Genomic DNA, 115,343 nt, shown 5'->3' with positions numbered 1-115,343 from the left:
GCTTGGCCATGTTGAAGCCGATCATGTAGGCGGTCGCGGAGATGCGCACGTCGAACATGCGGGTGATGTACTTCATCACCGCGATGAGCATCAGCGGCATCTCCACCGCTGCCAGCAGCCGCCACAGCACCAGCATGGAGGTCTGGGTGAACAGCGCCGAACCGACCACTCGCACCACCAGCACCAGGGCGAACAGCTGCAGTCCGCGCTTCGCGCCGATCCGGTTGATCACGAACGGCATCGCGATCATCACCAGCGCCTCGAGGAGGATCTGCGCGAACACGACGCGGGAGAACAGCACCTGCGGGTCGAGCTCCCCCACCGCGAAGCGCGCGAAGTAGTTCGGGAACTGCTGGTCGAACACGTCATAGAGGGCGGCGGCGCCGAACATCAGCACCATGAATCCCACGAACGAGCGGTTGCGCAGCAGCTCCAGCAGCACGCGCTTGTCGATCTTCGCGCGGGGAGCGTCGCGGGACTCGTCCGCGTTCAGCGCCGCGTACCCGGGGTCGCCGGGCTTCGGCGTGCGCGCCACCAGCAGCAGCGCGCCCAGCACGATCGCGGAGAAGGTGCCGGCCCACCAGATGCTGTTCGGGTTCGAGGCCCAGATGAACCCGCCGACGAGAGACGCAATGGCCCCGGCGACCGAGCCGAACAGCCTCACGTGCCCGTACTCGAAGCGGTGCGCGCGGGAGTTGCGCTCGTTGAAGGTCTCGACGATTCCCACGCCCGCGTTCAGGGTCAGGGACAGGAACAGGCCACCCAGCACGGCGCCCAGCACCTGGTTGACGTCGACCAGCGGCGTGAACACGAAGGCGAAGAACGGACCCATCAGGGCGCCGACCAGGACCACGAACGCGAACAGGTGCTTCCGGAAGCCGAGTCGGTCCTGGAGGACGCCGTAGACGGGCTGCAGGCAGAACGCCGTCAGCGCCATCACGGAGTTCAGCAGGCCGATGTTGCCGTACGACATGCCCGCTTCGACCTCGAGCCAGCGGCTGAGGAAGGTGAAGGCGAGCTGCCAGATCGCGAAGTAGAAGAAGAACAGGCCGCCGAAGTTCCAGAACGCCGGCTTGCGCACCGGGTTCGCGCGGTCAGGGACGTCGGCTGCGGGGGCGGTACGGCGGCTCATGCGCGCTCTCCGTCCGGGGTCAGGATCTCGGTCGAGGTCGGGGCGGGGCGGGTGGCGGGAGCCGGGGTGCCCCACTGCGGAGTGCCGTCCTCGGCGAAGGACAGCACCTGCGCGCAGGCGTGACGGTTCGGGTCGCGCAGCGGGTCGCCGGCGATCTCGGTGTAGGTGCGGGCGTGGTAGACGAGCACGACGTCGCCGCCCGGAGTGGTGGTGAAGGAGTTGTGCCCCGGTCCGTAGCGGTCCACCGACGGATCGGAGAGGAAGATCGGCTCGGGGGACTTGGTCCAGGAATCAGGGGACAACAGATCGGCGTCGACGTCAGCGGTGAGCAGGCCCATCGCGTATTCGACGCCGGTGGCCGCGGCGGAGTACGTCAGCAGCACGCGCCCGTCGCGCACCAGCACGGCGGGTCCCTCGTTGACCGAGAAGCCGACGCGCTCCCAGTCGTACTCGGGGCGGCTCAGCTCCACCGGCTCGGTGGCCAGGGTCCACGGATTCTCCATCCGGGCGATGTAGAGGTTGGAGTGCCCCTCGACCTCCGGATGCTGCTGCGCCCAGATCAGGTACTGGCACCCGTCCACCTCGACGCTGGTGGCGTCGAGGGCGAACGACTCCCACCCGGTGCGGATCTGTCCCCGCTCGACCCACTCCCCGCTCAGCGGATCCGCCGCGGTGTTCTCGAGCACGTACATGCGGTGGTTGAAGGTGTCATCCATGCCGGGCGCGTCGACGACCACGTCCTCATCGGGGGCGGCGGCGAAGTAGATGTACCAGGCCCCGCCCACCCGGTGGATCTCCGGGGCCCAGATGAGGTGGGACAGCGGCCCCTCTTCGTGGCGGCGCCAGATCGTGGTCTCCTCGGCAGACTGCAGATCATCCAGATGCGCGGCGCGCCGCAGGATGATCCGGTCGTAGAGGGGATGCGAGGCGGTGAAGAAGTACTCGTCGCCGTGCCGGAGCACGCAGGGGTCTGCGCGCTGCAGCACCAGCGGATTCATGGTCGGTGCGTCGCTGCGGGTCATGCCATTCCTTCGTCGAGGGTGGGCGACCCGGCCGCTGAGCCGCGCGGCAGGGCACCCGAGCCCTCCGCGACTCGGCATCCGGGTCACCCGCGGCTCGTCCTTTGAGCCGCGATGCACTCACGACGGTAAACGATGTAAATCACTCCCGGCGCAACGACCGAGCCCAGGTCAGGCGGTATCGATACGAATCCGCACCGTCCGTGACGTGCTGCCCGAAAACACCTCTGACCAGGGCTTCTCGGTGAGCAACGTCACATGGTCACGGTGATCGTCACGGCGACCCGGAACGGCGTCCGGAGCGGCGCTGCGCCGACCGGCGCGAACCTGCTCCCCGCTCGCGCGCGGCCAGGGAGACCGACCCGGCCCCTTCTGACGCGTACACCCGCTCCAGCCAGTCCTTCCAGGCCTGCTGGGTCACCTCCCGATCCACGTCCTCGGTGTAGAGGTAGTGACCGACGGCGACGGGAAGTCCCATCGCCGCTCTGCCGTGGAAGCGGTAGAGGCCGTCGGCGGCGCGCAGGCCGATGAAATCCTCGCCCGGGCGCGAGTAGTCCACTTCGCCCTTGAGCTGCGGAAGGCCCTCCGGGGTCAGCGTCAACTGCTGACCGACCTCGACGGGTCCGTCGACACCGAGAGCCCGCTCGAGCTGCGTCCATGCCTCGGGGCTCGAGGAGGAGGCGGGCCCTTCGGCGACGACGAAGGTCGCGGGACGGTCGGCGAAGTGCTTGAGGTACTCGGCCAGGGTGTGGAAGTACATGTCCCACCCCTGCGCGGTCATCTCGCCGAAGTCGAACTCGGCGTCCCAGTCGTCCCCGAGGTAGCCGCTGTGGACGAACCGGAGGGTGGTGGTGCTGCCGTCACGGGCCTCGACGATGTACTCGAAGGCGTGGAACGCGCCGTTCTCCGCCTCGGGGGTGCGCAGGGCGAAGCGCTCCGGCTCCTGGATCTCCACGTCCATCCCGTCCTGGGAGGCGTACGGATCGGGGGACCAGGCGGCCTGTCCCTCGGGGGTGGCGATCGCTCGCCAGACCTGCTCCGGGGTCGCCTCCAGGACGACCTCCTTGCGGACCTCGAACTCCTTGGACATGGCTGTTCTCCTCATCGGTGGGTGGTGAGCGGTGCGTCGGCGGGCTAGCGGGGCGTCACGTGGGTGGGGGCGTCAGTGGATGCGGCGCGTCACGTGGGTGGGCGGTGCGTCAGTGGATGGGCGGGGCACTACGGTCGGCAGGCACGGCGGGGTGCGTCGCCACGACGAGGCGGTAGAGCTTCCCCTCTCCCCCACCCTCCGCGGGCTTTTCGCGGTGGTACTTGGCGACGAGGTCGGTGATCGTGGTCGTCAGCTCCTCGGTGAAGGCGGCACGGTCCGCGGCCGAGGCGAAGCGGATCTCCCCGTCCATCGCGTAGGTCGCCACCGGCCTGTTCGCCCTCTGCGCCCCCGTCAGCAGCGTGCCCACATCCCGCACGAGACGGGACGAGAGTGCCAGCAGCCAGCGGGCCGAGAGCCGGTCCGGCGATCGCGCCGGATCCGGCTGCATGTCCCCCAGCGCGCCGGGGGAGATCACGTACGAGGCGGCCGATGCCTGAAGCACCCGTTCGGTGAAGTTGCCTCGCCGGCGCTCCTCGACGAGCTCGACCAGGCCGTGCTGCTCGAGCACGCGCAGGTGATAGTTGACCTTCTGCCGCGGCATACCGAGCTGGGCGGCAAGCGTCGAGGCGGAGCCGGGCTCGCTCAGCGCCGCCAGCATCCGCCCCCGCATCGGGTCCAGCGAGGCCTCCGCCGCGGCGGCATCGTCGATCGTCTCCACATCGTGCATGACCCTAGACTCCGCCCGACAAATTAATTTGTCAAGGCCTATCGTCCCGTCGCGCTCCGAAAGGTTCCACCTGGATGGAACCTTTCGGAGCATGCCGCCAGAGCCGGCCGGAAAAGCCGCCTGAGACGAACCGCCGGTGCGTGCTCCCGCGGTCAGCCGGCCGGGGTGGCGTCGGGGTCCACGGCAGAGATCTCACCGGTCACGGCGGTCGAGACCTCCAGCAGCGACTCGTCCTCATCCGGATCCACGCCGGCGGCGAACTGCGACCAGTAGAGGCGGTGGTAGGCGCCCTCGGCCTCGAGCAGCTGCTCGTGGGAGCCCTGCTCGACGATGTCGCCGTGCTCCATCACCAGGATCACGTCGGCGTCACGGATGGTGGAGAGGCGGTGGGCGATCACGAAGCTGGTGCGGTCGGTGCGCAGCGCCGCCATCGCCTCCTGGACGAGGACCTCGGTGCGGGTGTCGACCGAGGAGGTGGCCTCGTCGAGGATCAGCAGGGCGGGGTCGGCGAGGAAGGCGCGGGCGATGGTGATCAGCTGGCGCTCCCCGGCGGAGATGTTCGCGCCCTCGTCCTCGATCGCCGTCTCGTAGCCGTCGGGCAGGGTGCGCACGAAGCGGTCCACGAAGGTGGCGGTCGCCGCGGCGATCACCTCGTCGTCGGTGGCGTCGAGCCGGCCGTAGCGGATGTTGTCCATGATGGTCCCGCCGAACAGCACCGCGTCCTGCAGCACCATGCCGATCTGGCTGCGCACGGCCCCGCGGTCCAGGGCGCGGATGTCCACCCCGTCCAGCCGGATCTGGCCGGCGTCGATCTCGTAGAACCGCATGATCAGGTTGACCAGGGTGGTCTTGCCGGCGCCGGTGGGGCCGACGATGGCGACGGTCTGGCCGGGCTCGGCGGTCAGCGAGAGGTCGGTGATCAGCGGGGCGTCCGGGGTGTAGGAGAAGGCGACGTGGTCGAACTCGACGTGGCCGCGGGTGGGGGTGGCCAGCTCGGCGCGCTCGATGCGCTGGGTGGCGGGTTCGCCGTCGGGCCCGGTGACGGTGGTGGTGATCTCCCCGTCGGCCTCCTGCTCCTCGGCGTCCAGCAGCTCGAAGATCCGCTCGGCGGAGGCGACACCGGAGATCAGCATGTTGGCCATGCCGGCCACCTCGCCCAGCGGCGCGTTGAACTCGCGCGAGTACTGGATGAAGGCGGTGACCTGGCCCAGCGACATCTGGCCGGCAGCGATCCGCAGCCCGCCCACCACGGCGATGCCCACGTAGCCGAGGTAGGTCACCCATTGCATGATCGGCATGATCATCCCGGAGTAGAACTGCGCCTTGAACGACGCCTCCCACAGCTCCTCGTTGCGGGTGTCGAACTGCTCGCGCATGCTGTCCTGCCGGTCGAAGACGGTGACCAGGTCGTGCCCGGTGAAGGATTCCTCGACGTGGCCGTTCAGCCGTCCGGTGTGGCGCCACTGCGCGGTGAACAGCTTCTGGGACTTCGAGCCGATGAAGCCGATGACCACCCCGGAGATCGGCAGGGCCACCAGGGCGATGAGCGCCAGCTGCCAGGAGAGCCAGAACATCATCGTGGTGATGCCGATGATGGTCAGCACGGCGTACACGAGCGAGGCGAAGGCCTGCTGCAGGGCCTGCTGGACGTTGTCGACGTCGTTCGTGGTGCGCGAGAGCAGGTCGCCGCGCTGGCGGGTGTCGAAGTAGCTCAGCGGCAGCCGGTTGACCTTGGCCTCGATCCGCTGGCGCAGCCGGTAGACGATCCGCATGACGATGTCGTTCAGCAGCCGGCCCTGCAGCCAGTCGAACACCGAGGCGATGACGTACATGCCGATCACGATCAGCAGCAGCCGGCCCAGCTGCGAGAAGTCCACTCCCCCGTCGCCGAAGGCGCCGTCGGCGATGACGTCCATCGCGTTGCCGAGAATGGTGGGCGCCCACACGCTGAGGCCGGTGGAGATGAGCCCGAAGACGAGCACCACGGTCAGGGCCAGCTTGTGATCGCTGAACGTGCCGACCAGGCGCAGGGTCGAGGGCCAGAAGGCCTTGGCCTTGCGGGGCGCGGACTCGCCCCATTCGCTGCTGACGGAGTCCTGGAGCTCCAGGATCTCGTCCTCGGTCAGCTCCGAGCCGGCGGCGGCGGTGCTCGAGGCGACGGCGCCGGGGGCGGTCTCGGGGGCCGACGGGGAGCTGGACACCGGCGGCTTGCTGTTCGCGGTCCGGTTCTCCTCGACCTGGCCCTCATCCTCCGGCCGGTCCTGGTTCTCGGGGCTCATGCCGGCTCCTCCGCGGTGATCTGGGAGTCGACGATCTCCCGGTAGGTCTGCGAGCTCTCCAGCAGCTGCTCGTGGGTGCCGCGGCCGACGATCCGGCCCTGCTCGAGCACGAGGATCTGGTCGGCGCCGGTGATGGTGGAGATGCGCTGGGCGACGATGATCGTGGTCGCGCCCCGGGTGCGCTCGGCCAGCCCTTCGCGCACCTTGGCGTCGGTGGTGACGTCGAGGGCGGAGAAGGAGTCGTCGAAGACGTACACCCGCGGCTGGGCGACCAGGGTGCGGGCGATGCACAGCCGCTGACGCTGGCCGCCGGAGACGTTGGTGCCGCCCTGGGAGACGGCGGAGTCCAGTCCGGTGCGGGCCTGCTCGCCCTCCCCCGTCGTCCGGGCGGCGACGAAGTCGGTGGCCTGCGCGGTCTCCAGGGCGTGCCAGAGCTCGGCGTCGGTGGCGTCAGGGTCACCGAAGCGCAGGTTGTGACCGATGGTCCCGGAGAACAGGTACGGCTTCTGGGGGACGAGGCCGACGGTCCGGGAGATGGTCGCGCGCGAGAGCTCGGTGACCGGGACGCCGTCGAGCAGCACCTGACCGGTGGTGGCGTCGTGCAGCCGGGGGATCAGGTTGACCAGCGTGGTCTTGCCGGATCCGGTGGAACCGATGATCGCCGTGGTGCGACCGGCCTCGGCGGTGAAGCTGACGCCGTCGACGACGGGGGCGTCCGCACCCGGGTAGGAGAAGGTGACGTCTCGGAACTCGACGGTGGCTCCGCCGCCGCGGGCCGGCAGCTCGACCGGCTCGGTGGGCTCGGCGAGGGTGGGGACGGTGTCGAGGACCTCGGCGATGCGGCGCCCGCTGATGATCGCGCGCGGGAACATCATGAACATGAAGGTGCCCATCATGACCGCCATGAGGATCTGCAGCAGGTACTGCATGAACGCGGTCAGGGAGCCGACGTCGACCAGGCCGTCGGCGACCCGGTGCCCGCCGAACCAGAGCACGGCGGCGGTGGCCAGGTGCAGCACCACGGTGATGGCGGGGCCCATGATCACGAACAGCCGGCCGATCCGCACCGAGGTGTCGGTCAGGGTGGCGTTGGCGTCGGTGAAGCGCTGGGTCTCGTGGTCCTCGCGGACGAAGGCGCGCACGACGCGGATGCCCATGATCTGCTCACGCATCACGCCGTTGATCGAGTCGATGTTGGCCTGCATGCGCTGGAACAGCGGCATGAGCTCCTTGATCAGCAGGCCCACGATCACCATCAGCACCGGCACCGCCACCCAGACCAGCCAGGACAGCCCCGGGTCCTCCTGGATCGCCATGATGATGCCGCCGATCGACATGATCGGCACCATGACCATGAAGTTCAGGGTCATCAGCACCAGCATCTGGACCTGCTGGACATCGTTCGTGCCGCGGGTGATGAGGGTGGGCGCCCCGAAGCGGCCCATCTCCTCGGTGGAGAAGCGGTCGACCCGGGTGTAGATCGAGCGGCGGATGTCGCGGCCCATGCCCATGGCGACGCGGGCACCGAACCAGACCGACGCAATCGCGGTGACCAGCTGGATCATCGCCACGCCGAGCATGACGCCGCCGACGCGCCAGATGTAGTCGGTGTCCCCCGTCGCCACGCCCTGATCGATGATGTCGGCGTTGAGGCTGGGCAGGTACAGCGTGGCCAGGATCGTGGCCAGCTGCAGGATCACCACGGCGATCACGTGGGGCACGTAGGGACGGAGGTGGCGCCTGATCAGCGTCCAGAGCATGGAAGACCTTCGAAGTTCGTCGGGCATCGTCGCGGCGGCATCACCGGATGACCGTATCGGCGGGGGCGGACAGATCGTGACCGGCCGGAACGTCGACCGGCCGCACAAGACTCGTGACCGTGGGGAGGCCTCTTCCTGCCCGGTCGAGCGGGTCCTGACCGGACGAGCGGGAGGAGAAGACAGCGGCCCGACTCATCCTGCCCCATCGACCCTGGGATCGACATGGGGTTTTCCCCATGATCCGAGGATTGCGCCGCGCACTCCCCAGCTGCAGTCCGCGATCGCCGGGAGGCGGCCCCCGCGTGGACCGGACCGTGGACCAGACTGGGGCCATGGAGACCTCGCTCGACGCTCGCCGCCGTGCCGCATCCAGGTGGTGGCACGGAACCGTCGCAGCAGTCGTCCTCGTCGCGCTCCTCATCCAGTTCGCGCTGGTCCTCACCGGCGGTCAGGACGCGAACTCGGGCGACAGAGCCGAGCAGGCGGGCCTGGCGGTGCGGCTGTGGCGCTTCTTCAGCTACTTCACCGTCGAGAGCAACATCGTGGTCGTGGTCGTCTCCGCGCTGCTGGCGATCGATCCGCTGCGGCGCGGCGCGTGGTGGGAGATCGCCCGGCTCTACTCGTTGCTGGCGATCACCATCACCGGCGTGGTCTTCGCTCTGGTGCTCGCTCCGCAGCTGGAGTTGGAGGGGTGGTCGAGCGTGGCGTCGTTCGGCCTGCACACGGTCTCGCCGGTCCTGACCGTGGTGGGCTGGCTGGTCTTCGGCCCTCGTCGCCGGTTCCGCTGGTCGACGGTCGCGGGCGCGTTCGCGGTGGCCGCGGTGTGGCTGCTCTACATCTTCGGCCAGGGCAGCATCACGCACTGGTACCCGTATCCGTTCCTGGACGCGGCCCATCTCGGCATCATTCCGGCCGTGGTCAACGCGCTGCTCGTGGTGGCGGTTGCGGCGGTGCTGGCCGTGGTGATCCGCGCCGTCGACAGGGCGGTGCCGGCGATGCTCCGGGAGAACGGGCCGAATGCGGCGGGCTCAGGCACGGCAGCCTCCAGCGGCTCCCTGAACAGCCGTGGCTGACCTGGGTGCGTGAGGGAATCGCCGCGGGGGCTCTCTCGGCGCGAGCCCTCCAACCGCGCGGGCCCGTCAGCCGCCGCCTCCGCCGAGCGTGCGGCACCCGCTGCTCAGCGAGCCGCGCCCCGCAGCTCCTCCAGCAGATCCTGCACGCGGGCGTCGATGTCGTCGCGCACCAGGCGCATGCGCTCGATGCCGTCGATGCCGCGCTCGGAGGGTTCGTCGGTGCGCCAGGTGGTGATGGTGCCGCGCATCCCGGGCACCGGTTCGACCTCGGCCTCGGCCCCGAGCACGATGACGCGATCGACGCGGGCCAGGAGCTCGGGATCGATCGGCGTGGGATTGCCTGCCGACATGTCGACCCCGGCTTCGGCGATGACCTCTGCCGAGAGGGCGTTGATGCCGCTGCCGGGCTTCGTGCCGGCGGAGTGGACCTCGACCTCGCCGTCGGCGCGGGCATCCATGAGGGCGGCGGCCATCTGCGACTTGCCGCCGTTCTTGACGCAGACGAACAGGACGGAGGGCGTCGCCCCGGCGGGCGTCGACCCCGAGGTGGCGGCCGTCGAGCTCGCTTCCGTGGGCGTCGGGTCGGAACTGTGCTGGCTCATGCGGAGACCTCTCGAGCGGTGCGGGCGGGGACGGTGGGGTCGTCGGGGAACAGGTGCCTGCCCGCCCACAGCGAGGCGTAGACGAGGGCGACCAGCACCGGGACCTCGATCAGTGGACCCACGACGCCGGCCAGGGCCTGCCCGGAGCTGACGCCGAAGGTGCCGATGGCGACGGCGATGGCGAGCTCGAAGTTGTTGCCGGAGGCCGTGAACGCGACGGTGGTCGAGCGGGCGTAGTCCATGCCGACGGCGCGGCTGAGCAGCAGGGACCCTGCGAACATCACCACGAAGTAGGCCAGCAGCGGCAGCGCGATGCGCGCGACGTCCAGCGGGGCGGAGAGGATCGCGTCGCCCTGCAGCGTGAACAGCAGCACGATCGTGAACAGGAGGCCGTACAGCGCGAACGGGCCGATGCGCGGCAGGAAGCGGTTCTCGTACCACTCACGTCCCTTGGCGCGTTCACCGAGCATGCGGGTGAGGAAGCCGGCGAGCAGGGGGATCCCGAGGAACACGAGCACGCTGAGCACGATCGCCCCGACGGAGAACTCGGCCGATGTGGTGGGCAGGCCCAGCCAGGAGGGCAGCACCTGGAGGTAGAACCATCCCAGCGCGCCGAAGGCGATCACCTGGAACACGGAGTTGACCGCGACCAGCACCGCCGCGGCCTCCCGGTCCCCGCAGGCGAGGTCGTTCCAGATCAGGACCATGGCGATGCAGCGGGCGAGGCCGACGATGATCAGACCGGTGCGGTACTCGGGCAGGTCGGCCAGGAAGATCCAGGCCAGCGCGAACATCAGCGCCGGCCCGAGCAGCCAGTTCAGTACCAGCGAGGTGACCATCAGCCTGCGGTCGGCGCCGATGCGCCGGGTCTGGTCGTACCTGACCTTCGCCAGGACGGGGTACATCATCACCAGCAGGCCGATGGCGATGGGCAGGGAGACACCGGCGATGCTCACGGATTCCAGCGCCGGCCCGATGCCGGGGACCAGGCGCCCCAGGGCCAGGCCGCCCACCATCGCCAGCAGGATCCACGCCGGCAGCCACCGGTCCAGGAACGACATCTCCCGGGCCACGCCGGTCGGTGCGGCGGGGGCGGTGGTCGTCGTCATGGGCGGCCTACCTGTTCCTATAGACGGTCATCGATGAGTAGAGTAGCCTTCACATAGATGACCGTCAATGTCAGACGGTGCTCGCCGAGCCCCACGCCCCCGTCCCGAGTCAGGTGATCCCATGAGTTCCACGACCGCACGCGATCCGGTCGACCTCTCGTGGCCGCAGTCGGCCGCCTCGGCCGATGACGAGTGCCGCTCGCCGGCGGGCGCGGACGACTGCTGCTCGCTGGCCACCGGCCCGATCGAGGCCGACGACGCCGAGCGCCTCTCGGCACGCCTGAAGGCCCTTTCGGATCCCACGCGCCTGCAGCTGCTCTCGCACGTCGCCGCGGGCGGATGCCAGAGCGTCTGCGTCTGTGACCTCGGCGAGGGCCTGGGCATCTCGCAGCCCACCGTCAGCCACCACATGAAGAAGCTCGTCGAGGCCGGTCTGCTGACCCGGGAGCAGAGGGGCCGCTGGGCTCACTACGCCGTCGTGCCGTCGGCCTTCGCCGAGCTGCGCGCCTTCCTCGACCTGTCCTGACCCACGCCCCACACTCCCCCGCCACGACCCCTTCAGCCACGCCTGCGTCACCAGGAGCATCCATGAGCGATCGTCCCAGTGTCCTGTTCGTCTGCGTTCACAACGCCGGCCGCTCCCAGATGGCCGCCGGCTGGCTGCGCCACCTCGCGGGAGAGAAGGTCGAGGTCCGCTCCGCCGGGTCCGAGCCCGCGGACTCGATCAATCCCGCCGCCGTCCAGGCGATGGCCGAGGAGGGCATCGACATCTCCGCGGGCCGGCCCACGATCCTCACCCCGGGCGCGGTCCAGCAGTCCGACGTCGTGATCACCATGGGCTGCGGCGACGCGTGCCCTATCTTCCCCGGCAAGCGCTACGAGGACTGGGAGCTGCCCGACCCCGCCGGCCAGGGCCTCGAGGCCGTGCGCCCGATCCGCGACGATATCCGCGCCCGCGTCGAGCAGCTCATCGCGAGCCTCGAGGTCTGACCGCCCGACGACGGTCGACGTGACCACGTGGCGCTCGTTCAGCCGGCGGGGGTCGTGACCGGGCCGTGGCTCCAGCGGCCGTCCTCGCGGCTGTAGCCGACCCGGGTGTGGTTGCGGTCGTGCCGCGACTGGGTGAACTCGACCAGGTGCGGTTGCAGCGCGTAGACCTGCCACTCGGGATTCGGGCGCCCGTCGGAGGTCGGCCGGGTGAGCCAGTCGGCCTGGGAGACGTCCTCCCCGAGGGCGACCACGTCACCGATGATCTGCACCTGTCGGCCGGACTCGCGCCAGAAGAACGTCATCGCGGCCCGCGGGTTCTGCTCGAGCTGCCGGGCTTTGCGGGAGGTGTTCCGGGTCGAGACGTGGTATCCGTTCTCGTCGACGTCCTTGAGGATCAGGGTGCGGCCGACGGGAGTGCCGTCGGCCAGGACGGTCTGGAACGTCATCGCGTGCGGCTGGCGGGCACCGCTGGCGATCGCGTCGTCCAGCCACGACAGGAAGAGTTCGTCCGGATCCTCCGGGACGTTCTCGGGATGCAGGACGGGCATGTCCTCAGGGAATGCGGGCAGGGCGCGGAGACGGTCGGCGAGTTCGCTCATACCGCCATCGTGGCACGGGACGGGGCGAAGTCCTCGGACTCTGACAGCTCTCGCGTGGACACACACAGCCCCTCGCCCGCCGTCCACAACACTGTTCCTCCACTGGTCGAGGGACGCGCGAGAGGCGGCCGGGAGAACCCGTCACGCCGTGATCCGCGAGGCCCTCGAGACCTACCTCCGCAGCGCCTGATCGACCAGCTCCACGCCGCGGCGGATGCCCGATCGTCACTGCCCCAGGAAGATCCCGTTGCCGGGCCCGAGCGGCAGGTCGAAGAAGAAGAACACCGCCAGCAGGATCGTCCACACCAGCCAGAACGGCACCACGAACGGCAGCATCCGGGACATCAGCGTGCCCAGGCCGGCCTCGGGCTCGTACTTCCGCAGCATGCCCAGCAGCACGATCATGTACGGGTTCATGGGGGTGATGACCTGGGTGGCGGAGTCGCCGACGCGGAACGCGGCCTGAGTGAACGCGGGCTCGTAGCCGATCAGCGAGAACATCGGCACGAACACGGCGGCCATGATCGCCCACATGCCCGAGCCGGAGATGATGAACAGGTTCAGGCAGCTGGCCAGCACGATGAAGCCGAGGATGGCCGCGAATCCCGTCAGCCCCGTCGCCTCCAGACCGTTTGCCCCGGTCACGGCGATCCAGGTGCCGATGCCGGACCAGTTGAACAGGGCGATGAAGTTGCCGAGGATGAAGGCGAGGACGACGAAGGGCAGCATCTCCTTGAGCGCGTCGGACATCATCCGCACCGCATCCCGGCTGCTGCGCAGGACGCCGGTGACCACGCCATAGGCGATGCCCAGCACCATGAAGTAGCTGACCACGATGAACACGATCGAATCCAGCAGCGGGGACTTGGGCAGGAAGCCGCCGTCCTCGTTGCGCCACGGCGAGCCCGGCAGCAGGAATGCCAGCAGGAAGAGCGCAGTCAGCACCACGGCGCTGAGAACGGCGATCAGCAGGCCCCGGTTCTCCACGGAGGTGAGGGCGGCACGCATCTGCTGGGCGTCGTCGGCCGGCTCCTCCCCGTCCACCGCCGTCTCGTCGACGGGCACACCCTGGCGGGACAGTCGGGGCTCGATGATCCGGTCGATGATGAATCCGGCGACGAAGCCCAGGATCAGCGAGGAGACGATGTTGAAGAACCAGTTCGAGATCGGGTTGACCGGCGTGAACTCGTAGCCGGGCAGCGCACCCATCACCGAGGTGGTGATCCCGGCGAACAGCGCATCGAGGCTGGTGGGGAAGATGTTGGTGGAGTACCCGGCGCCGGCGGCCGCGAACCCGCCCAGCAGGCCGGCGACGGGGTGGCGACCGGCGGCCTTGAACACGAGCGCGGCCAGGGGCGGGACCACCACGAAGGCGGAGTCGGCCATGATCGAGGAGACCACGCCGACGAACCCGACCACGTAGGGCAGCATCCACGCCGGTGAGGAGCCGAAGGTCTTGCGGATCGCGGCGCCCAGCAGCCCGGAGTGCTGGGCGATGCCGATCGCCAGCAGGATCGGCAGCACGGTCACCAGCGGCGGGAAGCCGATGTAGTTCTCGCCCAGGGTGGTGGTCAGCCAGGTCAGGCCCTCCCCGGTGAACAGCCCCTTGATGGCCGTCGGCTCGTCGGCGCCGGGCACCTCGACGACCACGCCGGCCATCGCCATGGCCGTGGAGACCACGCCCGTGATCAGGAACAGGATCACGAACAGCATGAACGGTTCGGGCAGTTTGTTGCCCGCTCGTTCGACGCCGTTGAGGATCCGGTCGGTCAGCCCGGCCTTGGCCGGGGTGTTCGGTGCAGTGCTCACGGGGACTCCAGTCGGATCGGGGTGGCGAGGAGGCGCGGGGGTCGGTCAGTCGAAGTAGGAGGGGACGTCGATGGCGCCGCCGGCGTCCTCGAACTCGGTGGCGACGGCCCGGGCCAGCTGCGGGTCGTGGAGGGCGTCGAGCACGGTGGCGGCCAGGCCGTAGGCCCCGTCGGCCGCGGCGGAGCGGGCCTGGTCGGAGACCGCCCAGGTCGCGAACTCACGGGTGTGCAGCGCGACGTGGGAGGGAGCCACCTTGATGACGGGGTGGATGCCGGGGATGCGGTAGCTGACGTTGCCGAAATCGGTGGAGGCGGCCAGGATCGGCGAGACCACGCCGAAGGGCAGCGGGTCGCGGCCGCGGCGGCGCTGCGCCTGCACCCAGCGACCGGTGAGGGCCTCGTTGGTGCGCACCGGCAGCGACGGCGGATGCTGATCCCAGCCGACGGTGACGCCGACCCCCGCCATCAGCGCCGCGCCGCGAGCGGCGTCCTCGACGCGCCGCGAGAGGTCCTTGAGCGTCTCGGGCCGCTGGGAGCGCACGTACATGTCGAGCTTGGCGTAGTCGGGGATGACGCTCGCGCGGTCCCCGCCCTCACGGATCACGGCGTGGATGCGGTCCGACGGCGGGGTCTGCTGTCGCAGCAGCCCGATGCCCTGGTACAGCAGGTTCGCGGCGTCCAGCGCGTTGCGCCCCATGAACGGCTGGGCCGAGGCGTGGGCGGTGTGCCCGTGGTACTCGACGGTCAGGGTCCGACGGCCCAGCCAGATCTGGTCGGCCAGGTCGTACCCGTACGGGTGGGCCATCACCGCGGCGTCCAGCCCCTCGAAGGCACCCTCGCGCGCCATGAACTCCTTGCCGGTGTGGCCCTCCTCGGCGGGGGTGCCGAGGAACACCACCCTGCCGGGCACGGCCGACGGATCCGCGGCAGCGAGCTCGGCCAGGGCGAGGAAGGCACCCAGGCCCATCACGGCGATGACGTTGTGGCCGCAGCCGTGGCCGACGCCGGGCAGCGCGTCGTACTCGGAGAGGATCGCCAGCGTGGGGGCATCCTCGGCGTCGCCGCCCTGCCCCACGATCTCGGCGCGGATGGCAGTCTCCAGCCCGTGCACGCCCACCTGCGCTTCGACGCCGTGGGCTGCCAGCACGTCGGCGATGGCCCGGGCGGAGCGATGCTCCTCGAAGGCGACCTCGGGATGCTCGCCGAGATCCAGCATCAGGGCGGCCATCTCCCCGGCATCGCGCTGGACGAGCTCCTCGAGCCGGTCGTGCAGGGCGGGCGCGGCGCCCTCGAAGGCGGAGCCGGGATGGGACGCGGTGCGCATGGCCAGCTCCCGCTCCTCGTCCAGCTGCTGGAGATAGGCGGTGGAGACCTCGGAATGCTGAGCGCCGGGGCGCGCGGACGGCTGAGAAGACATGGATCGAGGATAAGCATCCGCACCGGCGACCACGTACCCTCGGGGCCGCACGCGTGAACCGCTCTTCTCCGCCCGAGGACGCCCCATGTCTCAGCTGACCGCTCTGATCGACCCTGCCGCCATCCGGCTCGACGTCCCCGCCGCCGACTGGCGCGAGGCGATACGCCTGTCCGGCGATCTGCTGGTCTCCAGCGACGTCACCGGTGCCGCGTACACCGAGGCGATGATCCGCGCCGTCGAGGAGCACGGCCCGTACATCGTCATCACCCCCGGATTCGCGCTCGCGCATTCACGGCCCGACGAGTCGGTCCACCGCACCGGGATGTCCTTCGTGCGCCTGGCCGAGCCGGTCTCCTTCGGGCACGAGACCAACGACCCGGTCCACCTGGTGATGGCACTGGCCGCCGCCGACAGCTCCGCCCACCAGTCGGCCCTCGCCGCCCTGGCCGGAGTCCTGGCCGACCCGGCCGGACGCACGGCGCTGGAGACGGCCTCCTCCCCGCAGCAGGTCCTGGCCGCGCTCGGCGGCGAGAGCGTCGGCACCGCCCCGGCCGACGCCGCACCCGGAACCACCACGTCGGGGGCCGACGACGTCGAGCGCTCCGCGTCGGACCCCGGGCCCGCCTCACCCGATGCCGGTGGCACCGCAGCGGGCGCGGGAACGTCAGCACCTGCCGCCGACGCCACCGAGGACACGGTCCCCTCGAAGAACCTCCTGTTCACGGTGTGCGGCAACGGCCTGGGCACCAGCCTGTTCCTGAAGAACACCGCCGAGCAGGTCCTGAGCCGCTGGGGCTGGTCCTCCCACCTCAGCGTCGAGGCGACCGACACCATCTCCGCCAAAGGAAAGGCGAAGGACGCCGACGCCATCCTCACCTCGGGCGCGATCGCGCAGACCCTCGGCGATGTCGGCGTGCCCGTCGAGGTGATCGAGAACTTCACCTCCCAGACCGAGGTCGACGCGGCGCTGCGGCGCCTCTACGCCGTCTGACCCACCCTTTCCCACCTTCCACGGAGCAGCCCCCATGAACGTGCTCGTCGCGATCGCCCAGTTCCTCGTCAACGAGTTCCTGAGCGTGCCCGCCTATCTCATCGGCATCATCACCGCCGTCGGCCTGATCGCCCTGCGCAAGACAGCCGGCCAGGTGGCGGGCGGTGCCATCAAGGCAGTCCTCGGCTTCCTGTTGATCGGGGCCGGCGCCACCCTCGTCACCGCCTCCCTCGCCCCGCTGGGAGTCATGATCCAGGGCGCCCTCGGCGCCCAGGGCGTCGTCCCCACCAATGAGGCGATCGCCGGCATCGCCCAGGAGGAGTTCGGCGCGCAGGTCGCGTGGCTGATGATCCTCGGCTTCGTGGTCGCGATCGGGCTGGCCCGCTTCACCCCGCTGCGCTACGTCTTCCTCACCGGCCACCATCTGCTGTTCATGGCCACCCTCATCACCGTGGTGATGGCCTCGGCCGGGATGCCCACGGCGATCGTCGTGGTCCTGGGCGCGGTCCTGCTCGGGATCCTCATGGTCTCCCTGCCGGCTCTCTCCCAGCCCTGGACCCGACGCATCTCCGGGGACGACTCGATCGCCATCGGCCACTTCGGCACCGCCGGGTACATCGCCGCCGGCACCGTCGGCCGCCTGGTCGATCCGCGCGGACGCAGTCGTTCCACCGAGGACCTCAAGGTCCCCGAGTCATTGCGCTTCCTGCGTGACTCGATGGTCGCCACCGCCCTGTCGATGGTGCTGATGTACCTGGTCGTCGCCGTCGTCTACCTCGCTCGCGCCGGGCAGGCCACGGCCTTCGAGGCGTTCGAGGGCGGCGCGACCGACGTCGGCAACTACCTCATGCAGTCCGTGACCCAGGGCCTGCAGTTCGGCATCGCCGTGGCCGTGATCCTGTTCGGCGTGCGCACCATCCTCGGTGAGCTGGTGCCCGCGTTCCAGGGCATCGCCGCCAAGGTGGTCCCCGGCGCGATCCCCGCCCTCGACGCCCCGATCGTCTTCCCCTACGCGCAGAACGCAGTGCTGATCGGGTTCCTCTCGAGCTTCGCCGGCGGCCTCATCGGACTCCTCGTGCTCGGCGTGTGGCTCGGCCCGGTGCTGGGACTGGCCCTCATCCTGCCCGGGCTGGTCCCGCACTTCTTCACCGGTGGCGCCGCGGGCGTCTACGGCAACGCCACCGGTGGGCGTCGGGGCGCCGTGGCCGGCGGCTTCGTCAACGGCCTCCTGGTCACGTTCCTGCCTGCCCTGCTGCTCAAGGTGCTGGGTACGTTCGGCTCCGCCAACACCACCTTCGGCGACACCGACTTCGGCTGGTTCGGCATCCTGATCGGCTACGGCGCCCGCACCGGCGTGGTCCCGGGCGTGGTGCTGCTGGCCGTGATCGGAGCCCTCATCCTGGGCTCGGCCGTACTCGTCCAGCGCCGGGTGGTCGACGCCGGCTGGGATCCCGCACCGGCACGGCCCGGGGCACCTGCGGAGGCCGGTGCGGCAGCAGGTGCAGCGACCGCCGTCGCTGATCCCGCCGGTGGGAGCGGTGCGCCGACCGGGCAGCAGGCCTCCGCCGGCGCGAGCACCCGGCGGTACCCACGGGTGACGCCGCCGAGCGGGGCCCCGACCCCTCCGCCCCCGCCACGCGACTGACTCAACGCGGTCACGCTCAACGCGGTCACGCGACCGCGCCAGGCAGGCACCCGTCCGGCTGCGTGCCCGGAACACCCTGCTGCGAATCCGCCGTCGCCCCGCTCCCGCGGCGGCCTCGTGCCGCTGCGGGCTCGCCCGGTGCCATGCCGGAGGTCACGGCTGCATGTCCATCCCCCGCGGGCGGTGTCGCAGGCTCCGTCGGCCGCGTATCATCCCAGCACGATGCGCGGCCGCCCACCCCTGCTGGCCGCGCCCTGTCAGCCAGCGCTCAGCCGCCGCGATCCGGCGGGTCGTCGATGGCTCGGTGACCCCCTGGGCACATCCTTGTCCTTCCCCACCCTTCTTCCGCCGCTCCTCGGCGCACACTTCGGAGGCGAACTGTGAGTGCATCGACCCCCTCCCCCGGCACGACGGGCCGGAGAGCAGACCGCGGCGCCTTCGCCGGGCGCGCCGCCTTCATCTTCGCCGCGATCGGCTCCGCCGTCGGGCTCGGCAACATCTGGCGATTCCCGGCCGTGGCCTATGAGAACGGCGGCGGCGCCTTCATCCTTCCGTACCTGGTCGCGCTGCTGACGGCGGGCATCCCGCTGCTGTTCCTCGACTACGCGATCGGGCACCGCTGGCGCGGCTCCGCCCCGGCCGCGTGGCGTCGCTTCACCCGCTGGACCGAGTTCATCGGCTGGTGGCAGGTGCTGATCGCGACGATCATCGCGGTCTACTACGCCCTGATCATCGCCTGGGCCACGAACTACACGGTCTTCTCGGTCGACCAGCGCTGGGGCGACGACCCGGCCGGCTTCTTCGGCGAGTACACCCAGGCCCTCGGCGGTCCCGACGTGGTCATCAGTTTCGACATCGTCCCGGCCGTCATGATCTCGATGGTCCTGGTCTGGCTGGCGGTGATCGCGGTGATGTGCCTCGGCGTCCACGGCGGCATCGGCCGCAGCGCGATCGTGTTCATCCCGCTGCTCATCGCCATGTTCCTGATCCTCGTGGTGCGCGCCCTGTTCCTGCCGGGCGCCGTCGACGGTCTGGACGCCTTCTTCCGTCCCAACTGGGCGGCGCTGCTGGATCCCGGCGTGTGGGTCGCCGCCTACGGGCAGATCTTCTTCTCGCTCTCGGTGGCTTTCGGCATCATGCTCACCTACGCCTCCTACCTCAAGAAGAAGACCGACCTCACCGGTTCCGGCCTGGTCGTGGGCCTGGCGAACTCGAGCTTCGAGATCCTCTGCGGCATCGGCGTGTTCTCCGCGCTGGGCTTCATGGCCCAGGCCCAGGGCGTGCCGATCGACGAAGTGGTCACCGACGGCGTGGGGCTGGCCTTCATCGCCTTCCCCGCGATCATCACCGAGGCTCCCGCCGGCGCCCTGATCGGCGTGCTGTTCTTCGGGTCCCTGGTGCTGGCCGGGTTCACCTCGCTGATCTCGATCGTCGAGGTCGTCATCGCCGCGTTCCAGGACAAGTTCGGCCTGGCCCGCATCCCCGCCACCCTCGGGGTGTGCCTGCCGCTGGCGATCGTCTCGGTGGCGCTGTTCTCGACCACGATGGGTCTGCCGCTGCTGGACGTGCTGGACAAGTGGGTCAACGAGTACGGCATCGTCGCGGCCGCCCTGGTCTCCACGATCGTGGTGACCTACATCGTGCGCGGCCTGCCCACGCTGCGCGACCACCTCAACCACCAGGGCACCTTCCCCGTCGGCCGCATCTGGATGATCGCGCTGGCCGTCATCGCCCCCATCGTGCTGGGCATCTCCCTGATCTCCAGCACCCTCACCTTGCTGACCGCCGAGGGCACCTACGAGGACTACCCGGGCTGGTTCGTGCTCGTGTTCGGCTGGCTGATGGCGATCGCGCTGGTCGTCATCGCGATCGGGCTCTCCCTGCTGCCGTGGCCGGCTGGATCGAACCTCCACAAGGCCGACTCCGAGGGTGACGAGATCGCCCCCGAGGCGGTCGCCGGCCAGGGCCTCGGCGGAGACGTCGCGACCCCGCACGAGCTGCGGTCCACGCCGGCGCGGTGAGGATCGGGCCTCGCGGCGGGGACACTCTCGCCGCGGGCCCGCCTCCCGGCCGGCGACGCCCCCGTCCCGCGACAGCTCGACCAGCAGCAGAGTCATCCCAGCATCCCGACCGATCGGAGAATCCCGTGTCCGTCTCAGCCATCATCATGATGATCGTCGCGATCGTGACCGTGTGGGGCGGCCTCGCCGCCGCCATCGTCAACCTCGCGCGCCACCCCGAGCAGAAGGACTGACCGCGCGAGCGTCACCCCGTGCACCGGCTCCGGCATCCCTGGGTTGAGCACCCCCTCCAGCGGGCCGGAATGAGCTTCCGATAACGGCCTCTCGGAGAGGGTGCCCGGCTGGCAGCACCCGCGCCCCGGCCTCAGTCGCGCACGGCGGCGCTCGCCTCGATCTCGACCAGCTGAGCGGGGTAGCCCAGCACCGTCACGCCCATCAGGGTGCTCGGTGCAGGATGCTCGCGGAAGGCGTCGCGGACCACGTCCCAGGCGCTCACCAGATCGGCCTGCTCGCTCGAGGCCACCAGCACCCGCGTGCTGACCACGTTCTCCAGGCTGGCGCCGGCCTCGGCGAGGGCGACGATCATGTTCTCCACGCACTTCGCGGCCTGAGCGGCATGGTCGCCCGGGGCGACGACGTCCCCGGCCTTGTCCAGCGGGCAGGCGCCGGCGAGCACCACCAGCCTCGCGGGAGGTTCCACCGTCGCCGAGTAGGAGTACTGGACGGTGTCGGTGAGGATCGCCGAGCTGTTCAGGGTGACGGCGTGGGACATGAGACAGCCTTTCGAGACGCGCTGAGCGGTCGACGGGGAGTCTGTCACCGATGGATCGGGAACTGCGCCCCGGTCCAGTACGCGAGGACCACAGCGACCACCGAGCCGGCCAGCACCACGATGTCCCACGAGGTGACCTTGAGGTACGCCAGGCGCAGCGTCCGCCCGGCGCGGTGATGTGCACCGTAGGTGAATCCCCGGGTCTCCAGCGCCTCGACCGTCGTGCGCACGTTCTTCGCGGTGTTGAGCATGATCGGGTAGAAGGCCGTCACCGCGAGCGTGCTCCACCGCAGGATCACCCGCCACCCCAGCACCCCCCTGCGCTCGACGGGGGCGTGACGCAGCAGCTGACCGTCGAAGACGGTCACGTACTCGTCCACCAGGATCGGCAGCATCCGGTACCCGTAGCTGACTCCGAAGGCCAGCAGCTCCGGCGCGCGCAGTGCCAGCAGCGCGTCGGAGAGCTGCTCCGGCTCCAGTGACACGAAGGCCGCCATCGAGGCCATCGAGACCGCGCCCAGTTTGAGGTTGAGCTCTCCCAGGGCGACGAGTGTCCCGAGATCACCGCCGAACACGAATGCGGCGGCGAACAGGCCGACGGCGTTGCCGATCAGTCCGACCAGGAACAGCCCCAGGACCAGGGGGCCCACCCGAGCGAGCACGACGGCGACCGCGCCCATCACGAACAGGATCATCAGCACGGTGAGGTTGTGCGTGAACCACGGCGCCAACGCGGCCAGCAGGTACCAGGCCAGCACCATGCGCGGATCCATTCGGGCGAACACTCCCCCGCGTGTCGAGTACGCGGTGCGCAGCAGCTCCAGGCGCACCCATTCCACGCTCAGGACGTCTCGGGTCTTGCGGGCCATCAGCGCTCCTCGAGGGTGGTGCCCGCGGCACCGGCCGGGGCGGGGACCGCGCCGGCCGCCGGCTGCGGGACGAGGAATGATGCCGTACCGGTTCCGAGCCGGGAACGCAGCGCGGCCGCGGTCAGCGGCAACGGCTCCAGGCCCAGTTCCCGGGCGATGCGGACGGCCTGCGGCGGCACCAAGCGGGCCCGGGCGGTGATCTCCGGCGCGGAGAACAGCTCGCGCGGGGTGAGGTCGGCCAGGACCCGGCCCTGGTCCAGCACGAGCACTCGACTGGCCCAGCTCGCGACGAGTTCCATGTCGTGCGTGGCCACCACGGCGCAGCGGACCGACTCCGACAGAGAGGCGAGCATGCCGGTGACGTCGTCCCGGGATCGGATGTCCAGGCTCGAGGTCGGTTCGTCCAGCAGCAGCAGCTGCGGGCGCATCGCGAGGCCGATGCCGATGGTGGCCCGGCGCTGCTGGCCGCCGGAGAGGGTGCGCCCGTCGCGGTCTGCGAACGGGGCCAGCCCGACACGGTCGATGACCTCCTCGACCATGGCGTGCGCGCCGGGAACCTGGCGCCCCTCGGGGAACAGCGCGATATCGGCCCGCACGCTGTCCTTGAGGAACATTCGCTGCGGCTGCTGGTACAGGTAGGAGACGTGGTCGGCGAGCTGTGCGGCCGAGCGGCTGCGGGTGTCGACGCCGTCGACGGTGACCGTGCCCTGGCGCGGGACGATCAGACCGGTCAGCAGTTTCATCAGGGTGGTCTTGCCGGCGCCGTTGGTACCGACCAGCGCGATCCGTTCCCCGGCGGACAGGGTCAGGTCGATGCCCTGCAGCACCGGGGTCAGCGCGCCGCTGACGCTGCGGTAGCCGTGCTCCACGGCCCGCAGCGAGGCGACGACCTCCGCGGGCGCTCCCGAGGAGCCGAGCGTGTGGTCAGGGCCGGGCGTCTGCTCGGGCTCTGCTCCGGTCCGACCCGGACGCACGTGCGGTCGCAGGACGCGGGCGGCCGAGGGGACATCCAGCGCCACGGGCCGGGCACCGACCGCCGCGGAGACAGCGACGGCATCCGGCGCGGGAATGCCGTGGGCCTCGAGGTCACCGTGGCGGTCCATCGCCTCCTGGACGGGCAGATGCCACACCGGGGCACCGTCGGCCATCAGCACCACGGAGCGGGCGAACTCGGCGATGAACTCCGCGTGGTGCTCGATGGTCACCACCGTGATCCCGTGCTGCTCGTTGAGCTCACGCAGACGCAGATAGATCTCCCGGGCCCGCGCCGGGTCGAGCTCGGCGACGGGCTCATCGACCACCACCACGTCGGGGCGCATCGCCAGCACCGCAGCGAGGGCAACCAGATGGGACTGCCCGCCGGAGAGCTGCCAGACGAAGCGATCGCGAAGGTGGGAGATGCCGAGCTGCTCGAGGGCCTCCTCGGTGCGCTCACGGTGATCGGCGCGTCCGAAGTTCAGAGGGCCGAAGGAGACCTCGTCGCGCACCGTCGGCCGCACCAGCTGGTTCTGGAAGTCCTGGTAGACGTAGCCGACCCGGCTGGACAGCTCCGCGACGGATGATTCCCAGGTGTCCTGGCCGTCCACGTGCACCGAGCCGGCGAAGTCCCCGTTCCAGTAGTGCGGGACCAGACCGTTGAAGGTCTTGCACAGAGTGGTCTTGGCGGATCCGTTGCCCCCGACCACCGCGACGAAGTCGCCACGGGCGATGGTGAGATCGACGTTGCGCAGAGTGTCGCGATCGGTGCCGGGATAGCGGAAGGACAGGTCCTTCACGCGGATCACCGCATCGGTGTCCACCGGATCGTCACGGTCGGTCGGGGTGGCGGTCTGCACAGGGAGCTCCTGGTCTCGGATCCGGATCAGTTCTCGGTGCCGGTGGGCCCGGGAGCGCCGGTGTGCGCGGGTGTGCCCGAGCGGCGGAACAGCAGCACGGAGACCGCCATCACGACCACGATCGCGGCCACCGAGACCCAGAGGAACCCGTTGCCGAAGCGGTCCAGGAAGTCCGGTTCCCAGGCACCGGCGCTGAGGTCGAACGCCTCGAGGAACGCGAAGCCGAAGGAGGCGATGCTCAGCAGCACCACCGCGCCGACGAACAGCGGGCCGCGCGGGGCGTCCCCGGGGATGGGCTCGCCGGGCACACGGGGCCGCAGTCCCATGAGCGGTTCGATCTTCCCGTACAGGGCGGGCACCAGCCACATGGCGGGGATCGCCCCGAACAGGATGCCGCTGATCACCACGTCGGTGACCAGACCGACGGTCTCGACGGCGATGATCGACTGCGGCAGCCCGGTGACGTACTCGGCGTCCTCGACCCCGATCCACACCTTGGCCATGTCCACGACGGCGGAGAGCACCTTGTCGATGAGGATGATGCAGACGGCGCTGACGCCGACCTGTGCGCGGCTGCGCGGATTGCGGACGAGCGAGCCTCCGATGTAGATCGCGAGGAACATCTGCACGTATCCCTCGACCTCGGCGAGGCCGGAGAAGTCGCCCATGAGCAGGTCGGTGAACACGATCTCGCCGAGCGGGGCACCGAGCGCGGCCCAGAACGGGGACAGCAGCCCGGCCATCGCGACGGGGATGAACATCATGTTCGAGATCGACAGGTCGATGGGTCCGATCGTGATGTCGGGGATGATCTCGAGCAGGATGTTCGACAGCCCGAACAGGGACATCGACAGGACGAAAATCATGAGCTTCTGCGAAGTGGTCAGGTGGGCCGAGCGGATGCCGTCGACGGCGCCGCGCAGGGTGCCGCGGCGCTGATCCTGGTCGGGTTCCGGCAGCGGTGAGGGCGTCTGGGTGGTCATGAGAACTCCTGTCGATGCGTGCGGGGCGAACGGACGGGTCGGGTCGGGTCGGTGGAGCAGGCGCGGGCCGGGGTCAGGGACGGTCCGGGGCGAGTGCGGCGAGCACCTCGATCACCTGGTCCGGCGAGTCGAGGACGTGATCGGCGAGCCCCTCGGCGAGGGCGGCTTCCAGCGTCGCGTCGGAGTCCTTGCCGCCGCGGAGCAGGCAGACGGTGCCGATCCCGGCGTCTCGGCCGCCGCGCCCGTCGTTGAGTGCTTTGTCGCCGACATAGACCACGTCGGCGCGGTCGCTCGGGAGGGCTTCGAGGGCGGCTTCGAAGATCGCCCGGGCGGGCTTGCGCACGCCGATCTCGTCGGAGTAGGCGGCCGGACCGATGTGGGCGGAGATCCCGTAGTCCTCGAGGATCTCGCGGACGCCGCGGCCCGAGATGGTGTTCGAGACGATGCCGACGATGATTCCTCGCTGTCGGCACCACTCGATCAGCGTGAGCGCGCCGGGACGCGGTGCCGGATGCGACTTGGCGCGGTGCAGCGCGAGGGACAGCTCGGCGGCCTCCAGGCGCAGGAGGGGGCGCAGCTGTTCGGGGAGGTCCTGCCCGATGAGGTCTGCCCAGAGCTCGGCCGGGTCGATCTCCTCGTGACGGTGTGCTGGATCCGGCGAGCTGTCCCGGCGACGCTTGTGGGCACGGTGGCGCTCCCAACCGGTCTCGAGGGCATCGAGGACGGTCTGCAGCTCGAGGTGGCACCCGGCTCCCCGGGCCAGCTCGACGATGCGTGAGCCGACGCCGGAGAAGCGCTCCGGATTCGGCGTGGAGGAGGTGATGACCCCGCCGTGGTCGAGCAGCAGCGCCGGACGGCGGCGTGGTGCGGGCGGCGGCGGTCCGGCCGGCGCCGGTGCGCCGTCGATCGGGGTGGAGGCGCGACCCGTGCCCAGTGCGGTGCGCAGCGGGGCGATCAGTCCGCTCGGCTCCTCGACCACGAGGTCGGGGACGTCGAGGACGGGGAAGGGCGGGGTGTCGGTCCTGCGATCCCGCGTGATCATCACGGCGCCGACGCCGGCGCGGCGCCCCGCGGCGACATCGCGATCCAAGGTGTCGCCGACGTACCAGGCCGATCCGGGGTCGACACCGAGGGCCTCCGCGGCTCGCCGGATCATCCCGGGGTGCGGTTTGCGGATGCCGACTTCGTCGGAATAGACCTGCACGCCGAAGGCGTCGGACAGGCCGAGCTGATCGAGGATGCGGCGGTGGGCCCGCCCGGAGTGGGCGTTCGAGACGATGCCCAGGCGCACCCCGCCACATCGCGCGGTCTCCAGCAGCGCGGGAATGCCCTCGCGCACGCGGTGATCGGCGACCAGGCCGGCCATCCGCTCCAGCAGCTCGCCGGCCTCGAGCCGCATCGCAGCCCGGATCGGTGCGGGAAGGTCGGCCAGCAGGAAGTCCCCGACGATCTCGGAGCTGGTCAGCTCCCGCGGTTCCAGTCGGCGGGAGGCGGCGTCCTTCCACAGCGACAGCGCCCGTCGGCCCGCGCGAAGCGACTGCTCGACGCCTTCGGGGTCGAGGTCGCAGCCCAGCGAGCGCGTGCGCTCCACGATCCAACCGGCCAGCTCGCGAGCCCAGTGCGCCCGATGCGTCGTGGTCACGACCACTCCGCCGAAATCCAGCAGCAGCGCGCTCGGAGCGGCGAGTGCCTGGGCCCCCTCCGCGGGGGCATCGAGTGCTTCGGGGGCAGTGGTCACGGGTCTCCTCGGGAAGCTGGTCCGGTCTCGCAACGGCTGGGCGTCGCACCGGCTCGGGGTCTGGATGGCTCGGGCCCTCACGGCCTCGGGGTCTCGGGGTCTCAGGGGCTCGGGGTCCCGGGGTCCCGGGGGCTCGGGGGCTCGGGGTCTCGGGGTCACAGAACCGTGGCGTCCCGGTCTTCTGGTGGGGCCTCTCCGACGCTACGGAGCGCTGACGCCGGGGTCATGAACACCAGGTGACGGGACTGCCACAGCTCGGGGACAAGCCCTGAAAGATTTCAGCCCTCCAGGTCGTGACCGGAATCTCGGCTGATAGACCGAGCAGGTGACGTCCTCAGCGCGCCCCACCCTCGCCACCGTCGCCCGCGCCGCCGGGGTGTCCTCCGCCTCCGCGTCGATGGCCCTCAACGATCGGCCCGGCGTCAGCGCGGAGACCCGGCGGCGGGTGCTCGCAGCGGCCCGCAGCCTGCGCTACGGCCGTCGTGGCCGCGGCACGGGCCTGATCGGAGTGCTCCCGACGGATCTCGGGAACCCGTACCACACCGACGTCATCGCCGGGATCGAGGAGCGCACCGACCACGAGGGCCTGGAGGTGGTGATCGCCCACGGTCGACGGGACACCGCTCATCTCGCACGGGGGCTGCGGCGCCTGCTGGACCTCGGGGTCGACGGCGTCATCGTGGTCTCGTCGTGGCTGGACCCTGCCGCCCTGGAGCAGGCGGCGCAGGTGGTGCCGGTCGTGGTGATCGGCCGCATGCAGGACCAGGTGCCCGGGGTCGACCACGTCCTGAATCACGACGAGGCCGGCGCTGCCCTTGCCGTGCACCATCTGGTGCAGTCGGGGCACCGGCGCATCGCGCACGTGACCCTGTCGGCCCGCCCCGGCCCCGCCCTGCGCCGGACCGGCTTCCTGACCGCCATGGAGCGCCATGGCCTGCGCGAGGGCGCCTCGGTGATCGGGCCGGTCCACCCGGATGACGGCATCGACCTGCTGCTGCGGGCGATTCGCCGCGGCGCGGAGGGGGCAGCCACGGCCGTCTTCGCCGCCAATGACATCGCCGCAGTGCGCGTCCTGCATCGCGCCGCCGATCTGCGGGTCCCGGTGCCGGAGCGCCTGAGCGTGGCAGGCTACGACAGCTCGGCGGTCGCGCTGACCGTCAGACCGCACCTGACCAGCGTGAACCAGCCGCGGGCGGAGATGGGGCGGCTCGCGGCACAGATGATCCGCGAACGGCTCGCAGGACGGACGACGGCGTCGTTCAGCCGTGTCGAGCCGACCCTGCGGGTGCGGGACTCCACCGGGCCCGCGCCCCGGTGAGGTCCGGGAGCGGGCGCCGATGTGACCTGTGCCCGCACGGTTCGCGCCCACCTGGGCTCTCGGGTACGCTGTCCACTGCTCTTCGTGAGCGCTGGAGGATTCGCCTAGCGGCCTATGGCGCACGCCTGGAACGCGTGTTGGGTTAACGCCCTCGGGGGTTCGAATCCCCCATCCTCCGCCGATAGAAAATGGCTCCTGACCCAGGTCAGGAGCCATTTCCTTGTCCCGCTCGATGCCGGCGAGCCCGACCCGGCGGCCAGATCCGCGACCTTGTTGGTATGCGTGGGTCATTCCCACTCGGTCACGGATCCCGCTGCTGAGAGGGAGACGCTGCGGGAGACGCTGAGGGGGGGGAGACGCTGAGGGGGGAGACGCAGAGATCCGCCGGGGACGCAGAGGGCTCTGCAAGCCCCCTAGAAGAGCGCGGGCTGCGGCGCGAGGTCGAGCGCCGACGGTGCCGCGGTCACCCGCTGCGCCGCACCCGCGGCACGCCGCCGCTGCTCCGGCTGGTCCTCGTCCTCACGGGAGTTCAGACCGTGGCGTTGCAGCAGCGGCTCGATCCGTCGGGCGAGGTTCTTGCGGTACGACGCGGGCGCATACGAGGCGTGCTGGTAGAAGCGCCGATAGCCGGTGGCGAGTTCGGGGTGCTCCCGCTCGATCCACTCCAGGAACCACTCCTTGGCGCCCGGCCGCAGGTGCAGCGCGCCGTAGACCACCCGCGCGGCGCCGGCTTCCGCGATGCGCGCGAGCGCTTCGTCGAGCTGTGCATCGGAGTCGGTCAGCCACGGCATGATCGGCATCAGGAACACCGAGACGCTGAAGCCGCGATCCGCCGCGGCCCGCACCGTCGCCAGGCGCGCGGCGGCCGAGGGCGTGCCGGGCTCGATGGCCTTCTGCAGCTCGTCGTCGAAGACGGCGATCGACATGGACAGGTCCACCGGGACCCGTTCGGCCGCCTCCGACAGCAGCGGCAGGTCTCGCCGCAGCAGGGTTCCCTTGGTCAGCACGGACAGGGGCGTGCCGCTGTCGGCGAGCGCGGAGATGATCCCGGGCATGAGTCCGTAGCGTCCCTCGGCCCGCTGGTAGGGGTCGGTGTTGGTGCCGAGCGCGACGTGGCTGCGGTTCCAGGTGCGCTTGCGGAGCTCGGCGCGCAGCACGTCGGCGACGTTGACCTTGACGATCACCTGCTGGTCGAAATCCGCTCCCGCATCGAGGTCGAGGTAGCGGTGCGTGCTGCGGGCGAAGCAGTACACGCAGGCATGCGAGCAGCCGCGATAGGGATTGACCGTCCACTCGAAGGGCATCGAGCTCGCCGGCGGCACCCGGTTCAGCGCGGACTTCGCCGTCACCTCGTGGAAGGTGACGCCCTGGAACTCGGGAGTGCGGACGCTGCGCACGAGCCCGGAGAGGCCGACGAGAGCCGGAGCGTCCTCCTGACCGCTGGTCGTCTCGCCGCTGATCTCCTGCCCGCTCCACCGCATACCGAAAGTCGAACACCTGTTCGATGCAGTGTCAAGCGGCCGCGCCGCGACCGGCTCCGCGTGAACTGTGACCCCGTCGAGACATCCGCACGGGCGGTTCCGGACGCCGCACGTCAGGGCGCCCGAGGATCGACGTCGCAGCCGGCGGGAGCCCGGGACCCGTCGGCCAGGGCGGCGGCATCCCGTCCGCGGCGTCATCGCTTCACATATCCTGCGCACGGCGAGGACGTGACGGGGCAGGGGAGAGAGGCATGACGCACTCGGGACCAGGAGACCGACCCCCTCAGGGCGGATCGCACGGCTGGTATCAGCAGCGGACGTCGGGCCCCGCGGCTGGGGGCGGCCGGCGCGGCGGCCCGCCGTGGGCCGTGATGGTGGTGGCCATGGGCTGCGTCACCGCCCTCGCGCTCGTGCTCGGCGGCGGCGTCACCTACGTCGCGCTCAACCGCGGCGGAGAGGATCCCACCGCCGCGTCGACCACGTCGAGCCCGTCGGAGCCGACGAAGGAGACACCGGAGACCCCCAGCGGCTCCGAGACCGAGGAGCCCGAGTTCACGGTGGTCTCACCGATCGACGTCCCGCCGGGTGACGTGGAGGAGCTCACGACCGTCATGGCCACCAGCCCTCTGACCGAGGGTTCCCTGCCCGACGTCGCCGACTGCGAGCTCCCGGCCACTCCGGTCGACCACGACACCGCCGAGCTCCCGGCGGTTCTCGATGCGGCCGCCGGGTGCCTGAACCAGGTCTGGGCCACCACCAGCTCGGACCGGGGCCTGCCGTGGGAGCCCCTGAGGGTCCAGGTCTACACCTGGCCGGACATCCCCGCCTCCGAGTGCGAGTCGAGCAGTTTCGAGGAGGACTTCCCCCGCGTCTGCAGCCTCGATGCGACGGTCTACTGGCCCGCCGGCCATGGCCTGGGCGCCTCGCGGGATGACGCTGCGGACGTGCCCTCGGCGTACGTCTGGGACCTCTCGTACCTGATCATGATCTCCGTCGCGTGGAACAGCTCGCTCACCGCCTACTTCCTGGCGCTCTCGGAACAGATCTCCCCCGAGGATCCGCTCAGCTCGGAGGTGTGGCGCCGCTTCAACCTGCAGATGAGATGCCTGGCGGCGGCCTCGACCATGCAGCTGCCCTCGGCGGCGCGGCCGTCCGCCGAGCTGCGGGACCACCTGCTCGACGAGACGAACTGGGGCACCGGCGATCCGCCGCAGACCCTCGAGCCCGCCTCCCGTGTGCGGTGGCTGACGGCGGGCTTCGAGTCCGACGGGGAGCTCTCGGCGTGCAACACCTGGAATGCTCCGGCCGAGGACGTCGCCCCGGCGCCCTAGACGCCCGCCGGCTCCTGCGACCCTCGGCCGGAGGACCCGGGCACTTGTGACCGCATCGGAACCTACGGCCGGAGCCTGCAGCGTCCCGCCCGGATATTCTGCGCCTGCAAGCACGCTGTGCAGCCAAGGGGGAAGAACGGATGTCGAGCGCAGGAACCGGCGGGAACGGGCAGGGGCCGTACTACGGGGGGCACCACGGCGGCCCTCAGCAGGGAGGCGGGTTCCCGCCGCCCCAGCCCCACGCCCAGCAGCCACAGGCTCCGTCCTTCGGTGCGGCCCCCGCGCAGCCCGGCATGGGTGGCCCCGCCGGCCCGGGCGGCCCCGCCGGCCCGGGCGGCCCCGGCGGCCCCGCCGGCCCGGGCGGCCCGGGCGGACCCGGCGGCCCATCGCAGTTCGGCCGGTCCCCCTCCCCCAAACGCCCCTGGGGACTGATCGCCGTGGCCTTCGGCTGCATCGCTGTCCTGGTCCTCGTCCTCGGCGGCGGCGTGGCCTTCTACGCCTTCACCCGGGGAGGCGGTGAGGAACCCACCGCCTCCCCGGCCACGACCGACAGTGAGCCGACGAGCGACCCGGCCACCGAGGAGGACACGGCGAGCGACTCCGCGACGCCGAGCGAGGAGACCGAGAGCACCGAGAGCGAGGTGCCGGCGGAGAACGCCCAGTTCGAGGTGATCAGTCCGCTCGACACTCCGCCCGAGGACGCCGAGACCCTCCGGCAGATCCTGATCGAGAACCCTCTGACCGAGGGCTCGCTCCCCGACGTCGGCACGTGCGAGCTGCCCGAGACACCGGTCGAGCACGACGTCGAGCAGCTGCAGTCACTGCTCGACGCCGCCTCAGGGTGCCTGAACCAGGTGTGGTCTCCTGCCAGCTCGGACCGCGGGCTCCCCTGGATCAGTCCCACGATCAAGGTCTTCACCTGGCCCGACGTCCCCTCTGACATGTCCTGCGACCCGGAGGACTTCACGGAGGACACCGCCCGGATGTGCAACCTCGACGGCGTGCTGTACTGGCCGATCGGGGCCGGAACCGGCGCCACCCTGAGCGACGCCGAGCACATCCCGCAGGCATACACGTGGGATCTCGCCTTCCAGTTCACCAATCCGCTGATGTGGAACAGCTCCGTGGGCCTCTACTACGCGGCCCTGAACGAGCAACTCGCCGACGACCCCGATCAGCAGGCTGAGACGACCCGACGGTTCTTCCTCCAGCGGGAGTGCCTGGGGTCGGCCTCGACGATGCAGCTGCCCTCGAGCGCTCAGCTGGACTCCTCGCTCCAAGAGGCGCTCGCCGACCCGGCCACCTGGAACGACGGCGGCGACCCCGATGCCATCGACCCCGAGTCGCGTGCGCACTGGATCCAGGTCGGCTTCGAGGCGGGCGGAGACCTGAGCGTGTGCAACACGTGGGACGCTCCCGCCGAGGACGTCAGCTGAGGGGTGACCGGCGCGTCCCCGTGTCACTCGGCCTGAGCGAATGTCAGCCCTTTCTCGCTCAATGCCTCGGCCAGGATGCGGATCGACTTGGGGCCTACGCCGTGGATCGCCAACAGGTCCGCCTCCGTGCGCCTGCTGACCTTCTCGAGCGAGTCGATTCCTGCCGCCTGCAGCTCGCGCGGCGCGGTCTTGCCCAGCGCGTCCGGCAGGTCGCCCACCGGTCGAACATCCGGTGTCGCCATGGCCCTTCCCCTTCTCCTGGACGTGTGACCGAGCGTCATGCGGCGCATGCCGCAGTGCCAGGGTGTCCGCCCTCCCCCGCACTCGGCCTCGCCCGTACGCTGACGTCATGACCGCCGACGATCGAGGTGCCTCCTCCGGTCCGACCTCCTCGCCCCACCCCGAGGACCCTGCTCTCTACACGGCCCGCACGGACAACATCCACGGCACAACGGGCGAGGTCCGGGTCCATGACGGCCCCACCGCCCACCGGGCCACGCTGCCCACCGGCGGACCGTCGACACCGCACCAGGGGTTCACCCCGGAGCAGTTCCTCGCGATGGCCTGGAGCACGTGCCTCGGGGAGACGCTGCGGGTGGTGCTCGCCGAACGAGAGCTCCCGCACCAGAGCAGCGTGAGCGTCGAGGTCGAGCTTCATCGCGATCCGGCCGGCGGCTACCGATTCGCTCCCCGCGCCCTGGTGAGCATCCCGGACATGGCCGCCGACGAGGCCCGCACCATCGCCGACGCCGCGCACGCCCGGTGCCCCGTCTCCAAGCTCCTCACCGGCCAGGGCACGCCGCGCGTGGAGCTGGTGACGGCTGACGGCTGACGGCTGACGGCTGACGGCTGACGGCTGACGGCTGACGGCTGACGGCTGACGGCGAGGGTCGACGCCGCTAACCGGGGCCGCACGGGGGCCGTTCGTCCAGGTCGACCTGCGGAACCTCGCCCCGGCCGACGACGAGGACGGCATCGCGATGTCTACGACGACCACGCCGCGCCCGGGCTGTCCTCAGCCCAGCGTCGCCGGAGCCTCCCAATCCGTCCCGCGCACATGCTGGTCGAGGAAGCCGAGGAAGGTCTCGTACCAGACCTCGGCGTTGCCGCGGCCCATGATCCAGTGCCCCTCGTCGGGGAAGTAGAGGAAGCGGTGGCGGGTGCGCCCCTGTGCATCGCGCGGGGTGGCGGAGAACTCGTGCAGGTCGTACCAGAGGGCGTGGCCCTGGGCGATCGGCACCCGGTAGTCCTTGTCGCCGTGGATGACCAGCATCGGCACCACGATCTCGCCGACGCTGTCCTTGGGGTTGTAGCGCCGGTTCTGGTCCCGCATCGGCCGTTCCCAGCTCGCGTTGTCGGTGGTGTGACCCATCGATTCGGTGTCCCAGAGGGAGGCGTGGGTGACGATGCAGCGGAAACGGTCCCCGGTGTGCCCGGCCACCCAGTTGGCCATGTAGCCGCCATAGGAGCCACCGGCGAACGCGGTGCGCTCGGCGTCGATGTCCTCGCGCGCCACGGCGCTATCGGTCAGGGCCATGATGTCGGTGAACGGCGCGCCGCCGAGCTCGTGCTGGCCGCGGTCGATCATCGCCTGCCCGTAGCCGGTGGAGATCGCCGGATCGGGCAGCAGCACGGCGTAGCCGGCGTCGACGAAGGGCCCCGGGTTCCAGCGGTAGGTCCAGGCGTTCCACGAGCCCCACGGGCCGCCGTGGGCGAACACGACCAGCGGATGCGGGCCCTCCCCCGCCGGCAGGCGCAGCCAGGCCCGCAGCGCGGTGCCGTCCTCCGCGGTGGCGGCCAGCTCCGTCAGCGAGCCGGTCTGCTCGATCGGATCGGCGGGATTCGGCAGCTCCTGCACGGTCCCGTCGGCCGGGTCGATGCGCACCGGGTGCGGGGCGACGGAGATCCCGGAGGCCGAGGCGACCACCGCGCTCCCGGCGACCGAGATCGAGGAGAAGGCCAGGTCCTGCTGGGGCCCGCCCGCCAGCCGCCGCGGTGCGGGGTCCTCGAGGCCGCCGATCCACACGGAGCCGCGGCCGTGGTCGTCGCTCGCGGCGACCAGGGTCGCCTCATCCAGCCATACCGGGGCGACCCAGTGGTCGAGCTCGGGCCACACTGTCGAGGACGTTCCGTCGGCCAGGTCCAGTACCTCCACGCTCGAGCTGAGGCTCGTCTCGCGGGTCCAGTTCCGGCCGTGTCCGATCAGGGCACGGGTCCCGTCGGGGCTGAACTCGCCCGGGCTGTGCTCGGCCTCGGCCGTCGGCTCGCGCAGCAGCCGCGGTGGCTGGGCGCCGATCAGATCGAGCAGGTACAGGCTCTCGGCGGCCAGCAGATCGTCGCGGGAATCGGCCATGGCCACCAGGGCGCGCGTGCCCTCGCGGTCCACGGTCCAGTCCACGAGACGCCCGGGCGGCATGGTCACGTGACGGAAGTGCAGCACCTGCGGGCCGACGGGGTCCTTCTCGGCCGCCCCGCCCGCGGGCGCCCCGTCCGTGGGTGCACCGTCCGCCGGTGCACCGTCCTGAGCGCTCGCGGGGCGGGTCGCCTCGGCCCAGGCGAGGTCCTCCGGCAGCGCGGCGAGGGCGAGCACCGATCGGGCCGGGCCGAGGTCGTGGTCCCAGTACCGGGTGGGGAAGCCGGCGTGGAGCGCGGCGGTCACCTTCGCCTCCTCGCGCTCGGCGGCCAGGCGGGCATGCTCGATCTCGTCGGACGCCTGCGAATGCACCTCGAGCTCGGCGACCAGCCGCGTCCCGGCGATCCTCAGTCCGCCGAAGCCGCCGGGGCGCGCTGCGACCTCGCGGGCCTCGCCGCGAGCGGGCAGGGCCCACAGCTGGGCGTCGTCGGCCTCCTTGCCGTCCTCCCCGGTGCGCTTGGCGGTGAAGAAGGTGGTGCCGTCCTTCGCGGCGGCGACGGCGCCGATCGAGGCGGCGCCGCGCGTCAGCGGCACCAGGTGGTCACCCTCGATCTCCACCAGGGCGCTGCGGTACGCCGTGCCTTCGGTATCGAGCCTGGAGACCTTCGCGAGGATCCTGCCTCCGTCGGTCGTCTCCAGTCCGGCCAGCCGGGTCGCGTCCAACAGGGTTCGGGTGCTCGCTCGTGTCATGCCTCACCATCCTGCCAGAGGCGGCCGACGGGTCTTGCCCGCACCGCACAGGTAGTTTATTCTTGAACTATCTACAGGAGGCCGAGCCGGGACCGCCACGCACCGTTCCCTCCCGAGCCACGAGACGCGCTAGGAGCGGTCATGCAGTTCGGAATCTTCACCATCGCCGACATCACTCCGGACCCCACCACCGGGAAGGTTCCCACCGAGCACGAGCGCCTGCAGCTCATGGTGGAGGAGGCCAAGCTCGCCGAGCAGGTGGGCCTGGACGTCTTCGCCCTCGGCGAGCACCACAACCCGCCGTTCGTGACCTCCTCCCCCACCACCACGCTGGCCTACATCGGAGCCCAGACCGAAAAGCTCATCCTCTCCACGGCGACCACGCTGATCACCACCAACGATCCGGTCAAGATCGCCGAGGACTACGCGATGCTGCAGCACCTCACCGGCGGCCGGGTCGACCTGGTGATGGGTCGCGGCAACACCGGGCCCGTCTACCCGTGGTTCGGGCAGGACATCCGCAAGGGCATCGAGATCGCGATCGAGAACTACGATCTGCTGCGCCGGCTGTGGAGCGAGGACGTCGTGGACTGGGAGGGCCAGTTCCGCACCCCGCTGCAGCAGTTCACCTCCACTCCGCGCCCGCTGGACGGCGTGGCCCCGTTCGTGTGGCACGGCTCGATCCGCTCCCCGCAGATCGCCGAGCAGGCCGCGTACTACGGCGACGGCTTCCTGCACAACAACATCTTCTGGCCCATGAGCCACACCCAGCAGATGGTCCAGCTCTACCGTGAGCGCTACGAGCACTACGGCCACGGCACGGCCCGTCAGGCCTATGTGGGCCTCGGCGGCCAGGCGTTCATGCGCAAGAACTCCCAGGACGCGGTCAACGAGTTCCGCCCCTACTTCGACCACGCCCCCGTCTACGGCGGCGGCCCCTCGATGGAGGAGTTCACCCGCATGACCCCGCTGACGGTCGGCTCCCCGGAGCAGGTCGTCGAGCGGTACCTGACCATGGCCGACCACGTCGGCGACTACCAGCGCCAGATGTTCCTCATGGACCACGCCGGCCTGCCCCGCAAGACGGTCCTGGAGCAGATCGAGCTGCTGGGCACGGAGGTGGTCCCGGTGCTGCGCAAGGAGCTCGAGGCCCGCAAGCCGGCCGACGTCCCCGAGGCCCCCACCCACGCCGCGCGGGTCGCCGCCGCCGAGGCCGAGCGGGGCAGTTTCGATGACACCTACAAGTTCGAGACCGGTGACAACTGGACCGGCCTGCGCGCCGAGGACCAGCGGCCGTTCGACGCCCGCCGAGGCGCCTGACATGCTCTACTCGATGCTTCAGGGAGGATCCACCTCATGACCGGTCCCATTCGTCTCGTCGCCCTGTCCGCAGGGCTGTCCACGCCCAGTTCGACCCGCATGCTGGCCGACCAGCTCTCCCGCGAGGCGGCCTCCGCGCTCGGCCGGGACGGCGCCGAGGTCGACGTGCGCACCGTGGAGCTGCGCGAGTACGCCCACGACATCACCGACGCCATGCTCACCCGTTTCCCCGGTGAGCGGTTGTCGATGGTGATCGAGTCGGTGCGTGCGGCCGATGCGGTGATCGCCGTGACCCCCGTGTTCAACGTCGGCCCCTCGGGGCTGTTCAAGTCCTTCTTCGACGCGATCGACATCGACATCTGGAAGGCGAAGCCGGTGCTGCTGGGAGCGACCGCGGGGACCTCGCGGCACTCCCTGGCGATCGACTACGCGATCCGCCCGATGTTCGGCTACCTCAAGGCCGAAGTGGTGCCGACGGTCGTGTTCGCGGCCTCGGCCGACTTCGGGGCGGACGCCGACGCCCACGGTGACGAGCAGCCGCTGGCGGCGCGGGTGCGGCGGGCCTCTGCCGAGCTGGCCACCATGCTGCGTTCCGGGATCGAGGAGGCGGCCGGCGAGGCGGCCTCGGATCCGGCGGGCGCGACGGGTGCGACGAGCGCGACGAGCGGGGCGGCCGACGAGACGCAGGGCCCGGCGCTGGACGCGGAGTTCTCCGACTTCGTCCCGATGGACAAGCTGCTCGGCGGGCGCTGAGGAACCCTCAGCGCGGCCACGGGCGGTGCACGCCGCGGGGTTCGTAGCCGAGGGAGCCGGCCTCGCCCAGCAGGTCGGCGAGGTACCAGGAGATGGCCAGCCACATCTCGGTGCCCTGCAGGCCGGGGCAGGCCGTGCCGCGGGCATCGGGTCGCTGGGCGAAGCCGAATCCTTCGCCAGGCCGCCAGGCTGCGACCAGCCGGGGCACCTGGCCTGCCGCCCACGCCGTGATCTCCTCGTCGCGGTGGGCGGTCTGCTGGCGGGCCAGCCACAGCGGATGGGCGATGTCCAGCACGTCGCAGGCCGTGGAGCGGCCCACCCCGAACCGGCGGTCGTCGCGTGCGTGGGCCAGGACCGTGTCGATCACCCGTTCCGGGTGCGGGATCGGGAGCCCGAACTGGGCGAACGTTCCGCGGCTGAGCCGGTAGAAGCCGTTGACCGGCTGACGCAGCCCGTCGGACGCCCGGGGCCGGCCCCACACCCCGGTGCTGCGGTCCACGGTCAGGTGCAGCCACCCGACGAGCGTCTCCAAGTCCCCCGGCAGCTCGAACCACTCGCGGTTCCACGTCAGTGCTGTGCCGACCACGTCCACCCAGTCCCCCGCGCCCCAGGCGCGCTCGGTCCAGGGCTGCTGCTCGAGGGCGGCGATCAGATCCGGGCCCCGCAGGGTGTCGACGATGCCGATCGGATGGGGGAATCGGGCACCGAGCAGATCGAGGGCGTACCCCGCGCTGAGCACGTGATACCGCGCTCCCCCGCCGAGGTCGGCCGCGGTGGGCTCGCCCAGCTCGTGGCCGAGTTCGGGGATGAGCCCCGTGCGCGGGTCCTGGCGCGCGGTGAGCCGCTGGATCACCTCCGGGCGGTCGAGCTGCCGCAGCGCTGCGGGCTCCAGCAGCTCGGCGATCTCGACCGCGTCGCACAGGGCGCGCACGGTGGGTGCGGCGCCCGGAGTGTCGGTGAACGCGCGCTGGTCCTCATCCCAGCACCGCGCCAGAACGCTGGAGGCCTCCTGGCGGGCCCGGTCGGCGAACTCGCTCAGGTCCCGGGCCCCACGGCGCGCGGAGGACCGTCCGCCGGTCTCGCGGCGATCGCGGATGCGCCGTGCCGGGTTGCCGACCATGACCGACCACTCCGGCACGTCCCTGGTGACCACGGCGCCGGCCCCGATGACGCTGTGGGCGCCGATGCTCACCCCGTCGACGACGGCGACGTGGGAGCCGATGTAGACGTCGTCCCCCACGGTGATCCCGCGGCTGACCAGCGGCTGCTTGCGCACCGGCTGATCGGGCGCGAACTGGTGGTCGAACCCGAGCAGCGAGGTGTGGGCACCGATGCGCACGCCCTCGCCGATGCTGACAGCGCCGCGCACCACCACGTACGCGTTGACGGTCGAGTGGGCGCCGATCCGGACGTCTCCGGTCACGTAGCTGAACGCCGCGAGGTAGGCCCCCTCCCCGAGAACCAGGGTCTCCGGGAAGCAGGCGGCCCACTGCGAGACGACACAGCCCTCGCCGAGCTCGGCGCCGTCAGCGGCAAGCTCGGCCAGACGCTCGCGCTGAGCCTGCTGTGCCGCGTCGTCGGCCTGGCGCCAGAAGGACCAGGCGTTGAAATCCGGTTCGGCGTCGCGGAGTCCGGGGCGGTTCGGCGGCGAGCTCATCGACGCTCCTCGACGCCGGCGAGCGCCAGCTCCTCGCTGTAGTGGCAGGCCGCCACCTGGGTGCCGTCCGTGATCGGACGCAGCGGCGGTCGCTCGTCCGGGCAGCGCTCCTGACGGGCGTAGGGGCACCGGGTGTGGAAGGGGCAGCCCGATGGCGGATTCGCCGGGTCCGGCAGGTCGTCCGCGATGGCGAACCCCTGATGGGAACCGCGCATCGCCGGATCCGGGATCGGGACGGCGTGCAGCAATGCCTCGGTGTACGGGTGCTGGGGCGCCTCGTAGAGTTCCCGGGTCGAGGCGCGCTCGGCGATCCTGCCGAGGTACATCACCGCGACCCGGTCCGAGATGTGCTCGACGACCGAGAGGTCGTGACTGATGAACAGGTACGTCAGGTCGAACTGTTCCTGGAGGTCGCTGAGCAGGTTGAGGATCTGCGCGCGCACCGAGACGTCGAGGGCCGAGACCGCTTCGTCGGCGATCACCACCCGCGGGTTCGTGATCAGCGCCCGGGCGATGTTGATGCGCTGGCGCTCACCGCCGGAGAACGCGTGCGGGTAGCGCTTGAGGTACTCCGGGCGCAGGCCGACGGTCCTCAGCATCTCGGCGACCCGATCGCGCAGCTCCGCCCCCTTGGCCATCTTGTTGTTGAGCAGCGGCTCCCCGACCAGCTGTTCGAGGTTCATCCGGGGGTTCAGGGAGGAGAACGGATCCTGGAAGATGACACGCACGTCCCGCCGGTACCGGGTCAGCTCGTCGCCCTTGATCGTGGCGACGTCGACCACGGAGCCGTCCCGGCGCCGGTACTCGATGCTGCCGTCGGTGGGGTCGAGGATCCGGGAGATGGTCCGGCCGAGCGTGGATTTCCCGCAGCCCGATTCGCCCACCAGTCCCAGGGTCTCCCCGGGGCGGAGATCGAGGGACACCCCGTCGACCGCGTACACGCTGCCGGTGGCTCGTCGGAAGGCACCCCTCTTCAGAGGGAAGTGCTTCGTGAGGTCCTGGATCCGCAGGATCGGAGCGGTCTCCTCGCTCTCTGCTCGCCGGCCCTCTGTGACGGGCAGCCGGTCTGCGGTCAGGCGCGAGCCGTCTGCAGCCTCCTCCTGCTGCGGCTCGCCCGCCTGCCCGGTCGTCTCCGGTGGCCGAAGCCCGGCCTGCCCGGAGTCGGCTCCGGCAGCCGCACCGTCCTGGGTCGCCGCTGCGGTGGAAAGGGGCGGCTCCGGCATGCCGGGCATCCCCAGTGAGGTGGCGCCGGCGGCGCCGGCGGTCGTGGCACCGCCGGCCATTCCGTCGGCCGCTCGTGGCCCGTCGGCGGCTCCCGGGTGGATCCCGTTGCCCTGCTCGTCGTACAGGTGGCAGTGCGTGAAGTGGTCGTCGCCGAAGCTCGTCCGCGCCGGGAACTCCTGATCGCAGACACCCTCGAGCGCGTGGTCGCAGCGATTGTTGAAGGGACAGCCGGCCGGGCGGTTCTGCGGGTGCGGGATCATGCCGCGGATCGCGGCGAGGGTCCTGCGAGGGCCGTCGGTATGCGCAGTGGGGATGGAGTCGAGCAGGGCCCGCGTGTAGGGGTGCTTGGGCGCGTTGAAGATCTGCTCGACCGTGCCGTGCTCGACGACGCGACCGAGGTACATCACGGTGACCTCGTCGGCGATCTCCGCCACCACGCCCATGTCATGGGTGATGAACAGCATCGACATGCCGTTCTCGGCCTGCAGGTCGTGCAGGAGATCCAGGATGCGCGCCTGGGTGGTGACGTCCAGTGCCGTGGTCGGCTCGTCCGCGATGAGGAGCTTCGGGGAGCACGAGAGGGCGATCGCGATCATCACGCGCTGGCACATGCCGCCCGAGAGCTGGAACGGGTAGGCGTCGACCCGCTGCTCCGGCTTGGGGATCCCCACGGTGGCGAGCATCTCGATGGCACGCTCGCGCGCCTGGGCTTTCGACAGCCCCTGGTGGATGCGCAGCGGTTCGCACAGCTGCTCGCCCACCGTGTACATCGGCGACAGCGAGGCCAGCGGCTCCTGGAAGATCATGCCGATGTCCCCGCCGCGGAGCCGGGTCAGACGGGGATCCTTCGGGCCCAGCTCCGTCGCCTCGATGACCTCGTCCGACCCCGCGTCAGGACGCCACTGGATCGATCCGTCGACGATCCGGCCGGGGCGTTCGATGAGCTGCAGGATCGAGCGCGCGGTCATGGACTTCCCGCAGCCGGACTCGCCCACGACGCAGACCGTCCTGCCCCGCGGGACGTCGATGTCCACGCCGTCGACGGCTTTGACGACGGCTTCATGGGTCTCGAAGTGGGTCTTCAGCCCGCGGATGCGCAGCAGCGGCGGGGCCGAGGTCTCCATGGCGGGACCGGGGTCGTCAGTTCTTGTAAGGGTCGGCGGCATCGCGAAGTCCATCTCCGAAGAAGTTGAGGGCGAGGACCGCGATCACCACGGCCAGGCCGGGGATCATGATCCAGGGGGCGGTGGTGATGACACGGACGTTCTGGGCCTCCTGCAGCAGCACGCCCCAACTGACCACCGGGGCCTGCAGTCCCAACCCCAGCCAGGACAGCGAGGTCTCGGCCAGGATCATCGCGGGGATCGACAGCGACAGCCCGGCGATGATGTGGCTGGTGAACTGCGGGAGCATGTGGCGTCCGATCAGGCGTCCGCGGCTGGCCCCGTCGATCCGGGCCGCGGTGATGTACTCCTCCTCGCGCACCGACATGAACTTGCCGCGCACCTCGCGGGCGAGACCGGTCCACCCGATCAGCGAGAGGATCACGATGATCGCGAAGTACCGCTCCAGCGGGCTCCAGGTCGCCGGGACGGCTGCCGCGAGCGCCATCCACAGGGGGATGGCCGGCAACGACATGAGGAACTCGATCACGCGCTGGATGATCGTGTCCGTGAAGCCACCGAGCAGGCCGGAGAGCCCGCCGAGGATGATGGCGATGATCAGGGAGATCGCCACGCCCACGAGCCCGATGGTCATGGAGACGACCGACCCGTGGATGATGCGGGAGAGGATGTCGTGTCCGTTCTTGTCCGCGCCCAGGAGGTAGACCGGCTCCTGGGACGTGGGGTCGGTGGGTCCGAACAGGTGCCGATCGGCGGTGATGAATCCCAGCAGCGTGTACTCATCACCCCGGACGAAGAAGCCCACCTCGGTCGTGGCCGTCTCGTCGGTGGTCCAGGTCAGCTGGAGGGTCTCGGGGTCCTGCTCGGCCACCTGCGGGTGCACGTGCAGGCCCCAGTTGCCCTCGGCGTCGACCACCTGCAGAGCCTGCGGCGGCGCGTAGGCGTGCTCGGGGCTGTAGTACGACTTCGCGTACGGGGCCAGGAACCCGGCGAAGATCACCATCAGGTAGAGCAGGAGCGTCACCACGGCGCCCGCCATGGCGAGCTTGTGCCGTTTGAAGGACCACCAGGTCAGCTTCCACTGGGAGGCGACGGCGACCTCGCCGTCCCCGCGCTCCCGGGTGGACGTCTCGGCACTCTCGTCCTCGGGCGTCTCTGCGAGCGGGTCCGACCCCGCGGGGAAATCCTGCAGCTTCTGGGCTTCGGTCATCATCGAAGACCCCTTTCTCATCGTCGGCCCAGCCGGACCCGCGGGTCCAGCCAGCCGAGCAACAGGTCGGAGATGAGCGTGCCGATCACGGTCAGCGTGGCGCTGATCAGGATGATCGAGCCCGCGAGGTACATGTCCTGCGATTTCAGCGAGTCCAGCAGCAGCGGACCCATGGTCGGCAGGTTCAGCACCTTGGAGACGATCGCGTCGGCACTGATGAGACTGGCCAGGACCCACCCGATCGTGGAGAAGAACGGGTTCAGCGCCACGCGCAGCGGGTACTTCACCGTCAGCTTCGTCTCGGCCACACCCCGGGCGCGGGCCGCGGTCACGTAGGGCTTGCGGATCTCATCGAGCAGATTCGCGCGCAGGATCCTGATCATGCCGGCGGTGCCCGCGGTACCCCAGACCACCAGCGGCACCCAGATGTGACCCAGCAGGTCCAGCAGCTTGCCCAGGTTCCAGCTCGCGTCCCGCCACTCCGGGGAGAACAACCCGCCGGCCCCGGTCCCGAAGTACTGCATGCCCAGGTACATCAGCAGCAGCGCGATGAGGAAGTTCGGGGTGGCCAGGCCGATGAAGCCGATCAGCGTGAACGCGTAATCACCGATGCTGTACTGGCGCAGGGCGGAGTAGATCCCGATCGGGAAGGAGACCGCCCAGATGAACAGCAGCGTCCCGATCGAGAGCAGGATCGTCAGCGGCAGCCGATCGGCCAGCAGCTCGGAGACGGGCTTTTGCCAGGCGAAGGACTCCCCGAAGTCGAGGTGGAAGAGGATGCCGCTGATCCACTTCCAGTACTGCACGATCATCGGCTCGCCCACGCCGTAGCGCGCTTCGAGCGCGGCGATGCGGGCCGCGTCGAGCTGGTCGCCCTGCGCGGAGTACTGCGCGACCAGCGTGGTCACGTAGTCGCCGGGCGGCAGCTGGATGAGGACGAACGAGGCGATCGAGATGGCGAACAGCGTCGGGATCATGATGAGCACCCGGCGCAGGAGGTAACGACCCATCAGCGATCAGGCATCCTCGCTGAGGAACCAGGTCTCCGGGTTGGCGTGACCCGGGGTGCGATACACCCAGGTGTCCGGCACGCCCTCGAGGACGTTGTGGAGCCGGTTCTTGACCACCCAGTACGGGTTGGGCGCGGTGCCGATGCCGATGCCCCAGAACTCCTCCTTGGCGATGGCCAGGACCTGGCGGAACAGCTCGTCCCGCGTGTCCGGGTCCGGCTCGTCGTCGAACTGCCACATGAGCTCGATCTGCTCCTTCGCGGCGGGGATGGGCTCCGGGCCCTCGCTGCCGCCGCTGTTGAAGTACTGACCCCACGGGGTCGCCCACACCGATTCATCGCTGAAGGGCATGTACCAGCGCGGGTCGATCGACTCCACGGCGAGACCGCCGTCGCCCTGCCAGACCCCGGCGTCGATCTCGTTGGCGGCGGGCAGCTTCCGGTCGTAGAACAGCGTGCGGTCCACGGTGTTCACGCTCATGCGGATGCCCACCTCCTGCCACATGTCCGAGATCATCGAGGCTGCGGTGGGCCACTCGGGGAACAGTGCCGAGGGCACGTCCAGGGTGATGGTCAGCGTGCCGCCGCCCGGCATGGTGCGGAAGCCGTCGCCGTCCTTCTCGGTGATGCCGGCCTTGTCCAGGTGCTCGTTCGCCAGGTCGACGTCGAACTCGGTGTACTGCTTGGCGAACTCCTCGTCGTAGTACTCGGATTCGGCGTGCGGTGCCCACTGCCACGGCTCGCCCTGGCGCTGCCACACCGCGGTGATCAGCTCCTCGCGATCGATCGCATGGGAGAGGCCGATGCGGAAGTCCCGGTTCTGGTAGAGCTCGGCCTTCTCCGGATCCTTATGGGCCAGGTTCAGGGCGATGCACATGGAGTTCATGCTGGTGGCGGTGGTCTCGACGATCCGAGTGCCGGCCGCCTCGACGCTGTCGGCGTACACCGGCTTGTTCGCCGAGGTGTTGGCGTGGCGGTACATCAGGTCCACCTCACCGTCGGTGACCTTCAGAGTCATCACTTCGGGGTCCGTGACCACCTCGAAGCTGAGGGTGTCGATGTAGGGCAGCTGGCGTCCGTCAGCGTCCGTCTTCCAGTAGTAGGGGTTGCGTTCGAACACCACCGAGTCGCCCTCCCCGAGCGGGGTCGTCACGGTCCAGGCGTCGATGGTGGGCAGGTCCGCGTTCTTCCAGAATCCCTGATCGGCGATCTGGTCGTTCCACAGATCTGTCCACGCCTCCAGTCCGGCCTCCTCGACCTTCGCGTCCAGGTCGTCGTTGTAGGTGGGAAGGAAGTCCTGGGCGTAGTGCTTGGGGTAGTTGATGAGCTCCATATTGCGGTTCACCTCGTCCTCGAAGCGCCCGGTGGGAGAGGCGAAGGTGACCTTGACGGTGGTCTCGTCGACCGCTTCGGCCGTGGCCTTCTCACCGTCGGTGGCGATCCAGTTGGGCGGGGTGGCGAACAGCTCCTCGTTGCCGAAGACGTCCTCGATCGCGAAGACGATGTCGTCCGCGGTGAAGGGCTCGCCGTCGGACCACTTCATGCCCTCCCGCAGGGTGAGCGTGTACTCCGTGCCGTCCTCGTTCATCTCCATACCGGTGAAGACGCCGGGGCCCACCTCGGTCAGCATGGGGTCCTTCCGCAACCCGGGTTCGTACCCGAGGATGCGGTCGGGGGACGCAGAGTCGCCCGGTCCGAGGGTGAGTGCGCGCCAGGTGCCGCCGAAGGTTCCGGGCTCAGCGGCCGCGACGACGAGCGGTTCGGTGGGCAGGCGCTCCTCGAGCGGGGGCAGCTCCCCGGCGTCGACCTTCTCGGTGAGCATCGGAGACTCCATCGCATCGTCGCCCCCGCCACCGCTGCCGCCCTCGGCGTTGGGGTCGGTGGAGAGGAACGAGCAGCTCGAGGCCGTCGCCGTGATCAGGCCGGCCGTCGCGCCGAGGGACAGGACGCTTCGACGCCGGAGGGACGTGGAGGGAATGGACTGGTTCATGGGAGCCTCGCTCATCTCTTCGCTTCATTGCGCGTGCAAGCGCTTGCCACCGTAGCGCAACAAACACCGGACGCACGATCTCGTTATCACTCTGTGACGTACTTCCAGATATCGCACAGGGGTACTCCGACTACCCGTGAATACACCCGTCATCCATGGGCGCCCTCGCTGAGTGAGAATCACGAGGAGTCCGGCGACGCAGGCACCCACCTCCGGCTGCACCGTAAGTGTCAGCCCCTGGGCTCCCGTGACGTCACGGATCAGACTCCTGTCGCGGCGACGATGACACGGACGGACTGTTGACGCAGGCCAGCGGGGAACTGTCGAGCTCGTGGCCGCCTCCTCGTCAGTGAGCCCCCAGCGGGCCGCCGCGACGGCGCGATACGCGGAGATCTGGTGCGGCGACACACGAACGACACGCTGACGAAAATGCAGACGGAAAGCCATGATGAACCACCCGCCGGCGCACCCGGCGACAACGGACAGCAATTATCACCGCAACATCCTGAACAATCTCGGAGCGCATCAGGAAGCACGCCGAAATAATCGACCGGATACCGCGACGGCATCCTGGCAGATCTCTGCGCTCCATCGAGAAGAACAGGAATCGAGAATCACAAGGGACTGCGCGGACGCCGGCCTCGCGGGCCGCAGGACCGGTCCCCGCAGCAGTGCGGGCGGTGAAGCCTCCTCAGGCCGAGCCCCTCGACATCGAAGGGCGCCAGAAACGAACAGGAACAGTCAAGCCCAGCCACTCCGCTCCTGTCAAGCACCGTTTCGATCATTTACGAACAGTCATGGTCACTTGTGAGCTACGATGGCCGGGCCGGTACGGGCACGGACGGCGTCGAGAGACCGCGGTCAGGCCGCCCGAGTGCCGCGCCAGGGGAGAGGAACCACATCGTGACCAGTGAACTTCCGGCCAGCCGTCGGCAACAGATCCTCGACCGAGTGCGCCTGGACGGTGAGGCCCTGGTCAAGTCCCTCGCGGAAGATCTCGGTGTCTCCACCATCACCGTGCGCCGCGACATCGCCGCCCTCGCCGAGCAGAATCTCCTCGAGCAGGTGCGTGGCGGCGCCCGACGGCTCGAGGCATCGGCGGAGGCCGAGCCCTCCGACCTCACCGTCCCCTCCCATCCGGCGGCGAAGATCGCCATGGTGGTCCCCTCCATGCGGTACTACTGGCCGACGATCCTGCGGGGCGCGGGCGACGCCGCCCAGCGACTGGGAGTGGATCTGAGCATCCATGTCTCGATGGCCAATGCCGAGGCGAACCGGCTGGTGGTCGACCAGATCGCCGCGGACTCCGCGACCGAGGCCCTCATCATCGCCCCGGAGATGCGTGCCGGCGCCGCGAGCGAGCAGCTCGTCGAACGACTGGCCGAGCTCTCCATCCCGGTGGTTCTCGCGGAGCGCGGGATCGAGAGCCACGGGGCGCTGGATCGCGTCTTCGATACCGTGCGATCGGATCATTCCTCAGGTGCCGCCATGGCCGTCCGCCACCTCGCCTCGCTCGGACATCGCCGGATCGCGTTCGAGGGCGACCCCCACAGCCCGACGAACCCCTTCGTCGAAAGCGGCTACACGCGCTGTGTGGAGCTGCTGGGACTCAGCGGGATCGCCGCCCCGAGCCATGTGCTGGATCCGCACGGCGCGCAGCCCTTCGAGCAGATCGATGCCGTCCTGGAGCACTATCGCGAGATGGGGACGACGGCGGCGCTGGTCCACTCCGATGTCGCCGCCACCCTGCTGGTCCAGCATGCGACCCGCCGCGGCTGGTCGATCCCCGGGGATCTCTCCCTAGTCGCGTACGACGACGAGCTCTCGGTGACCACGCGTCCCGCACTGACGGCCGTCGCGCCCTCGAAGTATGCGCTCGGCGAGCGCGCGGTCGAGCTGGCCCTGCAGCGCCTCGAGGCCCCGGGTGCCCCGATCGAGCAGGTCCGGCTGCTGCCTGAGCTTCGTGTCCGGGACTCGACCGCCGCCCTGGAGGACGCCCTGGTGGGCGCCTCGGGCCCAGACCCGGCGAGCACGACCGCAGCGGGACCAGCATGATCCGCCCCGGGCTGTGCTCCGTCAGCTTCCGGGAGCTGTCCGTCCAGCAGGTCGCCGGCCTCGCCGCCGACGCGGAACTGCGCTGCCTCGAATGGGGCAGCGACGTGCACGTGCCTGCCGGGGACCTGTCCGCTGCCCGCTTCGCGCGCGAGGTGACGCAGGCGGCCGGGCTGGAGGTGTCCGGCTACGGCTCCTATCTCCGGTGCGTCGGCTCCGCGGAGACCGCCTCGGCGGAGGCCTCAGCGCTGCTCGCCAGCGCCGAGGAGCTGGGTGCGCCGCGCCTCCGCGTCTGGGCAGGTACCCAGGGTTCGCGCGAGACGAGCGCCGAGGATCGCCGGATGATCGTCGCGCGCCTGCGTGAGACGGCCCGCTGCGCCGCCGAGGCCGGGATGGAGCTGGGCCTGGAATGGCATGGCGGCACCCTGACCGACGAGATCGGCTCGACGCTGCAGCTGCTGGAGGAGATCGGCCACCCTGCCGTGCGCACGTACTGGCAGCCTCATCAGGATCAGCCGCGGCGGGAAGCGGTCGCGGACCTACGCACCGCACTCCCCCACGTCTCCACCGTCCACGTGTTCTCCTGGTGGCCCGCTGCGCATCGGCAGCCGCTCGCGCAGCGCGCCGAGCTGTGGCGCGATGCCTTCGAGATCCTCCAGGCCGACGGGCGCGACCATGACGCCCTGCTCGAATTCGTGCCCGGCGACGACCCGGCACTGCTGCGGCGCGAGGCGGACACCCTGTACGAGCTGCTGCCTGCGACCCTCGAGGAGCCTGCATGAGAGCCCTGCTCGCGATGTCGGAGACCATGGCCGGCCTCTTCTTCGACGACGCCCGCCGCCGCCGGCTGGACGAGCTCGTCGACCTCGTCGGGCACGGCCCGGTCACCGACCTGTCCTCGATCCCGGAGCCGGAGCTGGCCACGGCGGACGCCGTCATCACGGGGTGGGGCTCGCCCAGGATCGATGCATCCGCCCTCTCGCGGCTGCCCCGGCTGCGCGCGGTCGTGCACACGGCCGGGACGGTGCGCAGCGTCGTCGGTCAGGCGGTGTGGGAGGACCCCTCCATCACCGTCACCACCGCCGCGCAGGCCAATGCGGTCCCGGTCGCCGAGTACACGCTCGCCCAGATCCTGCTGGCGGGAAAGCACAGTCTGCGGCGCGAAGCGGAGCACCGTCGCCACCGCGGTGCGCACGACGCGTGGAGCCTGCACGACGGCGGGAACAACGGCGCCGTGGTCGGGCTCGTGGGCGCCTCCCGCATCGGGCGGCTGGTCGCCGAGCTCCTGCGCCCGTTCGACCTGACGGTGCTGATCAGCGACCCCTATGCCTCCGAGGCCGAGATCTGCTCGCTCGGTGCCCGGAAGGTCTCACTGGCGGACCTGTTCGCAGGCTCGGACGTGGTCAGCCTGCATGCGCCGGATCTGCCCAGCACCCGGCACATGGTCGATGCTGCGCTGCTGGCACGGATGCGCGACGGCTCGACCTTCGTCAATACGGCCCGACCCGCCCTGGTCGACCTCGATGCTCTGCGCGCCGAGCTGGTCTCCGGGCGTCTCAGCGCCGTGCTGGACGTGCATGACGACCTCGCGCCGGACGACCCGCTGTGGGAGGTGCCGACGGTCTCGATCACCCCGCACATCGCCGGCTCCCAGGGGAACGAACTGCTGAGGATGGCCGATCACGCGCTCGAGGAGCTGCGCCGTCTCCGTGCGGGCGAGCCGCCGCGTCACCCCGTGGACAGATCCGCACTGGCCATCACGGCCTGAGGCCACGGCTCGAGCGCCACGCGCACCTGCTCGCCGTCGCTCCAGCTCACCTGCACGGTCCCCTCGGCACTGATGTCGACGGCCGCCGCCGGTCTCTGCGGGGCGCTCTGGCCGCGCAGCACAACGCTCGCGGCCACGATCTCCCCGGCCCGCAGCGGCCGCCCGTGCAGCTGCGGCACGGCGAACCGCGGACCCAGCGGTGTCACGTCCCGCTCGCGGTGAAGGGCCGGTGACCACGTGCCGCGCAGGGCCTGGATCTCGCTGACCAGCGCCGGCTCCACGCTGCGCGCGAGCCGTGCCCTGATCGCCGCAGCGGACCCGGTGCCCGCGCGGCGGATCTCCTCGATCGCGCCCGAGCCCGACAGCGGCCATCCCCCGATGGCGACCGGGAGGACCGTCTCCTCCTCGGCGCGCACGATGCGCACCTCCTGCGCTCCGCGCACGATGCTCGCCACGGTCAGCAGCGCTCCCGGCGTGACGGAACCCTGACGGCCGCGCCCGTGATCGGCGGCGTGCGGATCGAGCTCGACCCAGTGGCACAGCTGCCGGGACAGGGCGATCCCGACCTGCTCCCCGCCGCTCACCACCTCGGTGCGCAGCTCCACCCGGTCGAAACCGGAGCGGTGGCTCCAGCCGTGCTCGGGATGGACCAGGCCGACGGTGCCGTCGCGAGGATCGGTGACTCCCGGTCCGCTCAGGGCAGGGCAGGTCGCCGTCGAGTAGGTCAGCCGCGCATAGAGCGGGGAGTCGGTGGTCAGCACGCCGGGCAGCCCATGGTCGGTGCCGTGGTTGATGACGCGGACGATGCCGTCCTCGCTGGTGCGGGAGACCAGCCAGCCGGGAGTGGGGATCGCGCGGAGGGCTGACTCGACCTCCACGGGCAGCGGCTGCTCGGGGGCGGTCCACACCGGGTGATCGGCGGGCAGGATCAGACCGAGGAAGCCCTTGGACGCCCAGTACGGGGAGCCCGGGCCGGAGTAACTCTGGGCCATGTCCTCGAAGGCATGGAACCAGCCCAGGCTGAGCAGTCCCCGCTCGTCGGGCACGCCGTGGCGCAGGAAGTGGGCGAGCTCCCCGGAGGCGGCGCGGCGCAGCCGGCCCGGGTCCAGTCGCGGGTCCTCACCGCCGGCCAGGCCGGCGAGCGCCGCGCTCCAGAAGGGCGCGGCCGTGGCCATGCGATAGATGAGGCTGCGGCCCTGGATCAGCGGGGCTCCGTCGGCCCCGACCAGCCCGAGCGCGTCGTCGGCGAACGATGCCACCCGCTCGCGGTGGCGCGCCCGGTCGGCACCGGTGATCAGTCCGTCGGCCTCGAGGTCGCGCGCACCGCGCATGCGCAGCCACAGAATCGGCAGCACGGCGAAGGCCCACGTGTTGTAGTGATCGACGCTGCGCTCGGGGCCGTCGAGGAACCAGCCGCCCTCGCGGGCGCAGCTCTCATGGATGCGCAGGTCGTGGGCGAGGTCCGCGCGCAGCGCGGAGGCGTCGGGACCGGAGGCGAAGCGGTCGTCGACCGAGCGCAGGAACGTGAGCACGATGATCCGGAACCACACCCAGTTCACGGGCGGGTAGGGCGTGCCGATCACCTCGGCGAACCAGTCGACCAGGCGCTCGCGGGTGGTCCCGTCCAGCCGGTCCCAGATCCACTCCCGGGTGAGATCGAGGGCGAGCGCCACGGAGCAGGCCTCGACCTTGGCCTGCGGCAGCTTCGCGGGACGCGGCCACGGATTCGCGCCCTCCGGGTCCACCCCGGCTGCCAGCCCGCGGGCGTACAGCTCGGCGTGGCCGTGCGGGTCCTCCCCACCGCGGCCGTGCTGGGCCATGGCGGCGATCAGGAACGAGCGGGCGAAGCCCTCGAGCCCGTCGGAGTCCCTCCCGCTGTGGCTGGCTCGCCCGGGCGGATGGAACTGTGCTCCGTCGGCAGCCGCATACGGGCGCAGTGCCAGCAGCAGCTGGTCGGCCACGCTTTCCCAGTGGGCGCGGGTGATCCCGGTGCGGGCCGACGTGGAGTGGTCCAGGGTCGGCAGGGCAAGCGTGGGGTGCTCCACGGGGCGCGGGGCGGGCGCGGTCGTCACGGGTAGCTCCTGGTGGTCGTCGTCGGGCCAGGGATGCCCTGTGCCGGAGCGGGACGCGTCCACCACCCCGCAAGGCAATCGCTTTCCGCTGCAGTTTATCCTCCTGGCCAGCAGCGTGAGAACCGCGACCGTGATACCTACCGTGAGCGGCGGACGTGAGAGGCTCGCTGGTCGTATCCTGAGCGGACACGGACAGCGTTTCCCCGCAGGCCCGCGGTCCGTTCCCGATGTCCCGCACCCCTCGCCCCGAGCACCCCGTCACGAGTAGGAGCCCCGATGCCCGCAGTGCGTCTCAGCGACGTCGCCCAGGATGCCGGGGTCTCCCTGGCCACCGCCTCCCGCGTTCTCAACGGCTCCTCCCGCATCCCCGGCAAGGCGGTCGCGGAGAAGGTCGAGGCCTCCGCGGCGAAGCTCGGGTATGTGCCCAATGCGCAGGCGCAGGCCCTGGCGCGCTCCCGCTCCGGGCTGATCGGCCTGGTCGTCCACGACATCGCCGATCCCTACTTCGCGACCGTCGCCCGCGAGATCCAGCAGCAGGCCTTCGCCTCCCAGAGCCAGGTGCTGCTGACGCAGACCGACCGCGAGATCGACACCGAGGTCAGAGCACTGCGGTCGCTGATCGCCCAGCAGGTCGATGCCCTGGTGCTGGTGGGCTCCCACCGCTACGGCAACGACTCCGACGCCGCGATCAGCACGCTGCTGGAGGGCTTCGCCCGCAACGAGGGCCGCGTGGTGGGCATGGGCCAGTCCCTCGGCGTGGGCCGCACCATCGTGCCGGACAACGCCGCGGCCGCTCACGAGCTCGCGACCTCCCTGGTGGTCGAGGGCCATCGCCGCTTCGCCGTCGTCCAGGGCATCGAGGGCATCCCCTCGGCCGGGGACCGCACCGGCGGGTTCGTCGCCGCCCTCACCGAGGCCGGCATCGAGCCCGAGCTGAACATCGGTGCCGGCCTGACCCGGGACGGCGGCCACCTCGCCGCCGAGCAGGTCCAGGAGCACCTGGAGGCGGCCTCCCCCGCCGAGGACCTGCCGCTGTGCCTGTTCGCCCCGGCCGACGTGATGGCCCTCGGTGCGCTCGGCGAGCTGCGCCGGCGCGGGATCGACGTGCCGGGCCAGGTCGCCGTCGCCGGCTTCGGCGGCGTGCCCGACGGGGCCGACGCGAACCCCTCCCTGACCACCATCGCCCTGCCGCTGCACGACATGGCGCGCCAGGCCGTGGAGTGGGTGCTGGAGCTGCCGGAGGACGCCGACGGGAATGGCACGACCGGTGCAGCCGAGGCGGCCGGCGGGAACGGTGCCGATGGCGCCGACGGGCCGACAGACACCGCGGACGTCAGCGAGGTGCATGTGCGCGGTGACGTGCTGCTGCGGGAGTCCACCGCCCTGACCACCCGGGCCTGATCGCCCGTGCTCACACGGAGCCCCGCTCGATCAGAGTGAATCGGCCGGAGTCGCTGTCGGCGCGCTCGCCCAACTCCCCCACCTCCTCGCCCAGCAGGGAGAGCCCCCGGGCGAAGAGTTCTCGGGACAGCTCCGAGACGTCGAGGTCGATCGTGGTCAGCGGTGGCTCGAGGAACGCGCCCATCGGCTCATCGTCCATGCCGATCACCGAGACGGCGTTCGGCACAGAGATGTCCTGGTCGCGGGCGGCGCGCAGCAGAGCGGCCGCCCAGACGTCGTTGTAGCAGGCCACCCCGTCGACGGGCTCCGGCTGGCTGGTCCAGGCGCGAAGGATGCGCTGCAGCTCAGCGCCCGTCCGGGGCGTGCTGCTCATGGTGACGGCCGCTGTCTGCGGGAGCGGCAGGCCGAGCTGCGCGCAGGTGTCGGTGACACCAGCACGCCGGGCCTCCTCGAAGACCCGCAGCTCGTCCTCCGCCACTCCCAGGTATGCCAGGCGAGACCGTCCGGCGGCCGCGAGCGTCTCGACCTGGAGCCGTGCCGCCTGCCCGTCGGCTCCGCCCCGGATCCGCCACCCGTCCACGACGGGGATGCGGAGGCGCTCGAGCGCCCCGAGGTCGGCGGGCTCGAGCGGGAGGATCGACAGCGCCAGCCGGGGCCGCAGATGAGCGAGGGTCGCCTCGAGGGCGTCCGGGGTGTCGGCGTGCTGGGTGACCAGGGAGCATCCGTGACGGTGGGCGAGTGCTGTCAGCTCGTCGAGGATGCCGCCGATGTTCCGCCCGAACGGCACCGGGCGCAGGATCACGAGGATGACCGGTGGCTGCTTGCCCCGCAGCGCCCGCGCACTGTGGTTGGGCACGTATCCCAGGTCGCGGGCGGCCGTGAGCACCCGTTGCCGGGTGGTCTCGGGGAGGGCGTGCCCCGGGCGCTCGTTGAGCACATAGCTCACGGTCGCCCGGGAGACTCCGGCCTGCCGTGCCACGTCGGCGCTGGTCGCCGCCCTTCCCGGCATGTCGCTCATCCTCCCGCTCGGACCGTCACCCGGCGTTGACCGTATCCAGGAATCGCTGGATCTGCTCGTGGCTGTATCCGCCGAGTCCGGTGAAGCGGCCGACGGGGATCTGCTCGGCCATCTTGCGCATCTCGGGATCGTTGAACAGGGGCGAATCCGCCATCAGGGCCTCGAGCTTCTCGCGGCCACCGGGGATCTCCATGATCTCGAGCATGGTGCTGGAGACGGTGGCGGTGGGCACCGGCTCATCGCCGGCTACCTCGACGTCGATGCTGAGACGCAGGTCCCGGCTGGAAGCGCCGAGCTCCAGATGATACGTGCCGCCCTCGACCAGCCACGCACCCTCGCGAACGCTCCAGTACTGCAGGTCGGCGAGTGGGATGTCGATCCGCATGCGCCCGGAGGCGCCCGGCTCCAGTTCGACGTCCCCGAAGCCCTTCAGCTCCCGCGGCGCACGGGTGATCCGCGAGCCGGGCAGGGACGCATAGACCTGGACGACCTCGCGGCCGGTCCGCTCGCCGGTGTTGGTCACGGTCAGCTCCACGGCGATCCCGTCGGCCGTGGTGGTCGCCGAGGCGTCGGAGTACTCGAAGCTGGTGTAGCTCAGGCCGTGACCGAAGGGGTAGGCGACCTCGGTACCGCGCGCGTCCAGTCCGCGGTAGCCGACGAACAGCCCCTCGCCGTAGGTCACCCGCCCGTGCTCACCCGGGAAGTGGAGGTAGGAGGGGGTGTCCTCCAGGCGCAGCGGGATGGTCTCGGCGAGCTTGCCGGAGGGGTTCGTGAGGCCGAAGAGCACCTCCGCCGTGGCCTCGCCACCGGCCTGGCCGAGCAGCCAGGCCTCGAGCACGGCGGGTGCCGAGCGCAGCGTCTGCGAGAGGCGGATCGCCGAGCCGTTGGAGAGGACGACCACGACGCGGTCGTTGACGGCCAGGACCTCCTCGAGCAGGCGCTCCTGGGCTGCGGGCAGTTCCATGTCGGTGCGGTCGTAGCCCTCGGACTCGACATCCTCACCCAGGCCGAGGAACAGCACCACGGTCTCGGCGCGACGGGCGAGGTCGACGGCTTCGGCGCGCAGGGCCTCGTCCTCCTCGGAACCGCCGGGCGTGAAGCCGCGGGCGAAGGGCACGGCCCCGGCGATCCCCCGGATGGAGTCCAGGGCCGTCGTCAGACGGGTCGGGTTGACGTGGGAGGAGCCGGCGCCCTGGTAGCGCGGGGAGGCGGCGAAGTCACCGATCACGGCCAAGCCGCCGTCGCGGCCGGCGGCGCCCGCCTCCAGCGGCAGCGTGCCGTCGTTGCGCAGCAGCACGATCGCGCGGCGGGCAGCTTCGAGGGCCGCCTGATGATGGGCGCCGACGTCGTAGCTCGCGGACTCATCACGCTGGGCGAGGCCCTTGCGGATCAGGTCGAGCACCAGGCCGGCGGCGCGGTCGACGTGCTCGGGCGAGATGCTCCCCTCGGCCAGCGCCTCGGCGAGGGCCTGCTGGGCGCCGGGATCGGCCGGCATCTGCAGGTCCAGCCCGGCGGCGACGGAGCGGGGCCGGTCCACCACCGCGCCCCAGTCCGAGACCACCAGGCCCTCGAAGCCCCACTGCCCGCGCAGCACGTCGGTGAGCAGGAAGGAGTTCTCGGAGACCAGGGTGCCGAGGACGGAGTTGTAGGAGCACATCACCGTCCACGGCTGGGCGCGGGTGACGACGGCACGGAAGGCGCGCAGGTACATCTCGTGCAGCGTGCGCTCGTCGACCTGGACGTCGATGCGCATGCGGTCGGTCTCCTGGTTGTTCAGCGCGAAGTGCTTCACGGAGGTGCCGACGCCGCGTTCCTGCATGCCGTTGACGTAGGCGACGGCCATCTCACCGGTGAGGATCGGGTCCTCGGAGAAGTACTCGAAGTTGCGGCCGCACAGCGGGGAGCGCTTGAGATTCATGCCCGGGCCGAGGACGACGGAGACGCCTTCGGCCAGCGCCTCCTCGCCGATCGCGGCGGCGACGGCGGAGGCGGTCTCCCGGCTCCAGGTCGCGGCGAGGCCGACGGCGGGCGGGAAGCACGTCGCCGGCACGGAGTCGTTCAGGCCCAGGTGATCACCTTCTGCCTTCTGGACGCGCAGGCCGTGGGGGCCGTCGGCGACCATCACGCCGGGCAGGTCCTGCGAGGGCACGCCGTGGGTGTGCCAGAAGTCGGCGCCGCCCGTCAGGGCGACCTTCTCGTCCGGGGTCAGGTCGGCGGCGGGTGCGATGTCATCAGCCATGGAGTTCCTCCTCGAGCGTCCGGATGGACTGGATGGGATCAAGTTACACGAGTAACCAACGGGCCGACAGGGCACGGGCCCTCCCCGGCCGGCCCTCACACCGCGCGCAGCACCACCGCTAGCACTCCGGTCCCCGTCTCTGGATCGGTCGTCGGCCCCAGGCACAGTCGATGCACCGCCCCGCCCCAGGACCGCTGCAGCAGGGGGTCGTCGATCTCGCGTCGCTCCAGGTCCCCCGTTCCCAGTTCGGCGTCCCAGCTCAGCTCGGCGATCGCCCCGGAGAGCGCCCGCACCTGCAGGCTCCCGGCGCGATGATCGAGCACGTCCCCGGCCAGCACGTAGTGGGCCTCCACGCCGTCCCCGAGCGTCGACCCGCCGCGCGGCTCGAGCTGCCAGTGGTCCTCGATGCGCACCGCAGGCGTCGATCCCCGCTCGAGCGCGACCCGCCGCTGGTAGCTGCGCACTCCCGCCTCGGCCGGGTAGGCGCCGGCCAGGTCGAGGGTCAGCGAGGACCCCTCCGCCCGTACCCCCTGCGCCGCATACTCCTCCCCCACGCCCTGCACGCAGCCGCGGATGGTGGGCAGCGTGTGCCACGAGCTGGTCATCGTCCAGATCTCGTACCGCCGCTCGCTGAAGGTCTGCGCGGTGTACGTCGGCTGCCCCAGGTCGATGAGCACAGGGCTGGCCTCGAGCGCGACCATGACGGAGCCGACGTCGAGGTGGTTGTGGGCCTCCGCGTTGTGGCCGCCCTTGACGGCGAGCGCCAGCCCGGCCCGATCGCCGGCTCGCTCACGGGCCACCAGCAGCTGCACCTCGGGCAGCCAGGTCTCGGCAGGCAGCGGCGGGCCCGTCGGACGGCCGGCACGCCACTCCTGGTCCCCGACCGCCCACAGCACCCGCCCCAGGCCCAGCTCCGGCCGCACGGGCGGCGCCGGGTCGTCACCGCGGCGGGCGAGCGCCCCGGCCACCACGTCCCCGTCCCCGAGCGCGCGACCCCACCGATGCAGCACCTCCCAGGGCTGGGGGTCCTCGGGCCGGGCCGGCCCGTCGGCCACGTTGACGAACCAGCCGTCCCCGAGCTCCATGCGATGCGGGAACCGTGCCAGCTCCGAGATCACGGGGATCTCGAGCACTGCCTGGCGTGAGAGCAGCCCGCCGGAGGCCATGCTGAGCAGGTCGATCGCCTCCAGCAGGCGGCACGCGCCGTTCCAGAAGTAGGAGAAGCCTTCGTCGATGCCGCCGTCGGGAGGGAACGAGGCGAGGTAGCGGTCCAGCTGGGCGATCGCGAGGCAGAGCACGGCATCGCGGTCGGCCCGATCCTCCTCGCCGTCCAGCAGGAACAGCGCACCGGCGATGAGGTGCTGGTGGATCCAGCCGGTCCAGTTGTGGGCCCGGCCGTGCAGCCAGTGCCAGTCGCGGCGCGCGAGGTAGGGCTCGAACACCCGGCGGCGGGCCTCGCGGCGCATCCGCTGACGGAGGCCCGGCACATGCTCGTCCAGCGCCGCACCGATCGCCAGATCCGCCCACGCCAGGACGTGCAGGGTCTGGCCGGCGCCGAGGTCGACCACGGGCGCGTCGGGATCGGGCACCATCCAGCCGCGCCGGTCGTGGGACTGCTCATGGGCCACCCAGCACCAGGTGGACATCTCGCACAGCAGCATCAGCCCGTCGGCCGCGCGATCGATCCAGCGCTGCTGGCCGGTGGCGACCGCTGCGAGCACCGCCTCGCCGGTCATGATGCCCAGGCGCCGCGCGTCGTCCTCGTAGTCGGTGCGCACCCCTTCCCGCCAGAATCGCGTGTACTGGCTCAGCAGCGGGAACGGGAGGGGGTCATCGGCGACGGCGAGCGCCGGCGCGGTCATGGCCTCCTGCAGCGAAGCGGGCAGCTCCGGCGGGCCCTCTGCTGCCAGGCGGGGCACCGGCAGGCGTTCGCGCACCTGGCCGAAGGCCTCCGACAGCTCTGGAGGCAGCTGCGCGCGGGCCGCCGCCTGGGGACCGACGCCGTCCGGATCATCGGACTCGACCGGCAGGCCCCAGGCACGACGCAAGGGTGCGGTCGGTCCCCGAACCTCCGGGTCAACGCTCATGCGTACGGCAGGACCAGCTGCTCGAAGCGCTCGGCGACGGTATGGATGGCCTCGGCGGCCGGTGTGGCCCACACGTCTTCGTGGAAGATCTCCACTTCGATGTCGCCGTCGTAGCCGGTCGCGGCGATCATGCGGGTGATGGCGGGGAAGTCGATGTAGCCATCGCCCATGTAGCCGCGGGAGAACAGCGGTTCGGCGGCCAACGGCAGGTTCCAGTCGCACACCTGGTAGCTCAGCAGGCGGCCGGCGTCGGCGGCACGCTGGATGGCGCGCTCGAGGTAGGGGTCCCACCACACGTGATAGGTGTCCACGACGACGCCGGCGGCGGGGCTGCCGGTGGCCTCGGCGATGTCGAGGGCCTGGTCGAGGGTGGAGACCACGGCGCGGTCGGCCGCGAACATCGGGTGCAGAGGTTCGATCGACAGCGTGACCCCGCGCTCCTCGGCGTAGGGGGCCAGGGCCGCGATGTTCTCGGCGACGCGGGCGCGGGCGCCGGCGATGTCCTTGTCCTCCTGGCTGATGCCGCCGACGACGAGCACCAGCGTGGGGGCGCCCAGAGCTGCGGTCTCGTCGATCGCGCGCCGGTTGTCCTCCAGCGCCGCGGCGCGGTCGGCCTCGGCGGCGGCGGTGAGGAAGCCGCCGCGGCACACGGTGGACACGCGTAGGCCGGCGTCATCGACCCGGCGGCGCAGGGCCTCCAGTCCGACCTCGGCGACGTCCTGGCGCCACAGACCGACGGCTTCGATGCCGGCGGCGGCGGTGGCCTCGAGGAACTCCTGGATCGGCGTGGTGCGGCAGGTCCAGCGGTTGATGGACAGACGGGGCGTGCCGGTCGTCTCCGGAGCGGGCGTGTTCATGCGGCGGATCCTTCCGTGAGGCCGTCCGGTCCGTCGGCTCCCCCGGCGGCGGCCCCAGCAGCGCCGGCCCCGGCAGCATCTCGAGCCGCCTCGTATCCGGCCAGGCGCAGCATGGCGTGCCAGCGTTCGGCGGCCAGCTGGGGGCGCTCGAGGTTGCCGGTGCTCGCGGCCAGTTCGATGGTGCGCGAGAGGTGGGGCAGGCTGCGGGCGGAGTGCATCCCGCCCACCATGGTGAAGGCGGGCTGGTGCCCGTTCAGCCAGGCGAGGAAGGCGACGCCGGTCTTGTAGTGGTAGGTGGGGGCGGAGAAGACGTGCCGGGCGAGCTCCTCGGCGGCGTCGAGGATGCGGCGGGCCTGATCCGGCTCTCCGGCATCCAGTGCCTGGACCGCTGCGGAGGCGGCGGGCGCGGTGACGGCGAACGCGCCGAGCAGGGCGTGGGAGAAGCTGCCCTCCGGCTGGTCGGTGCGCGCCGTCGTCCCGTCGGCCCCCTCTCCCACGATCAGGTGGGAGAAGTGGAAGTCGTCCCCGGTGAGCATCTGCACGCCGCGCGGCAGGCGTTCGCGCACGGCGACCTCCGCCTCGGCGTCCAGCAGGCTCATCTTCACGCCGCGGATCCGGGCCGGGTTCGCCTCGATGATCCGCAGCAGCGTCTCGGAGGCCTCGGCGGTGTCGCCGGAGCCGAAGTAGCCCGCCAGCTGCGGGTCGAAGGCGGTGCCCAGCCAGTGCAGCACGACCGGTTCGGTGGCGGCCTCGAGCACGCGGCGGTAGACGTCCTCGTAGTCCTCGGCCGACGTCGCGGCCCGGGCGAGGTGACGACTGGCCATGAGCACAGCGCCCGCGCCGGTGGCCTCGGTCGCGCTCAGCTGCTCGCGGTAGGCCTCGACGATCTGGTCCAGGCTCAGCTCAGGCTCGCTGCGGTGGTCGGTGGAGACACCGGCGACGACCAGGTCGCGCACCTGCGCGCCGTCCCGGAACAGGCCCGCGTACGCGGGATCGGCGAGGGCCTCGCGGGCGGCGTCGGCGGTGCGGGAGATCAGCTCGCGGGTGGCCGCGGCGTCCAGCCCCATGTTGCGCTGGGCGGTGTCCATGGCGTCGGCGACGCCGAGACCGCGCGACCACATGGTGCGGCGGAAGGCGATGGTCGCCTCCCAGTCGATGTCGGCCGGGGCGCCGGGGGTGTTGTCCCCGTGGACGATCGGGACCACATGCACGGCGGCGAACACGGTGCGCGAGCGCAGCGGCGCGGTGGGCGCTGCGAAGGGGACCGCCTCCCCCAGCGGCATGGTGCGCAGATGGCCGTCCTCGTCGAGCAGGGTCAGATCGGTGCTCGTCATGGTGCTCAGACCTCCGTGAGCGGGTCGAGGGTGATGCGGCGGCCCTCGGCAGAGCTGGCCAGTCCGGTCTCGGCCAGCCGCACCCCGCGGGCGCCGGAGAGCAGATCGAACGGATAGGGGCGGCCCTCGATGTAGTGGCGCAGGAAGTCCTCCCACTGCACCTTGAAGCCGTTGTCGAAGGTCTCGTTGTCGGGGACCTCGATCCAGTCGTCGAAGTAGTCGTGGCCGTCCTTGACGTCGGGATCCCAGACCGGCTTCGGGGTCGCCTCGCGCGGCTGGATGTGGGCGCTGTGCAGGCCCACGACGGCGGAGCCCTTGGTGCCGTCGACCTGGAACTCGACCAGCTCATCGCGGCGCACGCGCACGTCCCAGCTGGAGTTCATCTGCACCACGATGCCGTTCTCGAGGCGGAAGACGCCGTAGGCGGCGTCGTCGGCGGTGGCGGTGTACCGGGTGCCGTTCTCGTCCCAGCGGGCCGGGATGTGGGTGGCGGTCTGGGCGTAGACGTCGGCGATGCGGCCGAAGAGGTCCTCGATGACGTAGTTCCAGTGCGGGAACATGTCCGCGACGATGCCGCCGCCGTCCTCGGCGCGGTAGTTCCAGGAGGGACGCTGGGCGGCCTGCCAGTCGCCCTCGTAGACCCAGTAGCCGAACTCGCCGCGCACGGAGAGGATCTCGCCGAAGAAGCCGGAATCGATCAGGCGGCGCAGCTTGAGCAGGCCGGGCAGGTAGAGCTTGTCGTGGACGACGCCGGAGACGGTGCCGGCCTCCTTCGCCAGGCGCGCCAGCTCGAGGGCGTCGGCGAAGGACTCCGCCGTGGGCTTCTCCGTGTAGATCGCCTTGCCGGCGGTGATGGCCTTCTTGAGGTTGGCCACGCGCAGGTTGGTCACCAGGGCGTCGAAGTAGACCTCGTAGTCCTCGTCGGCCAGGGCGGCCTCGACGTCCGTCGTCCACTGCGTCAGGCCGTGGCGCTTGGCCACGGCGGTCAGCTTCTCCTCGTTCCGGCCCACCAGCAGCAGCTCGGGCAGCAGCCGGTCGCCGCCGGTGAGCTCGACGCCGCCCTGGTCCTGGATGGCGAGCAGGGAGCGCACCAGATGCTGGCGATACCCCATGCGTCCCGTGGCCCCGTTGACGATGATCCCGATCCTGCGTGTGGCCATGTGGCGGCTCTCCTTCATGTGCGGCCGCGGCCGGCGCGGCGGCAGTCCGTGCTGGGCTGACTGAGAGGAACGGCCGCGATCCCGGCTGCTCGCGCGCCACGTCGCGCACGAGCTGCATCCGTCGTGAGCGACGGATGACGGTAACCGCTTTCCGTTCCGGGGGCTCAGTAGATCATGTCAGCGCCCGGGTTTCAAGCGCTTTCCCGTCGCGCCCGGTGCCGGACGCCCCCGCGCTCTCGCGCACGCCCTCTCGCCCCCGCGTGGGCCCTCGACGCAACGGCCCCTCAGACATAGGATGTTTAGCGTTGCCGAGACGCGATGCCCAGCGGGCTGCCGCTGCGACCGCGACCCCCGAACCCGAGGAGAAACCTGTCATGACGCCGCCCGATACTCTCAGCCGGCGTCACGCCGCAACGCGCTGGCTGGAGGCATTGCCTCTGGGAAATGGTCGGATCGGTGCCATGGTCTGGGGTGACCCCGAGGTGGCGCGTTTCAGTCTCAACGAGACCACCCTGTGGTCCGGCTCCCCCAGCACCACCCGGAACAGGTGCACCTCGCGCGAGGACGCGGCAGAGCTTCTGACCCGTGCCCGATCGCAGTTCGGCTCCGGACAGATCGTCGAGGCGCAGAACTCGATCGAGGAGCTCGGGGCCGCATGGGCACAGGCCTATCAGCCCGTCGGGGATCTGCAGGTGCGCCTCTCTCGCGCGGACGGGACCCAGCAGCCCGTCGAGCGCACACTCGATCTCACACGGTTCGAGCACACCGCACGGACGCCCGACGGCGAGCACCGCACCTTCGTCAGCACCGCCGACGAGGTCCTGGTCCATGCCGCCCCCTGCCCCGACGGCGCCGACGTCGCGCTCGAGTTCACCTCCCCCCTGGTCGAGGAGCGGCGCACCTCCGGGCCGGACGGCCTCTCCCTCGTGCTCCGCGCCCCGTCGGACGGCGTGCCGACCCGCCACGGCGATGTCGCCGAGCTCGCGTGGGACGCCGAGGGCGAGAGCCGAGCGGCCGTCGTCGTCCGCACCCGGCGCGAGAGGGGCCGCATCCTGGTCGTCTGCGCCATCGTCACCACGTGGCAGGGCATGGGCCGGCACCCCGACCGTCCCCTCGCCGACGCTCTCGCCGAGGCGACGGGCCGGGCCGACGCCGCGGTGGCGCGCGGTGAGCTCGACCTCCGCAGGCGCCACCTCGAGCGTCTCCCGCTCGGGGCCGGCGATGTCGAGCTGGAGCTCAGCGGCTCCGAGCACGCGGAGCTGCTCGCCACCACCTTCGCCTACGGCCGCTACCTGCTCGCCTCCTCCTCGCGTCCGGGCCTGCCGCCGGCGAACCTCCAGGGCATCTGGAATCCCCACGTCCTGGCGCCGTGGAACTCGAACTACACGGTCAACATCAATCTGGAGATGAACCACTGGGCGGCGGGGGTCGCGCACGTTCCCGGCGCAGCCGGGGCCCTGGAGGGCTACGTCGCCATGCTGCGCGAGAGCGGGAGCGAGACGGCCCGCCGTGTGTACGGCGCCGACGGCTGGACCGTCCACCACAACTCGGACCCGTGGGGCTACACCGATCCTGTGCGCGGCAATCCCAAGTGGTCCTCGTGGCCGATGGGCGGCCTCTGGCTCGAGCGCGAGCTCTCCTCGATCGCAGCCTTCGGCGGGGAGGAGCCGCGCTCGATCGCCGAGCGCCGCTTCCCCGCGCTGCGCGACGCAGCGGCCTTCGCTCTCGATCTGCTGTGGGAGACGGAGGGCGGGGAGCTGGTCACCTTCCCCTCGACCTCTCCGGAGAACGAATGGGTCGCACCCGGCGGCACCCCGGTCGGGCTCAGCGAGGGCACGGGCATGGACCGCTGGCTGGTGCGGGAGATCTTCGAGCTCCTCATCGCGGCATCCCGCCTGACCGGCCGCGGTGACGATGAGATCGTCCGGCGCGCCGGGGCGGCGCTGGACCGGGTGCCCGGGCCGCGGACGGGGGCCGACGGCCGCATCCTCGAATGGCACGCCGACGGGCTCGAGGAGGTCGAGCCCGAGCACCGGCACGTCTCCCACCTCGGCTTCCTCTACCCCGGCACCGATCCCGTGCCCGATGAGCTCTCCCGCGCCGCGGCCGCCTCGCTCGAGGCCCGCGGGGACGAGGCCACGGGGTGGTCGCTGGTGTGGAAGACCTGCCTGTGGGCACGCCTTCGTCGCCCGGACCGGGTTCAGGCCCTGCTGGAGCTGTACCTGCGCCCGGCCGAGACCGCCGACGGCGTCGAGCGCAGCGGCCTGTACCCGAACCTCTTCTCGGCCCATCCGCCGTTCCAGATCGACGGCAACATCGGGATCGTCGCCGCCCTCGCCGAATGCCTGCTCCAGAGCCACCGTGGCGAGATCGAGCTGCTGCCTGCGCTGCCGCCGATCATGGCCGACGGGTCGGTCCGCGGGCTACGGGCGCGGCCCGGCATCGAGGTCGACATGACCTGGGCCGACGCCGACGTCACCGCGCTGCACCTGCGCGCGGTGGGTCCGGGGGCGCTGGGCACCCACTCGGTGCGTCGTGGAGAGCGACTGCTCGACGTGGAGCTCAGGGATGAACGGCCCGTGGAGATCGACCTCTCACGGCTGATCTGAGGGCGCCGCCCCATCGGGCACACTGACCGTATGAGCCCGACGGACGATCATCGCGAACTGCTGCACATCGGAGCGGTCGCCGAGCGCACCGAGCTGAGCCTGCGTACGCTGCGGCACTACGACGAGATCGGCCTGGTCACCCCCTCGGAGCGCACCGAGGGCGGGTTCCGGCTCTACTCCGAGCAGGACGTCGAACGCATCCTGCTCATCCGACGGATGAAACCGCTGGACTTCAGTCTCGAGCAGATGCGCGAGCTGCTCGATGTCGCCGACGCGGCCGACGGGCCGGGCGCCCCCGCCGAGGCCCTCCGCACGCTGCGCGAGTTCGAGCAGATCGCGATCGAGCGGCGCAGTGCCCTGGAGAAGAAGGTGGCGATGGCCGATGAGTTCCTGGCGCGTCTGCGCGAGATCGCCGGCCCCGAGGAGAGCGGGACCGCCCTGGACGCGACGAATCGGTAGACCGTCGCTGCCTGCCACCCCTGAGCCCCGTACCTGTGACCCATCGCGCAACGCCCGCCGGGTGCGAGAACCACTGAACCTCCCGTAACGTGAGGGTTGGTCGTCGGCCCTCGGACTCGTCCGCTTCCTCGGGCCTCCCTCCCATCTCCTCTCCCCAAGGATGCTTCGTGACGTCAGTCAGCCCTGCCCTCGGCGGCGCCCCCGCCGCCGCGCATTCCCAGCAGCGCCCGATGGGCGTCCTCGAGGCGCTCCGTGACCCCCGCCGCCTGAAGACCGAGGTGCTCGGCGGCCTCGTCGTCGCCCTCGCCCTGATTCCCGAGGCGATCGGGTTCTCGCTGGCCGCAGGCGTCGATCCGGCCGTCGGCCTGTACGCCTCGGTCACCATGGCGATCTCCATCGCGATCGTCGGCGGCCGCCCGGCCATGATCAGCGCCGCCACCGGTGCGGTTGCCCTGGTGGTCGCGCCCGTCATGGCGCAGACGCAGGACCTGAACTACCTGGTCGCCACGGTGCTGCTGGCCGGCGTGCTGCAGGTGGTCCTCGGCGCGCTGGGCGTGGCCAAGCTGATGCGGTTCATCCCCCGCTCGGTGATGACCGGCTTCGTCAACGCCCTGGCCATCCTCATCTTCATGGCGCAGGTCCCGCACCTGTACGGCCAGGGTGTGGGTCCGCTGGTCTACGCACTGGTGGCCGTCGGCATCGTGATGCTGGTGGTGCTGCCCAAGATCACCACCGCCATCCCCGCCCCGCTGATCACCATCCTCGTCATCAGCGCCGTCGTGTTCTTCTCGGGCTGGAGCGTGCCGACCGTGGGCGACGAGGGCGAGCTGCCGGACTCCCTGCCCAGCCTGTTCATCCCCGACGTCCCCCTCACCCTGGAGACGCTGCAGCTGATCGGCCCCTACGCGCTGGGCATGGCGCTGGTGGGGCTGCTGGAGTCGCTGATGACGGCGAAGTTCGTCGACGACATCACCGACACCCACTCGAACAAGACTCGCGAGGCGTGGGGCCAGGGCGTCGCCAACATCGTCACCGGCTTCTTCGGCGGCATGGGCGGCTGCGCCATGATCGGCCAGACCATGATCAACGTGAAGCAGTCCGGCTCGCGCACCCGGATCTCCACCTTCCTCGCCGGTCTGTTCCTGCTGATCCTGCTGGTGGCCCTCGGCGACATCGTCGGTCTGATCCCGATGGGCGCCCTGGTGGCGGTCATGATCATGGTCTGCGTGGCCACGTTCGACTGGCACAGCATCCGCCCCTCGACGCTGCGGCTGATGCCCGTGCCGGAGACCCTGGTCATGGTGATCACCGTGGTCGCCACGGTCGCCACCCACAACCTCGCCGTCGGCGTCATCCTCGGCACCCTGGCCGCGATGGTCCTCTTCGCCCGGCGGGTGGCGCACCTGGTGCGCATCGAGCCGGTGTGGGAGACCGACATCGACGACGACGGCGCCCCGGAGATCCGCCGCTACCGCGTGGTGGGCGAGCTGTTCTTCGCCTCCAGCAACGATCTGGTCTACCAGTTCGACTATGCGGGCGATCCGGACGTCGTGATCATCGACCTCACCGACGCCGACGTGTGGGACGCCTCGACCGTGGCGGCGCTGGATGCCGTGCAGTCGAAGTACACCGACCGTGGCAAGGAGGCCCGCATCATCGGGCTGGACGGCGCGAGCCAGGAGCGCCTGGAGCGCCTGTCCGGGAAGCTCGGCGACGCGGTCTGAGGCTCAGGCCAGTCGCTCGGCCATCAGCTCCACGGACCGCTCCCCGCGGAAGGCGTGGCCGCCGTCGGTGACGACGAGCTCGGGAGGCGCGGCGTCGAGCGCCTGCCACACCGGGGGCAGCTGCGCGAACGAGGCGCGCGTCGCCTCGATCGGGAAGATCGGGTCGTGCTCACCTGCCTCCAGCACCAGGGGCCGGGGCGCGACGAGGGCGGCGATGTCCGCCATCTCCATCCCCGGCAGCAGGCCGGGGATGATGTTGCAGGGGCAGTGCCGGATCGAGCACAGGCTCGCCTCGAACGAGGAGAAATAGCTCGCGACCAGGGCGCCGGCGACAGTCGGGTCCACTGCCGCCAGCAGCAGCGAGACGGCCCCGCCTCCGGAGCCGCCCGCGACGGCCACCCGCTGCGGGTCCACCCCGGGCACCTCGCGCAGCGCCTGCACGGCGGCGCGGGCGTCAGCCACACGGTGGCCCATCACCGGCCGGCCGTGCAGCAGGTGGCGGGCGGCATCGATGCCGCACGAGTTCTCGGTGTCCTCATAGGGTTCGGCACCGTCCGGGCGGGGGACGCGGCGCCGTCCGAAGCTGATCATCTCCGGGCACAGCACGGTCAGCCCGGCGCGCACCAGCTTGTGGGCGAGGCCGTCGTGGTACTCGTCGGCCGGATCAGTGCTGACCAGGTCGTCGATGCCGCGGCCGTGGCCGGCCACCAGCACGACGGCGGCACCCGTGGCCACCTCCGGAGCGGGGCGCAGGAGGAAGGCGGGGATCACGTCGCCGTCGGCCGTGCGGATCCGGACCTCCTGTGGTTCCGTGCCGCTCGCAGCGGGGAGATCGTCCAGATGCGGCGTTGCGGCGGGGGCCGACGTCTCGGGGGATGCCGCATCCCCCGTCGCGCCGTCGCCCGTCGCGCCGTCAGCCGCCGCGCCGTCGGCCGTGCTGCCGGCGCGGGCGCTGCGCCGGCCCTGGCGGTCCTCGAAGTGATCGGCCAGTCCCAGCAGGAAGCGCAGACGGCGGCGGGCGGTGGCGGCCTCGGCCGTCGCGGGGGTCTCCACGGTGGCCTCGGCGTCGGAGTCGGCTCCGGTCAGGGGCGGTTCCATGTCGTCGTCCTTCGCTGGGGTGGGATGCCGGCGGTGCGTCAGCGGCTCGCGACGGCGCGGTCGAGCCGGCTCGAGATGTCCGCGAGGACGTCGTCGACGGGCTGCTCGGCCAGCTCCTTCATGAACGGCTCGACCTTCACCGGCCCGGTGTAGCCGGCAGCATGGACGGCGCCCATGAATCCGGCCAGGTCGATGACGTCGGTCTGGTACGGCAGGCGACGGTCCAGGTCCTGCTGCTGGTCGCGCTCGCGATCGCTGCGGGCATCGTTGATGTCGACCGAGACGAGGTCGGCGTCGGTGAGGCCGACCAGGTCCTCGGCGCTCTCGCCGGCGGTGTACCAGTGGTAGCTGTCCAGGATCAGGCCGACGTTGCCCGCGCCGGATTCGGCGATCAGCTCCCGTGCCTCGCGCAGCGAGTGGATGAAGGGGAAGCGTTCGGTGGACCAGAACGTCTTCGGGCCGATGTACTCCAGGCCGATGCGGATCCCCGCCTCGGCCAGGAGCTCGGCGACCAGGGCGAGACGGCCGGCGAAGAGCCGCCAGTTCTCGCGGTAGGTGCGCTCGTCGTGCATCGGGCGGATCCAAGTCCCCACCCGGGTGACCTCGGCGGCCTTCAGCAGCTCGAGCGCGGCGGGCAGATCGGCGAGGGATTGGCGGAACTCCTCGGCGGGAGCGTCGAGGCCGATCGGCAGGCCGGTCATTCCCCACTCCAGGCCGCGCTCGCGCACCGCCGCGGCGTGCTCGGCCACAGCCGCGGTGCTGCCGAGCGACCGGAAGTAGCCGAGATCCGGGTCGACGCCGCCGAAGCCGTGCGTCGCGGCGAGGTCGACGGCGGTCGGGTGGTCCAGGGAGAGGCCGAGCGCGCCGGCCGAGAGATTCGAGAACATCCCGAAAGCCTATGCGGAATCGCGGGTCTGACCGTGATCCACGGCACGGAGTCCACGTCGTGGGACCGCGCGCTCGGCGATGGCCGATATTCGCGCCGAGGGGCGTTCCCGCGGGAACGGCCCGTCGGCCGATAGACGCTCCCGCGGGAGGGTCCGCACGCCCCAGCAGCGTTCCCGCGGGAACGCTGCTGGGGCGTGCGATGCAGCCGGACGGAGGTCAGCAGCCTCCGTGAAGACGGCCCGGCGCAGGACCGAACTCGGGACCGGCCCAGGCATCGACCACACCGGCCACGTGCTGGACCTTGTGCTCGCAGGCCCGCAGCGTCGGCTCCCAGCTGGTGTCCTCGGCGAGTTGTTCGTCCTCATCGGCGTTGGCGTTGTACTCGGCCAACAGGTCCACCTGACGATGGTTGACGAGGTTGCCCTCGGTGACGATGACCTCGCCGCGCAGGAAGGACAGGAGCTGCCCCGGTTGCGTGTCACCGGTGATGTCGAAGGCGTTCGCCTCGACCCACAGATGCGATTCGTGGCCGACCCCGAGTGAGTAGCCGTAGTCGACGGTCTGGTCGTCAGTGATGACGTAGTGGTTGTTGTAGACGTCGACCTGTCCCCAGCGGGCGCGCGGTGCCCGCTGGCCCACGCCCTCGTAGAGGTTGTGGTGGAAGGTGACCCGGAGCTTGCCCGGGTCCCCACGGTCGGCGCTGTCGGTCGACCCGACCAGGGTCAGCTTGTCGTGGTCGGAGAAGCTGTTCCAGCTGACGGTGACGAGGTCCGAGCCGTTGGTGACGTCAAGAGCACCGTCGTGCCGCTGGAAAGTCTGTCCGAAGTACGTCGGCAGCTTGTCGTCGGTCATCGGCTCGTCGGTGAAGGCGTTGTGGTCGACCCAGATGTTGGTTGCGCCGTCGACGATCCGCACGCTGTCGTACTCGCTGTTCCAAGCACCTTCGTCGCCGTCGGTGGGGTCCCACGAGGGGAAGCAGTCGTAGGTGTCGGCGAGCACGAGGTTGCGGATGATGACATTGTGGACCCCGCTCGCGGTGAGGTTCGCGCCGGTCAGCCCGGCGCCCTCCTCGGCGCCGATCAGCGTCGTGTTCGAGGGGATGCGGATGTCGACCAGGGCGCGCTGCTTCTGCTCGGCGGCCTCGCGGGCCTCCTCCATCTCACCGTCGGGCTTACGGTCACGGCCCCAGGTCTCGGGGTCGTAGGCCTCGAGGTATTTCTCCAGGGTGTACCCGGTGCCCTCGGCGATCTCCTCGCAGGTGAGGGGATCACCGTTCTCGTCGGCGTTGACCTCGATGGTGCCGTGGACCCGGATGATCGCGGGCTCGTCCCCGGAGTCGGCGAGAGCGTTGACGAGCTCGGTCCGGGTGGAGACGTCGTACACGTGCTCCTCGTTCGCCTCGGCGCCGCCGGTGGTGCCGCCGCCGGCGCTGGCCCAGCCGTCGTCATCGGGAAGGACCTGCCGGTCGGTGATGGCCGGATCGCGCGGGTGCGTATCGGGCGGGCCGTGGGTACCGCCGGGGCCGGCCACGGCGGTGGAAGGAATCATCAGCATCAGGGCGGCCGACGCTGACACGAGTGCGCGGGCCGTGCGCCGGGTTCGGGTGGATGTGGCCATCATGATCTTCCTTGATCTGTTGTGTCGGCTGCTGGTCTTCCCTGGTCAGAGGCGCGGATCCGATATCTCCCAGGGGCCGCCCGTGAGCTGGACGTCCTCGAGCCGGAGTGTGTCGTCGATCGAGCGCAGCGGATAGGCGGCGCGGTCGCCCCCGGTGTCGTCCTCGTAGGCGTTCTCCAGCGTGAGGGCGGCGAGCACGACGTCCCGGGCGAACACGGTGACGGTCGCCCAGTCCGTGGCAGGTTTGTCGTAGGTGACCACGACGTCGGCGGGATCACCGGAGGCACCGCGGATCTCCAGGCCGTCGCACCCCGGCCAGATGGAGATCACCTCGCGGTAGATCCCGGGGTGGACGATGATCTCCACGGGGTGGGGGCTGCGCCACGCGGCCCCGACGGCGGCATGGATGGAGGAGACGTCACCGGTCCCGTCCTGGGAGACATGCAGGCGCCGCGGCGTGCGCTCCGTGCGCCCATGGGGGCCTGCATGCCGGGTGAGCAGGTCGCGCACCTGGTCGACGGGGTCGAGGTCGTAGTCGTAGTGGTCGGCGGGGTCGACGTCGATGCCCGTGTCCTCCCAGTCGCCCCAGGAGTCGGTGCGCAGGTTGCCGTTCTGCGCGACCCGGGACTGCTCGTCACTGGTGCCGATCGGGTTGCGGACGGCGTCGAACACGCTGTGCTCGATGAGCAGCTCGGTGGCACCGCGGGAGGCCATGCCGTACGAGCTGGCGCCCGCGAGCCAGCAGTTGTACACGTGCCCGATCCTCACCTGATCGATGCTGCCGTTGCGCTGGTGGACGTTGGAGAACCGATTGTGGTGCAGCGTCAGCGTGGTGACGAGGTTGTCGGTCCAGCCCACGCCGAGCGTCTTGTTGTGGTCGCGGAAGAGGGACCAGGACACGGTCACGTCGGTCGAGTCCTTGCGGATGTCGACCTGACCGTCGCCGAGCCGGGCGAACTCGCAGTGATCGATCCAGACATGGTGCGAGGTATCCACACGGATGCCGTCGTTGTCGTTGGTCTCGAACTTGCCGTCCCAGTCCCCCGCGACGAAGGAGTCCCGGACGGTGAGGTTGCGGATGATGACGTTGGAGACCTCGAGCAGCCGCAGCCCGCCCCCGACGATCTCGGCCCCGCGGCCGACGCCGAGGATGCTCGTGTTCGCGGAGACGTCCGTGATGGTTCCGCTGGGGAACTCGATCGTCCCGCTCACCAGCACCACCGTCGGCTCGTCGGCCGCGATGGCTTCGGCGAGCGCATCCGCCGTGGTGACGGTGACGACGCGACCGCCGAGTCCGCCCGTGGTGCCCTCCGGCAGCTCGGGGGTGGGCACGGAGGCGAATCCCGTCGGCCGCGGCGACCAGACGCGACCGCCGCCGGCACCGGACCTGCCGGTGGGGACCCGCATCAGGGCCAGCACGCCATCCGGCGTGGTCGCGGTGGGCCGGGCGAGAGCGGGAGCGGTGCCGGCGAGCACGGCGGCGGCGCCCACGGAGGCACCGGCCAGGGCAGGGAGGCTGCGGCGGGGAACTGACGGCATGATCATCCTTTATCGGTGGGGTGCGGCTCAGCCCTTGACCGAGCCGATGAGCGCGCCCTTGACGAAGAAGCGCTGGATGAAGGGGTACAGCAGCAGCATCGGCATCGTGGCCACGGTGATGACGGCCATCTTCACCGACTGCGCCGGAGGCACCACGCTCACCGAGGAGGCGTCCGCGTTGACACCGCTGGCGACGATGACGATCTGGCGCAGCAGCACCTGGATCGGCCACTTCGAGGAGTCGTTGATGTACAGGATCGCGTGCATGTACGTGTTCCAGTAGGTCACGGCGTAGAACAGGCCGATGGTGGCGATCGAGGCGATGGACAGCGGCAGCACGATGCGCGCGAACACACCCAGCTCGGAGCAGCCGTCGATCCGCGCCGCCTCCTCGAGGCTGTCGGGGATGCCCTGGAAGAAGTTCCGCATGATCACGAAGTTGAAGGCATTGACGGTCACCGGAAGGATCAGCGACCACAGCGAGTCCAGCAGCCCCAGCGAGGAGACCACGATGAAGGTGGGGATCATGCCGCCGCTGAACAGCATGGTGAACACGACCAGGAAGTTCATGGTTCGGCGCCCCAACAGGTACGGCTTGGCCAGGGCATAGGCCATCAGCGCCGTGACCACCAGGCTGAGCAGCGTGCCCGCTGTGGTCACGAACACCGACACTCCCATCGCACGGAAGATCGTCGGGGTCGAGAGGATGTAGCGGTAGGCGTCGAGGGTGACCTCCCGCGGGATCAGCAGGAAGTTGGTCGTGGCCAGCTCACCGGGGCTGGCGAAGGAGCTGCCGATGACGTGGACGAACGGGATCAGGCAGATCAGGGAGAAGCCGCTGAGGATGATCACGTTGATCACCCGGAATATCTGCTCCCCCGTGCTGAGGCGGCGCAGGCGCGGCTGGCCGTTTCGGCGTGGCGGGCGCGTGGCCAGGACTGCCTTGCTCCCCGCGTCGGTGGGAGGGCTGGGTGGTGCGGTGGTCATGAAGGGCTCCCATCCGTGAGCGGGCGCAGGGCGAAGAGGGCGGCGGTCGCGAAGAAGACGAACGCGAGCGGGAACAGGATCAGCTGGCTCCCCAGCAGCAGGACCAGCCCCGCGGCGAAGAACCACCAGCCGGTGGTGCGGCGGGTGGGCAGCCGACGGGCGAGGAAGAGCCCGGCCGTCGACAGCAGCAGCACCACGATCAGGGTCGCGCCGAACCAGGCTCCGAGGACGCGAGCCGCCTCGAACGCCTCCTGCGGGCCCATGCCGTGATCCGCGCCGAGCAGGGAGGGCATGACGTCGCGCTCGAAGGTCGCGGCATCCACCCCGTTCATGACCAGGCAGAAGCCGCCGAGGCAGAGAATCGCCAGCGCCATCCCGACACCTGCGATCCACATCTCGGCGGTGCGACGGCGGAGCCGGCGGGACTCATGCAGAACCGTCATCGCTCCCCCTGACCTCCAGTTCGAGACCCTCGCAGGCGTGTGTGGACACCGCGGCCCCGTCGGCGCCGGCGACCCGGACCCGGCTGAGCTCGCCGCCCCGCACGAACCCGAGCTCGATGCCGGATCGGGTCCGGGCCTCCACGGCGAGCGCCATCTCGGGCGCTCCCGGCCGCGGATCGGCGGCGAAGGTGACGTCGAGGTCGTCGAGGGTGACGTTCTCGAGGGGCGCCTCGGGCAGTCCGAAGAGGTGACCCGCCGAGGCGTGGACGTTCCTCGCGGTGACATGTGCGAGATGGAGCCCGCGGATCCGCGGGGTGCCCCCGTCGACGGCGCGCGCGGAGCGGTCCCCCACGTGGGGCTCCTTGCCCTCCGGCCCGCAGAAGTAGAAGGGGTTCACCGTGATCGGGCACAGCACGTCGTCCATGACCACGTTGGTCACCCGCACGTCCTCGATCACTCCCCCGCGCACCCGGCGGGTCTTCAGACGGATCCCACGATCGGTGCCCTGGAACACGCAGTTGCTGATCACGACGTTGCGGACGTCGCCGCTCATCTCGCTGCCGATCACCACCCCGCCGTGACCGCGGATCATGGTGCAGTTGCTGATGACGATGTTCTCGCAGGCGACGCGGTCCGGCGTGTGCTCGGTGCCGGCCTTGATCGCGATGCAGTCGTCGCCCACATCGATGTGGCAGTCGCTGATGCGCACGTTGCGGCAGGACTCCGGATCGATCCCGTCGGTGTTCGGCGAGTCCGCAGGGTTGCTGATCCGGATGCCGCTGATGGTGACGTCGTCGCACAGGGCGGGATGGAGCGTCCAGGCCGGGGAGTTGCGCAGGGAGACGTCCCTGATCGTGACCCGTTCGCAGCCGTGCAGGCCGATCAGGGTCGGGCGCGGATGCGCGAGGTCGCCGCGCCGCTGCCGGAACGTCTCCCACCAGGTCGCGCCGCCCCCGTCGACGGTTCCCAGGCCCGTGATCGAGACGTCCCTCTCCCCGTGCGCGAACAGGCACGGGGAGTGGACGAGGCCTGCCGTGCCTTCCCAGCGCGCCTCGACGGCCGGGTACAGCGCGGGATCCGGGACGAACTGCAGCAGCGCGCCGGCCTCGAGGTGCAGATCGATGCCCGAGCGGAGCCGGATCGCTCCGGTGCGGTGGGTGCCCGGGGGCACGCGCACCTGACCCCCGCCACGGGCCGCCGCCCGGTCGATGGCGTGCTGCAGCCATGTGGTCGCCAGCTCGGCGACGGGCGGTTCGGAGATGTCCAGGGTCGACACGAAGGGACCTTTCCCGATCGGTGGAAGGAGCGGAGGGGAGCGCGGCGGAGACGAACCGTCAGCCGTTGACGGCGTCGTAGGCCTCGGTGTACTCGGCGATGATGTCGTCCAGGCCCTGGGAGCGCACGGCCTCGATGGAGGCCTCGTAGTCGCTCATGGAGGTCTGGCCGATCATGAAGGTGTTGTAGGCGTCGTTGAGCGCCTGCTCGATGGTCGCCCACTGGTTGTCGTACGTCGGGGACGTCAGCGACTGCGCCGGGTTGGTGATGGCGTACTCGGCGTTCTCGTCCATCATCTCGTTCGCCTGGTTCACGTACTCGTCGGACGACTTGTAGATCTCCACCAGGTCTGACGGGCGTGAGCCGTTGTAGGGCTGGACCTGCTGCTCCCACAGGGGCTGATCGATGATGGTCACCACCCCGTCGTCATCCATCTCGTAGTGCGTGCCCTCGATGCCGTTGGTCATGAGCTGGAAGGCGGGCTCCTCGAGCAGCTCGTCGATGAGGGTCAGCCCGCGAGCGAGGTCCTCCTCGGAGGTGAGCGACTGGGTCGAGAAGCACATCAGGCCGCCCATGCCCCCGCCGGTGTCCGAGACGATCCGCCGCGGCACGTCCGCATAGGTGATGTCGTTGATGAGCGTCCACGACACCTCGGTGTCGGGGTTGATCGACTCGGCGAGCGCCACGTAGTTCTTGGCCTCGAACAGCCCGGTGACCACGATGCCGCCCTTGTCCTGCGCGATCGCCTGCTGCTGGTTCTGCTTCTGCATCGTGATGAACTCCTGGTTCACGCCGCCGGCCTCGTAGACCTCGCGGTACCACTGCATGGCCTCCTTCCAGGGGTCGGTGGTGCAGGCGGGGACGATGTTGCCGGCGTCGTCCAGCTGGAACTTGTCGCCCGCGCCGAAGTAGCCGGCGAGCGATCGGAAGCCGACCAGGAAGCTCTCCTGACGGTCGATGAACCCGGTGGCCGCGGCGCCGGTGCCGGTCGGGTCGTCCTCGGCGAAGGCCTTCGCGACCTCGCCGAGCTCCTCGATGGTGTGGGGCACCTCGAGGCCGAGGCGGTCCAGCCAGTCCTGCCGCACCAGCACGCCGTAGCGGGCGAGCGGCTTCTGGAACGGCACGCCGTACAGCGCACCGTCCAGCCGTGCCCCCTCGAGCGTGTCCGGGTTGATCTGGCTGAGGTTCGGATAGTCGGCGAGGAACTCCTCGACCTCCCAGAACAGTCCGGAGCTGAGTGCGTCCCGGATCGACGGCATCGCCAGCTGGTTCAGGGACGTGATGTCGGCGACGGAGCCCGAGGCCAGGGCCGCGTTGACCTTCTCCTCCTTGGAGGCGTCCGGAACCCACTGGAACTGGAAATCGGTCCCCGTGTGCTCGGTCAGCGCGGTCATCACCGGGCCGTCCGCCTGCGGCGTGGACGGGGTGTGCAGCATCGACATCCAGGTCAGCGAGCCGCCACCGGCGCCGGCCGAGCCGCCGCCACTGTTTCCGCAAGAGGACAGGGCGAGGGCGCCGGTGGCGGCCAGGGGTGCGGAGGACAGGAGAGTTCTGCGAGTGATCATGCCGGGGTTCCTTTCGGGAGGGACGACGACCGCTGGGCGGCCTTCGTCGGGCGAGGCGGGGACGCGTCGGTGCGCTCCGCCGGGTGCGCTGGCACGCGCAGCACGGGGTGGGGGTCGGCCTCCGGGGAGATCTCGAGATCACGGAGGATCCGCCGGCAGACGGCGGCGAAGACGAGGGCGGGCAGGGCGATTCCGAACATCACCAGCAGCGGCGCGGCGAAGCGCAGCATCAGGCCGTAGCCGACCAGCACGGTGGTGGTGGCGATGATGGTCCAGTGCAGCGAGCCCACCCCCAGCAGCAGGGCGCTGCTGAGCTGTGCACGGATGCCGGTCACGTCGAGGGCGGCCATCACGAAGAACACGTAGGCGCCGAGGATCCACAGCACGGCGGCTGCCGCGAGGTTCGCCGCCCTCAGGTACCAGTCCGAGAGGCTCAGCAGGTTGACCAGGATGACAGCGCCGGCGAGCAGGAGGATCGCGCCCATCACCACGGGGTGCCACCGCAGCTCCCGGGCGTACCGGAAGAAGGTCGGGGCCACCGGCGGGGTGGTGCCGTCCCGCAGCCAGTGATGGAGATACTTGGCCAGCGCGTAGCTCGCCGGACCGAAACCCACGAGACCGAGACCGGCCACGGTCACCGCGATCCACAGGATGTTCAGCCAGGCCAGGCGCCAGAGCCCGGAGAGCCGGCGGTTCAGGGCCACGAACTGCTCGAAACCGAACATCAGTACACCCCTTCCTCGCCGATCCGCTTCGCCAGCGAGTTCACGCCCATCACGAGCACGAGCCCCACGAGGCCCTTGAACAGGCCCACTGCGGTCGCGAAGCTGAGCTGGCCGTTCTGGATGCCGGCGGTGTAGACGAAGGTGTCGAAGATTTCGCCGACCTCACGGTTCATCGAGTTCAGCAGCAGGAACATGTGTTCGAACCCGAGTTCGAGGAAGTCACCGATCGAGAGGATGAACAGCACGATGATCGTGGGCCGGATGGCAGGCAGGGTGACGTGCCAGGTCTGCTTCCACCGGTTGGCGCCGTCGATCTCGGCGGCCTCGTAGAGCGTCATGTCGACCGCGGTCAGGGCGGCCAGGTAGACGATCGTCCCCCAGCCCGCCGTGCGCCAGACGTGCTGGAACACGTACATCGGGCGCAGCCATTCGGGATCGGTGAGGAAGGCGACGGGCTGCCCGCCCAGCGAGGTGATGAGGTTGTTGATGGCCCCGCCGTCGGTCGTGAGCAGCACGTAGAACAGCGACACCACGATCACCCACGACATGAAGTGAGGGATGTAGATGATCGTCTGCACGCTCCGCTTGAAGAAGCGTCCGCGCAGTTCGTTCATCAGCAGCGCCAGGATGATCGGCACCGGGAACGAGATGAGCATGAGCAGCCCCGACAGCACCAGGGTGTTGCGCAGCAGCATGAAGAACGTGTCCTGCGTGAACAGGCGGACGAAGTGCTCGAAGCCGACCCAGGGGCTGCTGAGGATCCCCAGGAACGGCTGGTAGTCCTGGAACGCGATGATCAGACCGCCCATCGGCAGGTACTTGAACACCAGGAAGTAGACGATTCCGGGCAGTGCCATCAGGTAGAGCACCCGGTGGCGCCAGAGCATCGCGGCCAGCGATTTCTTGCGCGCCTGTACGGCCGCCTTTCCCGCAGGGGGCTCAGGCACGGTTGCGGCGAGCACAGGAGACGAGATCCTGGGGTCGCGTACGGGGTCAGCCGCCATTGGCCATCCTTGTTCGTCGTCGAAGCACGGGCGGGGAACATTCGTGTGAAACCGGTTCCCCGCGGTCTCCCCAGTGTGAGTGGCGATCTCCCGGCTGTCAACGCTGCGGGCGAACACCATTCTGGGCAGCCTGCCGCCCTGGCTCCATCCCTACTGGTCATGACGCCGCCCGGGCGCGCGACACCAAGGACCTCACCGCGGCCGGCCACCTGATAGTGTGCGCGCAGCAGGCTGTGTAACCGGTTCCCCGCAGGTCGCGCGGAAGCGCCCGCACGAATCGGACCAGCGCCCTGAGCAGGCCGTGCGGAGGAGTCACGTTGGAACACCGATCGAACCCTGTCCTCGATGCGGATTGGCCGGACCCGGACGTCATCCGCGTCGGCGGCGACTACTGGATGATCGCCTCCAGCTTCAATCGAGCCCCGGGACTGCCCGTGCTGCGCTCGTCGAACCTCGTCGACTGGGAGCACGTGACCAATGCGCTGCCGGCGCTGGTCCCGCTCGAGCACTATGCGCTCCCGCGGCGCGGCAGCGGCGTCTGGGCTCCCAGCATCCGGGAGCACGACGGCACCTTCTTCATCGTCTACCCCGACCCCGACCACGGGATCTTCGTGATCGACGCACCGCATCCCGCGGGTCCGTGGAGCGCGCCCCGGCTCCTGCTCGCCGGGCACGGATTGATCGACCCGTGCCCCCTGTGGGACGACGAGGGCCGCGCGCATCTGGTGCACGGCTGGGCGCGGTCGCGCGCCGGGGTCAAGAATCGCCTCTCGCTGCTGGAGGTGACCCCGGACCTCACGGCCCCGCTGTCCGCATCCGAGGTGCTCATCGACGGCGCCGAGATCCCCGGCATGCTGACCCTCGAGGGCCCCAAGGCGTACGTCCACGACGGCTGGTACTGGATCTACGCCCCGGCGGGAGGGGTCGCCGACGGGTACCAGGTCGTCTTCCGCTCCCGCGACCTCCGCGGCCCCTACGAGCACCGCGTGGTGCTGGAGCACGACGACACGACGGTCAATGGTCCCCACCAGGGCGCATTGGTCGACGACGAGCAGGGCTGCTGGTGGTTCGTCCACTTCCAGGACCGCGACGTCTTCGGCCGTGTCACCCACGTCCAGCCGGTCCGCTTCGACGCCGAGGGGTGGCCCCACATGGGTGAGCCCGTCGACGCGACCCGCGGCCGTCCGGTCGCCGTCGTCCCCGAGGTCGGCGCCGTGGGCGGCAGCGGTCCGGTCACGGGCTACACGGAGCCGCGGCGTTCCGACGACTTCACCTCGCGCGAGCTCGCTCCGCGCTGGCACTGGCAGGCCAACCCCCGGGCCGACCGGTGGCGCACCGGGGACGGGCGACTGGACCTGGCCTTCGCGCCGAGTCCCCGCGCCGATCTCCGGCAGCTCGGTGACGTGCTCGGCCAGCAGCTTCCGGGGCAGCCGAGCAGCTGGGAGGTGGAGCTCCATCTTCCTGCTGCACCCCCGCGCCGCGATGCCGCCCCCGAGCGGGCGGGGATCGTGGTGCTCGGGCTGAGCTATGCGTGGGCCGGACTGGTCCGGGACGGGGACGGCATAGCCCTCGTTCACGGCACGATGCCGCAGGACGCGGCCGACGAGACGATCCACCGCGCCCGGCTGCTCACGGCGGACCCGACCGCCGAGGCCTCGATACGCCTGCATCTGACCTGCGATCAGGCTGGTCGCATAGCGCTGGGGGCATCGCCGGGCCGAGCGGCCCCGGCCGGTCGCCCTGCGGGGGCGGCACCTCCCCAGTGGCTGCTGACCGGATGGCAGAGTACGAAGGGACGGTGGATCGGCGCGGAGGTCGGCCTGTTCGCCGCGGCCGGGAGCATGGTGGACCATGTCCTGGACGACCGGAGGGCGAGTTTCGGCCCGGTGACCGTGCACTGCGAAGGATGTGACATCTGATGCCCCGAGGCGGAGGTGGGCCGACCATCACCCAGGTGGCGGAGGCGGCCGGGGTCTCCCGCGCCACGGTCTCGCGCGTCCTCAACGGCCGCACCAGCGTCGATCCGTCGATCGGCCTCCGTGTGAAGGAGGCGGCGCAGAAGCTGCAGTACCGTCCGAACCTCACTGCCCGCAACCTCTCGACCGGGCGCACCCTGACGGTGGCGCTGGTGGTCCCGGACCTCGGCAACCCCATGTTCCAGGCGATCCTGCGCGGTCTCTCCCGCAGCGCGGAGGCCGACGGATACAGCGTGCTGGTCGCGGAGGCCTCCTCTCCGGAGCGGGAGGAGTCGATCGCCCGCGAGGCACGCCGCCGTTGCGACGCGGTGGTGCTGGTCTCGCCCCGCATGGACGACCTCGTCCTCGACGAGCTCGTCAGCACCATCGCTCCCGTGGTTCTCGTCAACCGTCGCACCACCGCGGGCCGCGCCACCACCATCAGCATCGACTATGCGGGAGGCATGACGCAGCTGGTCCGTCATCTCGAGGCGTTCGGGCACCGGGATCTGCTGTACGTGGCCGGCCCGCCCCGCAGCGCGGCCAACCGTGCACGTCTGACCGCTCTGAACAGCCTCGTCGACGCCTCCCCGGGGACGACGCTCCGCTCCATCCACGGCGGCTCGACCATGTCCGACGGGTACGAGGTGGCCGAGCAGGTGCTCGAATCCGGGGCCACCGCTGTGCTGGGGTTCAACGACCTCACGGCCTTCGGCATCCTGGCGCGCCTGAACGAGTTCGGCGTCAACGTGCCCGGAGACCTCTCGGTCACGGGTTTCGACGGCATCGAGCTGTCCCGCTTCGCCGTGCCGCGTCTGACCACCGTCGGCCAGGAGCAGCTGGATCCGGGCGCGGTCGCCTGGACCCGGCTGCGCGACCACATCGAGAGCCCGGGCGCCGACGAGACCTTCGGCGATGTCCTGCTCGAGCCGCAGCTGATCGTCGGCGACAGCACGGGGCGCGTGCCGCCGTCGAGGGTGCCCGTTCCCGACCATGCCGATGCACTGTCGGGGGCATACGATGCCGACCTCGCGAAGAAGCCGCTGGGCTGGGTGCGGGAAGGTCGGGACTGGACCCTTCTGCACGGGGGGACGCTGCTGACCGCCGCCGTGACGGGGGCGTCCATGGCCCCCGTCCACAGCCCGCGCCCTCATCTGCACCCCGTGCGCTCTCTGCACGGACGAGCGCTGACGGTCACGAATCCGGTCGATCACCGGCATCATTTCGGCCTGTCGCTCGCCCTGCCCGACGTCAACGGCACCACGTACTGGGGAGGGCGCACCTTCGTCGAGGGCCGTGGCTCGACCCTGCTGGCGAACCAGGGTGTCCAGGAGATCCGCGAGACGGAGACCGCGGAGACCGGGCGCGATCTGCGCTCGGTGGTCAGGTGGCTCGATCATGATGGCCGCGACGTCCTGCTCGAACGGCGACGCCTCCGGGCGTTCGTCCTGCCCGAGCACTATGGGTGGGGCCTTGCCTGGCGCAGCCGCCTGTACGCGGACACCGCCGACGTGCGCCTGACGAGCCCCGCGAACCGGGGCCGGCTGGGGGCGGGGTACGGGGGCCTGTTCTGGCGTCTGCCCGACGCGGACGAGACCCGCATCCTGGTCGAGGACGGTCACGGGGAGTCGATCGCCCATGGGTCGACGAGTCCGTTCCTGGTCGTCCAGCGACGCCACGGCAACGAGTGGACCAGTCTCGTGCTCGTGCAGGACATCCGGACGCAGAGTCGTGTCGACCCGTGGTTCGTGCGCGCATCGGACTACGTAGGAATCGGCACGAGCCTCGCCTGGTCCGCTCCGCGGGACATACCCCGCGGCGCCCACCTCGACGTCCGGGTGCACGCGGCCGTGTTCGACCACCCGGTGACGGCCGATGAGGTGCCCGCGATCGTCGGGGCCATGCCTGTCAGCGACGACGAGTTCCCCGCCTCGAGCGGCGACTCCTGATCGGCGGGCGGCGTGCCGCGAGTGATGTGCCGCGACACGACGTCGACGACCTCGCCCTGAGGCGTTCCCGCGGGAACGCCTCAGCACGGCCGCGAGCGTCCTCCGCGCACCGTCGCGCCGACCCGATGAACGTTCCCGCGGGAACGTGTCTCGTCGTCAGACGTTCCCGCGGGAACGTCTGACGACGAAGGGTCCGCTCGGCGATCGGTCCTGGCGGAGATCAGCCGGCCGCAGCCTCCCATCGCGGATCGCGGCCCAGGAAGGCGAAGAGCTTCTCCTGCTCGGTCGCATCCTTCGGCACGGGCTGCTGCTGCCCGAACTGGCCGCTGGATCGCAGCATCTCCTCCATGGCACTCATCCCGGCCAGCGCCTCGTGGACCATGTCGGGATCGAGCGCATCGTCCTGACCCGACGAACGAGCCAGGTCCCAGGTGTGGAAGAAGACGTCCCCGGTGAAGACCGAGTCGACGACGTCCGGGACCGGCCTGTCCTGGCCGGTGTGCGGATTCGAGTGCAGGTGCTGCGCGGCAGCCGGATCCTCGAACAGCTCGCGGACCTGCGTATCGAGATGGATCCAGGCGCCGACGGGGTCGTCGTCCGCCGACGGCCCGGCCGAGAAGCGGACATCCGAGCCCCCGTGGATCATGGCCGGCAGCCAGGTGACGAGATGGTCGACGACATCCCGGGCACGCCATTCCGCGACGGGCGTGGGTGCGTCCCAGTCCTTCACCCCCGCCGACCGTCTCGGTGAACCGGTCGGAGATGGCGCGGTACTTCGCGTCGGGCGGGAGCTGGGGCAGCGGGGTGCTCACGCTGTCTGCTCCGCTGCAGGAGACTGTGCTCCCGCCGGCACGGAACCGGCCTCGAGGAGCTCGTCGAGCTTCGCGTAGCCCTCGTTGATGCCGACTTCCATGCCGGATTCCAGCATCTGACCGCGAGCCTCGAAGGAGTCGGTCAGCGACTGGCTGTGCATGCGGGTCCAGCCGTCCCCCAGGTCCTCGAATCGCATCGTCTCCAGCGAGACCCCCTCGGGCCAGCCGTCGAAGGTGAAGGTCTGGACGATGCGGTTCTCGGAGACCTCGTGGAAGCATCCGTGGAAGGAGTACTCCTCCTCACCCCGGATGTTGGTGAAGGCCCAGGAGCCGCCGGTGCGGGCGTCCCAGTGGTCGATGCGGGTCGAGAGGTCCTTGGGCCCGACCCACTGGGCGTAGAGGTCCGGGTCGGTGTGGGCGCGGACGATCTGCGCCGGAGTCGCAGGGAAGTCCCGGGTGATGCGGATCAGGGGGACGTCGGGGTCGGCTTCGATGGTGGAAGTGGTCAGACGGTCGGTGGCGTTCATGGCGATGTCTCCTGAGAATCGGTGAGGCCTGCGTCAGGGGTTCCTGCGTGCTCGAGGACCTCGTCGAGGCGGGACATGCGTGCCTCGGCGGCCCTGCGATGTCGGTCGATCCAGGTGGTCAGCTCCCCCAGCTTCTCGGCGTCGAGATGCACGGGGCGGCGTTGGGCGTCGCGCCGGCGGGTGACGAGGCCGGCCGATTCGAGGACCGCGAGGTGTTTGCTCACGGCCTGCAGCGACATGTCGTAGGGGGCGGCGAGCTCGCCCACGGTGGCGTCCCCGAGGGTGAGCCGGGAGACGAGGTCGCGACGGGTGGGGTCGGCGAGAGCGGCGAAGGCCCTCGAGAGAGTGTCGTCGTCCATACCTCCCTTTCTCAACTTCTTGGTTGACAACGGTGACGCTACGCCTACTCCGCTAGGTCGTCAACCCTTCGGTTGAATACAGCTGGTGCGGGCTCGGTCGCCGGGTACGCGCGGGCTGTCAGCGCGGCCAGGCTCGGTTCGTGGCAGCGCGATCAGGAGCGCGTCGAGGCGCCGCGGTCAGGCGCTGGCCGAAGCGCCCTGATCAGCGGCCCCCGCGAGCCACTCCGCGAGCGCCGTGGCGACCGGCTCGGTCGCCTCGATCGGCGCGAGATGCCCGACGCCCGGCAGCACGGTCAGCGGCGGCTCTCCCGGCAGCGCCTCCTGCAGCCGGGAGGCCTGCTCGACCGGGATCCACGGATCCTGCTCGCCCCAGCCGATCGTCACGGGGCAGCGCACCTGGTGGAGCCGTTCCACGAGGGGCTCGGTGTGCTCCGGGCTCAGCGCTGCGATCTGGCCGTAGAACCCGGCCTGCCCCTCCCCCTCGATCCAGGGAGAGACCAGCAGCTCCGACTGCTCCGCGGTCAGCGTGCGGTGCGCGGCGCCGCTGATGTACTCGCGCACCAGGGCGGCGTGGAGCGGGGGCGGCAGGGCGCTGAAGACGTCGGCGTGCTCGGCGACGAGCCGGAAGAACGGCGAGCCCCACGGGTCGAGTGTCACGACGTCCCACAGCGCGAGCGAGGCGAACTGGCTGCCGCCACGCAGGTGGGCGCCGAGGGCGACCGCGCCGCCGATGTCGTGGGCGATCACGTGGGGGTTCGCCAGCTCCCAGTGCTCGAGCAGCCGCGCGAACCGCTCACCCTGGGTCACGAGGTCGAGCGGGACGTCGACCCCCTTGCCGGAGCGGCCGTAACCGGGCATGTCCCACAGGTGCACGCGGAAGGTCGCACTCAGGGCCCGGGCCACCGGTGCCCACACCTGGGCCGACCACGGGGTGCCATGGCAGAACACCAGGTCCCCGCGGGAGACGCCGGCCGCCGGTCCGAACTCGTAGGTGGCGATCTCGGCACCCTCGGCCATGAGGATCGACGGCTCCGGGAGCATTCCGGCGGACGCAGGTGGCGTGGCGGTCATACCCGAAACCTACCTGTACGCGCCCAGCCACGGCCCGCCCTCAGGCCAGCTGCAGCTGCACCGTCGCGAAGGAGTGCGGCGGGAGCACGACCTCGAGGCCGCGCTCGTGCTCGCGCACCGTGGTCAGCTCCACCGGAGCCACCGCGTCGGGCTGTTCCGGGGTGTTGTGCGCGGCAGAGGACGCTCCGGTGAGCACCCGCGCCGAATGCCCGGTGACCTCGCGGCCGCGCAGGTCCAGCACGAGCGTGCGGCCCTCGGAGGCATCCAGGTTCGACAGCGAGATCAGCGCCGTCTCCCCCGTCGTCGACGCCGAGGCGGAGATCGACGGCAGGGTGCGGCCCTCGATCTCGCGCGGCTCCTCGGGCAGCAGCACGTGGGCGTCCAGCGCCGCGGCGTCCTGGTGACCGGCGTTCATCTCGAACACGTGGTACGTCGGCGTGAGCACCAGCGCGCCGGAGTCCGGGTCGGTGAGGACCATCGCCTGCAGCACGTTGACGGTCTGGGCGATGTTGGCTATGACCAGGCGGTCCGCGTGGCGGTGGAAGCCGTCGAAGTGGAGCGAGGCGACCAGGGCGTCACGCACGGTGTTCTGCTGGTACAGGAAGCCGGGGTTGGTGCCGGGCTCCACGTTCCACCAGGTGCCCCATTCGTCCAGGACGAGGCCCACCTGCTTGTGCGGGTCGTAGTGGTCCATGACGGTGGAGTGGCGGGCGACGAGCTCCTCGGTGCGGGCGGCGCGGGCGAGGGTCAGGTACCACTCGTCCTCGGTGAACTCGGTGGCGCTGCCCTTGTCCTGCCACGGCCCGGACATCGTGTAGTGGTGCAGGGAGATCGCCTGGAAGGGCTTGGGCTTGGTCTCGCGACCCTTGAGGGTGCCGATGGCCTTCATCAGCGCCTCGGTCCAGCCGTAGTCGTCATCGCTGGCGCCGGCCGCGATGCGCGTGACCTCGTTGCCGGCGTGATCGCGCACGTAGGTCGAGTACTGGCGGGCCAGGGCGGCGTAGTCCTCGGCGCGCATGTTGCCGCCGCAGCCCCAGGCCTCGTTGCCGATCCCGAAGTACGGCACTTTCCACGGTTCCTCGCGCCCGTTCTCACGGCGCAGGGAGGCCATCGGGGAGTCGTCCGCGCGGGTGAGGTACTCGATCCACTCGCTCATCTCGGCCACGGTGCCGGAGCCGACGTTGCCGTTGACGTAGGCCTCGGTGCCCAGCAGCTCGACGAGGTCCATGAACTCGTGGGTGCCGAAGGAGTTGTCCTCGACCACGTCGCCCCAGTGGGAGTTGACCATGCGGGGGCGCTGCTCGCGAGGGCCGATGCCGTCCTTCCAGTGGTACTCGTCGGCGAAGCAGCCGCCGGGCCAGCGCAGGTTGGGGATCCGCAGGGCGCGCAGGGCGTCGACCACGTCGTGGCGGATGCCGCGGGTGTTGGGGATCTCGGAGTCCTCGCCGACGAAGAAGCCGCCGTAGATGCAGCGGCCGAGGTGCTCGGCGAAGTGGCCGTAGAGATGGCGGGAGATGGTGGCGCCGGGCAGGTCGAGGTCGACGACCACGCGCGCGGGCCCGTCGGTCCGCCTGCTGGAGGGGCCGGTCGATCCGGTGGTACCGGTGCCGGGGCTGGGGGCGCTCAGCGCCGAGGCCAGGCCGGTGGTGACAGTGCGGGCAGGGTTGCTCATCGGAGTTCTCCTTGCTCAGGCGCCGGTGCGGCTCAGGCGGATGATCGACCACGAGATCGCGGGCAGCTCACCGGTCAGGCGGCCGTCGGTGAGCGCGATCGTGTCGTTCTTCTGCGGGGTGACGGTGTCGGGGGCGTCGGCCGTGTTCGCCACGTACGGGTCCTCGTGGTGGAGGGTGAGGGCCTCGACGAGCTCGAGCCCGGCGAAGGCGGTGAGGTCCACGCCCAGGTCGAGCGGCCCCGAGGCGTCGCGATTGACGACGAAGACGGTGAGGTCGCCGGTCTCCTCGTCCCAGGTCGCGACCGCGTCGCCCGAGGTGCTGGTGCCGAAGCGCTGGTTCTCGAACGTCGGCGACTGGAGCCGCACGTCGAGCACCTCGCCCTTGGCGTGGCGGGACGTGAGCGAGAACGGATGGAAGGTGGTCTGCTTCCACACGCGCCCGCCGGGCTCGGTCATGATCGGGGCAATCACGTTGACCAGCTGAGCGAGGGACGCGGAGGCGACGCGGTCGCTGTGGCGCAGCAGGGAGATCAGCAGGTTGCCGAACACCACGGCGTCCATCGCGGAGTAGACATCCTCCAGCAGCACGGGGGCGACGGGCCAGTCGTCGCCGCTCGGCGGGCGGGACTCGGCGCGGTGCTGGTACCAGATGTTCCACTCGTCGAAGCTGACCATGATGCGCTTGTCGCGCTTCAGCTTCGCGCGCACATGGTCGGCGGTGGCGACGACGGAGTCGATGAAGTAGTCCATGTCGTCGGCCGAGGCGAGGAAGGAGGCCTGGTCGCCGTCCTTCTCCGAGTAGTACGCGTGGGCGGAGATCATGTCCACGAAGTCGTAGGCCTCGGTCAGCACGGTGTTCTCCCACGCCCCGAAGGTGGGCATCTGCGAGTTCGAGGAGCCGCAGGCGATCAGCTCGAGGTCCGGGTCCTCCTGACGCATGGCACGGGCTGCCTCGGTGGCCACCCGGGCATACTCCTCGGCGGTCTTGTGGCCCGTCTGCCAGGGGCCGTCCATCTCGTTGCCCAGGCACCACATGCGGATGCCGTGCGGCTGGGGCGACCCGTTGGCGGCGCGCTGATCGGAGAGCTCGATGCCCTGCGGGGCGTTGGCGTACTGCAGCACGTCCAGGGCCTCCTCGACCCCGCGGGTGCCGAGGTTCATGGCGTACATCGGTTCGACCTCGGCCTTCTTCGCCCAGGCCATGAACTCGTCCAGGCCGACGGTGTTGGGCTCGGTGGAGTGCCAGGCGAGGTCGTGGCGGGCGGGTCGCTGCTCGAGGGGCCCGACGCCGTCCTCCCACTTGTAGCCGGAGACGAAGTTGCCGCCGGGGTAGCGCACCGAGCTGACGCCGAGCTCACGGGTGAGCTCGAGGACGTCGGTGCGGAAGCCGTCCTCGTCGGCCGAGGGATGATCGGGCTCGTGGATGCCGGTGTAGACGCAACGGCCCAGGTGCTCGACGAACGCACCGAAGGTGCGGCGGCGCACGGGCGCGACGCGGAAGGCGGGGTTGACGGTGAGGGTCAGCGCAGGAGACATCGGTGTCAGGATCCTTCTGGGAGTGGGCGCCGGTTCGCGCGACAGTGCGACGGGACACGATGCGATGACCAGGTGCGACGATCAGGTGCGACAACCAGGTTTACATCGTTGCAAACACCTTTTCACAGCGAGAGGACCGCGTCAACGGGGTCTCACGGGCGCGTCGGGCTGGTCGCCCGACCCCACCGCTGCGCGCCCTGCAGCCGCCGCGGCCCGGTTCGGTGCGAGAATGATAGGTATGCCCACGCACTCCTCGACTGGCCGCCAGCGCCCTCCGTCGCTGCGCGATGTCGCCGAGCTCGCGGGGGTCTCGATCAAGACCGTCTCGAACGTGGTCAACGACTACCCGCACGTGCGCGAGTCGACCCGGGAGAGCGTCCGCGAGGCGATCCTGCAGGTGGGCTACCGCCCCCAGGTCGCGGCGCAGCAGCTGCGCACCGGGGCCAGCAAGATGGTCACCCTGGCGGTGCCGTCGCTGAACTTCTCCTATTTCTCCGATCTCGCCCAGGAGTTCATCGAGGAGGCCCAGCTGCGCGGCCAGACGATCGTGCTCCACTCCACCTCGGGGGGCCGCGAGGCCGAGCGCACGGTGCTGGAGGGCTTCAAACGCATCTTCGGCGATGGCGTGATCTTCAATCCGCTGGTGCTCGAGGAGGAGCTCTTCGCGCGGATGAAGCACACCAGCCAGCCCACCGTGTTCATCGGCGAGCATCTGCCCGAGACCCTCCCGCAGGGCAGCGACTACGTGCGCATCGACAACGCGGCCGCCGCCTTCGACGCGACCACGCATCTGCTCGAGAGCGGCCGGCGCTCCCTGGCCTTCCTGGGTGCGATCGACACCGAGCAGGGCCACCAGCCCCACAGCTCCGGCTCACTGCGCCGGGACGGCTTCCTCTCCGCGATCCACGAATACGGACTCCCGCCCGAGGCCGCCACGGTGCAGGTGGTCGACGACTGGCGGCGCAGCGATGGCTACGAGGGAGCCACGGCGCTGCTGGAGGCGCACCCCGAGATCGACGGCATCGTGTGCGGCAACGACGATCTGGCGATCGGCGTGCTCGCGCTGCTGCGGCGCCTGGGCCGACGGGTTCCCGAGGACGTCGCGGTGACGGGGTACGACGACACGCCCGACGCACCCTTCACCTTCCCCTCGCTCACCACGATCTCCCCGGACAAGCACGCACTGGCCGCGACCGTCCTGGATCTGCTGACCGAGCGGATCCAGGGCTTCGACGGGCCACCCCGCGTCGTGGACATCCCGTACTCGCTGGTCGTCCGCGAGTCCACCACGAAGGTGACCGGCGCGCCCGGCGCCTCCGGGGCGGTCCATGCCCCGAGAGCGGCCGATGCCTCCGCACCCACGTCCGGCCCCACGCCCACACCAGATATCGAGGAGCGCTCCCGGTGACCATCCCGACCCCGTACGAGGACCTGCTGCGCGAGGTCCTGGAGACCGGCAGCCCCAAGGGCGACCGCACCGGCACCGGGACCCGCAGCCTGTTCGGCCGCCAGCTCCGCTACGACCTCTCGGCGGGTTTCCCGCTGATCACCACCAAACGCGTCCACTTCCGCTCGCTCGCGCTCGAGCTGCTGTGGTTCCTGCGCGGGGACACCAATGTGCGCTGGCTGCAGGAGCGCGGGGTGAGCATCTGGGACGAGTGGGCCGACGAGAACGGCGAGCTGGGCCCGGTCTACGGCGCGCAGTGGCGCTCCTGGCCCACCCCCGAGGGCGGCGTGATCGACCAGATCAGTGACGTCGTCCAGCAGATCCGCACCAACCCGGAGTCGCGGCGACTGATCGTGACCGCCTGGAATCCGGCCGACATCCCGGCGATGGCGCTGGCGCCCTGCCATGCCCTGTTCCAGTTCGAGGTCCACGACGGCAGGCTCTCCTGTCAGCTCTACCAGCGCAGCGCCGACATGTTCCTCGGGGTCCCCTTCAACATCGCCAGCTACGCGCTGCTGACGCACATGGTCGCCCAGCAGACCGATCTCGAGGTCGGTGACTTCGTGTGGACCGGCGGGGACTGCCACATCTACGACAACCACATCGAGCAGGTCACCAAGCAGCTCGCCCGCGAGCCCTACCCCTACCCGAGCCTGCGGATCACCCGCCGCCCGGACTCGATCCTCGACTACGTCCTCGAGGACTTCGAGGTGGCGGGCTACGAGCACCACCCGGGCATCAAAGCGCCGGTCGCGGTCTGATGGGTCCGCGCATCGGGATGATCTGGGCACAGGCGCGCAGCGGCGTGATCGGTGCGGACGGCACGATGCCGTGGCATCTGCCCGAGGACCTCACCCACTTCAAGCGCACCACCCAGGGCTGCCCCGTGGTCATGGGCCGGCGGACCTGGCAGTCCTTCCCGCCCCGATTCCGCCCCCTGCCGGGCCGTACCAACATCGTCATCACCCGCGACGACGACTTCGCCGAGGACGGTGCGGTACGCGCGCGGGACCTGCCGGAAGGGCTGCGCCTCGCGGAGAAGTCGCTGGCCGCGCAGGACGGGACGATCTGGGTGATCGGCGGCGGCGGTGTCTACCGGGAGGCGATGGACGACGCGGATCTGCTCTCCGTCACCGAGATCGACCTCGACGTCGACGGGGACACCACCGCCCCCGACATCCCCAGCGCCTTCCGGCAGACGTCGGCCGATCCGGAGTCCGGGTGGCACGAAGCGGCCAACGGCCTGCGCTACCGCATCCTCACCTACGAACGCTGAGGCGGGCGGGGTCCGTGCCGACGCGGAGCTCGCGCAGATGCATGAAGCGCCCGGTGCGCTCCGCATCCCACGCGTGGAACGCGATCACATCCTGGCCGTCAGGCCCGACGGTGCACGAGTTGTGACCCGGACCGATGAACTCCTCGTCGGTCGCCAGCAGCACGTCCTCCCCCGCCCCCGGCAGTGCCCAGGGACCCACCGGCGAGGAGGCGTGCGCCCACGCGGTGCGGTACCCGGGGCCCTGCCAGGAGCCGCCCGAGTAGGTCAGCAGCAGCACGCCGTCGCGCACCACGACGTGCGGGCCCTCGAGCGTGTGCCAGGTGTACGTGGAGCCGTACATCTCCCGGTCCCGCTCGAAGATCTGCCAATCTGCGTACGGCTCCAGCACCGGGACCGTCTCCCCCAGCGTGGTCGGCGTCGGCAGCGGCGCGGCCGCCAGGTGAGTCCCCGGCCGTTCATGCTCGAGGACGTCGCGGGCGAAGAACAGCCACCACGACCCGTCCGGCAGTCGGCACGGCGAGGCGTCGATCGCGAACAGCTCGTCGGGCGTGAGCACGAGCCCCTGATCGCGGAACGGGCCCCGCGAGTGCTCGGCCCGGGCGACTCGCACCCGGTGGCCGCGGTCGTCGTGGCCCACCGAGTAGTACATCCACCAGGCGCCGTCCCGGTGGCAGACCTCCGGCGCCCAATACGAATCGCCCGCCTCGGATGGCAGGGCCTCGAGCACGTTGCCGATCCCCTCCCACTGCTGGAGGTCCGACGAGACGGCGGCGGGAACGGCCAGACCGTCCCGCACCGGACCGGTCCCGTAGGCGATCCACCCGTCGGGCGTGCGGACGACGGCAGGGTCGGCCAGCGGCACCTCCCACGCCGGTTCAGCGGTCATCACTCATCCCTTCAATCCGGTCGCGGCGATGCCCGCGACCAGGTAGCGCTGGAGCACGAAGAACACCAGCAGCACCGGGAGCAGGCTGACGGTGGCCGCCATGAACAGGCCTCCGTAGTCGAAGGTCTGCGCGGTCAGGAACGAGGACAGGTAGATCTGCACCGTCATCGCGTTCTGCCCGTCGCCCGCGACCACCAGCGGCCACAGGAACGCGTTCCACGAGCCGATCAACCCCAGCACCGTCAGCGCCGAGGCGAACGGCAGCGTGTTGGGGAAGACGATCCGGAAGAACGTGCGGAAGAACCCTGCCCCGTCGATGTACGCGGCTTCCTCGATCTCCCGGGGGAAGTTCACGTAGAACTGCCGGAACAGGAACACGTTGAACGCGCTGAACAGGCCGGGAACGATCAGCCCCTGCAGGGTGCCGATCCAGCCCAGGGAGGCGACGATGATGAAGTTCGGCACGAACGCCGTCGGGGCCGGCACCAGGAGCACCGTGATGACCAGGATGAACATCGGCTTGGCCGCGCGGTTGGGGATTCGCACCAGCGCGTAGCCGGCGAGCGAGGCGATGAGGATCGACAGCGAGGTCGAGAGCACCGCCATGATCGCCGAGTTCATCAGGGCATCGAGATATCGCGGATCCGCGAACAGTTCCGGGATGCGCTGCCACTGCGGGTCGCTGGGCCAGAACACGAACTCGCGCGAGTAGATCTCGTCGTTCGTGGACAGCGCCGTCTTGATCATCGCGTAGAACGGCACGAGGAACACCGCCGCCAGCGCGGACGCCACCACGTACCGAAGCGTCAGGCCGATGCTGCCTCGTCGTTGGCCGACGATGTTGAGCTGGGCGGTCATCGCCCCTCCTTCCCGACGGCCGGCGCTGCGCCCCGGCGGCGGAGGCCCCGCAGGAACCGGAAGCGACCCGTGCGGGCCCCGTCGTCGTTGGATCCGAAGCCCACCAGCCAGGTCTGCAGCAGCCCGGCCATCACCATGATCGCCGTCAGCACCAGGGCGCCGGCCGAGCCGGTGCCGAAGTCCTGCTGTGGGCCGAGAGCGATGTTGTAGAGATAGACCAGCGGAGGCCTGGTCTCGGGATTGTTGCCGGTGAGGTTGTAGAACTCGTCGAACGCCTGGAAGGCGGCGATCAGCAGGAGCAGCAGCACCGCGGCGGAGGTGGTGCGCAGCTGCGGCAGTGTGATTAGGCGGAACATGCGGAACCCGCCGGGGCTGAGCCCGTCGACCGCGGCCGCTTCGTAGAGCTGAGTCGGGATCGCCTGCAGTCCGGCGAGGAACAGCAGCATGTAGAAGCCGACCTGCAGCCACAGCCGCACCGAGACCAGCACGATCCACCAGTACGGCGAGGCCGAGAGCCAGCTCGAGACCGCATCCAGGCCCACGACGCCCAGCAGCTGATTCACGATGCCCGATTCCAGGCCGTTGAACAGCGAGAGCCTCCAGACCACGCACGCGACGACGTAGCTGCACGCGGTGGGCAGGAAGAACACCGAGCGGAAGAACGTCTGGAACCGGGGCAGCCCGTTGATCAGCACGGCGAGGCCGAGGGAGGCGGCCATGGTCACCGGCACGATGAACAGGGCGAACACGATGAACGTGCGCAGCGACTGCAGGAACGCGGTGTCGACGAGGAAGCCCGTGAAGTTCTCGAGCCCGACGAAGCGGGTGGGCAGCACCGTCCCGCGCGCCTCGAACAGGCTCAGCGTGCCGCCCCAGATCAGGGGGAGGATCGTGAAGACCGCCAGCCCGGCCAGGAACGGCGTGAAGAACAGCCAGAAGGCGAGGTTGTTGCCCTTGATCCTCGTCGGCCCGGTGCGAACAGGGCCGGCGCCGTCGGGCCCGTGGCGGCTCCGACCGCCGCGGTCGACAGCGGCCGACGGACGGGTCCGTGGCTCTCCGGCCGAGGAACCGGCGGAGTGCGCGGACGAAGCTCCCGACGGAGTGGTGGCCTGCGTGCTCACGAGTCCAGGACCCGGTTGCTGGCCTCCTCCGCTGCGGCGAGCTCCTCGGCGGGATCGGCGCCGTTCTTGAGGATGTTGCTGATCGCGTCGGCCTGCGGGGTGCTGACCTCACCGGTCCACTCGGGGGTCCCGGTCACGCCCATGTCCTTCGCCATCGTCGCGATCTCGAGGCCGTTGCCGTCCTTGAGGGCGTCTGCGGCATCGGCCACCGACGTGATCGAGGGGATGTGGAAGCCATAGCTGAGCGCCCAGTCGGTCTGGAACTCCGCCTGCTCGATCCACAGCCACTTCACGAACTCCTTGGCCTCCTCGGCCTTCTCGCTGTTGCCGGCGACCTGCTCGTTCCAGGTGCCGATGAACGCGACCTGGCGCCCACCGGCGCCGACGGCCGGGTGGGGGAAGACGCCGACGTCGTCCAGCGACTCCTCGAGGGCCGGCAGCGCCCAGCAGCCGCCCCACGCGATCGCGGCCAGGCCCGAGGCGAAGGCCGATGGATCGGCCCAGTCCGAGGGCGCACCGGTCAGCAGGACGTCGTCGGCGATCATCTGCTGGATCGCGGCGAGCCCCTCGGCGTACTCGGGCGTGTTGTACGCGACGGCGTCGCGGGCCTCGTTCATGGGGCTCCCACCGGCGGCCCAGATCATCGGGTAGGTGCACGCGTCGAAGTTATTGCCGAGGAACAGCCCCTTCTGGTCGGGCGTGGTCAGTTCGGTGGCGGCTGCGACGAGGTCGTCGAAAGTCTCCGGCGGAGCGATGCCGGCGGCCTCGAACATGCTCTTGCGGTAGTAGAAGTGCTGGGGGTCCAGCAGCATCGGGACGCCCCAGATCTGGTCACCGATGGTGACCGGGCCCAGGGAGGCCTCGTTGAACTGGTCCTTGACCGGGTCGACGATGTCGGTGAGCTCGACGTAGCGGCCCTGCTCGGCCTGGTCGACGGCGATCGCGTTGTTCTCGAACACATCCACCCCGCCGCCGGAGAGCAGCGCTGTCGACAGCCGGGAGGCGTAGTCACCGGAGACCCAGTTGACCTCCACGGTGCCCGCCTCGTACGCCTCGGCGTACTTGGTCGCGGCGTCCTGCGTGCCGTCCTCCCCGTACTGGTGGTACCACTGCGAGAGGGTCTCTCCGCCACCTCCCCCGCCACCCGTCAGCCCGCCGGTGTTGCCGCCGCACGCGGTCAGGCCGGCTCCGGCCAGGGCCACCCCGCCGAGGCCCAGAGCGTGACGTCGTGAGAATCCATATCTGCCGGTCATTGCCATCTCCTTCGATGCGCCAGATGCCCCGCGTCGTCGCGGGCTGGCAGGAGTCTAACGTGAGAATCGGTGCGCCATGTCACATCTAGGACACGATCACTCGGGCGCAGCGACCCGCGACTGCCGGGCTCTCCTCGACGTCAAGACGACATATGCGGCTCCTCCTCGGCACGACATGCGCAACACGACGAACCGGTTCCACCGATATGTCTCAGGAGCGAGACGTATCGGTGGAACCGGTGGGCGTGCCGACCGTGCGAGACGCTCTCCTTCAGGTTCCGGCGATGCCGGTGGTCGCGATCCCGCGGATGATCTGACGCTGGAAGAACATGAACACCACGATCAGCGGCAGGGCCGCGAGCATCGCCTGGGCCATGCTCTGGGCGTACTGGACTCCATAGGCGCTGACGACGGTCTGCAGGCCCGTCGGGAGAGTCATCAGGTTCGAGTCGTTGATGACGATGAACGGCCACAGGAAGTTGTTCCAGGCGCCGATGAACACGAATATCGCGACTGCACCGAGGATCGGGCGCGACAACGGCAGCACGATGCTCCAGAAGATCCGCAGCCGGCTCGCGCCATCCATCAGCGCCGCCTCCTCGAGCTCGAACGGTATCTGGTCGAAGAACTTCTTGAGGATGAACACCATTGGGGCCGCGACGACCTGCGGCAGGATGATCCCCCAGTAGGTATCGACCAGATCCAGCGTCAGCATCAGCTGGAACAGCGGCACGATGAGGATCTGTGCCGGGATCATGATCGAGGCGACGATCAGCGCGATGATCATCTGGCGTCCCGCGAATTTCAGCCGCGAGAGCGCATAGCCGGCCAGTGCCGAGATCGTCACGGTGATCAGCGTGACGAGGGTCGAGGTCAGCAGGCTGTTCCAGGCCCACCGGGGTACGAGGCCCTCGGTCAGCACATTCACGTACGCCGCCAGCGTGAAGCCCTGCTCCGGAATGATCGTGACTGGCATCGCGGCGGCCTCGGCCTCCGTCTTGAACGATGTCAGTGCCGCCCACAGCACCGGCACGAGCCAGGACAGCGCAAGCACAGCCAGGATGACGAACGCGATGATGCGGGTGGGCGTGGGCGCGCGACGCCGCTTCGGCACGGCCGCGACGGCACCGGCATTCCGAGCCATGGTGGTCGGGATCCGGGCAGGGCTGGTGGGGGCAGCGGCGCTCATGCCTTCACGCTCCGGCGGGACGAGATCACCATGTAGGCGACCGAGACGATGATGATCATGAAGAAGAAGATGTATGAGATGGCCGAGGCATACCCGAGGCGGTAGCCGGTGAAGCCGGCCTCGTAGATGTAGACGAGAATCGGGCGGGTCGCGCCGCCCGGGCCGCCGCCGGTCATCTGATAGATCTGATCGAAGACCTTCAGCGATGCCAGCAGCTGCAGTACCAGCACCAGCACCGTCGTGGGGGCGAGTTGCGGCAGGGTGATCGAAAGGAACTTGCGAAGCCCTCCGGCCCCATCCAGCGATGCCGCCTCGTAGAGGTGGTCAGGGATGTTCTGCAGCGCAGCGAGGTAGAGCAGGAAGTTGAAACCGATCGTCCACCATACGGTGGTCACGACCACCGCGATCATCGCGGTGCCCGGATCCTGCAACCAGGCCGGTCCCGTCACCCCGAACCAGCCCAGGAACGTATTGATCAGGCCCAGTTGCGGGTTGTACATCCATGCCCAGAATTGGGAGACCACGGTCGAGGCCAGCAGGAACGGCAGGAAGAAGGACAGGCGCCAGAACCACTGCCCCGGGAGCCCCAGGTTCACCAGGACGGCCATCAGCATCGCTACGACGACCAGCGGGATCGTCGAGAGCACAGTGAACCAGACCGTGTTGCCCAGCGAGCGCCACACGATCGGGTCGCCGAGGGCCTCCACCCAGTTGTCCAGCCCCACGAATTCGGTGTTGGTCCCGGCCAGGCTCGCACTGGTGAAGCTCATCCACAGCCCGTAGACCGTCGGCCAGATGAGGAACAGCACGAAGGCCGCAAGGAAGGGACTGCAGTACAGCCACCCGCGTAGGTTCTCGGAGCGGCGCCGGCGTTTCCGGCCGGCTGACAGGTGCTCGGCAGCACCGGGGGCGACAGGTGGCGCGCTTCCGCCCGGAGGGGCGGCCAGGCCGTCGGTCGTCATCATCGATCGTCTCCTTCGACGGGCGAACTGAGCGGTACAGGAAGGACGCGGTGCCGGGCTCTCACACCGGGGCAGGCTTCTGCAGCAGTGCGTTGATGCGGGCGACGAAGGCGTTCCAGCCGTCAAGGGGGTCCGTGCGCCGTGCCCAGACGTTCTGCATGTCGTTGCCGAAGTAGTTGTGGAAGTCGCTGCCGGCGCCGGTGAACCACGCGGGCGGGTCGTAGACGAGGTGATCGATGGCGTCGGCGTAGTGGGCCTGCGGTGTCAGTTCCGCGTACTCCGGCGACTCGACCACCGGCGTATAGGCCGGGATGTGCCCCGCGCCCGCCCAGTTCAACGAGTTCTGCAGGACATAGGCGACCATTCGATGGACATTGCGGCGCCGCTCCTCGTCGGGGGTCGACTGGTGGGGCAGCACGAACGTATGGGAATCCGCGAAGGCGGCAGGATCGCCGAATACGCCAGGAATCACGGTCATGTCGAACGGAAGCCCCTCAAGCCCGCCGATCTCCCAGACGCCGCCGAAGAGACCGCCTGAACTGCCCGTCGCGAATTCGGAGACAGCCGTGCCGCCGTCATGACTGGGGTTGCCCACCTCGCCGTCGATCAGCGAGAGGATCCATTCGATCGCCTCGACGACGATCTCCTCCTGATACTGCATCTTGCCGCCGACCGGCAGGTCTATGGTGCCGCCCATCTGCGCGTAGTACGTCGAGAACATCCGCCACTGGTTCGAGGCGTCTGCGAGATACCCCCAGGACAGGCCGTACCCGCTGGGCGCCTTGGCCCCGAGCTCCAGAGCCATCGCCCGGAAGTCCTCCGGAGTATCTGTAGGCATCAGCAGACCGTCGCTGTCGAGCACACCGGCGGACTCGGCGATCTCGGTGTTGTAGTAGAGGACGAAGGGGTGAGAGTCCAGAGCGATCGCCGTGAGCTTGTCCTCGAAGAACATCTTCTCCCAGATCAACTCGGGGAAGTCCTGCTTCCGGACGCCGAACTCGGCGAGCAGGTCGATGTCCCACTCGTCCAGCAGACCCCCTGGCGCGTACCCGGGAACACGGGAGGCATGCATGACGGCGACATCGGGCGCGCGGCCTCCGGCTGAGGCCATGGCCAGCTTCGTGTAGTACGGAGCTCCCCACGCAAGCACTGTCTGGCTCACCGTGGCGGCACCGTCGGAGGCCATGTACTCATCCACGAGTTCGCCCATGGTCTCGCCGTCGGACCCCGTCATGAGATGCCAGAAGGCGATGTCGTCCGAGGCACGAGCGTTCGCCCCGGCGCACCCGGACAGTGCTCCGAGGCTGCCGAGCGCGCCCAGTGCCCCGGCACCCTGCAGAAGAGTGCGTCGACGTACGGGCGTTCCTCCGCGAGACGTTCCGAGCATGATCCTGTCCACCTCTTCGTGGTCGAGTGCGGGTCGGACGGTTCCCAGCGGGGCCGCCCGGTAGTCCGTGAGCCTCCCGGCCCTGGGAGACCCGCGTGCGCCATGCTGAACTTACAGCGCTGTAAAGCGGCCGTCAACATCACGCGGGCCACCTGCACTCAGGCGCACGACAAACCGGCTCCCCCGATCCGCGCCGAGCGGTATCGGTGAAGCCGGTAAGCGTGTCCTCGACAGGGCGCAGACCCTGGTGACCCGGGAGCGACGGGAATCAGCCCGCCGCTCCGGCGTGCGCTCAGCCCTTCAGGCCGGACCCCGTCACGCCTTCGACGATCTGGCGCTGGAAGAACATGTACAGCACCACCAGCGGGAGCGCAGCCAGGATCGCGCCCGCCTGGATGTCGGCGTAGCGCAGGCCGAAGCTGCCCTGGACCGTCGCCAGTCCGACCGGGATGGTCATCAGCGCCGGGTTGGACATCACGAACAGCGGCAGCAGCAGGTTGTTCCAGGTCCACACGAAGGTGAGGATCGCGACGGCCGCGGTGACCGGGCGCGACAGCGGCATGATCACGCCCCAGTAAATCCGCCACAGTCCGGCGCCGTCGACGCGGGCGGCCTCCTCGAGCTCCTTGGGGATGCCGTCGAAGAACTGCTTGAAGATGAACACGGCGATGACGGAGGGAACCTGCGGCAGGATCACCGCCCAGTAGGTGTTCAGCAGCTGCACGATCCTCAACTGCTCGAAGATCGGCACGATCAGCACCTGGCTGGGGATCATGAGGCCGACGATGATCAGCAGGTAGACCAGCGCGCGCCCTCGGAACCGGAGCCGTGAGAGGGCGAATGCGGCCATCGAGGCGAACAGCAGCGTCAGCACGGCCGTGACGACCGAGGTGACACCGCTGGCGAGGTACCAGTTCCAGATGTCGCCCTGCTGCATCAGCGTCACGTAGGACTCGAGCGTCGGCGTCCAGTTTGTGAGGATCTCCTGGGCGCCGAGCGCCGCGACGCCATTGGGTGACAACGACGTCTTCAGGGCGAACAGGCTGGGGATGAGCCAGAGGATCGCGAAGACGACGAGGATCACGGTGGTGACCACGGTGAACGAGCGTCCGCTGCCGCCGGGGCGGTCCCGGCGAGGGGCTGGCGCTGCGGCGGAGACGCCCGAGCTGCCGCTGCGGCGGGTGTCGGTGGCGGTCATGTCAGGAAGCCCCCTTGCGCTCGGCACCAGCACGTTCGACGACCTGCTGGATGATGGCGATCACGATGATGATGAGGAACAGCAGCACCGACGCGGCCGAGGCGGCGCCGATCCGGTTGTCGGTGAAGGCCGTCTCGGTGATGAGGCCCAGCGCGACCTGGGTCGAGATGCCGGGGCCGCCCGACGTCATCAGGTAGACCTGATCGAAGATCTTCAGGCTGGCGATGATCTGCAGAAGGATCACCAGCGCGGTGGTCCGGCGCAGCAGCGGGATCGTGACGCTGCGGATCTGCTGCCACGGCGAGGCCCCGTCGACGGCGGCGGCCTCGTACAGCTCTCGCGGGATCTCCTGCAGCCCGGCGAGGTAGAGCACGAAGTTGAACCCGATGGTCCACCACACCGTGGCGATCGCGATTCCGATCATCGCGGTGGCCGGATCGGCGAGCATCCCTGCCCCGGCCTCGAGGCCGAGGAGCTGACCGGGCAGTGACCACAGACCGGTGGACGGCGTGAAGATGAAGACCCAGATCAGGGAGATCGTCGCCGAGGGCAGGATGAACGGCAGGAAGAAGGCCAGGCGGAAGAACCACTGGCCGCGGGAGGCCCGGTTGGTCAGCACCGCGAGCACGAACGAGAGGATCACCAGCGGCGGCACCGTGTACAGCGTGAACTGCAGGGTGTGCCACAGCGAGGACCAGAAGTCGTCGCGGGCGAACATCTCGGCGTAGTTGGCCAGGCCCGCGAACGACCCGAGCCCGGTGTGGACGGTCGAGGTGTTGAAGAAGCTGGCGATGAACATCCAGACCGCCGGCCCGATCATGAAGGCCAGGTAGAACAGCCCGAACGGGGCGATGAAGAGCCAGGCCTGCGGGCGATTGCGCTTCGCGTCGACCTGACGGGCAGGCCGTTCGCTCACCCCGGCAGGCCGGGGAACAGCAGGAGACGTCGTCGTCATGAGTGTGCCTTCCGGATCAGAGCGGACTCGGGGTGGACGTGTAGATCTCGAGCTGTTCCTTGATCACCTGCAGGGCCCGCTCGGGTTCCAGGGATCCCTGCTGGACCAGTCCCAGCTGCGCGCCGACGGTGTCCTCGAAGGTCGACCCGGAACCGCCATACCAGGCCGCATCGTCATAGACGGCGTAGTCTGCCGACGGCGCGTAGTACCTCTGCGGCTCCAGGCTCTGGAACTCCTCACTCTCGAAGGTGGGCACGTAGGCGGGCACGTGCCCGCCCTCGGCCCAGGTCATGCTCTGCTCGAGCATCGTCTTGATGAACTGCATCGCCTGCTGGCGCTGCTCGGGCGTGCGGTCCTTCCGGGGAAGGATGAACGTGTGGGAGTCGGCCTGGACAGCAGGCTGGTCGTAGAGCTGAGGGATCGGGGCCATCCCGAAGTCGAGACCCTCGATCGACTGCGCGGTGGCGATCTCCCATTCGCCCTGCATGTAGAAGCCCGCCTGGCCGGTGAACATCTGTGTCTGCGAGGTCGCGTAGTCGAGGCCCTGGTTCAGCCAGCCCTTCTCCACCCAGCTCTGCGTCCTGGAGGTGACCTCGAGGAAGGCATCCTCGTCCACGCTGATCGTGGCGCCGTCGTCGGAGAGGAAGGGAGTGACACCCTCGATCTGGTTGTACAACGTCCAGAAGAAGCGCCAGGGCGTCGCGATCTCAGCCACGTTGGCGACGGTCAGGGCGATCCCGCCCGTGACGGCGCTGATCTCTTCGAGAGCCGCCTCGAAGGTATCCATCCCGGTGAGGTCGACGAGCAGGCCGTCACCGTCCAGCAGCCCGGCCTGTTCGCAGACATCGCGGTTGTAGAAGAGCGTGAACGGATGGGTGTCCAGAGGGATGGCGATGTTCTGGCCGTCGGTGATCTGAGCCTCCCACGGCTGGGAGGCGAAGTCGGCGCTGGAGAGACCGACGCTCGCCAGGTCCTCCTCGGTGATGGGGTCGAGAATGCCGCCGTCCCACAGCGGCTTGGCGCGGGTGAGGTGGGAGACCGCGACATCGGGCGGCTTGTTGCCCACCGTGGCCAGCGTGAGCTTGGAGTAGTACGGATTGCCCCAGGTCAGCGTGGTGGCCTCGAGCGAATCGGCACCATAGATCTCGCGGTAGCCCGCCTGCATGTCCTGCATGCGGACCCCGTCGCCGCCGCCGAAGAGGTTCCAGAACACCACGGTGCCTGGATCGAGCTCCGAGCCGAGCAGGCCGGCGGCCAGAGGTGTGGAACAGCCCGCCAGGGACAGCGAGGATGCAGCGAGCGCTCCGGCACCGAAGAGCCTTCGACGGCTGATGGCCGGTGAGCCGGGCCCGTGCGCGAGGGCGGGGCGGGGTGGACGTGTCCTCATCTCATCGCTCCATCGGGATCAGGTGTCCGTGGTGCCGAGCGGCATCACGGTGAGACGAATGCGCGGGCTCCGTGCGGAACCCGCCGGGTCGGTAGCCATGTGCGACAGGCCGACGGTGGCCTGTGCGTCGTACCGCTCGGACCGCCCACCGACGTGGATCGATGCCCGTGCACCACGAGCGCCCGCGATCAGTGCGAGTGCACTGCGTCACGTGACTACGTGTTCCCGGACTTTACATCGTTGTAGGTCGGTGCGCAACGGATCGGCGAGCGACGATTCGCCGGCTCTCGCGCGACCCTGTGACCAGCACAGACGAAGCGCGCCTCCCGGCGGTGCCGGCTCTGTCCCGGCGGCATGGCACAAATATGTAGCTGAGCGGACCGCGACCCTCTCTGCGAGGGGTCACGGTCCGCTCAGCTACACCTTCTTGCCACGGCTCAGCTGGTCGGCTGAACCAGCTGGTCAGCTTCCCGCTGCCCAGCTGCTCAGCTTCCCGCTGCTCAGCTGCTCAGCTTCCCGCAGATGCCCGCTTCTTGTTCCACACGTCGAAGGCGACGGCGAGCACGAGCACCACGCCGCGGACGACGGACTGCGTGGACTGGTGGATGCCCATGATCTGCATGCCGTTGGACATCACGGCCATGATCAGGCCGCCGATGATCGCGCCCTGGACCTTGCCGATGCCACCGGTCACGGCCGCACCACCGATGAACGCCGCGGCGATCGCGTCGAGCTCGAACATCTCGCCGGCACCCGGCTGCGCGCTGTTCGAGCGCGCCGAGTAGACGATGCCCGCCACCGCGGAGAGCAGGCCCATGTTGATGAACAGCAGCATGTTCACGCGCCGGGTCTTGACGCCGGAGAGCTTCGCGGCCTGGAGGTTGCCGCCCATGGCGTAGACGTGACGACCGATGATGGTGCGCTGGCTGACGAATCCGTAGATCAGGATCAGGGCGGCCAGCAGGATCAGCACCACCGGCAGGCCGCGCGCGTTGGCGAGCTGCCAGGCGAAAGCCATGACCACGGCCGCGACCAGGATGTTCTTCAGGATGAACAGCCACAGGGCCTCGACGGGCTGGCTGTACTTCAGCTTCGCCAGACGCCCGCGGTACTGCTGGATCACGAAGACCACGACCAGCGCGGCCGCGAGGAACAGCGTGAAGGCGTCGTACCCGTACCCGCCCATGAGGCCGTTGAGGAAGCCGCCGGAGATGTACTGATACTCGTTCGGGAACGGCGAGAGGGACACGTTGCCGAGGACCTGCATGGTCATGCCGCGGAAGATGAGCATGCCCGCGAGGGTGACGATGAAGGCGGGGATGCCGACGAACGCCACCCAGAAGCCCTGCCACAGGCCGACCAGCACGCCGGTGCCCAGCGCCGCCAGGACGCCCATCCACCAGGGCATCCCGTTGCCGATCACCACGACGGCCGAGACCGCGCCGGTCAGGGCGACCACCGAACCCACGGAGAGGTCGATGTGCCCGGCGACGATGATCAGCACCATCCCGATCGCGAGGATCAGGATGTAGGAGTACTGCAGCACCAGGTTGGTCAGGTTGCCGGGGCTCAGCAGCGCTCCCCCGGTGAAGATCGTGAACAGCACGACGATGAGCACGAACGCGATGTAGATACCGCTCTGACGCATGTTGCGCGTCAGCAGTTCCTTGAGGTCAGAGGTTCCCGCCATGAGGCGTGTTCACTCCCTCTCCATGGTCATGAGCTCCATGAGGCGCTCCTGCGTGGCGTCCTGGGCGGGGATCTCACCGGTGATCCGGCCCACGGACAGTGTGTAGATGCGGTCGGAGAGGCCCATGACTTCGGGCAGCTCCGACGAGATGACGATGATGGCCTTGCCGGCCTCGGCGAGCTGATTGATGATCGTGTAGATCTCGTACTTCGCGCCGACGTCGACGCCGCGGGTGGGCTCGTCGAGGATCAGTAGCTCGGGCTCGGTGAACAGCCACTTGCTGAGCACCACCTTCTGCTGGTTGCCGCCGGAGAGCTTGCCGACCAGGGACAGGACCGTCGGCGTCTTGATGTTCAGCGAGGAGCGGTACTTCTCGGCGACCGCGATCTCCTGGTTGGAGTCGATCCAGCCGCCCCTGCTGACCTTGCCCAGCCCCGCCGCGGTGACGTTGGTGCGGATGTCCTGGATCAGGTTCAGTCCGTACTGCTTGCGGTCCTCGGAGACGTAGGCGATGCCCTGATCGATCGCGTCGGCGACCGAGCGCATCCGCACGGGCTTGCCGTGCATGTAGGCCGTGCCCGAGATGTCCCGGCCGTAGGAGTGGCCGAACACGCTCATCGCGAGCTCGGTGCGGCCGGCTCCCATGAGGCCGGCGATGCCGACCACCTCGCCCGCGCGGACGTTCAGCGACGCCCCGTCGACGACGGTGCGTCCTGGCTGGGTGGGATGGGTGACGTGCCAGTCCTCGATCCGGAAGATCTCCTCGCCGATCTCGGCGTGGCGCTCGGGGAAGAGGTGGTCCATGTCGCGGCCCACCATCCCCTTGATCAGGCGCGGGATCAGCGTGGTCTGCTGGTCCTCGGCGACGCGCATGTCGATCGTCTCGATGGTCGAGCCGTCACGGATGACCGTCGTGGAGTCGGCGATCGCCGCAATCTCCCCCAGCTTGTGGGAGATGATGATGCTGGTCACGCCTTCGTCCCGCAGGCCGCGGATGAGACCCAGCAGGTGCTCGGAGTCGTCGTCGTTCAGTGCGGCCGTCGGCTCGTCGAGGATCAGCAGGCGGACGTTCTTCGAGAGCGCCTTGGCGATCTCGACCAGCTGCTGCTTGCCCACGCCGAGGTTGCCGACGGGCGTCACCGGGTTCTCGTCCAGGCCTACGCGCGCCAGCAGTTCGGCGGCGCGCGCGTTGGTCTCGTGCCAGCTGACGATCCCGCCCCTGGCCTGCTCGTTGCCCAGGAAGATGTTCTCGGCGACGGACAGGTGGGGCACCAGGGCGAGCTCCTGATGGATGATCACGATGCCCTCGGCCTCGGAGTCGTTGACCGAGGAGAAGCTGACGGGGCGGCCCCGGAAGTGGATCTCGCCGTCATAGGTGCCGGCCGGCTCGACACCGGAGAGCACCTTCATCAGGGTGGACTTGCCAGCGCCGTTCTCGCCGCAGATGGCGTGGATCTCGCCCTCGTGCACCGTCAGGGACACATCCTTGAGGGCGGTGACGCCGGGGAATCGCTTGGTGATGGACCGCATCTCGAGGATGTGATCGTTCAATGGGCCCTCCTTCGGGCGGGAGGGCCCGGCCTGCCGGTGGGCATGGCCGGACCCTCGCCTCAGTGCTCCAGTGGTGGCCGGCTCAGAGCTGGCCGGATTCGACCTGCTCCTCGGTGTAGTACCCGGAGTCGACCATGATCTCCTCGTAGTTCTCGGCGAGGACCATCTGCACCTCGAGCAGGTACGACGGCACGACCTTCACCCCGTTGTCATAGGTCTCGGTGTCGTTGGCCTCGGGCTGCTCGCCCTTCAGGAACGCCTCGGCGGCGACGATGGCCTGCTCGGCGAGATCGCGGGTGTCCTTGAAGATCGTCGAGTGCTGGACGCCGTCGGCGATCAGCTTGATCGAGGCGATCTCGGCGTCCTGCCCGGTCACCACGGGCAGACCCTCCTCGATGGTGGGGCCGAGGCCGGCGTTCTGCAGCGCGTTGATGATGCCGCGGGAGAGCGGGTCGGCCGGGGCGAGCACACCGTCCAGCTCCTCGCCGCCGTTGTAGTGCGTGGTCAGCAGGTTCTCCATGCGAGTCTGGGCGGTCTCCTGCTCCCAGCGCTGGGTGGCGGCCTGCTCGATGTCCATCTGGCCGGACGGGACGACGAGCCGGCCGTCGTCGAAGTAGGGCTGGAGGGTGTCGATGGCGCCCTGCCAGAACAGGTGGGCGTTGTTGTCGTCGAGCGACCCGGCGAACAGCTCGACGTTCAGCGGTCCCTCCGGGGCCTCCGGGGCCTCGTTGAACTCCTGATCCAGGAAGCCGAGCCCGTACAGCAGGGCATTGGCCTGGTTGACCCCCACCTCGTAGTTGTCGAAGGTGACGTAGAAGTCGACGTTCTCACTGTCGGTCAGCAGGCGGTCATAGGCGATGACCGGGATACCGGCCGACGCGGCGGCGTCCAGCTGGGCCGACAGGGAGGCGCCGTCGATCGAGGCGACGAGCAGAGCGGCGACGCCCGAGGTGATCATCTGGTCGATCTGCTGCTGCTGGGTGGGGATGTCGTCGTCGGCGTACTGCATGTCGACGGTGTAGCCCTTGTCCTCCAGGCCCGCCTTGATGTTGTCGCCGTCCTTGACCCAGCGCTCGTAGGTCTGGGTCGGCATCGCGACGCCGACGGTCAGGTCACTGGGGTCCGCCTCGGGGTCGGGACCGCCGGAACCGGCGCCCTCTCCGCCGCAGGCCGCCAGGGTGAGCGCGGCCGCACTGCCCGCAGCTCCCAGCATGAAGCTTCTCCGGTTGTGCATGGTGTTTCCTCCTCGAAATCGCCGTCTGCAACCTGCAGCAGGTGGGTTCGCCCCGGGGCCGCTGCCATGCGACCACCCCGGCAGGCGACTTCGCCGACCGGAGACGCCGACCTGTCGTCGGCGGGGACTGTGCGGGCCCCGGACGGGCCCGTGCTCGATGCGTTCCGACCCGGTGCGGTGCGGAACGTCTCGAATGCTAACGTTCACATTCAAGCAGATGTCAAGGAAGACAGTGACCGCTGCGGTCACAACTCGGCAACGACCCGGCCGACGGCGCAGGGAATGCCCTTTCCGCTGGTCAGCGGCCGGGTCGGGGCGGACCGACAGCCGCCGTCTGCATGCGGACCTCCCCTCCGCGCCGACGCCGACGCCTCGGCGTCGCGGTTCGAGTGCGCCACCGGGGCGCCGGATGCTAACGTTCACATCACGGCGGACGTCATGGTGGACGAACCTCCGACCGGGTCCGCGATGGCCGGCGACCGGCGCATACCGGCCGTCGTCCCCCTCGGCCGTGGCCCCGTGAGCCAGAGCTCGCAGGCCGGAGCCCGCAGAGCCCCGCGGGCAGGCCCGCAGACAGAACCCGCCGGACGGAAGGAACGAGGATGACCACCCCGGCCCGCCGCCCCTCGATGGCCGACGTCGCCGCACGCGCCGGCGTCTCGTACCAGACCGTCTCCCGAGTGCTCAACGAGCCGGAGATCGTCCGCCCGGAGACCAGGTCCCGGGTGGAAGAGGGGATCGCCGCGCTCGGGTACACCCGCAATCGCGCCGCGCGAGCCCTGAAGACCACGCGCTCCTCCCTCATCGGGGTGCTCACCGACGGGTCCTCCCTCTTCGGCCCGGCCGAGACCACTACGGCGATCGAGACCGCCGCCCGCGAAGCCGGATACTCGGTGCTGCTGACGACCGTCGGCGCCGGCGATGCCGAGGACCGCTCCGTCGGCGCCGAGCTGGTGGGCTCCGGGGCCGACGGGATCCTGGTGGTGGCCGCCCATGAGGCGATGGTCCCCGCCGTGGCCGCGGTGGCCCGCCACACCCCCGTCCTGGCGGTCTCGGCGCAGGCGCCCCGAGTGCCGGACGTGCGCGTGGTGGGGGTCGATCAGCAGCTCGGCGCGATGCAGATCGTCGAGCACCTCGCCGGGACCGGTGCCCGTTCGGTGGTCCACGCCGCGGGCCCCGCGGACTGGTTCGACGCCCGTGCCCGCCGCGACGGCTTCGACCTGGCGCTCGAGCAGCATGACCTCGACGGCGAGATCGTCGGCCCCGGGGACTGGACGCCCCGCTCGGGCTACGACCTGACGACCGCTCTGATCGCGCGCGGCCTGCCGGACGCGATCTTCGCCGCCAACGACATGATGGCCATCGGCGTCCTGCATGCCCTGCACGAGCACCGGCTGCGCGTTCCCGAGGACGTCGCGGTCGTCGGATTCGACAACACCCTCGGGGCCGAATTCCTGATCCCGTCCCTGACCACGGTCTCCCAGCCCTTCGCCGAACTGGGACGAGTGGCCCTGGGCCGATTGCTGGATCTCCTCGACGGCGAGGACGTGCCCGCCGGCACCCCCTGCACCCTGCCGCCGCGGCTGGTGGTGCGGCGCTCCACCGGCGCCGAGCGCACCCACTGAGAGCCCCGACCGCTGCCGCGAGTCATCCCGCGGCGGCCGGAGACGCCTAAGGGACACACCGGATGTGAACGTTGACACCGCGTGCTGGGGCTGGTTGGCTGGTGCCATGACGCACGACGCCGTGTCCTCAGCACACCACACCCCCAGCTCCGCCGCGAGCCCCGCCGCCCTCATCGCCGACGGCCGCGCCCACCTCGGACTCGAGCTGGGATCGACCCGCATCAAGGCCGCCCTGGTCGACGATGCCGGCGCAGTGATCGGCACCGGCTCGCACGCGTGGGAGAACGAGCTCGTCGACGGCAGCTGGACGTACTCCCTCGATGCCACCTGGGACGGCATCCGCGCCTGCTACGCCGACCTCGCGCGGGACGTGCGCGAACGCCACGACATCGAGCTCACCCGACTGGCGAGCATCGGAATCTCCGCGATGATGCACGGCTACCTCCCCTTCGACGCCGACGGCGAGCAGCTGGCCCCGTTCCGCACCTGGCGCAACACCTACACGGCCGACGCCGCAGCGCTGCTCAGCCGCACCTTCGAGCTGAACATCCCGCTGCGCTGGAGCGTCGCCCACCTGATGCACGCGGTGATGCACGGCGAGGACCACGTGCCGCGGATCGACTTCCTGACGACGTTGGCCGGATACGTGCATTGGCAGCTCACCGGCCGCAAGGCGCTCGGCGTGGGCGATGCCAGCGGCATGTTCCCGATCGCCGCCTCGGGGGACCGCTTCGACCCCGAGCAGCTGGAGCGGTTCGCAGCCCTCGACGGCGTGACGGAGTTGCCGTGGTCCCTGCCCGACATCCTCCCCGAGGTGCTCGTGGCCGGGCAGGACGCCGGCTCCCTGACCGTCGAGGGGGCCGGCCTGCTGGACCCCTCCGGCTCGCTGCAGCCCGGGGCCGTCGCCGCTCCCCCGGAGGGCGACGCCGGCACCGGCATGGTCGCCACGCACGCGATCGAACCCCGCACCGGCAACGTCAGCGCCGGCACCAGCGCCTTCGCGATGGTGGTGCTGGAGGGGCCGCTGTCCGGCCCGCGCGAGGAGATCGACCTTGTCACCACGCCGTCGGGCGATCCGGTGGCGATGATCCACACCAACAACTGCACCACCGACCTCGACGCCTGGCTGGGGCTGTTCTCGCGCTTCGCCGAGCTGACCGGCCACCCCGTCGGCCCGGAGGAACTCTTCGGCGCACTGTTCGGCGCCGGCGGCCAGGGCGATCCCGACGCCGGCGGCGTGCTGTCCTACAACTACGTCTCCGGCGAGCACCAGACAGGCGTCCCCTCGGGACGGCCCCTGCTCGTGCGGGAACAGGAAGCCCGCTTCACCCTGGAGAACTTCATGCGCTCCCAGCTCTACGGCGCTTTCGGGGCGCTCGCGGTGGGCATGGAGGCGCTGCTGAAGGACGAGGGCGTGCAGCTGGACGTGATGTACGCCCACGGCGGCATCTTCCGCACCCAGGGCGTGGCCCAGCAGGTCCTCGCCGACGCGATCGCCACCCCGGTGGCCATCGGCGAGTCCGCCGGCGAGGGCGGAGCCTGGGGAATGGCGCTGCTGGCCGCCCACACCGCGCACACTGCCGCGGGGCGGGACCAGGAATCCCTCCACGACTTCCTGGCCACGCATGTCTTCGCCTCCCAGGAGCTCTCGACGCTGGACCCGGACCCCGACGGCATGGCCGGTCACGCGAAGTGGCTGGCCGGCTACCGCACCGGCCTGCAGGTCGAGCGACTGGCCGGCGAGGTCCTCGACTGAGCGCCCCGTCCCGTTCCCATCCGACCGCCTCTGACCAAGGAGTCCCCGTGCCGCTGACCCTCACCGAACTGCCGCAGCCCACCCAGGACGCGGTGGCCGCCGCCCGCGAGCGCGTCGCGGCCCTGCACGCCGAGCTGCCCCGGAACGAACTGGTGGTCTGGACCGCCGGCAACGTCTCCGAGCGCGTCGCCGCCACCGGCCCCGACGTGCCGGGGCTGTTCGTCATCAAGCCGTCAGGGGTCTCCTACGACGAGCTGGCCCCGGAGAACATGGTCGTGTGCACGCTGGACGGCGCGAAGATCGACGACGGCACCCCGGAGACCCTGGTGCCCTCGTCGGACACCGCGGCGCACGCCTACGTGTACGAGCACATGGACGAGGTGGGCGGCGTGGTCCACACCCATTCCACCTATGCCACCGCCTGGGCCGCCCGCGGCCAGGAGATCCCCTGCGTGCTGACGATGATGGGCGACGAGTTCGGCGGCCCGATCCCCGTCGGCCCCTTCGCCGTGATCGGGGACGACTCCATCGGCCGCGGCATCGTCGAGACGCTCCGCGGCTCCCGCTCCCGCGCGGTGCTGATGCAGAACCACGGCCCCTTCACGATCGGCAAGGACGCGCGCGATGCCGTCAAGGCCGCCGTGATGTGCGAAGAGGTCGCGCGCACGGTGCACGTCTCGATGCAGCTCGGCGATCCGCTGCCCATCGAGCCGGCCATCATCGACGCTCTCTACGACCGTTACCAGAACGTCTACGGCCAGCGCTGAGAGTCGACGTCACCCCGTCCCGGGTGGTTGCGCCGCCACCGGGCGCCTGTGTCCCGAGACACGCCTATCCGGGCCCGACCACCCGGACTGCGGTGGGGCCGAGGTCCGTTCATCCCGTGCTGAATCCGCCCGGCGTGTGACATGCTCGACGGGCGAGCGACCCGCACCTCGCCCTGATCTGCCGCGTGACCTGCACTGGTCGCGCACCGCTTATAGCACGCCTGCCCGTTTCAGGGTTGAAGATCGACTGGGAACTGACCAAGCTGGGCCGGTAACTGACCTCGAGAGAACGGATGGACATGAGCGCCCCCGAGAACCAAGCAGGCGGAGGCGACCCTTCGCCGGCGTCCGACCCGACCGCGTGGCCGGAGGACCTGCCGGAGACCGTGCACCTGCCCCGCAGCCTCCAGATCGCCGACGACGACAGCGATGAGGCGATCACGGAGAAGCTGCGCCGTCAGGGTGCCCGCATCGGCAAGGGCACCATCGCCCCCGCCGTGTTCTGGCCGGCGCTGATCATCATCCTGGCCGTGGCGCTGCTGGCGGTCCTGTTCCCGGCCACCACCGACACGGTGATGGCCGGCGTCCAGGGCTGGATCGTGGCGGATCTGGGCTGGTACTACATGCTCATCATCGGCCTGTTCGTCGTCTTCTCGATCATCCTGGCCATCACCCCCTACGGCGGGATCCGCCTGGGCCGCGACGACGACGAGCCCGAGTTCCCCCTTTTCTCCTGGTTCGCGATGCTGTTCGCGGCCGGCATGGGCATCGGCCTGGTCTTCTACGGCGTCGCCGAACCGCTGGGCTACACCACCAACAACGTCAAGCCCACCTGGGAGGGTGAGGGCGTCGAGCTCTCCGGTCTGGCCATGGCCCAGACCTTCATGCACTGGGGCCTGCACCCCTGGGCCGTGTACGCCATCATCGGCCTCGCCCTGGCCTACGCGATCCACCGCCGCGGCCGTCCCGTCTCCATCCGCTGGGCGCTCGAGCCCATCTTCGGCGAGCGGGTCAAGGGCTGGGTCGGCGACGTCATCGACGTCCTGGCCATCTTCGGCACCGTCTTCGGCATCGCCACGTCCCTCGGCCTCGGCGTCCAGCAGATCGCCGCCGGCCTCGACGCGATCGGCCTGGTCCAGGGCGCCGGCGACGGCTTCCTCATCGTGCTGATCGTCATCATCAGCTTCCTGGCCACGCTGTCCGTGGTCAGCGGCGTCGGCGTCGGCATCAAGTGGCTCTCGAACATCAACCTGTCGCTGGCCGGTCTGCTGATGATCGTGGCGCTCGTGTTCGGGCCCACCGTCTTCCTGGCGCAGAACTTCGTCGAGTCGCTGGGCTTCTACTTCGCCAACATCTTCCACATGACCCTCGACGTCGGCGCGTACAACCGCTCCGAGGAGGCGCAGTCCTGGTTCTCCGGCAACACCCTGTTCTACTGGGGCTGGTGGATCGCCTGGGCACCCTTCGTCGGCGTCTTCATCGCCCGCATCTCCAAGGGCCGCACCGTGCGCGAGTTCGTCGCCGGCGTGCTGCTGGTCCCCTCGCTCGTCGGCATGATCTGGTTCTCCATCTGGGGCGGCAACGGCCTGTTCCGCCAGTGGTTCGGTGCCGGTGACCTCGGGGACGTCACCGCTGAGGCATCCATGTTCCGGATCTTCGAGGGCTTCCCGCTGACCGGCCTGCTCTCGATCCTGGCCATCATCCTGGTCGCGATCTTCTTCATCACCTCCTCGGACTCCGGGTCGCTGGTGGTGGACATGCTGGCCTCCGGCGGCCACCCGAACCCGCCGGTGTGGTCCCGCGTCCTGTGGGCGCTGCTCGAGGGCTTCCTGGCCATCGCCCTGCTTCTCTCGGGCGGTCTCGAAGCGCTGCAGGCCGGTTCGCTGATCACCGCGCTGCCGTTCAGCATCATCCTGATCCTGATGTGCGTGGCCCTGATCAAGGCGCTGGGCATCGACCACGCCGTGCTCACCGAGCACGCGCGCATCCGTCGCCTGGAGGTCCTGACCACGCATCTGACCGGAGAGGTGAACTCCTCCCTGGCCGAGAGCGGCGAGCTGGAGTCGATCGTCGACGACCGCATCGACTACCGCCTGGAACGCACTCGCGGAGCCTTCGCCCGCCGCAGCGGCGGCCGGCCCGAGGGCGGTCGCGGCGGCTCCGCCCCGACGTCCCGCGAGGCGGACGCCGACACGGAGTGACATGACGTCGGCGTGAGGCCCGCAGCGGCGCCCTCGCGGTTCCGCCCGCCGGGCGTGCACGCCGACTCCCCCACGTCTCGCGCATGAAGGAGGCCGGCCCACTCGGGCCGGCCTCCTTCTGTGCTCAGGTGGCGGGGCCGGAGCTGCGGTCAGGTCCGGGTCCGGTGGTCGAGTCGCGAGTTATCGGCACTTCAGGGCCGGTTAACGCATATAACTCGCGACTCGATCGGCGTACGGCGCCCCAGACCAGCAGGGCTTGCCCCGCACCGCTTGACTCCCGCGATGTGAACGTTCACCCTAGAGAGGTCACCCGGCGGTGCAGCCTGTTCTGCGGCGTACCCGCGCCGCGCGCATCCGCACCACCCCCTTTACCTCTCCCTGGAGGAGTCACTGTGGACAACCCCTTCGAGACCCGCGAGATCTGGTTCCTCACCGGCAGCCAGGGCCTGTACGGCCCGGAGACGCTCGACCAGGTCGCCGACCAGTCCCGCACCATCGCCGAGACCCTCGACGCCGCCGGGGACATCCCCGTCAAGATCGTCTGGAAGCCGGTGCTGACCGACCGCGACGCGATCCGCGAGGTCGCCCTGGCCGCCAACGCCGATCCCGCCTGCGTCGGCGTCATCGCCTGGATGCACACGTTCTCCCCGGCCAAGATGTGGATCCAGGGTCTGGACGCGCTGCGCACACCGCTGCTGCACCTGCACACCCAGGCCAACGTCGAACTGCCCTGGTCCAGCATCGACATGGACTTCATGAACCTCAACCAGGCCGCCCACGGCGACCGCGAGTTCGGCTACATCGCCACCCGCCTGGGCGTGAACCGCAAGACCGTCGTCGGCCACGCGAGCGATCCGTCGGTGCAGGCGAAGGTGGGCCGCTGGGCCCGCGCCGCCACCGGCTGGGCCGAGATGCACTCGCTGAAGCTCGCCCGTTTCGGGGACAACATGCGCGGCGTCGCCGTCACCGAGGGCGACAAGACCGAGGCCGAGCTGCGCCTGGGCGTCTCCGTGAACACCTGGGGCGTCAACGATCTGGTCGAGGTCGTCGACGGCATCGAGGACTCCGCGATCGACGCCCTGGTGGCCGAGTACGAGGAGCTCTACGACCTCGCCCCCGAGCTGCGCCCCGACGGCGAGCGCCACGAGTCGCTGCGCTACGGCGCCCGCCAGGAGCTGGGGCTGCGCTCGTTCCTCGAATCCGGCGGTTTCGGCGCGTTCACCACGAACTTCGAGGACCTCGGCGGGCTGCGGCAGCTGCCGGGCCTGGCGGTCCAGCGCCTCATGGCCGACGGGTACGGCTTCGGCGCCGAGGGCGACTGGAAGACCGCGATCCTGGTGCGCGTGGCCGCTGTGATGGGCTACGGCCTGCCCGGCGGCGCCTCCCTCATGGAGGACTACACCTACGAGCTCAACCCCGGCAAGGAGAAGATCCTCGGCGCGCACATGCTCGAGGTCTCCCCCTCGCTGACCACGTCGACGCCGTCGCTGGAGATCCATCCGCTCGGCATCGGCGACCGCGAGGACCCGGTGCGGCTGAAGTTCACGGCCGACGCCGGCCCGGCCGTCGTGGTGGCCATGAGCGACATGCGCGAGCGCTTCCGCCTGATCGCCAACGTCGTCGACGTCGTCGAGCCCGACGAGGCGCTGCCGAACCTGCCGGTCGCCTGCGCCGTGTGGGAGCCCGCGCCGGACTTCGCGACCTCCGCCGAGTGCTGGCTGACCGCCGGCGCCGCCCACCACACCGTGATGAGCAACGCCGTGGACCTGGAGACCTGGCAGGACCTCGCCCAGATCGGCGACCTCGAGCTCGCCGTCATCGACGAGGAGACGACCGTGCGCTCCTTCGCCCAGGAGCTGCGCACCAACCAGGTCTTCTACCGCCTCGGCCAGGGCTTCTGAGCCAGCCCGGCGACACGACGAGGTGGCGCGCATGACCTCTCCCGAGCCCCGGCACGAGCCGGTCTTCACGGCCCCTGGCTCGAGCTGGTCGGGGACCATCGACTACGGTCCCGGCCCGCTGCACGCCCCGAGATCGCTCGAGGAGCTCCGGGAGCTCGTGACCTCGTCCCCGCGGATCCGGGCGCTGGGCACACGGCACTCCTTCTCCGCGATCGCGGCGAGCGACGCGGACCTGGTGACCCTGGCGCAGCTGCCCGCGGACATCGACATCGACTCCGCGGCCGGCACCGCGCGCGTCGGCGCCGGCGTCCGCTACGGCGAGCTGGCCCTGGCAGCGGCCGAGGCCGGGTGGGCGCTGGCGAACATGGGCTCGCTCCCCCACATCTCGGTGGCGGGGGCCAGCGCGACCGGCACCCACGGCTCCGGCGACGGCAACCGCGCGCTGGCGGCCTCGGTGCGGTCGATCGAGATGGTCACGGCCGACGGCGACCTGCTCGAGCTCACCCGCGAGCGGGACCCGGAGATCTTCGGCGGGGTGATCCTCGCCCTCGGCTCGCTCGGCATCACCACGCACCTGACCCTCGACCTGGTGCCCGCGTTCGAGGTGCGCCAGAGCGTCCACCTGGACTTCCCCGCGGACCGGATGGGCTCGGCGGATCTGCTGGCCATGCTCGCCGGCGGGTACAGCGTGAGCCTGTTCCACCACTGGGACGGCCGCATCGCCCAGGCCTGGGTCAAGCAGTCCGCCGCCGTCGAGGATCCACTGCCCGATGCGTGGCTCGGTGGCCGGCGCGCCCTGGAGGCCGTCCACCCGCTGCCGGGCATGCCGGCGGACTTCACCACCGACCAGACCGGCGAACCCGGCCCGTCCCATGAACGCCTGCCCCATTTCCGGCTCGAGTTCACCCCGAGCAACGGGGAGGAAATCCAGTCGGAGTACCTCATCCCGCGCGAGCAGGTGGGCGAGGCACTGGCCGCCGTGACGGAGCTGGGTGAGCGGATCCGTCCTCTGCTGCACGCCTCGGAGGTGCGCACCGTCGCGGCCGACGAGCTCTGGCTCTCCCCCGCCTACCAGCGCGACAGCGCGTGCGTGCACTTCACGTGGAAGCAGCTGCCGGCAGAGGTGGACGCGCTGCTCCCGGAGATCGAGGAGCGCCTGGCCCCGTTCGCACCGCGCCCGCACTGGGGCAAGGTGTTCACCCTGGATCCTGAGACCGTGCGGGCGCAGTACCCGCGCCTGCCGGACTTCCTCGCCCTGCGCGACCGGCTCGATCCGGGCCGGAAGTTCACGAACGCTTACGTCGAGCGCCTGCTGGGGGCCTGAGGGAAGACCGACGTCGCTCCCGGCTCCACCGCTATCGATCTCGTGGTTCCAGCCCACGGCACCGCTCCGCTGCGCTACCGTGGAGCACGGTAAAACGCTTTCCGGCGAATGACACGACTCGACGAGGAGTCCTCCGTGCCGCACCGCTCCACACCTCT

General features: G+C 70.1%; 92 protein-coding genes and 1 tRNA gene (2 of these 93 only partly in view). 33 read left to right on the top strand and 60 right to left on the bottom strand.

The window, feature by feature from the left end; genetic code table 11:
• The 6 genes from ACFQS2_RS10675 to ACFQS2_RS10650 form a co-directional block, all read right to left on the bottom strand.
• Nucleotides 1-1,132, bottom strand: partial view of an oligosaccharide MFS transporter gene (locus ACFQS2_RS10675; protein WP_377793760.1) — the 5' portion only. It extends 200 nt beyond the left edge of the window; the window shows 1,132 of its 1,332 coding nt (coding positions 1-1,132); it begins with the start codon at nucleotides 1,130-1,132; its stop codon lies off the left edge, out of view.
• Entirely contained in the window at nucleotides 1,129-2,154 is a 1,026-nt protein-coding gene (locus tag ACFQS2_RS10670; protein ID WP_377793758.1) for a family 43 glycosylhydrolase, read from the bottom strand. The genes ACFQS2_RS10675 and ACFQS2_RS10670 overlap by 4 nt, the downstream gene beginning before the upstream one ends.
• A gap of 271 nt (nucleotides 2,155-2,425) precedes the next feature.
• A complete protein-coding gene (locus tag ACFQS2_RS10665; protein WP_377793756.1) occupies nucleotides 2,426-3,241 on the bottom strand; it encodes an SRPBCC domain-containing protein in 816 nt (271 codons plus the stop codon).
• A gap of 109 nt (nucleotides 3,242-3,350) precedes the next feature.
• Nucleotides 3,351-3,968: an ArsR/SmtB family transcription factor gene (locus tag ACFQS2_RS10660; protein WP_377793754.1), complete on the bottom strand. Its 618-nt coding sequence runs from the start codon at nucleotides 3,966-3,968 to the stop codon at nucleotides 3,351-3,353.
• A 152-nt stretch (nucleotides 3,969-4,120) separates the two neighbouring features.
• Nucleotides 4,121-6,247, bottom strand: coding sequence for an ABC transporter ATP-binding protein (locus tag ACFQS2_RS10655; protein WP_377793753.1), 2,127 nt, complete (start codon nucleotides 6,245-6,247; stop codon nucleotides 4,121-4,123).
• Nucleotides 6,244-8,007 (bottom strand): ABC transporter ATP-binding protein, encoded by a 1,764-nt coding sequence (locus ACFQS2_RS10650; RefSeq protein ID WP_377793751.1) that lies wholly within the window; start codon nucleotides 8,005-8,007, stop codon nucleotides 6,244-6,246. The genes ACFQS2_RS10655 and ACFQS2_RS10650 overlap by 4 nt, the downstream gene beginning before the upstream one ends.
• A 332-nt stretch (nucleotides 8,008-8,339) precedes the next feature.
• Between ACFQS2_RS10650 and ACFQS2_RS10645 the strand changes: the two genes are divergently transcribed.
• On the top strand, nucleotides 8,340-9,080 hold the full coding sequence (locus tag ACFQS2_RS10645) for a Pr6Pr family membrane protein (RefSeq protein ID WP_377793750.1): 741 nt from the start codon (nucleotides 8,340-8,342) through the stop codon (nucleotides 9,078-9,080).
• Nucleotides 9,081-9,184: 104 nt separating this feature from the next.
• Here ACFQS2_RS10645 and ACFQS2_RS10640 read toward each other — a convergent pair whose 3' ends face one another.
• Together ACFQS2_RS10640 and arsB are read right to left on the bottom strand one after the other, a co-directional pair.
• On the bottom strand, nucleotides 9,185-9,682 hold the full coding sequence (locus ACFQS2_RS10640) for a low molecular weight phosphatase family protein (RefSeq protein ID WP_377793749.1): 498 nt from the start codon (nucleotides 9,680-9,682) through the stop codon (nucleotides 9,185-9,187).
• On the bottom strand, nucleotides 9,679-10,791 hold the full coding sequence (arsB, locus tag ACFQS2_RS10635) for an ACR3 family arsenite efflux transporter (RefSeq protein ID WP_377793748.1): 1,113 nt from the start codon (nucleotides 10,789-10,791) through the stop codon (nucleotides 9,679-9,681). The genes ACFQS2_RS10640 and arsB overlap by 4 nt, the downstream gene beginning before the upstream one ends.
• 121 nt (nucleotides 10,792-10,912) lie before the next feature.
• Here arsB and ACFQS2_RS10630 point away from each other — a divergent pair, with 121 nt between their 5' ends.
• Nucleotides 10,913-11,317 (top strand): ArsR/SmtB family transcription factor, encoded by a 405-nt coding sequence (locus tag ACFQS2_RS10630; RefSeq protein WP_377018538.1) that lies wholly within the window; start codon nucleotides 10,913-10,915, stop codon nucleotides 11,315-11,317.
• A 62-nt stretch (nucleotides 11,318-11,379) separates the two neighbouring features.
• On the top strand, nucleotides 11,380-11,781 hold the full coding sequence (locus tag ACFQS2_RS10625; RefSeq protein WP_377793747.1) for an arsenate reductase ArsC: 402 nt from the start codon (nucleotides 11,380-11,382) through the stop codon (nucleotides 11,779-11,781).
• A gap of 38 nt (nucleotides 11,782-11,819) precedes the next feature.
• Here the strand turns inward: ACFQS2_RS10625 and ACFQS2_RS10620 are convergent, their stop codons facing one another.
• From ACFQS2_RS10620 to ACFQS2_RS10610, 3 genes are all read right to left on the bottom strand, one after another.
• Nucleotides 11,820-12,380 (bottom strand): pyridoxal 5'-phosphate synthase, encoded by a 561-nt coding sequence (locus tag ACFQS2_RS10620; RefSeq protein WP_377793746.1) that lies wholly within the window; start codon nucleotides 12,378-12,380, stop codon nucleotides 11,820-11,822.
• A 225-nt stretch (nucleotides 12,381-12,605) separates the two neighbouring features.
• On the bottom strand, nucleotides 12,606-14,189 hold the full coding sequence (locus ACFQS2_RS10615) for an AbgT family transporter (RefSeq protein WP_377793745.1): 1,584 nt from the start codon (nucleotides 14,187-14,189) through the stop codon (nucleotides 12,606-12,608).
• 45 nt (nucleotides 14,190-14,234) lie between these two features.
• The gene (locus ACFQS2_RS10610; protein WP_377793744.1) at nucleotides 14,235-15,605 is read right to left on the bottom strand and encodes a M20 family metallopeptidase; all 1,371 of its coding nucleotides are present in this window, start codon (nucleotides 15,603-15,605) and stop codon (nucleotides 14,235-14,237) included.
• Between the two features lie 85 nt (nucleotides 15,606-15,690).
• Here ACFQS2_RS10610 and ACFQS2_RS10605 point away from each other — a divergent pair, with 85 nt between their 5' ends.
• From ACFQS2_RS10605 to ACFQS2_RS10590, 4 genes are all read left to right on the top strand, one after another.
• Complete coding sequence (locus ACFQS2_RS10605; RefSeq protein WP_377793743.1) at nucleotides 15,691-16,596, top strand: PTS sugar transporter subunit IIA; 906 nt, start codon at nucleotides 15,691-15,693, stop codon at nucleotides 16,594-16,596.
• Nucleotides 16,597-16,630: 34 nt separating this feature from the next.
• The gene (locus ACFQS2_RS10600) at nucleotides 16,631-18,241 is read left to right on the top strand and encodes a PTS ascorbate transporter subunit IIC (protein WP_377793742.1); all 1,611 of its coding nucleotides are present in this window, start codon (nucleotides 16,631-16,633) and stop codon (nucleotides 18,239-18,241) included.
• A gap of 380 nt (nucleotides 18,242-18,621) precedes the next feature.
• Entirely contained in the window at nucleotides 18,622-20,262 is a 1,641-nt protein-coding gene (locus ACFQS2_RS10595; RefSeq protein WP_377793741.1) for a sodium-dependent transporter, read from the top strand.
• 125 nt (nucleotides 20,263-20,387) lie between these two features.
• Entirely contained in the window at nucleotides 20,388-20,495 is a 108-nt protein-coding gene (locus tag ACFQS2_RS10590; RefSeq protein ID WP_377793740.1) for a methionine/alanine import family NSS transporter small subunit, read from the top strand.
• Between the two features lie 131 nt (nucleotides 20,496-20,626).
• On the opposite strand, the gene ACFQS2_RS10585 is transcribed toward ACFQS2_RS10590, so the two are convergent.
• The 5 genes from ACFQS2_RS10585 to ACFQS2_RS10565 form a co-directional block, all read right to left on the bottom strand.
• On the bottom strand, nucleotides 20,627-21,034 hold the full coding sequence (locus ACFQS2_RS10585) for a Rid family hydrolase (protein WP_377793739.1): 408 nt from the start codon (nucleotides 21,032-21,034) through the stop codon (nucleotides 20,627-20,629).
• A gap of 44 nt (nucleotides 21,035-21,078) precedes the next feature.
• Nucleotides 21,079-21,903: an energy-coupling factor transporter transmembrane component T family protein gene (locus tag ACFQS2_RS10580; protein WP_377793738.1), complete on the bottom strand. Its 825-nt coding sequence runs from the start codon at nucleotides 21,901-21,903 to the stop codon at nucleotides 21,079-21,081.
• Nucleotides 21,903-23,738, bottom strand: a complete 1,836-nt coding sequence (locus tag ACFQS2_RS10575) for an ABC transporter ATP-binding protein (RefSeq protein ID WP_377793737.1) — start codon at nucleotides 23,736-23,738, stop codon at nucleotides 21,903-21,905. Before ACFQS2_RS10575 ends, ACFQS2_RS10580 begins: the two co-directional genes overlap by 1 nt.
• A 26-nt stretch (nucleotides 23,739-23,764) precedes the next feature.
• Nucleotides 23,765-24,721, bottom strand: coding sequence for a cell division protein FtsQ (locus ACFQS2_RS10570; RefSeq protein WP_377793736.1), 957 nt, complete (start codon nucleotides 24,719-24,721; stop codon nucleotides 23,765-23,767).
• Nucleotides 24,722-24,794: 73 nt separating this feature from the next.
• Complete coding sequence (locus ACFQS2_RS10565) at nucleotides 24,795-26,459, bottom strand: HAD family hydrolase (protein ID WP_377793735.1); 1,665 nt, start codon at nucleotides 26,457-26,459, stop codon at nucleotides 24,795-24,797.
• 325 nt (nucleotides 26,460-26,784) lie between these two features.
• Between ACFQS2_RS10565 and ACFQS2_RS10560 the strand changes: the two genes are divergently transcribed.
• Nucleotides 26,785-27,777 (top strand): LacI family DNA-binding transcriptional regulator, encoded by a 993-nt coding sequence (locus ACFQS2_RS10560; RefSeq protein WP_377793734.1) that lies wholly within the window; start codon nucleotides 26,785-26,787, stop codon nucleotides 27,775-27,777.
• A 93-nt stretch (nucleotides 27,778-27,870) separates the two neighbouring features.
• Nucleotides 27,871-27,955: transfer RNA gene (locus ACFQS2_RS10555), tRNA-Ser, on the top strand.
• A gap of 235 nt (nucleotides 27,956-28,190) precedes the next feature.
• Here ACFQS2_RS10555 and ACFQS2_RS10550 read toward each other — a convergent pair.
• Nucleotides 28,191-29,258, bottom strand: a complete 1,068-nt coding sequence (locus ACFQS2_RS10550; protein ID WP_377793733.1) for an Rv2578c family radical SAM protein — start codon at nucleotides 29,256-29,258, stop codon at nucleotides 28,191-28,193.
• Nucleotides 29,259-29,641: 383 nt separating this feature from the next.
• Here ACFQS2_RS10550 and ACFQS2_RS10545 point away from each other — a divergent pair, with 383 nt between their 5' ends.
• Both ACFQS2_RS10545 and ACFQS2_RS10540 read left to right on the top strand, forming a co-directional pair.
• Nucleotides 29,642-30,589 carry a hypothetical protein gene (locus ACFQS2_RS10545; protein ID WP_377793731.1) on the top strand — a complete coding sequence of 316 codons (948 nt, stop codon included), beginning with the start codon at nucleotides 29,642-29,644 and terminating at the stop codon, nucleotides 30,587-30,589.
• 140 nt (nucleotides 30,590-30,729) lie between these two features.
• Nucleotides 30,730-32,025 (top strand): hypothetical protein, encoded by a 1,296-nt coding sequence (locus ACFQS2_RS10540; protein ID WP_377793730.1) that lies wholly within the window; start codon nucleotides 30,730-30,732, stop codon nucleotides 32,023-32,025.
• A gap of 23 nt (nucleotides 32,026-32,048) precedes the next feature.
• Here the strand turns inward: ACFQS2_RS10540 and ACFQS2_RS10535 are convergent, their stop codons facing one another.
• Complete coding sequence (locus ACFQS2_RS10535) at nucleotides 32,049-32,267, bottom strand: hypothetical protein (protein ID WP_377793729.1); 219 nt, start codon at nucleotides 32,265-32,267, stop codon at nucleotides 32,049-32,051.
• A gap of 107 nt (nucleotides 32,268-32,374) precedes the next feature.
• Here ACFQS2_RS10535 and ACFQS2_RS10530 point away from each other — a divergent pair, with 107 nt between their 5' ends.
• Nucleotides 32,375-32,857: an OsmC family protein gene (locus tag ACFQS2_RS10530; RefSeq protein ID WP_377793727.1), complete on the top strand. Its 483-nt coding sequence runs from the start codon at nucleotides 32,375-32,377 to the stop codon at nucleotides 32,855-32,857.
• Between the two features lie 183 nt (nucleotides 32,858-33,040).
• Here ACFQS2_RS10530 and ACFQS2_RS10525 read toward each other — a convergent pair whose 3' ends face one another.
• Entirely contained in the window at nucleotides 33,041-35,128 is a 2,088-nt protein-coding gene (locus ACFQS2_RS10525) for an alpha/beta fold hydrolase (RefSeq protein ID WP_377793726.1), read from the bottom strand.
• Nucleotides 35,129-35,269: 141 nt separating this feature from the next.
• Between ACFQS2_RS10525 and ACFQS2_RS10520 the strand changes: the two genes are divergently transcribed.
• On the top strand, nucleotides 35,270-36,448 hold the full coding sequence (locus ACFQS2_RS10520; protein WP_377793724.1) for an LLM class flavin-dependent oxidoreductase: 1,179 nt from the start codon (nucleotides 35,270-35,272) through the stop codon (nucleotides 36,446-36,448).
• 36 nt (nucleotides 36,449-36,484) lie between these two features.
• A complete protein-coding gene (locus ACFQS2_RS10515; protein WP_377793723.1) occupies nucleotides 36,485-37,201 on the top strand; it encodes a CE1759 family FMN reductase in 717 nt (238 codons plus the stop codon).
• Between the two features lie 7 nt (nucleotides 37,202-37,208).
• On the opposite strand, the gene ACFQS2_RS10510 is transcribed toward ACFQS2_RS10515, so the two are convergent.
• The 5 genes from ACFQS2_RS10510 to ACFQS2_RS10490 are packed head-to-tail and all read right to left on the bottom strand — an operon-like array spanning nucleotide 37,209 to nucleotide 45,430.
• Nucleotides 37,209-38,858, bottom strand: a complete 1,650-nt coding sequence (locus ACFQS2_RS10510; RefSeq protein ID WP_377793721.1) for an acyltransferase — start codon at nucleotides 38,856-38,858, stop codon at nucleotides 37,209-37,211.
• A complete protein-coding gene (locus ACFQS2_RS10505) occupies nucleotides 38,855-41,248 on the bottom strand; it encodes a dipeptide ABC transporter ATP-binding protein (RefSeq protein ID WP_377793719.1) in 2,394 nt (797 codons plus the stop codon). The genes ACFQS2_RS10510 and ACFQS2_RS10505 overlap by 4 nt, the downstream gene beginning before the upstream one ends.
• Nucleotides 41,223-42,419 (bottom strand): ABC transporter permease, encoded by a 1,197-nt coding sequence (locus ACFQS2_RS10500; protein WP_377793718.1) that lies wholly within the window; start codon nucleotides 42,417-42,419, stop codon nucleotides 41,223-41,225. The genes ACFQS2_RS10505 and ACFQS2_RS10500 overlap by 26 nt, the downstream gene beginning before the upstream one ends.
• A gap of 14 nt (nucleotides 42,420-42,433) precedes the next feature.
• Nucleotides 42,434-43,426: an ABC transporter permease gene (locus tag ACFQS2_RS10495; RefSeq protein WP_377793716.1), complete on the bottom strand. Its 993-nt coding sequence runs from the start codon at nucleotides 43,424-43,426 to the stop codon at nucleotides 42,434-42,436.
• 6 nt (nucleotides 43,427-43,432) lie between these two features.
• Nucleotides 43,433-45,430, bottom strand: coding sequence for an ABC transporter substrate-binding protein (locus ACFQS2_RS10490; RefSeq protein WP_377793715.1), 1,998 nt, complete (start codon nucleotides 45,428-45,430; stop codon nucleotides 43,433-43,435).
• Between the two features lie 888 nt (nucleotides 45,431-46,318).
• On the opposite strand from ACFQS2_RS10490, the gene ACFQS2_RS10485 reads away from it, so the two are divergent.
• Genes ACFQS2_RS10485 through ACFQS2_RS10475 form a run of 3 tightly spaced genes read left to right on the top strand, consistent with a single transcriptional unit; the run spans nucleotide 46,319 to nucleotide 49,235 of the window.
• A complete protein-coding gene (locus ACFQS2_RS10485; protein WP_377793714.1) occupies nucleotides 46,319-47,470 on the top strand; it encodes a substrate-binding domain-containing protein in 1,152 nt (383 codons plus the stop codon).
• On the top strand, nucleotides 47,467-48,249 hold the full coding sequence (locus ACFQS2_RS10480; protein ID WP_377793713.1) for a sugar phosphate isomerase/epimerase family protein: 783 nt from the start codon (nucleotides 47,467-47,469) through the stop codon (nucleotides 48,247-48,249). Before ACFQS2_RS10485 ends, ACFQS2_RS10480 begins: the two co-directional genes overlap by 4 nt.
• Entirely contained in the window at nucleotides 48,246-49,235 is a 990-nt protein-coding gene (locus ACFQS2_RS10475; protein ID WP_377793711.1) for a hydroxyacid dehydrogenase, read from the top strand. Before ACFQS2_RS10480 ends, ACFQS2_RS10475 begins: the two co-directional genes overlap by 4 nt.
• Here ACFQS2_RS10475 and ACFQS2_RS10470 read toward each other — a convergent pair.
• On the bottom strand, nucleotides 49,196-51,307 hold the full coding sequence (locus ACFQS2_RS10470) for a DUF2264 domain-containing protein (protein ID WP_377793710.1): 2,112 nt from the start codon (nucleotides 51,305-51,307) through the stop codon (nucleotides 49,196-49,198). The genes ACFQS2_RS10475 and ACFQS2_RS10470 overlap by 40 nt on opposite strands.
• Before the next feature lie 276 nt (nucleotides 51,308-51,583).
• Between ACFQS2_RS10470 and ACFQS2_RS10465 the strand changes: the two genes are divergently transcribed.
• Entirely contained in the window at nucleotides 51,584-52,708 is a 1,125-nt protein-coding gene (locus tag ACFQS2_RS10465) for a LacI family DNA-binding transcriptional regulator (RefSeq protein ID WP_377793709.1), read from the top strand.
• Nucleotides 52,709-52,718: 10 nt separating this feature from the next.
• Here the strand turns inward: ACFQS2_RS10465 and ACFQS2_RS10460 are convergent, their stop codons facing one another.
• The 6 genes from ACFQS2_RS10460 to ACFQS2_RS10435 all read right to left on the bottom strand — a co-directional run bounded on the left by ACFQS2_RS10460 (nucleotide 52,719) and on the right by ACFQS2_RS10435 (nucleotide 61,403).
• Nucleotides 52,719-53,717 (bottom strand): LacI family DNA-binding transcriptional regulator, encoded by a 999-nt coding sequence (locus ACFQS2_RS10460; protein ID WP_377793707.1) that lies wholly within the window; start codon nucleotides 53,715-53,717, stop codon nucleotides 52,719-52,721.
• A gap of 25 nt (nucleotides 53,718-53,742) precedes the next feature.
• Entirely contained in the window at nucleotides 53,743-55,965 is a 2,223-nt protein-coding gene (locus ACFQS2_RS10455; RefSeq protein ID WP_377793706.1) for a glycoside hydrolase family 3 C-terminal domain-containing protein, read from the bottom strand.
• A 95-nt stretch (nucleotides 55,966-56,060) separates the two neighbouring features.
• Nucleotides 56,061-58,052: a hypothetical protein gene (locus tag ACFQS2_RS10450; protein WP_377793705.1), complete on the bottom strand. Its 1,992-nt coding sequence runs from the start codon at nucleotides 58,050-58,052 to the stop codon at nucleotides 56,061-56,063.
• On the bottom strand, nucleotides 58,049-58,909 hold the full coding sequence (locus ACFQS2_RS10445; RefSeq protein WP_377793703.1) for a sugar phosphate isomerase/epimerase family protein: 861 nt from the start codon (nucleotides 58,907-58,909) through the stop codon (nucleotides 58,049-58,051). The genes ACFQS2_RS10450 and ACFQS2_RS10445 overlap by 4 nt, the downstream gene beginning before the upstream one ends.
• Nucleotides 58,906-60,243 (bottom strand): DUF993 family protein, encoded by a 1,338-nt coding sequence (locus tag ACFQS2_RS10440; RefSeq protein ID WP_377793702.1) that lies wholly within the window; start codon nucleotides 60,241-60,243, stop codon nucleotides 58,906-58,908. The genes ACFQS2_RS10445 and ACFQS2_RS10440 overlap by 4 nt, the downstream gene beginning before the upstream one ends.
• A 5-nt stretch (nucleotides 60,244-60,248) precedes the next feature.
• Nucleotides 60,249-61,403 carry a Gfo/Idh/MocA family protein gene (locus ACFQS2_RS10435; RefSeq protein ID WP_377793701.1) on the bottom strand — a complete coding sequence of 385 codons (1,155 nt, stop codon included), beginning with the start codon at nucleotides 61,401-61,403 and terminating at the stop codon, nucleotides 60,249-60,251.
• Nucleotides 61,404-61,777: 374 nt separating this feature from the next.
• Between ACFQS2_RS10435 and ACFQS2_RS10430 the strand changes: the two genes are divergently transcribed.
• From ACFQS2_RS10430 to ACFQS2_RS10420, 3 genes are all read left to right on the top strand, one after another.
• On the top strand, nucleotides 61,778-64,012 hold the full coding sequence (locus tag ACFQS2_RS10430) for a glycoside hydrolase N-terminal domain-containing protein (protein ID WP_377793699.1): 2,235 nt from the start codon (nucleotides 61,778-61,780) through the stop codon (nucleotides 64,010-64,012).
• A gap of 30 nt (nucleotides 64,013-64,042) precedes the next feature.
• Complete coding sequence (locus ACFQS2_RS10425; RefSeq protein ID WP_377793698.1) at nucleotides 64,043-64,471, top strand: MerR family transcriptional regulator; 429 nt, start codon at nucleotides 64,043-64,045, stop codon at nucleotides 64,469-64,471.
• A 230-nt stretch (nucleotides 64,472-64,701) separates the two neighbouring features.
• Complete coding sequence (locus ACFQS2_RS10420) at nucleotides 64,702-66,195, top strand: SulP family inorganic anion transporter (RefSeq protein WP_377793816.1); 1,494 nt, start codon at nucleotides 64,702-64,704, stop codon at nucleotides 66,193-66,195.
• Nucleotides 66,196-66,198: 3 nt separating this feature from the next.
• Here the strand turns inward: ACFQS2_RS10420 and ACFQS2_RS10415 are convergent, their stop codons facing one another.
• From ACFQS2_RS10415 to ACFQS2_RS10370, 10 genes are all read right to left on the bottom strand, one after another.
• Nucleotides 66,199-67,293 carry a dienelactone hydrolase family protein gene (locus tag ACFQS2_RS10415; RefSeq protein ID WP_377793697.1) on the bottom strand — a complete coding sequence of 365 codons (1,095 nt, stop codon included), beginning with the start codon at nucleotides 67,291-67,293 and terminating at the stop codon, nucleotides 66,199-66,201.
• Between the two features lie 38 nt (nucleotides 67,294-67,331).
• Nucleotides 67,332-68,180, bottom strand: a complete 849-nt coding sequence (locus ACFQS2_RS10410; protein WP_377793696.1) for a sugar phosphate isomerase/epimerase family protein — start codon at nucleotides 68,178-68,180, stop codon at nucleotides 67,332-67,334.
• Between the two features lie 217 nt (nucleotides 68,181-68,397).
• Complete coding sequence (locus tag ACFQS2_RS10405) at nucleotides 68,398-69,798, bottom strand: polysaccharide lyase family 1 protein (protein ID WP_377793694.1); 1,401 nt, start codon at nucleotides 69,796-69,798, stop codon at nucleotides 68,398-68,400.
• A 45-nt stretch (nucleotides 69,799-69,843) separates the two neighbouring features.
• Nucleotides 69,844-71,337: a right-handed parallel beta-helix repeat-containing protein gene (locus tag ACFQS2_RS10400; RefSeq protein WP_377793692.1), complete on the bottom strand. Its 1,494-nt coding sequence runs from the start codon at nucleotides 71,335-71,337 to the stop codon at nucleotides 69,844-69,846.
• A gap of 27 nt (nucleotides 71,338-71,364) precedes the next feature.
• Complete coding sequence (locus ACFQS2_RS10395; RefSeq protein WP_377793691.1) at nucleotides 71,365-72,324, bottom strand: carbohydrate ABC transporter permease; 960 nt, start codon at nucleotides 72,322-72,324, stop codon at nucleotides 71,365-71,367.
• The gene (locus ACFQS2_RS10390; protein WP_377018497.1) at nucleotides 72,321-72,767 is read right to left on the bottom strand and encodes a hypothetical protein; all 447 of its coding nucleotides are present in this window, start codon (nucleotides 72,765-72,767) and stop codon (nucleotides 72,321-72,323) included. Before ACFQS2_RS10390 ends, ACFQS2_RS10395 begins: the two co-directional genes overlap by 4 nt.
• A complete protein-coding gene (locus ACFQS2_RS10385) occupies nucleotides 72,751-74,043 on the bottom strand; it encodes a glycoside hydrolase family 28 protein (protein ID WP_377793689.1) in 1,293 nt (430 codons plus the stop codon). The genes ACFQS2_RS10390 and ACFQS2_RS10385 overlap by 17 nt, the downstream gene beginning before the upstream one ends.
• Nucleotides 74,044-74,101: 58 nt before the next feature.
• On the bottom strand, nucleotides 74,102-75,607 hold the full coding sequence (locus tag ACFQS2_RS10380; RefSeq protein WP_377793687.1) for an extracellular solute-binding protein: 1,506 nt from the start codon (nucleotides 75,605-75,607) through the stop codon (nucleotides 74,102-74,104).
• Nucleotides 75,604-76,332: a YesL family protein gene (locus ACFQS2_RS10375; RefSeq protein WP_377793686.1), complete on the bottom strand. Its 729-nt coding sequence runs from the start codon at nucleotides 76,330-76,332 to the stop codon at nucleotides 75,604-75,606. Before ACFQS2_RS10375 ends, ACFQS2_RS10380 begins: the two co-directional genes overlap by 4 nt.
• Nucleotides 76,332-77,279 (bottom strand): ABC transporter permease, encoded by a 948-nt coding sequence (locus ACFQS2_RS10370; RefSeq protein WP_377793684.1) that lies wholly within the window; start codon nucleotides 77,277-77,279, stop codon nucleotides 76,332-76,334. Before ACFQS2_RS10370 ends, ACFQS2_RS10375 begins: the two co-directional genes overlap by 1 nt.
• A gap of 374 nt (nucleotides 77,280-77,653) precedes the next feature.
• Here ACFQS2_RS10370 and ACFQS2_RS10365 point away from each other — a divergent pair, with 374 nt between their 5' ends.
• Together ACFQS2_RS10365 and ACFQS2_RS10360 are read left to right on the top strand one after the other, a co-directional pair.
• A complete protein-coding gene (locus ACFQS2_RS10365; protein WP_377793682.1) occupies nucleotides 77,654-79,255 on the top strand; it encodes a family 43 glycosylhydrolase in 1,602 nt (533 codons plus the stop codon).
• Entirely contained in the window at nucleotides 79,255-81,240 is a 1,986-nt protein-coding gene (locus ACFQS2_RS10360) for a DUF6807 family protein (protein WP_377793680.1), read from the top strand. Before ACFQS2_RS10365 ends, ACFQS2_RS10360 begins: the two co-directional genes overlap by 1 nt.
• Nucleotides 81,241-81,460: 220 nt before the next feature.
• On the opposite strand, the gene ACFQS2_RS10355 is transcribed toward ACFQS2_RS10360, so the two are convergent.
• From ACFQS2_RS10355 to ACFQS2_RS10330, 6 genes are all read right to left on the bottom strand, one after another.
• Entirely contained in the window at nucleotides 81,461-81,970 is a 510-nt protein-coding gene (locus ACFQS2_RS10355; RefSeq protein ID WP_377793678.1) for a TIGR03086 family metal-binding protein, read from the bottom strand.
• A 78-nt stretch (nucleotides 81,971-82,048) separates the two neighbouring features.
• A complete protein-coding gene (locus ACFQS2_RS10350; protein ID WP_377793676.1) occupies nucleotides 82,049-82,579 on the bottom strand; it encodes an SRPBCC family protein in 531 nt (176 codons plus the stop codon).
• Nucleotides 82,576-82,938 (bottom strand): ArsR/SmtB family transcription factor, encoded by a 363-nt coding sequence (locus ACFQS2_RS10345; protein WP_377793674.1) that lies wholly within the window; start codon nucleotides 82,936-82,938, stop codon nucleotides 82,576-82,578. The genes ACFQS2_RS10350 and ACFQS2_RS10345 overlap by 4 nt, the downstream gene beginning before the upstream one ends.
• A 177-nt stretch (nucleotides 82,939-83,115) precedes the next feature.
• Nucleotides 83,116-84,009: an alpha/beta fold hydrolase gene (locus ACFQS2_RS10340; protein ID WP_377793672.1), complete on the bottom strand. Its 894-nt coding sequence runs from the start codon at nucleotides 84,007-84,009 to the stop codon at nucleotides 83,116-83,118.
• Between the two features lie 40 nt (nucleotides 84,010-84,049).
• The gene (locus tag ACFQS2_RS10335; protein ID WP_377793670.1) at nucleotides 84,050-85,681 is read right to left on the bottom strand and encodes an alpha-N-arabinofuranosidase; all 1,632 of its coding nucleotides are present in this window, start codon (nucleotides 85,679-85,681) and stop codon (nucleotides 84,050-84,052) included.
• A 15-nt stretch (nucleotides 85,682-85,696) separates the two neighbouring features.
• Nucleotides 85,697-87,217, bottom strand: coding sequence for an alpha-N-arabinofuranosidase (locus ACFQS2_RS10330; RefSeq protein WP_377793668.1), 1,521 nt, complete (start codon nucleotides 87,215-87,217; stop codon nucleotides 85,697-85,699).
• Between the two features lie 238 nt (nucleotides 87,218-87,455).
• On the opposite strand from ACFQS2_RS10330, the gene ACFQS2_RS10325 reads away from it, so the two are divergent.
• Genes ACFQS2_RS10325 through ACFQS2_RS10315 form a run of 3 tightly spaced genes read left to right on the top strand, consistent with a single transcriptional unit; the run spans nucleotide 87,456 to nucleotide 89,940 of the window.
• A complete protein-coding gene (locus tag ACFQS2_RS10325) occupies nucleotides 87,456-88,625 on the top strand; it encodes a LacI family DNA-binding transcriptional regulator (protein WP_377018481.1) in 1,170 nt (389 codons plus the stop codon).
• Nucleotides 88,622-89,425, top strand: a complete 804-nt coding sequence (locus ACFQS2_RS10320) for a thymidylate synthase (RefSeq protein WP_377793666.1) — start codon at nucleotides 88,622-88,624, stop codon at nucleotides 89,423-89,425. The genes ACFQS2_RS10325 and ACFQS2_RS10320 overlap by 4 nt, the downstream gene beginning before the upstream one ends.
• Entirely contained in the window at nucleotides 89,425-89,940 is a 516-nt protein-coding gene (locus ACFQS2_RS10315) for a dihydrofolate reductase (RefSeq protein WP_377793665.1), read from the top strand. The genes ACFQS2_RS10320 and ACFQS2_RS10315 overlap by 1 nt, the downstream gene beginning before the upstream one ends.
• Here the strand turns inward: ACFQS2_RS10315 and ACFQS2_RS10310 are convergent.
• The 13 genes from ACFQS2_RS10310 to chvE all read right to left on the bottom strand — a co-directional run bounded on the left by ACFQS2_RS10310 (nucleotide 89,924) and on the right by chvE (nucleotide 105,611).
• The gene (locus ACFQS2_RS10310; protein WP_377793664.1) at nucleotides 89,924-90,826 is read right to left on the bottom strand and encodes a glycoside hydrolase family 43 protein; all 903 of its coding nucleotides are present in this window, start codon (nucleotides 90,824-90,826) and stop codon (nucleotides 89,924-89,926) included. The two genes, ACFQS2_RS10315 and ACFQS2_RS10310, sit on opposite strands and share 17 nt — an antisense overlap.
• Nucleotides 90,827-90,829: 3 nt before the next feature.
• Complete coding sequence (locus ACFQS2_RS10305; RefSeq protein WP_377793662.1) at nucleotides 90,830-91,684, bottom strand: carbohydrate ABC transporter permease; 855 nt, start codon at nucleotides 91,682-91,684, stop codon at nucleotides 90,830-90,832.
• Nucleotides 91,681-92,805 (bottom strand): carbohydrate ABC transporter permease, encoded by a 1,125-nt coding sequence (locus ACFQS2_RS10300; protein WP_377793661.1) that lies wholly within the window; start codon nucleotides 92,803-92,805, stop codon nucleotides 91,681-91,683. The genes ACFQS2_RS10305 and ACFQS2_RS10300 overlap by 4 nt, the downstream gene beginning before the upstream one ends.
• A complete protein-coding gene (locus ACFQS2_RS10295; RefSeq protein ID WP_377793660.1) occupies nucleotides 92,802-94,058 on the bottom strand; it encodes an ABC transporter substrate-binding protein in 1,257 nt (418 codons plus the stop codon). Before ACFQS2_RS10295 ends, ACFQS2_RS10300 begins: the two co-directional genes overlap by 4 nt.
• Before the next feature lie 271 nt (nucleotides 94,059-94,329).
• The gene (locus ACFQS2_RS10290) at nucleotides 94,330-95,247 is read right to left on the bottom strand and encodes a carbohydrate ABC transporter permease (RefSeq protein WP_377793658.1); all 918 of its coding nucleotides are present in this window, start codon (nucleotides 95,245-95,247) and stop codon (nucleotides 94,330-94,332) included.
• Nucleotides 95,244-96,212 (bottom strand): carbohydrate ABC transporter permease, encoded by a 969-nt coding sequence (locus tag ACFQS2_RS10285; protein WP_377793657.1) that lies wholly within the window; start codon nucleotides 96,210-96,212, stop codon nucleotides 95,244-95,246. The genes ACFQS2_RS10290 and ACFQS2_RS10285 overlap by 4 nt, the downstream gene beginning before the upstream one ends.
• A gap of 58 nt (nucleotides 96,213-96,270) precedes the next feature.
• Nucleotides 96,271-97,596: an extracellular solute-binding protein gene (locus tag ACFQS2_RS10280; protein ID WP_377793655.1), complete on the bottom strand. Its 1,326-nt coding sequence runs from the start codon at nucleotides 97,594-97,596 to the stop codon at nucleotides 96,271-96,273.
• Between the two features lie 292 nt (nucleotides 97,597-97,888).
• A complete protein-coding gene (locus ACFQS2_RS10275) occupies nucleotides 97,889-98,794 on the bottom strand; it encodes a carbohydrate ABC transporter permease (protein ID WP_377018473.1) in 906 nt (301 codons plus the stop codon).
• A gap of 1 nt (nucleotide 98,795) precedes the next feature.
• Complete coding sequence (locus tag ACFQS2_RS10270) at nucleotides 98,796-99,710, bottom strand: carbohydrate ABC transporter permease (RefSeq protein WP_377793654.1); 915 nt, start codon at nucleotides 99,708-99,710, stop codon at nucleotides 98,796-98,798.
• 55 nt (nucleotides 99,711-99,765) lie between these two features.
• Nucleotides 99,766-101,136 (bottom strand): extracellular solute-binding protein, encoded by a 1,371-nt coding sequence (locus ACFQS2_RS10265; RefSeq protein ID WP_377793653.1) that lies wholly within the window; start codon nucleotides 101,134-101,136, stop codon nucleotides 99,766-99,768.
• Nucleotides 101,137-101,644: 508 nt separating this feature from the next.
• A complete protein-coding gene (mmsB, locus tag ACFQS2_RS10260; protein ID WP_377793651.1) occupies nucleotides 101,645-102,826 on the bottom strand; it encodes a multiple monosaccharide ABC transporter permease in 1,182 nt (393 codons plus the stop codon).
• Nucleotides 102,827-102,835: 9 nt separating this feature from the next.
• Nucleotides 102,836-104,377, bottom strand: coding sequence for a multiple monosaccharide ABC transporter ATP-binding protein (mmsA, locus tag ACFQS2_RS10255; RefSeq protein WP_377793650.1), 1,542 nt, complete (start codon nucleotides 104,375-104,377; stop codon nucleotides 102,836-102,838).
• 82 nt (nucleotides 104,378-104,459) lie between these two features.
• Nucleotides 104,460-105,611: a multiple monosaccharide ABC transporter substrate-binding protein gene (gene chvE, locus ACFQS2_RS10250; protein ID WP_377793648.1), complete on the bottom strand. Its 1,152-nt coding sequence runs from the start codon at nucleotides 105,609-105,611 to the stop codon at nucleotides 104,460-104,462.
• Between the two features lie 602 nt (nucleotides 105,612-106,213).
• Between chvE and ACFQS2_RS10245 the strand changes: the two genes are divergently transcribed.
• From ACFQS2_RS10245 to ACFQS2_RS10215, 7 genes are all read left to right on the top strand, one after another.
• A complete protein-coding gene (locus ACFQS2_RS10245; RefSeq protein WP_377793646.1) occupies nucleotides 106,214-107,236 on the top strand; it encodes a LacI family DNA-binding transcriptional regulator in 1,023 nt (340 codons plus the stop codon).
• 106 nt (nucleotides 107,237-107,342) lie between these two features.
• On the top strand, nucleotides 107,343-108,992 hold the full coding sequence (locus tag ACFQS2_RS10240) for a xylulokinase (RefSeq protein ID WP_377793645.1): 1,650 nt from the start codon (nucleotides 107,343-107,345) through the stop codon (nucleotides 108,990-108,992).
• Between the two features lie 47 nt (nucleotides 108,993-109,039).
• A complete protein-coding gene (locus ACFQS2_RS10235; protein WP_377793644.1) occupies nucleotides 109,040-109,759 on the top strand; it encodes an L-ribulose-5-phosphate 4-epimerase in 720 nt (239 codons plus the stop codon).
• A gap of 299 nt (nucleotides 109,760-110,058) precedes the next feature.
• A complete protein-coding gene (locus ACFQS2_RS10230) occupies nucleotides 110,059-111,960 on the top strand; it encodes a BCCT family transporter (RefSeq protein ID WP_377018464.1) in 1,902 nt (633 codons plus the stop codon).
• 392 nt (nucleotides 111,961-112,352) lie between these two features.
• A complete protein-coding gene (gene araA / locus ACFQS2_RS10225; RefSeq protein ID WP_377793643.1) occupies nucleotides 112,353-113,861 on the top strand; it encodes an L-arabinose isomerase in 1,509 nt (502 codons plus the stop codon).
• A 31-nt stretch (nucleotides 113,862-113,892) separates the two neighbouring features.
• Nucleotides 113,893-115,185 (top strand): D-arabinono-1,4-lactone oxidase, encoded by a 1,293-nt coding sequence (locus ACFQS2_RS10220; protein WP_377018461.1) that lies wholly within the window; start codon nucleotides 113,893-113,895, stop codon nucleotides 115,183-115,185.
• 108 nt (nucleotides 115,186-115,293) lie between these two features.
• Nucleotides 115,294-115,343 carry the 5' portion of a glycoside hydrolase family 43 protein gene (locus ACFQS2_RS10215; protein WP_377018460.1) on the top strand. It continues 1,921 nt past the right edge of the window, so only the first 50 of its 1,971 coding nucleotides appear in the window; the start codon lies at nucleotides 115,294-115,296; the stop codon falls past the right edge of the window.

It is taken from the genome of Brachybacterium sp. GCM10030267 (genome assembly GCF_042666875.1).
Classification (GTDB): domain Bacteria; phylum Actinomycetota; class Actinomycetes; order Actinomycetales; family Dermabacteraceae; genus Brachybacterium.
This window is presented reverse-complemented; position numbering and strand designations above follow the sequence as displayed.

Coding starts and splice junctions, on each gene's coding strand:
- ACFQS2_RS10395 (WP_377793691.1), bottom strand. CDS start 72,324: ATGACCACCGCACCACCCAGCCCTCCCACCGACGCGGGGAGCAAGGCA.
- ACFQS2_RS10650 (WP_377793751.1), bottom strand. CDS start 8,007: ATGCTCTGGACGCTGATCAGGCGCCACCTCCGTCCCTACGTGCCCCAC.
- ACFQS2_RS10375 (WP_377793686.1), bottom strand. CDS start 76,332: ATGTTCGGTTTCGAGCAGTTCGTGGCCCTGAACCGCCGGCTCTCCGGG.
- ACFQS2_RS10280 (WP_377793655.1), bottom strand. CDS start 97,596: ATGCTCGGAACGTCTCGCGGAGGAACGCCCGTACGTCGACGCACTCTT.
- ACFQS2_RS10585 (WP_377793739.1), bottom strand. CDS start 21,034: ATGTCCCACGCCGTCACCCTGAACAGCTCGGCGATCCTCACCGACACC.
- ACFQS2_RS10490 (WP_377793715.1), bottom strand. CDS start 45,430: ATGAGCGAGGCTCCCATGAACCAGTCCATTCCCTCCACGTCCCTCCGG.
- ACFQS2_RS10405 (WP_377793694.1), bottom strand. CDS start 69,798: ATGGCCACATCCACCCGAACCCGGCGCACGGCCCGCGCACTCGTGTCA.
- chvE (WP_377793648.1), bottom strand. CDS start 105,611: ATGCACAACCGGAGAAGCTTCATGCTGGGAGCTGCGGGCAGTGCGGCC.
- ACFQS2_RS10480 (WP_377793713.1), top strand. CDS start 47,467: ATGATCCGCCCCGGGCTGTGCTCCGTCAGCTTCCGGGAGCTGTCCGTC.
- ACFQS2_RS10380 (WP_377793687.1), bottom strand. CDS start 75,607: ATGATCACTCGCAGAACTCTCCTGTCCTCCGCACCCCTGGCCGCCACC.
- ACFQS2_RS10430 (WP_377793699.1), top strand. CDS start 61,778: ATGACGCCGCCCGATACTCTCAGCCGGCGTCACGCCGCAACGCGCTGG.
- ACFQS2_RS10645 (WP_377793750.1), top strand. CDS start 8,340: ATGGAGACCTCGCTCGACGCTCGCCGCCGTGCCGCATCCAGGTGGTGG.
- ACFQS2_RS10665 (WP_377793756.1), bottom strand. CDS start 3,241: ATGTCCAAGGAGTTCGAGGTCCGCAAGGAGGTCGTCCTGGAGGCGACC.
- ACFQS2_RS10415 (WP_377793697.1), bottom strand. CDS start 67,293: ATGGAACCGCCCCTGACCGGAGCCGACTCCGACGCCGAGGCCACCGTG.
- ACFQS2_RS10310 (WP_377793664.1), bottom strand. CDS start 90,826: ATGACCGCTGAACCGGCGTGGGAGGTGCCGCTGGCCGACCCTGCCGTC.
- ACFQS2_RS10305 (WP_377793662.1), bottom strand. CDS start 91,684: ATGACCGCCCAGCTCAACATCGTCGGCCAACGACGAGGCAGCATCGGC.
- ACFQS2_RS10475 (WP_377793711.1), top strand. CDS start 48,246: ATGAGAGCCCTGCTCGCGATGTCGGAGACCATGGCCGGCCTCTTCTTC.
- ACFQS2_RS10445 (WP_377793703.1), bottom strand. CDS start 58,909: ATGAACACGCCCGCTCCGGAGACGACCGGCACGCCCCGTCTGTCCATC.
- ACFQS2_RS10600 (WP_377793742.1), top strand. CDS start 16,631: ATGAACGTGCTCGTCGCGATCGCCCAGTTCCTCGTCAACGAGTTCCTG.
- ACFQS2_RS10315 (WP_377793665.1), top strand. CDS start 89,425: ATGGGTCCGCGCATCGGGATGATCTGGGCACAGGCGCGCAGCGGCGTG.
- ACFQS2_RS10420 (WP_377793816.1), top strand. CDS start 64,702: ATGGGCGTCCTCGAGGCGCTCCGTGACCCCCGCCGCCTGAAGACCGAG.
- arsB (WP_377793748.1), bottom strand. CDS start 10,791: ATGACGACGACCACCGCCCCCGCCGCACCGACCGGCGTGGCCCGGGAG.
- ACFQS2_RS10400 (WP_377793692.1), bottom strand. CDS start 71,337: ATGCCGTCAGTTCCCCGCCGCAGCCTCCCTGCCCTGGCCGGTGCCTCC.
- ACFQS2_RS10275 (WP_377018473.1), bottom strand. CDS start 98,794: ATGACCGCCACCGACACCCGCCGCAGCGGCAGCTCGGGCGTCTCCGCC.
- ACFQS2_RS10530 (WP_377793727.1), top strand. CDS start 32,375: ATGACCGCCGACGATCGAGGTGCCTCCTCCGGTCCGACCTCCTCGCCC.
- ACFQS2_RS10425 (WP_377793698.1), top strand. CDS start 64,043: ATGAGCCCGACGGACGATCATCGCGAACTGCTGCACATCGGAGCGGTC.
- ACFQS2_RS10240 (WP_377793645.1), top strand. CDS start 107,343: ATGACGCACGACGCCGTGTCCTCAGCACACCACACCCCCAGCTCCGCC.
- ACFQS2_RS10350 (WP_377793676.1), bottom strand. CDS start 82,579: ATGAACGCCACCGACCGTCTGACCACTTCCACCATCGAAGCCGACCCC.
- ACFQS2_RS10335 (WP_377793670.1), bottom strand. CDS start 85,681: ATGAGCAACCCTGCCCGCACTGTCACCACCGGCCTGGCCTCGGCGCTG.
- ACFQS2_RS10295 (WP_377793660.1), bottom strand. CDS start 94,058: ATGACCGGCAGATATGGATTCTCACGACGTCACGCTCTGGGCCTCGGC.
- ACFQS2_RS10580 (WP_377793738.1), bottom strand. CDS start 21,903: ATGGCCCGCAAGACCCGAGACGTCCTGAGCGTGGAATGGGTGCGCCTG.
- ACFQS2_RS10495 (WP_377793716.1), bottom strand. CDS start 43,426: ATGGGTCGTTACCTCCTGCGCCGGGTGCTCATCATGATCCCGACGCTG.
- ACFQS2_RS10570 (WP_377793736.1), bottom strand. CDS start 24,721: ATGACCACCCAGACGCCCTCACCGCTGCCGGAACCCGACCAGGATCAG.
- ACFQS2_RS10525 (WP_377793726.1), bottom strand. CDS start 35,128: ATGACACGAGCGAGCACCCGAACCCTGTTGGACGCGACCCGGCTGGCC.
- ACFQS2_RS10655 (WP_377793753.1), bottom strand. CDS start 6,247: ATGAGCCCCGAGAACCAGGACCGGCCGGAGGATGAGGGCCAGGTCGAG.
- ACFQS2_RS10535 (WP_377793729.1), bottom strand. CDS start 32,267: ATGGCGACACCGGATGTTCGACCGGTGGGCGACCTGCCGGACGCGCTG.
- ACFQS2_RS10620 (WP_377793746.1), bottom strand. CDS start 12,380: ATGAGCGAACTCGCCGACCGTCTCCGCGCCCTGCCCGCATTCCCTGAG.
- ACFQS2_RS10670 (WP_377793758.1), bottom strand. CDS start 2,154: ATGACCCGCAGCGACGCACCGACCATGAATCCGCTGGTGCTGCAGCGC.
- mmsB (WP_377793651.1), bottom strand. CDS start 102,826: ATGGCGGGAACCTCTGACCTCAAGGAACTGCTGACGCGCAACATGCGT.
- ACFQS2_RS10390 (WP_377018497.1), bottom strand. CDS start 72,767: ATGACGGTTCTGCATGAGTCCCGCCGGCTCCGCCGTCGCACCGCCGAG.
- ACFQS2_RS10465 (WP_377793709.1), top strand. CDS start 51,584: ATGCCCGCAGTGCGTCTCAGCGACGTCGCCCAGGATGCCGGGGTCTCC.
- ACFQS2_RS10285 (WP_377793657.1), bottom strand. CDS start 96,212: ATGATGACGACCGACGGCCTGGCCGCCCCTCCGGGCGGAAGCGCGCCA.
- ACFQS2_RS10610 (WP_377793744.1), bottom strand. CDS start 15,605: ATGTCTTCTCAGCCGTCCGCGCGCCCCGGCGCTCAGCATTCCGAGGTC.
- ACFQS2_RS10460 (WP_377793707.1), bottom strand. CDS start 53,717: ATGCCGGGAAGGGCGGCGACCAGCGCCGACGTGGCACGGCAGGCCGGA.
- ACFQS2_RS10605 (WP_377793743.1), top strand. CDS start 15,691: ATGTCTCAGCTGACCGCTCTGATCGACCCTGCCGCCATCCGGCTCGAC.
- ACFQS2_RS10290 (WP_377793658.1), bottom strand. CDS start 95,247: ATGAGCGCCGCTGCCCCCACCAGCCCTGCCCGGATCCCGACCACCATG.
- ACFQS2_RS10265 (WP_377793653.1), bottom strand. CDS start 101,136: ATGAGGACACGTCCACCCCGCCCCGCCCTCGCGCACGGGCCCGGCTCA.
- ACFQS2_RS10230 (WP_377018464.1), top strand. CDS start 110,059: ATGAGCGCCCCCGAGAACCAAGCAGGCGGAGGCGACCCTTCGCCGGCG.
- ACFQS2_RS10220 (WP_377018461.1), top strand. CDS start 113,893: ATGACCTCTCCCGAGCCCCGGCACGAGCCGGTCTTCACGGCCCCTGGC.
- ACFQS2_RS10545 (WP_377793731.1), top strand. CDS start 29,642: ATGGGCTGCGTCACCGCCCTCGCGCTCGTGCTCGGCGGCGGCGTCACC.
- ACFQS2_RS10450 (WP_377793705.1), bottom strand. CDS start 58,052: ATGAGCGTTGACCCGGAGGTTCGGGGACCGACCGCACCCTTGCGTCGT.
- ACFQS2_RS10325 (WP_377018481.1), top strand. CDS start 87,456: ATGCCCACGCACTCCTCGACTGGCCGCCAGCGCCCTCCGTCGCTGCGC.
- ACFQS2_RS10510 (WP_377793721.1), bottom strand. CDS start 38,858: ATGAGCTCGCCGCCGAACCGCCCCGGACTCCGCGACGCCGAACCGGAT.
- ACFQS2_RS10435 (WP_377793701.1), bottom strand. CDS start 61,403: ATGGCCACACGCAGGATCGGGATCATCGTCAACGGGGCCACGGGACGC.
- ACFQS2_RS10245 (WP_377793646.1), top strand. CDS start 106,214: ATGACCACCCCGGCCCGCCGCCCCTCGATGGCCGACGTCGCCGCACGC.
- ACFQS2_RS10540 (WP_377793730.1), top strand. CDS start 30,730: ATGTCGAGCGCAGGAACCGGCGGGAACGGGCAGGGGCCGTACTACGGG.
- ACFQS2_RS10340 (WP_377793672.1), bottom strand. CDS start 84,009: ATGACCGCCACGCCACCTGCGTCCGCCGGAATGCTCCCGGAGCCGTCG.
- ACFQS2_RS10345 (WP_377793674.1), bottom strand. CDS start 82,938: ATGGACGACGACACTCTCTCGAGGGCCTTCGCCGCTCTCGCCGACCCC.
- ACFQS2_RS10440 (WP_377793702.1), bottom strand. CDS start 60,243: ATGACGAGCACCGATCTGACCCTGCTCGACGAGGACGGCCATCTGCGC.
- ACFQS2_RS10410 (WP_377793696.1), bottom strand. CDS start 68,180: ATGTTCTCGAATCTCTCGGCCGGCGCGCTCGGCCTCTCCCTGGACCAC.
- ACFQS2_RS10640 (WP_377793749.1), bottom strand. CDS start 9,682: ATGAGCCAGCACAGTTCCGACCCGACGCCCACGGAAGCGAGCTCGACG.
- ACFQS2_RS10500 (WP_377793718.1), bottom strand. CDS start 42,419: ATGATGACCGAAGCCCAGAAGCTGCAGGATTTCCCCGCGGGGTCGGAC.
- ACFQS2_RS10630 (WP_377018538.1), top strand. CDS start 10,913: ATGAGTTCCACGACCGCACGCGATCCGGTCGACCTCTCGTGGCCGCAG.
- ACFQS2_RS10360 (WP_377793680.1), top strand. CDS start 79,255: ATGCCCCGAGGCGGAGGTGGGCCGACCATCACCCAGGTGGCGGAGGCG.
- ACFQS2_RS10515 (WP_377793723.1), top strand. CDS start 36,485: ATGACCGGTCCCATTCGTCTCGTCGCCCTGTCCGCAGGGCTGTCCACG.
- ACFQS2_RS10505 (WP_377793719.1), bottom strand. CDS start 41,248: ATGCCGCCGACCCTTACAAGAACTGACGACCCCGGTCCCGCCATGGAG.
- ACFQS2_RS10660 (WP_377793754.1), bottom strand. CDS start 3,968: ATGCACGATGTGGAGACGATCGACGATGCCGCCGCGGCGGAGGCCTCG.
- ACFQS2_RS10625 (WP_377793747.1), top strand. CDS start 11,380: ATGAGCGATCGTCCCAGTGTCCTGTTCGTCTGCGTTCACAACGCCGGC.
- ACFQS2_RS10330 (WP_377793668.1), bottom strand. CDS start 87,217: ATGTCTCCTGCGCTGACCCTCACCGTCAACCCCGCCTTCCGCGTCGCG.
- ACFQS2_RS10550 (WP_377793733.1), bottom strand. CDS start 29,258: ATGCGGTGGAGCGGGCAGGAGATCAGCGGCGAGACGACCAGCGGTCAG.
- ACFQS2_RS10455 (WP_377793706.1), bottom strand. CDS start 55,965: ATGGCTGATGACATCGCACCCGCCGCCGACCTGACCCCGGACGAGAAG.
- ACFQS2_RS10520 (WP_377793724.1), top strand. CDS start 35,270: ATGCAGTTCGGAATCTTCACCATCGCCGACATCACTCCGGACCCCACC.